The 115,343-nt window shown below is 46.8% G+C and carries 99 protein-coding genes, 1 pseudogene, 1 riboswitch and 1 other annotated feature (1 of these 102 running past the window's edge); of the genes and pseudogenes, 44 read left to right on the top strand and 56 right to left on the bottom strand.

Annotated elements, in window-relative coordinates:
* The 3 genes in view from FW758_RS00500 to FW758_RS00490 are tightly spaced (at most 50 nt apart) and all read left to right on the top strand, a layout consistent with a single transcriptional unit that may run on beyond the window.
* On the top strand, positions 1-286 hold the 3' portion of the coding sequence (locus FW758_RS00500; protein ID WP_446444352.1) for a RidA family protein. Its footprint begins 98 nt before the window's first position; the window shows 286 of its 384 coding nt (coding positions 99-384); its start codon lies beyond the left edge, outside the window; its stop codon occupies positions 284-286.
* A gap of 24 nt (positions 287-310) precedes the next feature.
* Entirely contained in the window at positions 311-1,585 is a 1,275-nt protein-coding gene (locus FW758_RS00495) for an L-cysteine desulfidase family protein (RefSeq protein ID WP_446444351.1), read from the top strand.
* Between the two features lie 50 nt (positions 1,586-1,635).
* Entirely contained in the window at positions 1,636-2,295 is a 660-nt protein-coding gene (locus FW758_RS00490; RefSeq protein ID WP_006085738.1) for a helix-turn-helix transcriptional regulator, read from the top strand.
* 89 nt (positions 2,296-2,384) lie between these two features.
* On the opposite strand, the gene FW758_RS00485 is transcribed toward FW758_RS00490, so the two are convergent.
* Positions 2,385-3,299, bottom strand: a complete 915-nt coding sequence (locus tag FW758_RS00485) for a DUF368 domain-containing protein (RefSeq protein ID WP_259503800.1) — start codon at positions 3,297-3,299, stop codon at positions 2,385-2,387.
* Between the two features lie 224 nt (positions 3,300-3,523).
* Between FW758_RS00485 and FW758_RS00480 the strand changes: the two genes are divergently transcribed.
* On the top strand, positions 3,524-4,024 hold the full coding sequence (locus FW758_RS00480) for a hotdog fold domain-containing protein (RefSeq protein WP_006085741.1): 501 nt from the start codon (positions 3,524-3,526) through the stop codon (positions 4,022-4,024).
* Positions 4,025-4,240: 216 nt separating this feature from the next.
* On the opposite strand, the gene xapA is transcribed toward FW758_RS00480, so the two are convergent.
* The gene (gene xapA / locus FW758_RS00475) at positions 4,241-5,068 is read right to left on the bottom strand and encodes a xanthosine phosphorylase (protein ID WP_446444350.1); all 828 of its coding nucleotides are present in this window, start codon (positions 5,066-5,068) and stop codon (positions 4,241-4,243) included.
* Between the two features lie 134 nt (positions 5,069-5,202).
* Between xapA and FW758_RS00470 the strand changes: the two genes are divergently transcribed.
* From FW758_RS00470 to FW758_RS00450, 5 genes are all read left to right on the top strand, one after another.
* Positions 5,203-6,120, top strand: a complete 918-nt coding sequence (locus tag FW758_RS00470) for a LysR family transcriptional regulator (protein ID WP_107946862.1) — start codon at positions 5,203-5,205, stop codon at positions 6,118-6,120.
* Positions 6,121-6,185: 65 nt separating this feature from the next.
* Complete coding sequence (locus FW758_RS00465) at positions 6,186-6,623, top strand: nucleoside deaminase (RefSeq protein WP_259559847.1); 438 nt, start codon at positions 6,186-6,188, stop codon at positions 6,621-6,623.
* Between the two features lie 154 nt (positions 6,624-6,777).
* The gene (locus tag FW758_RS00460) at positions 6,778-7,983 is read left to right on the top strand and encodes a DUF418 domain-containing protein (RefSeq protein WP_259559885.1); all 1,206 of its coding nucleotides are present in this window, start codon (positions 6,778-6,780) and stop codon (positions 7,981-7,983) included.
* Positions 7,984-8,012: 29 nt separating this feature from the next.
* Positions 8,013-8,552 carry a DUF1294 domain-containing protein gene (locus tag FW758_RS00455; protein ID WP_259565053.1) on the top strand — a complete coding sequence of 180 codons (540 nt, stop codon included), beginning with the start codon at positions 8,013-8,015 and terminating at the stop codon, positions 8,550-8,552.
* Positions 8,553-8,634: 82 nt separating this feature from the next.
* Positions 8,635-9,102, top strand: a complete 468-nt coding sequence (locus FW758_RS00450) for an Sbal_3080 family lipoprotein (RefSeq protein ID WP_342901305.1) — start codon at positions 8,635-8,637, stop codon at positions 9,100-9,102.
* A gap of 74 nt (positions 9,103-9,176) precedes the next feature.
* Here FW758_RS00450 and FW758_RS00445 read toward each other — a convergent pair whose 3' ends face one another.
* Positions 9,177-10,532 carry a short-chain fatty acid transporter gene (locus tag FW758_RS00445; RefSeq protein WP_446444349.1) on the bottom strand — a complete coding sequence of 452 codons (1,356 nt, stop codon included), beginning with the start codon at positions 10,530-10,532 and terminating at the stop codon, positions 9,177-9,179.
* 254 nt (positions 10,533-10,786) lie between these two features.
* On the opposite strand from FW758_RS00445, the gene FW758_RS00440 reads away from it, so the two are divergent.
* A complete protein-coding gene (locus tag FW758_RS00440) occupies positions 10,787-11,257 on the top strand; it encodes an FKBP-type peptidyl-prolyl cis-trans isomerase (RefSeq protein WP_012587130.1) in 471 nt (156 codons plus the stop codon).
* A gap of 97 nt (positions 11,258-11,354) precedes the next feature.
* On the opposite strand, the gene FW758_RS00435 is transcribed toward FW758_RS00440, so the two are convergent.
* Entirely contained in the window at positions 11,355-13,961 is a 2,607-nt protein-coding gene (locus FW758_RS00435; protein WP_446444348.1) for a glycosyl hydrolase family 18 protein, read from the bottom strand.
* Positions 13,962-14,076: 115 nt separating this feature from the next.
* Positions 14,077-14,165, bottom strand: a riboswitch (cyclic di-GMP riboswitch).
* A 312-nt stretch (positions 14,166-14,477) separates the two neighbouring features.
* The gene (locus FW758_RS00430; RefSeq protein WP_259569547.1) at positions 14,478-15,263 is read right to left on the bottom strand and encodes an ROK family protein; all 786 of its coding nucleotides are present in this window, start codon (positions 15,261-15,263) and stop codon (positions 14,478-14,480) included.
* 391 nt (positions 15,264-15,654) lie between these two features.
* Between FW758_RS00430 and FW758_RS00425 the strand changes: the two genes are divergently transcribed.
* A complete protein-coding gene (locus tag FW758_RS00425; protein WP_446444347.1) occupies positions 15,655-17,442 on the top strand; it encodes an aminopeptidase P family protein in 1,788 nt (595 codons plus the stop codon).
* A gap of 226 nt (positions 17,443-17,668) precedes the next feature.
* Here FW758_RS00425 and FW758_RS00420 read toward each other — a convergent pair whose 3' ends face one another.
* Positions 17,669-18,934, bottom strand: a complete 1,266-nt coding sequence (locus FW758_RS00420; RefSeq protein WP_446444346.1) for an HD-GYP domain-containing protein — start codon at positions 18,932-18,934, stop codon at positions 17,669-17,671.
* Between the two features lie 593 nt (positions 18,935-19,527).
* Between FW758_RS00420 and FW758_RS00415 the strand changes: the two genes are divergently transcribed.
* Both FW758_RS00415 and FW758_RS00410 read left to right on the top strand, forming a co-directional pair.
* Entirely contained in the window at positions 19,528-21,096 is a 1,569-nt protein-coding gene (locus FW758_RS00415) for a methyl-accepting chemotaxis protein (RefSeq protein ID WP_432326162.1), read from the top strand.
* Between the two features lie 405 nt (positions 21,097-21,501).
* Positions 21,502-22,803 carry a DEAD/DEAH box helicase gene (locus FW758_RS00410; protein ID WP_446444345.1) on the top strand — a complete coding sequence of 434 codons (1,302 nt, stop codon included), beginning with the start codon at positions 21,502-21,504 and terminating at the stop codon, positions 22,801-22,803.
* 141 nt (positions 22,804-22,944) lie between these two features.
* Here the strand turns inward: FW758_RS00410 and FW758_RS00405 are convergent, their stop codons facing one another.
* The 3 genes from FW758_RS00405 to FW758_RS00395 all read right to left on the bottom strand — a co-directional run bounded on the left by FW758_RS00405 (position 22,945) and on the right by FW758_RS00395 (position 25,881).
* The gene (locus tag FW758_RS00405; protein ID WP_446444344.1) at positions 22,945-24,285 is read right to left on the bottom strand and encodes a basic amino acid/polyamine antiporter; all 1,341 of its coding nucleotides are present in this window, start codon (positions 24,283-24,285) and stop codon (positions 22,945-22,947) included.
* 9 nt (positions 24,286-24,294) lie between these two features.
* The gene (locus tag FW758_RS00400; protein ID WP_259562214.1) at positions 24,295-25,197 is read right to left on the bottom strand and encodes a homocysteine S-methyltransferase family protein; all 903 of its coding nucleotides are present in this window, start codon (positions 25,195-25,197) and stop codon (positions 24,295-24,297) included.
* Positions 25,198-25,665: 468 nt separating this feature from the next.
* Positions 25,666-25,881, bottom strand: a complete 216-nt coding sequence (locus FW758_RS00395) for a TIGR02450 family Trp-rich protein (protein ID WP_006082577.1) — start codon at positions 25,879-25,881, stop codon at positions 25,666-25,668.
* A 288-nt stretch (positions 25,882-26,169) separates the two neighbouring features.
* Between FW758_RS00395 and FW758_RS00390 the strand changes: the two genes are divergently transcribed.
* The 3 genes from FW758_RS00390 to FW758_RS00380 all read left to right on the top strand — a co-directional run bounded on the left by FW758_RS00390 (position 26,170) and on the right by FW758_RS00380 (position 28,464).
* Positions 26,170-26,817, top strand: coding sequence for a peroxiredoxin-like family protein (locus FW758_RS00390; protein WP_446444343.1), 648 nt, complete (start codon positions 26,170-26,172; stop codon positions 26,815-26,817).
* 99 nt (positions 26,818-26,916) lie between these two features.
* Positions 26,917-27,552, top strand: a complete 636-nt coding sequence (locus FW758_RS00385) for a DUF2913 family protein (protein WP_012587120.1) — start codon at positions 26,917-26,919, stop codon at positions 27,550-27,552.
* Positions 27,553-27,711: 159 nt separating this feature from the next.
* Positions 27,712-28,464, top strand: a complete 753-nt coding sequence (locus tag FW758_RS00380; protein ID WP_446444342.1) for a substrate-binding periplasmic protein — start codon at positions 27,712-27,714, stop codon at positions 28,462-28,464.
* Positions 28,465-28,665: 201 nt separating this feature from the next.
* Here FW758_RS00380 and FW758_RS00375 read toward each other — a convergent pair.
* The 3 genes and pseudogenes from FW758_RS00375 to FW758_RS00365 all read right to left on the bottom strand — a co-directional run bounded on the left by FW758_RS00375 (position 28,666) and on the right by FW758_RS00365 (position 32,026).
* Positions 28,666-29,186 (bottom strand): annotated as a pseudogene (locus FW758_RS00375) (hypothetical protein).
* Between the two features lie 55 nt (positions 29,187-29,241).
* Positions 29,242-31,365 carry an aldehyde ferredoxin oxidoreductase gene (locus FW758_RS00370; protein WP_063884552.1) on the bottom strand — a complete coding sequence of 708 codons (2,124 nt, stop codon included), beginning with the start codon at positions 31,363-31,365 and terminating at the stop codon, positions 29,242-29,244.
* 16 nt (positions 31,366-31,381) lie between these two features.
* The gene (locus tag FW758_RS00365; RefSeq protein WP_006082585.1) at positions 31,382-32,026 is read right to left on the bottom strand and encodes a 4Fe-4S dicluster domain-containing protein; all 645 of its coding nucleotides are present in this window, start codon (positions 32,024-32,026) and stop codon (positions 31,382-31,384) included.
* Between the two features lie 355 nt (positions 32,027-32,381).
* Here FW758_RS00365 and FW758_RS00360 point away from each other — a divergent pair, with 355 nt between their 5' ends.
* A complete protein-coding gene (locus FW758_RS00360; protein WP_446444341.1) occupies positions 32,382-34,751 on the top strand; it encodes an OmcA/MtrC family decaheme c-type cytochrome in 2,370 nt (789 codons plus the stop codon).
* A gap of 187 nt (positions 34,752-34,938) precedes the next feature.
* Here FW758_RS00360 and FW758_RS00355 read toward each other — a convergent pair whose 3' ends face one another.
* From FW758_RS00355 to FW758_RS00345, 3 genes are all read right to left on the bottom strand, one after another.
* Positions 34,939-36,717 (bottom strand): flotillin family protein, encoded by a 1,779-nt coding sequence (locus FW758_RS00355; RefSeq protein ID WP_063884550.1) that lies wholly within the window; start codon positions 36,715-36,717, stop codon positions 34,939-34,941.
* 36 nt (positions 36,718-36,753) lie between these two features.
* Complete coding sequence (locus FW758_RS00350; protein WP_006085764.1) at positions 36,754-37,389, bottom strand: YqiJ family protein; 636 nt, start codon at positions 37,387-37,389, stop codon at positions 36,754-36,756.
* A 106-nt stretch (positions 37,390-37,495) separates the two neighbouring features.
* Entirely contained in the window at positions 37,496-38,062 is a 567-nt protein-coding gene (locus tag FW758_RS00345) for a DsrE family protein (RefSeq protein WP_446444340.1), read from the bottom strand.
* 63 nt (positions 38,063-38,125) lie between these two features.
* Between FW758_RS00345 and FW758_RS00340 the strand changes: the two genes are divergently transcribed.
* The 5 genes from FW758_RS00340 to FW758_RS00320 all read left to right on the top strand — a co-directional run bounded on the left by FW758_RS00340 (position 38,126) and on the right by FW758_RS00320 (position 41,507).
* Positions 38,126-39,631 (top strand): carboxypeptidase M32, encoded by a 1,506-nt coding sequence (locus FW758_RS00340; RefSeq protein ID WP_446444339.1) that lies wholly within the window; start codon positions 38,126-38,128, stop codon positions 39,629-39,631.
* 180 nt (positions 39,632-39,811) lie between these two features.
* Positions 39,812-40,309, top strand: a complete 498-nt coding sequence (locus tag FW758_RS00335; RefSeq protein WP_446444338.1) for a GNAT family N-acetyltransferase — start codon at positions 39,812-39,814, stop codon at positions 40,307-40,309.
* Positions 40,306-40,656 carry a DMT family protein gene (locus tag FW758_RS00330; RefSeq protein ID WP_446444337.1) on the top strand — a complete coding sequence of 117 codons (351 nt, stop codon included), beginning with the start codon at positions 40,306-40,308 and terminating at the stop codon, positions 40,654-40,656. The genes FW758_RS00335 and FW758_RS00330 overlap by 4 nt, the downstream gene beginning before the upstream one ends.
* Positions 40,657-40,685: 29 nt before the next feature.
* Positions 40,686-40,943: a DUF2960 domain-containing protein gene (locus tag FW758_RS00325; RefSeq protein WP_006082593.1), complete on the top strand. Its 258-nt coding sequence runs from the start codon at positions 40,686-40,688 to the stop codon at positions 40,941-40,943.
* Positions 40,944-40,997: 54 nt separating this feature from the next.
* Positions 40,998-41,507, top strand: a complete 510-nt coding sequence (locus FW758_RS00320; RefSeq protein ID WP_446444336.1) for an RDD family protein — start codon at positions 40,998-41,000, stop codon at positions 41,505-41,507.
* Positions 41,508-41,633: 126 nt separating this feature from the next.
* Here the strand turns inward: FW758_RS00320 and lptG are convergent, their stop codons facing one another.
* Positions 41,634-42,692, bottom strand: coding sequence for an LPS export ABC transporter permease LptG (lptG, locus tag FW758_RS00315; RefSeq protein ID WP_006085768.1), 1,059 nt, complete (start codon positions 42,690-42,692; stop codon positions 41,634-41,636).
* The gene (lptF, locus tag FW758_RS00310; protein ID WP_011847425.1) at positions 42,689-43,801 is read right to left on the bottom strand and encodes an LPS export ABC transporter permease LptF; all 1,113 of its coding nucleotides are present in this window, start codon (positions 43,799-43,801) and stop codon (positions 42,689-42,691) included. Before lptF ends, lptG begins: the two co-directional genes overlap by 4 nt.
* A 243-nt stretch (positions 43,802-44,044) precedes the next feature.
* Between lptF and pepA the strand changes: the two genes are divergently transcribed.
* The 4 genes from pepA (at position 44,045) to FW758_RS00290 (ending at position 50,109) form a co-directional block, all read left to right on the top strand.
* The gene (pepA, locus tag FW758_RS00305; RefSeq protein ID WP_012197436.1) at positions 44,045-45,553 is read left to right on the top strand and encodes a leucyl aminopeptidase; all 1,509 of its coding nucleotides are present in this window, start codon (positions 44,045-44,047) and stop codon (positions 45,551-45,553) included.
* A gap of 342 nt (positions 45,554-45,895) precedes the next feature.
* On the top strand, positions 45,896-46,399 hold the full coding sequence (locus tag FW758_RS00300) for a DNA polymerase III subunit chi (protein WP_012587113.1): 504 nt from the start codon (positions 45,896-45,898) through the stop codon (positions 46,397-46,399).
* 20 nt (positions 46,400-46,419) lie between these two features.
* On the top strand, positions 46,420-49,311 hold the full coding sequence (locus FW758_RS00295) for a valine--tRNA ligase (protein WP_446444335.1): 2,892 nt from the start codon (positions 46,420-46,422) through the stop codon (positions 49,309-49,311).
* Between the two features lie 348 nt (positions 49,312-49,659).
* Complete coding sequence (locus tag FW758_RS00290) at positions 49,660-50,109, top strand: c-type cytochrome (protein ID WP_006080801.1); 450 nt, start codon at positions 49,660-49,662, stop codon at positions 50,107-50,109.
* Between the two features lie 75 nt (positions 50,110-50,184).
* On the opposite strand, the gene FW758_RS00285 is transcribed toward FW758_RS00290, so the two are convergent.
* A complete protein-coding gene (locus FW758_RS00285) occupies positions 50,185-50,877 on the bottom strand; it encodes a cytochrome b/b6 domain-containing protein (protein ID WP_011846177.1) in 693 nt (230 codons plus the stop codon).
* 299 nt (positions 50,878-51,176) lie between these two features.
* Between FW758_RS00285 and hpf the strand changes: the two genes are divergently transcribed.
* Both hpf and FW758_RS00275 read left to right on the top strand, forming a co-directional pair.
* Positions 51,177-51,533, top strand: a complete 357-nt coding sequence (gene hpf / locus FW758_RS00280) for a ribosome hibernation-promoting factor, HPF/YfiA family (RefSeq protein WP_006080799.1) — start codon at positions 51,177-51,179, stop codon at positions 51,531-51,533.
* 1,613 nt (positions 51,534-53,146) lie between these two features.
* Positions 53,147-53,263 (top strand) — a sequence feature (Phe leader region).
* 41 nt (positions 53,264-53,304) lie between these two features.
* The gene (locus FW758_RS00275; protein ID WP_446444334.1) at positions 53,305-55,299 is read left to right on the top strand and encodes a chorismate mutase; all 1,995 of its coding nucleotides are present in this window, start codon (positions 53,305-53,307) and stop codon (positions 55,297-55,299) included.
* A gap of 164 nt (positions 55,300-55,463) precedes the next feature.
* Here FW758_RS00275 and FW758_RS00270 read toward each other — a convergent pair whose 3' ends face one another.
* The 11 genes from FW758_RS00270 to ffh all read right to left on the bottom strand — a co-directional run bounded on the left by FW758_RS00270 (position 55,464) and on the right by ffh (position 66,566).
* Positions 55,464-56,768 (bottom strand): cation:proton antiporter, encoded by a 1,305-nt coding sequence (locus tag FW758_RS00270; protein WP_446444333.1) that lies wholly within the window; start codon positions 56,766-56,768, stop codon positions 55,464-55,466.
* A gap of 43 nt (positions 56,769-56,811) precedes the next feature.
* Positions 56,812-57,147, bottom strand: coding sequence for a hypothetical protein (locus tag FW758_RS00265; protein WP_006080796.1), 336 nt, complete (start codon positions 57,145-57,147; stop codon positions 56,812-56,814).
* A 166-nt stretch (positions 57,148-57,313) separates the two neighbouring features.
* Positions 57,314-58,489 carry an FAD-binding oxidoreductase gene (locus tag FW758_RS00260; RefSeq protein ID WP_446444332.1) on the bottom strand — a complete coding sequence of 392 codons (1,176 nt, stop codon included), beginning with the start codon at positions 58,487-58,489 and terminating at the stop codon, positions 57,314-57,316.
* A gap of 132 nt (positions 58,490-58,621) precedes the next feature.
* Positions 58,622-60,286, bottom strand: coding sequence for a hydroxylamine reductase (gene hcp, locus FW758_RS00255; protein WP_446444331.1), 1,665 nt, complete (start codon positions 60,284-60,286; stop codon positions 58,622-58,624).
* A gap of 216 nt (positions 60,287-60,502) precedes the next feature.
* On the bottom strand, positions 60,503-61,642 hold the full coding sequence (gene tyrA / locus FW758_RS00250) for a bifunctional chorismate mutase/prephenate dehydrogenase (RefSeq protein WP_446444330.1): 1,140 nt from the start codon (positions 61,640-61,642) through the stop codon (positions 60,503-60,505).
* A 27-nt stretch (positions 61,643-61,669) separates the two neighbouring features.
* Positions 61,670-62,761 (bottom strand): 3-deoxy-7-phosphoheptulonate synthase, encoded by a 1,092-nt coding sequence (locus tag FW758_RS00245; RefSeq protein WP_446444329.1) that lies wholly within the window; start codon positions 62,759-62,761, stop codon positions 61,670-61,672.
* A 260-nt stretch (positions 62,762-63,021) separates the two neighbouring features.
* Entirely contained in the window at positions 63,022-63,375 is a 354-nt protein-coding gene (rplS, locus tag FW758_RS00240; RefSeq protein ID WP_006080791.1) for a 50S ribosomal protein L19, read from the bottom strand.
* A gap of 34 nt (positions 63,376-63,409) precedes the next feature.
* Positions 63,410-64,156, bottom strand: coding sequence for a tRNA (guanosine(37)-N1)-methyltransferase TrmD (gene trmD / locus FW758_RS00235; protein WP_006080790.1), 747 nt, complete (start codon positions 64,154-64,156; stop codon positions 63,410-63,412).
* 15 nt (positions 64,157-64,171) lie between these two features.
* A complete protein-coding gene (gene rimM / locus FW758_RS00230; RefSeq protein ID WP_006080789.1) occupies positions 64,172-64,702 on the bottom strand; it encodes a ribosome maturation factor RimM in 531 nt (176 codons plus the stop codon).
* 20 nt (positions 64,703-64,722) lie between these two features.
* The gene (rpsP, locus tag FW758_RS00225) at positions 64,723-64,974 is read right to left on the bottom strand and encodes a 30S ribosomal protein S16 (protein WP_006080788.1); all 252 of its coding nucleotides are present in this window, start codon (positions 64,972-64,974) and stop codon (positions 64,723-64,725) included.
* A 218-nt stretch (positions 64,975-65,192) separates the two neighbouring features.
* Positions 65,193-66,566, bottom strand: a complete 1,374-nt coding sequence (gene ffh, locus FW758_RS00220; protein ID WP_006080787.1) for a signal recognition particle protein — start codon at positions 66,564-66,566, stop codon at positions 65,193-65,195.
* Positions 66,567-66,855: 289 nt separating this feature from the next.
* On the opposite strand from ffh, the gene FW758_RS00215 reads away from it, so the two are divergent.
* Both FW758_RS00215 and FW758_RS00210 read left to right on the top strand, forming a co-directional pair.
* The gene (locus tag FW758_RS00215) at positions 66,856-67,644 is read left to right on the top strand and encodes a cytochrome C assembly family protein (RefSeq protein WP_006080786.1); all 789 of its coding nucleotides are present in this window, start codon (positions 66,856-66,858) and stop codon (positions 67,642-67,644) included.
* Positions 67,645-67,743: 99 nt separating this feature from the next.
* A complete protein-coding gene (locus tag FW758_RS00210; RefSeq protein ID WP_006080785.1) occupies positions 67,744-69,018 on the top strand; it encodes an HlyC/CorC family transporter in 1,275 nt (424 codons plus the stop codon).
* A gap of 100 nt (positions 69,019-69,118) precedes the next feature.
* Here FW758_RS00210 and FW758_RS00205 read toward each other — a convergent pair whose 3' ends face one another.
* The 12 genes from FW758_RS00205 to rpoE all read right to left on the bottom strand — a co-directional run bounded on the left by FW758_RS00205 (position 69,119) and on the right by rpoE (position 79,207).
* Complete coding sequence (locus FW758_RS00205) at positions 69,119-69,640, bottom strand: Mpo1 family 2-hydroxy fatty acid dioxygenase (protein WP_413472317.1); 522 nt, start codon at positions 69,638-69,640, stop codon at positions 69,119-69,121.
* Between the two features lie 209 nt (positions 69,641-69,849).
* Entirely contained in the window at positions 69,850-70,233 is a 384-nt protein-coding gene (gene acpS / locus FW758_RS00200) for a holo-ACP synthase (RefSeq protein ID WP_446444328.1), read from the bottom strand.
* Entirely contained in the window at positions 70,233-70,970 is a 738-nt protein-coding gene (gene pdxJ / locus FW758_RS00195) for a pyridoxine 5'-phosphate synthase (RefSeq protein WP_259543805.1), read from the bottom strand. Before pdxJ ends, acpS begins: the two co-directional genes overlap by 1 nt.
* A gap of 70 nt (positions 70,971-71,040) precedes the next feature.
* The gene (gene recO / locus FW758_RS00190; RefSeq protein ID WP_006080781.1) at positions 71,041-71,751 is read right to left on the bottom strand and encodes a DNA repair protein RecO; all 711 of its coding nucleotides are present in this window, start codon (positions 71,749-71,751) and stop codon (positions 71,041-71,043) included.
* A gap of 28 nt (positions 71,752-71,779) precedes the next feature.
* Positions 71,780-72,796, bottom strand: coding sequence for a GTPase Era (gene era / locus FW758_RS00185; protein ID WP_006085067.1), 1,017 nt, complete (start codon positions 72,794-72,796; stop codon positions 71,780-71,782).
* Positions 72,793-73,473 (bottom strand): ribonuclease III, encoded by a 681-nt coding sequence (rnc, locus tag FW758_RS00180; protein ID WP_446444327.1) that lies wholly within the window; start codon positions 73,471-73,473, stop codon positions 72,793-72,795. Before rnc ends, era begins: the two co-directional genes overlap by 4 nt.
* Before the next feature lies 1 nt (position 73,474).
* Positions 73,475-74,392, bottom strand: a complete 918-nt coding sequence (lepB, locus tag FW758_RS00175; protein ID WP_446444326.1) for a signal peptidase I — start codon at positions 74,390-74,392, stop codon at positions 73,475-73,477.
* Between the two features lie 182 nt (positions 74,393-74,574).
* Complete coding sequence (gene lepA / locus FW758_RS00170; protein ID WP_006080777.1) at positions 74,575-76,365, bottom strand: translation elongation factor 4; 1,791 nt, start codon at positions 76,363-76,365, stop codon at positions 74,575-74,577.
* A gap of 166 nt (positions 76,366-76,531) precedes the next feature.
* On the bottom strand, positions 76,532-77,005 hold the full coding sequence (locus FW758_RS00165; RefSeq protein ID WP_107402366.1) for a SoxR reducing system RseC family protein: 474 nt from the start codon (positions 77,003-77,005) through the stop codon (positions 76,532-76,534).
* A 10-nt stretch (positions 77,006-77,015) separates the two neighbouring features.
* The gene (locus FW758_RS00160; RefSeq protein ID WP_006080775.1) at positions 77,016-77,948 is read right to left on the bottom strand and encodes a MucB/RseB C-terminal domain-containing protein; all 933 of its coding nucleotides are present in this window, start codon (positions 77,946-77,948) and stop codon (positions 77,016-77,018) included.
* A gap of 12 nt (positions 77,949-77,960) precedes the next feature.
* Positions 77,961-78,587, bottom strand: a complete 627-nt coding sequence (locus tag FW758_RS00155; protein WP_006080774.1) for a sigma-E factor negative regulatory protein — start codon at positions 78,585-78,587, stop codon at positions 77,961-77,963.
* Positions 78,588-78,628: 41 nt separating this feature from the next.
* Entirely contained in the window at positions 78,629-79,207 is a 579-nt protein-coding gene (rpoE, locus tag FW758_RS00150) for an RNA polymerase sigma factor RpoE (protein WP_006080773.1), read from the bottom strand.
* 190 nt (positions 79,208-79,397) lie between these two features.
* Between rpoE and nadB the strand changes: the two genes are divergently transcribed.
* Positions 79,398-81,011, top strand: coding sequence for an L-aspartate oxidase (gene nadB, locus FW758_RS00145; protein WP_006080772.1), 1,614 nt, complete (start codon positions 79,398-79,400; stop codon positions 81,009-81,011).
* Between the two features lie 68 nt (positions 81,012-81,079).
* On the opposite strand, the gene FW758_RS00140 is transcribed toward nadB, so the two are convergent.
* The 10 genes from FW758_RS00140 to rppH all read right to left on the bottom strand — a co-directional run bounded on the left by FW758_RS00140 (position 81,080) and on the right by rppH (position 89,778).
* Positions 81,080-81,520 (bottom strand): protein YgfX, encoded by a 441-nt coding sequence (locus tag FW758_RS00140; protein ID WP_446444325.1) that lies wholly within the window; start codon positions 81,518-81,520, stop codon positions 81,080-81,082.
* Positions 81,501-81,749 (bottom strand): FAD assembly factor SdhE, encoded by a 249-nt coding sequence (locus FW758_RS00135; RefSeq protein ID WP_006080770.1) that lies wholly within the window; start codon positions 81,747-81,749, stop codon positions 81,501-81,503. The genes FW758_RS00140 and FW758_RS00135 overlap by 20 nt, the downstream gene beginning before the upstream one ends.
* 85 nt (positions 81,750-81,834) lie before the next feature.
* On the bottom strand, positions 81,835-82,743 hold the full coding sequence (gene nhaR, locus FW758_RS00130; protein ID WP_006085064.1) for a transcriptional activator NhaR: 909 nt from the start codon (positions 82,741-82,743) through the stop codon (positions 81,835-81,837).
* A 73-nt stretch (positions 82,744-82,816) separates the two neighbouring features.
* Positions 82,817-83,203 carry a hypothetical protein gene (locus FW758_RS00125; RefSeq protein ID WP_446444324.1) on the bottom strand — a complete coding sequence of 129 codons (387 nt, stop codon included), beginning with the start codon at positions 83,201-83,203 and terminating at the stop codon, positions 82,817-82,819.
* Between the two features lie 2 nt (positions 83,204-83,205).
* Positions 83,206-84,375, bottom strand: a complete 1,170-nt coding sequence (gene nhaA, locus FW758_RS00120; RefSeq protein ID WP_006080767.1) for a Na+/H+ antiporter NhaA — start codon at positions 84,373-84,375, stop codon at positions 83,206-83,208.
* 117 nt (positions 84,376-84,492) lie between these two features.
* Entirely contained in the window at positions 84,493-85,287 is a 795-nt protein-coding gene (gene thyA / locus FW758_RS00115; protein WP_006085062.1) for a thymidylate synthase, read from the bottom strand.
* The gene (gene lgt, locus FW758_RS00110) at positions 85,284-86,093 is read right to left on the bottom strand and encodes a prolipoprotein diacylglyceryl transferase (RefSeq protein ID WP_446444323.1); all 810 of its coding nucleotides are present in this window, start codon (positions 86,091-86,093) and stop codon (positions 85,284-85,286) included. The genes thyA and lgt overlap by 4 nt, the downstream gene beginning before the upstream one ends.
* Before the next feature lie 42 nt (positions 86,094-86,135).
* Positions 86,136-86,936, bottom strand: a complete 801-nt coding sequence (locus FW758_RS00105) for a sulfite exporter TauE/SafE family protein (RefSeq protein ID WP_006080764.1) — start codon at positions 86,934-86,936, stop codon at positions 86,136-86,138.
* A gap of 59 nt (positions 86,937-86,995) precedes the next feature.
* Positions 86,996-89,230, bottom strand: a complete 2,235-nt coding sequence (gene ptsP / locus FW758_RS00100; RefSeq protein ID WP_261271900.1) for a phosphoenolpyruvate--protein phosphotransferase — start codon at positions 89,228-89,230, stop codon at positions 86,996-86,998.
* Positions 89,231-89,253: 23 nt separating this feature from the next.
* A complete protein-coding gene (gene rppH / locus FW758_RS00095; RefSeq protein WP_006080762.1) occupies positions 89,254-89,778 on the bottom strand; it encodes an RNA pyrophosphohydrolase in 525 nt (174 codons plus the stop codon).
* Between the two features lie 690 nt (positions 89,779-90,468).
* Here rppH and mutH point away from each other — a divergent pair.
* Positions 90,469-91,140 carry a DNA mismatch repair endonuclease MutH gene (mutH, locus tag FW758_RS00090; protein ID WP_107402370.1) on the top strand — a complete coding sequence of 224 codons (672 nt, stop codon included), beginning with the start codon at positions 90,469-90,471 and terminating at the stop codon, positions 91,138-91,140.
* Positions 91,141-91,262: 122 nt separating this feature from the next.
* Positions 91,263-92,330, top strand: coding sequence for an adenylate/guanylate cyclase domain-containing protein (locus FW758_RS00085; RefSeq protein WP_006080760.1), 1,068 nt, complete (start codon positions 91,263-91,265; stop codon positions 92,328-92,330).
* A 72-nt stretch (positions 92,331-92,402) separates the two neighbouring features.
* Here FW758_RS00085 and oxyR read toward each other — a convergent pair whose 3' ends face one another.
* From oxyR to FW758_RS00070, 3 genes are all read right to left on the bottom strand, one after another.
* Positions 92,403-93,314 (bottom strand): hydrogen peroxide-inducible genes transcriptional activator OxyR, encoded by a 912-nt coding sequence (oxyR, locus tag FW758_RS00080; protein WP_087486463.1) that lies wholly within the window; start codon positions 93,312-93,314, stop codon positions 92,403-92,405.
* A 286-nt stretch (positions 93,315-93,600) separates the two neighbouring features.
* Positions 93,601-93,966, bottom strand: a complete 366-nt coding sequence (locus FW758_RS00075) for an Hpt domain-containing protein (protein ID WP_006080758.1) — start codon at positions 93,964-93,966, stop codon at positions 93,601-93,603.
* A gap of 204 nt (positions 93,967-94,170) precedes the next feature.
* Positions 94,171-95,100, bottom strand: a complete 930-nt coding sequence (locus FW758_RS00070; RefSeq protein WP_259558737.1) for a TIGR01212 family radical SAM protein — start codon at positions 95,098-95,100, stop codon at positions 94,171-94,173.
* 587 nt (positions 95,101-95,687) lie between these two features.
* Here FW758_RS00070 and gltB point away from each other — a divergent pair.
* The 8 genes from gltB (at position 95,688) to FW758_RS00030 (ending at position 105,724) form a co-directional block, all read left to right on the top strand.
* Entirely contained in the window at positions 95,688-100,136 is a 4,449-nt protein-coding gene (gene gltB, locus FW758_RS00065) for a glutamate synthase large subunit (protein ID WP_446444322.1), read from the top strand.
* 6 nt (positions 100,137-100,142) lie between these two features.
* Positions 100,143-101,549, top strand: coding sequence for an FAD-dependent oxidoreductase (locus FW758_RS00060; RefSeq protein WP_446444321.1), 1,407 nt, complete (start codon positions 100,143-100,145; stop codon positions 101,547-101,549).
* 346 nt (positions 101,550-101,895) lie between these two features.
* Positions 101,896-102,606 (top strand): 5'-methylthioadenosine/adenosylhomocysteine nucleosidase, encoded by a 711-nt coding sequence (locus tag FW758_RS00055; RefSeq protein ID WP_446444320.1) that lies wholly within the window; start codon positions 101,896-101,898, stop codon positions 102,604-102,606.
* A gap of 23 nt (positions 102,607-102,629) precedes the next feature.
* On the top strand, positions 102,630-103,619 hold the full coding sequence (locus FW758_RS00050) for a cobalamin biosynthesis protein CobD/CbiB (protein WP_107946822.1): 990 nt from the start codon (positions 102,630-102,632) through the stop codon (positions 103,617-103,619).
* A 56-nt stretch (positions 103,620-103,675) separates the two neighbouring features.
* Positions 103,676-104,053 (top strand): DUF2721 domain-containing protein, encoded by a 378-nt coding sequence (locus FW758_RS00045; RefSeq protein ID WP_006085052.1) that lies wholly within the window; start codon positions 103,676-103,678, stop codon positions 104,051-104,053.
* Entirely contained in the window at positions 104,050-104,676 is a 627-nt protein-coding gene (locus FW758_RS00040; protein WP_446444319.1) for a trimeric intracellular cation channel family protein, read from the top strand. The genes FW758_RS00045 and FW758_RS00040 overlap by 4 nt, the downstream gene beginning before the upstream one ends.
* Before the next feature lies 1 nt (position 104,677).
* Positions 104,678-105,169: a nuclear transport factor 2 family protein gene (locus FW758_RS00035; RefSeq protein WP_006080750.1), complete on the top strand. Its 492-nt coding sequence runs from the start codon at positions 104,678-104,680 to the stop codon at positions 105,167-105,169.
* A 126-nt stretch (positions 105,170-105,295) separates the two neighbouring features.
* Positions 105,296-105,724 (top strand): hypothetical protein, encoded by a 429-nt coding sequence (locus FW758_RS00030; RefSeq protein WP_006085051.1) that lies wholly within the window; start codon positions 105,296-105,298, stop codon positions 105,722-105,724.
* A 166-nt stretch (positions 105,725-105,890) separates the two neighbouring features.
* Here FW758_RS00030 and tyrS read toward each other — a convergent pair whose 3' ends face one another.
* A complete protein-coding gene (tyrS, locus tag FW758_RS00025) occupies positions 105,891-107,084 on the bottom strand; it encodes a tyrosine--tRNA ligase (protein WP_107402375.1) in 1,194 nt (397 codons plus the stop codon).
* 126 nt (positions 107,085-107,210) lie between these two features.
* Between tyrS and FW758_RS00020 the strand changes: the two genes are divergently transcribed.
* Both FW758_RS00020 and FW758_RS00015 read left to right on the top strand, forming a co-directional pair.
* Positions 107,211-108,617: a peptidoglycan DD-metalloendopeptidase family protein gene (locus FW758_RS00020; RefSeq protein ID WP_012588268.1), complete on the top strand. Its 1,407-nt coding sequence runs from the start codon at positions 107,211-107,213 to the stop codon at positions 108,615-108,617.
* Positions 108,618-108,637: 20 nt separating this feature from the next.
* Entirely contained in the window at positions 108,638-109,747 is a 1,110-nt protein-coding gene (locus tag FW758_RS00015) for an anhydro-N-acetylmuramic acid kinase (protein ID WP_446444318.1), read from the top strand.
* Between the two features lie 13 nt (positions 109,748-109,760).
* Here FW758_RS00015 and FW758_RS00010 read toward each other — a convergent pair whose 3' ends face one another.
* Positions 109,761-111,911, bottom strand: coding sequence for a winged helix-turn-helix domain-containing protein (locus FW758_RS00010; protein ID WP_446444317.1), 2,151 nt, complete (start codon positions 111,909-111,911; stop codon positions 109,761-109,763).
* A gap of 308 nt (positions 111,912-112,219) precedes the next feature.
* On the opposite strand from FW758_RS00010, the gene FW758_RS00005 reads away from it, so the two are divergent.
* Positions 112,220-114,628 carry a prolyl oligopeptidase family serine peptidase gene (locus FW758_RS00005; protein WP_446444316.1) on the top strand — a complete coding sequence of 803 codons (2,409 nt, stop codon included), beginning with the start codon at positions 112,220-112,222 and terminating at the stop codon, positions 114,626-114,628.
* Positions 114,629-115,343: the final 715 nt, after the last annotated feature.

Below are 115,343 nucleotides of genomic sequence, written 5' to 3'. Positions count from 1 at the left end.
GCCCGTTTGTAAAGAGAAAGGCGGCGTGGTTGACGGTGGGATCACCGCACAATCGATTCAGTCACTAGAGAATCTCAAATACGTGCTTGAAGCGGGTGGCGGTAGCTTAGAAACGGTTCTCAAAACCACTTGTTATCTTACTGAGATCAGTGACTTTGCCGCCTTTAACGAAGTGTATAAAACCTATTTTAAAAACGACTGCCCTGCGCGTAGCTGTTTTGCGGTGAAGGATCTTCCACTGGGCGTAAAAGTGGAAGTTGAAGCGATAGCACACGCAAAAATTTAAGTATTAACAAAAGGTTGTAAGCTGATGAAACCCCAATGGCAGCAGTATATTAACATCATCAAACAAGTCGTTAAGCCCGCATTAGGCTGCACAGAGCCCATCGCCGCCGCTTACGCCGCCGCCGTCGCCCGCGCCTTGCTGGGTGTTGAACCCGATTCAATTGCAGTACAAGTGTCTGACAATCTTTATAAAAACTCTATGGGTGTGTTTGTGCCTGGTACAGGCAAAATCGGTCTGGCAATTGCCGCAGCGGCAGGCGCCATTGCCGGTAATTCTGATGCGGGCTTAGAAGTATTGGCAGTGATCACGCCGGAGCAAGTCGCCAAAGCACAGGCACTGATCGATGCGGGTAAAGTCACAGTCGAGCGCACTGAAACGGCAGAGTTTATCTATTGCTGTGTTATCGCAAAAAAAGGCGACCGCGAAGCCCTAGTGAAAATCTGTGGTGGCCATACGCTTATTGCCGAAAAGCGCCTCAACGGCGAATCCGTCTTCAGTGCCGATAGCACGCAAGCCAAAGCCACGGGTTCCATCTGTGAAGGCGTGGATATCACTATCGAGTCCATTTATCGCTTCGCCCAAGAAGCCCCCTTCGAAGAGATCAAATTCATCCTCGAGGCCTCTGAGTTAAATGGCAAATTATCCGATGAAGGCATGGCCAATCCCTATGGGCTTGAAGTCGGCCGCACCATGAAAAGCGGCATAGCCGCGGGCATTATCGGTGAAGATTTACTCAATAAAATCGTGATGTTAACGGCTGCAGCATCCGATGCTCGCATGGGCGGTGCTAACTTGCCCGCCATGAGTAATCTTGGCAGTGGCAACCAAGGCATCGCCGCGACTATTCCCGTGGTATTAACGGCGCAATGTTACAAGGTTTCTGAAGAACAACTCGCCCGCGCGTTGATCATGAGCCATCTCGGGGCAATTTATATCAAGTCCCACTATCCGCCGCTGTCAGCATTTTGTGGTAATACAGTCACCAGCGCCGCCGCGTCTATGGCCATGGTGTATTTGGCGGGAGGTTCGTTCGAACAATCCTGTTTCGCGATTCAAAACGTGATCAGTGACAGCTCGGGCATGGTGTGTGACGGCGCTAAAGCTTCCTGCGCCATGAAGGTCAGCACGTCCTCCAGTGCGGCCGTGCGCTCATTTTTGATGGCGCTCAGTAGTCACAATGTCTCCGGCCAAGGTATTATTGCTACCGATGTTGAAAAAACCATTAAAAACATTGGCAAAATGATCCTCAATGGCATGTCATCCACAGATGTCACTATTATCGATATTATGTCGGCATAATGATTTTAACCCGATGAATAATGGCGGGTTAATAACCAAAGGTTGAAATTGTGAAACTGCAAGATTTAACGCAAAGTGATCTGGATATTCTGAAATCGGTCGAAAATATCGTCGATGGCATCGCTGCCATGTATGGTCAGCACACAGAAGTGGTATTGCACAGCTTAGATGCGAAACATCCGTCTGTGGTCAAAATTGCCAATGGCCATGTCACAGGTCGAGAAGTGGGTGCGCCGATAACCAACCTTGCCTTGCTTAAACTCAAGACAGGTCAGGATATTTCTAACTCTTACCTAACTAAATGCGCCAATGGTAAGACGCTAAGATCGATCACAACAGTTATCCGCAACAGTAAAAATCAGCCCATAGGTTTGCTGTGCATTAACAGCGACATGGATGCGCCGCTGCAATCTGTGCTGCGCACTATGATGCCGGATAACCTCTTCAGCACTGAAGTGACCAGCTCACCAGAGATTTTTGCCCGCAATATCGATGAAGCGCTCCATAGCACGATTGACAGTATCAACCATGAAGTGCGCTCCAACCCTGGGATTTCACCCTCACAAAAGAGCCGTGAAATCGTCAATCAATTGCATGAGTTAGGTATTTTTGAGCTCAAGGACAGTGCCCAAGTAGCAGCAACTCGATTGGGGATTTCGGTGCATTCGATTTATCGCTATCTGCGGGAAATCAAAGCCAATCAAGCTTAATTCAATATTATCTCAGGGTATCAAAAACAAAAAGCAGCGAATATTCGCTGCTTTTTGTTGTGTAAACCAATCCAGTCGGGATAGAAGGATCAATCCCTTTTACCCACTTTCTCTAACCCCCAAACCAGTGCAATCGCCGCCAACATACACACAATCGCAAAGGCGAGTTGCGAAGGTTGACCCGTCACTTGCTCAAAATTAAGCGGCGAAATATTTTGCTCCAGCAAAGGCACTTGCTCGCCGTGGGAGTTGGTCCGCCAAGTTAAGGTTTCTTTCCATGGCCAAATTTTACCTAAGGTGCCTAACATTAATCCGGTTAGAAACACGATAGTGGCATCGTGGTGCTTACGCAGCAGTGCCGACAATAAATGACTGAATGTCAGTAATCCCATCACAGCGCCAACGGCGAAACAGGCCAAAATATCCAGCTGAATATTTTTAGCCGCTGCTAAAACCACGGGATATAAACCCAGTAATAATAAGATAAAACTGCCAGAGATCCCTGGTAACACCATGGCGCAAATGGCAATCGCGCCACCGAAGAAGATATTCATGTAACTGGCTTCTACCGCGACCGGATTTAACACAGTTATCGCCCATGCGGCCAGCACACCTAAGGCAAATAAACCTAAACGTGCCACAGTGAAACCACTCACTTGCTTAAGCATATGCACGACAGAGATAATAATAAGCCCAAAAAAGAACGACCAAATCGGGATCGGATGCGTCGCCAGTAACCAAGAGATCAACTTAGCAAAGGTAAAAATACTGGTCAGGATCCCCGCCAGCAGACTCACTAAAAAGCCACCATTAATATGGGCAAATGCCCCTTTTATGCCCTGAGACTTAATCACGCCCCAAAGGGAAGGATTGATGCGTTTTACACTGTCGAGCAAGGTATCGAGAATACCGGTAATAAACGCTATGGTGCCGCCCGAAACGCCTGGCACGACATCGGCAGCGCCCATGGCCATTCCCTTAAAATACGTCAGCAAATATTTCACTGTGAGTCCTTGTAGTTAAATCAATATGCCATTGCCGCTAAACGACAAATTGGCCGCAATTATACGGTGTTACACTAAAAACCGCGAAATGAAGTTTGCTTAATTAAGCCGACTGGTATTTGTTGTTATCCTAATGTTACACTCATCCGACCAGAGCAGTCCAAACCCAACTTGGAACAGGCTCAAGATAACAATACCCTTTTGCATCATTATTAAGGATGACCATGAGCCAGACTGACTCTTCTAGCACTGCAGAACAAAAACCAAATAAAGTGCTCGCGCTCTACCATAAGACTCGCCGTTATCCCTTCGGCCAAAAACTATTTTCAATCATGGTGTCACGCATGGCGCCCTATTTTGGCACCATCAAACCACTGATCACTGAATTACGCCTTAATCATTGCGCCTGTTTAATTAAAAAACGCCATGCCGTTCATAATCATATAAAAACTGTGCATGTGATTGCGATTTGTAACGGCCTAGAAATGGCCATGGGCGTGATGGCCGAAGCCTCAATTCCAAAGCATTTACGTTGGATCCCTAAGGGCATGAGTTTGGATTATACGGCTAAAGCCGGCAGCGATATTTTGTGTATCGCCGAAGTGACGCCGGAGCAATGGACTCCCGGCGATATGCTCGTCCCCGTTACCGCCTACGACACCCAAGGTGTGGTCGTAGTAAAGGGACATATCAAGTTGTGGATTTCAGAAAAACCGCAGAAATAAGCGTTTTGCATCGAGCGCTGCGCTTAATGTCAGCATCTAAAAGGGAGCTAAGCTCCCTTTTTAGCCCTAGTTAAAAAACTCGGTTAGCGCAATTGCACGGCGCCTTGCTCGCTCACTTTTAAGTAAGGACTTTTAAATCCGAGCTCTTAAATACGAGAGCTTAATTCGACCTGTTAAATACGAGCTTTTAAAATAGCAGCCCAGTTAAACCAGATGTTAAGCAAAATGACTGGCGGTAAAACGCTCAATCAAACGGATAAAGTCGGCTTCGGCAAGCTTGGCGCATGTTAAGGTTTGTTCATGGGATAACTGCACATCCCCCAATCCCTCTGCCATATTGGTAATGGCACACACAGCCAGTACTGGCAAACCACAATGCGCCGCTGAAATCACCTCTGGCACCACAGACATTCCCACCACATCGCCACCGATAATTTGCATCATGCGGATTTCGGCCGCGGTTTCAAAACACGGGCCAGAGTAAGACACAAAGACCCCTTGATTCACTGCAATCCCAGCCGCTTTTGCGACACTTAAGGCTTCTGCTCTGAGGTCTTTATCATAAGCACTGGCTAGGCTAAAAAAACGTGGACCGTAACTTTCATCGTTTGCGCCCGTCATGGGCGTACCCGGCATAGTGTTGATGTGATCGCTGAAAATCACTAATGATCCCACGCCGATCCGCTCTGGTCGTAATGACCCCGCAGCGTTAGTCACTAGTAACAATTCACACCCTAAGCGTTTGAAAGTACGCACAGGCGTCGTCATCACCTTCATGCTTTGGTGCTCGTAAAAATGCCCGCGGCCTTTCATGCACACTATGTCTACGCCATGTAAGCTGCCGAGCACTAGCTCTCCCGAGTGACCGACGACGGTACTCACGGGAAAGCCGTCTAAATCTTCATAGGGGATCACCACTTTGTTATCTAAATTATCGGCAAACGCGCCAAGCCCTGAGCCCAAAATCATAGCAGCACGGGGAGAGAAATTCGGTTTACGGGCTCGAATCGTCGCAAGGGCATTAATAACAGGATCATGGCTCATACAAGGTACCTCATAGCAAAGGAGTGAAAGAGTAAACGCCCTCAGTATAAGCAGGCTTGGGGTTGCAAATAATCGCGATTAACCGCACTATTGTGCTGATAAAAAGGACAATAAATAAAAATAGTGAGCCTGAGATGAGCAAGATAAACGCACCAGAACTCGTCACCTTGAAGATGCTGCGGTATTTCCATCGGGTTGCTGAAGTAAAAAACTTTACCGCTGCCGCCGAGCAACTGCATCTATCGAAATCTCCGCTGAGCGCACAAATCAAAGAGTTGGAATCGCTCCTTGGTGTTGAGCTGTTCACTCGCAGCACTCGGCAAGTAGAGCTCACACCCTATGGCCAATTGTTAAGAGAAAAGTGCGAGCAAATATTCGCGCTGGTGAATACCTCATTGGAGCAAGTGGCTCAGCTTGGACGACTCGATAGAAACCATATTCGGATTGGCATCATGAGCTCGCTGTTTTGGATGGGATTTGGTGACATACTGAAAAGCTTTCGCAAACAATGCCCTGATAATGAACTGATCTTTCAAGAGTTATCACCTGAAACTCAAAAAGTCGCCTTAGCGCATCAAGAAATCGATTTTGGCCTAGTGCGCTACGCCGACACCTTAAATCTGCCGCACCTAATCGCCGAAACCATCACCAGCGAACCTATGGTGTTAGCGCTGGCAAATAAACATCCCTTAGCCAGACGTAAAAGCATCGACTTGAGTGAACTCAAAGATGAGCCATTTACCTTACTCAGCCGTGCCAACTCCGCCTCTAGCGATTTGATTATCGCCAGCTGTCAGGCCGCAGGATTTATGCCGCAACTGGTACAGGAAATGGTCGAGCCCAATAGCTTAATGGCGATCATCGCTGGCGATAACAGGGTATCCATAGTGCCGCAAAGTTATGCATCACAGCCTTGGCCTAGGGTAAAGTTTATTAAATTAAAACAAACCATCCCCGCCGATATCTGCCTGATTTATCGGCCAGAAATGGCTTCGCTGCCGATTCTCGATAGCCTGAGGGACTTATTGAAGCAACAAATCAAAACCATTTAGATTGTCTCCCAAACGAGTGCTATGCTGAGTTTAATATTCAGGGTTCATATTTTAAGGATATCAAGATGGATGAATTTTTAGCGGCAGCCATTGAAGAAGCCAAACAAGGACTGGCCGAGGGCGGCATCCCTATTGGTTCGGTACTAGTGATCGATGGCAAAATCGTCGGACGCGGCCACAATAAACGGGTACAAAAAGGCAGTTCAGTACTGCATGCCGAAATGGATTGCCTCGAAAATGCCGGCCGATTTAGCGCCGCCGAGTACAAAAGAGCAACCTTGTATTCCACCCTATCGCCCTGTGATATGTGCAGCGGTGCGGTATTACTTTATGGCATACCTAAAGTCATCGTCGGTGAAAACACCACCTTTCAAGGGCCTGAAGCCTATGTAAAATCCCGCGGCGTTGATGTCACTGTGGTCGATAATGCCGAGTGCAAACAATTGATGCAGGACTTTATCGCTAGCCATCCCACACTCTGGAACGAAGATATCGGCGAGTAGTGGATCTTCACTCTTCTCAATCACTTGCTATCTTTTTTGTATTTCACTTTTTGTATTGGCTGTATTTCATTGGGGGCTAGCGCCTGCTAGGCTAGCCCTCCCAAATCCCAGTGAAAAGTGGAACATGTCTACTAGCGAAAGGAACTCTGTTAACGTGCCAGCCAACTTACCTAAAGACCCTTGGTCAAGAACAGACTCCACACAGCCAGTCGTAATGGCGATTCCTGCACAGCGTAATGCCAACCTCGATGCCATTCGCGGCTTAGCCGTGTTGGGGATATTTTTTATGAATATCTATTTTATGGGCATTACTTTTTTTGGCTATGCCCCCCACGAAACGCCGCCGCTGTCGGATCACATAATCAAAGTGTTCAGTAACTTTTTCATCGAGGCGCGCTTTATCAGTCTGTTTTCCATCTTATTTGGCGTCGGGCTTTTTATTCAATATCAGCGATTTAGCGCCAAAGGCCTAGAAGCTTATCCTTTACTGCGCTCACGCTTGAAATGGCTAATGGTGTTTGGCCTACTCCACGGCATCATTATTTGGCCTGGTGATATTTTATTAACCTATGGGATCAGCGGATTTTTAGCTTTGTGTTACAAAGATTTAAGTATTGAAGCCCTTAAGCGCAAAGCGAATATTTTTATTTTAAGCGCCTTAGTGATCATCACGCTGATTAGCCTTACGGGCAGCGATGAACCTTTCACTCGAGAATCGAGTCTATTTGCAGAGCAATACAGCGCATGGACCTCAGGCTATTCCGACCAACTGTTTCTGCATTTGATGCAAGTGGGTTATATGGCGCTGGTGATCCCTTTTACCATAATGTGGTTTACGGCGGGCTTGATGCTGCTCGGCATGGCCTTGTATCAACAGGGGACTTTTGAGCGGGGTTTTAGCAAACCACAACTGCTGAAATTAGTGCTAGCCAGCGTGACGGTATCGCTACTTGATACCGGTTTAGACTTTACGGACAACCCTATTCTAGTCACGTTTTCAGATGTGTTAATCATGCTAAGCGCTATTCCTATGGCGCTGATTTACATTCATATTATGGTTAAAATTTGCCAAAATAATCCAAATAGACTCACGCCACTGCAAAATGTTGGCAAACTCGCCTTTAGCCTCTATATTCTGCAATCCATCGTTGGCGTGTTAGTGTTTAGGCACTTCGCCCCCGAATTGCTATTGAGTCTAGACAGATGGGGATACATGGCTATGGCACTGGTTTATTCAGTAGTGCAATTACTGTTAGCCAGCCTGTACTTACGCTATTTCAAGCAAGGGCCATTGGAAAAACTTTGGCGCCACCTCGCGTTTAAAAAATACGCGGCATCACAAGAACACAAGCAAGCTTAAAAACACTGACACGAGATTGATACCAGATAATGACGAACAAAAAACCGGCCAAAACGGGCAACAGCGCTTCACCTCAAACAAATCGTGCTCAAAAGAGTCGACCACAAAACAATCGCGCTCAGAACAGTCGCACTTCAAATAATCGTGCCCAAACAAACAATCGCGCCCAAAGTAGTCGCACTCAAAAATCCAATGCAGCCGCTTCAGGCTCAAGCCTTATGCCACTGTTATTGGTGGTGATTTTTCTTGCTGGTTTAATCGGCGCAGCGCAGCAACATATGTTGCCCTACGGCATTGCGGGTATGTACCTCACACTGAGCCTGCTAACCTTTATCGCCTACGCTATCGATAAATCCGCCGCAAAACGCGGTAAATGGCGCACTAAAGAAAGCACTTTGCATCTGCTGGCGCTCATGGGCGGTTGGCCCGGCGCCCTGTTTGCCCAAAACGTGTTAAGGCACAAGTCAGTTAAAGCCTCATTTAGAAACGTCTTCTGGCTCACCGTTGTCGCTAACTTAGCCGTGCTGGGTTATGGCATAAAAACCGGCGCCGTAGATATGTTTATCTAGCAAGCTATGGATTCTATGAAAATCTAAAGTTTGTCACTAAAACGCTTTAACTTATTTTAATACAAAAACAAAAGGTTAAATTATGAAAAAATTTTTAGTTGCAGTTTTGGGTGTTGCAATACTATCGGGTTGTGCCGCACCTCGCTATACAGCAAAACCAATAGAAACAAATACTAACAATATAGAAATAGTCATTATTAAGGATAAAGAAACACGTGACGGCTTCCAAGAAACAATGGAGACATGGCTAAAAGCAAATAATTACACCTACACAGTGCAGCCTGATGGTTCTAAACATGATTTAAATAAACTCACATTAGAATATGAAGGTAATTGGACTTGGGACTTGGCATTATATTTAAAAAGCGCTGAAATTAACGCATTTCAGAATGGCCAAAGAGTTGGCAGTGTTAAGTTTCAAGTACCCTATACTGCGAACCCGAGTAAGTTTGGTAATGCTGCGAATCGTATTAGCTATATGATGTCAGCTCTATTTGGTCAAATCACAGCTGATGAAGCAACAAAAAAAGTAAATGGTTCAAGCGATTAATATCATTGAAACCTTAACTAAAAAACAGGGTAATCATAGAATTACCCTGTTTAGTTTTGCACTGTTTATTATCTTTAAAACCAGCTCAACGCGATACTGATAATCACGCCTGTGATCATCAGCTGCATTAAACAAAACCCCATAATATCCCGCGCTTTTAAGCTCGCAATTGCCAGCACGGGCAGTGCCCAGAAAGGTTGAATTAGGTTAGTCCAGGCATCGCCCCAAGCTACGGCCATGGCTACCCGAGCAACATCGGCGCCCAAGGCTTCGGCGGCGGGTAACATAATCGGCGCCTGCACGGCCCACTGACCACCACCCGATGGCACAAAAATATTCACAATTCCTGCACTGATAAAGCTCCAAAATGGCAGACTTTCGGCACTGGCTATGGCCACAAAACCTTCCGAAATACTTTGGGCTAAACCCGACTGCACCATCACCGCCATAATGCCCGCATAGAAAGGGAATTGGATCACTATGCCTGCGCCGCCCTTAATGGCCTCATTCAAGCTGGTTAATAAACTGCGTGGCGTTTGGTGTAAGAGGATGGCGAGGAACAAGAATAAGAAGTTCACTAAGTTAAGGTTTAAGCTGCCGCCCTGTACCCAAAAGTAATAGCCTAAGTACACAAGCCCAGCGCCACCGACGCTCCAGCCGAGTAAGCGGCTATTTTCAAGCTTATCCGCAGGACGGCTTTCAAGCTGACACTCGCTCACATTGGCAGGGGTAAACTCCAGCGCCGAAGCTGCGGGTTCGCTGCCTTTGTCGTCAAGGGCACTTGGGTCGACATAAATGCTGTCCTTGTCTTCAGTCAGCATAAAGCGATTCACTAAGGGCATAACCACAAACAGAATCGCCACTAACAATAAGTTAAAGCTCGCGAAAATGGTTTCACTAGTGGGGATAATGCCAATTTGTGCTTCGGAGAAATGCCCCGCCGTTGCTATGGTTAATGGGATAGAACCCGCAAGCCCACCATGCCAAACCACAAAGCCAGAATAGGCGCTGGCGACCAGCAGCCGATAATCCACTTTCACTTTACGCGCTAAGGCTTTGGCAAATAACGCGCCAACCACTAGCCCGAATCCCCAGTTAACCCAACTGGCGGCCAGTGAGACCAAGGTTACTAAAATAATGGCTTGCGGTGCCGATTTAGCGAACCCCGCAATCGCATCAAGCAACTTTTTAATCGGCGGTGAGCTTGCCAGCATGAATCCCGCCACCAGCACTAACAGCATCTGCATCGAAAAGCTCAACAAGGTCCAAAAGCCATCGCCCCAGTAATTGATGACTTCCAGCGGAGTTTTGTGTTCTGCGACCACAGCTGCAATTAACACCACTAAGGTGAGTAAAAGGACGAAAATATAGGGATCGGGTAGATATCGGTCGACGAGCTTGACCAAAGGTTTTGCCGCTTTGTTTAACATAGACTTTCCTTGTTTATTATCTAAATTCTAGTTTTTATGTGTTTTTATCTGTTTTTATCTGTTTTTATTGCATTTTTATTGAGTCCTAAGCCCACAGGTTAAGCGATCTCTAAAGCGGGATAAAGTCTTGAGGGGATTTTTAACGCCTTGAAGTGGTAGCACCAGATAGCAAGCCCAAAACACGGGCGAGTGCCGATAGCATCTCAAGCTAAAAAACTGATAATATGGCGAAAATTAACTAAGGTGCTCTTTATATGAAAATGTTACTTGCCGTTGCTGTGATTGCTGGGGTGATTTTTTACTTCTTTACCTCGATGAACGGCCAAAAAGCCGCCCAAGAGAATATCCGTTTAGGCAATGAATTTTTAACGCAAAACAAAACCAAAGAAGGTGTCATCACCACAGCTTCGGGTTTGCAATATCAAGTATTAACTAAGGGCGATGGCACTGTTCATCCTAAAGCCAGCGATACAGTGACAGTGCATTACCATGGCACTTTGATCGACGGTACTGTGTTTGATAGTTCAGTTGATCGCGGTGAGCCTATCGCATTTCCGCTTAATCGGGTGATTAAAGGCTGGACCGAGGGCGTACAACTTATGGTCGTTGGCGATAAAGTGCGTTTCTTTATCCCGAGTGAACTCGCCTACGGCAACAGCAGCACGGGGAAGATTGGCGGTGGTTCAGTGCTCATTTTTGATGTGGAACTGCTTAAGATTGATTAAATCTGTCTTCAATGAGCCTAATCGCGTCATAAAAAGCCCTGCATTATCGCAGGGCTTTTTGTCTCTATAACTCAAATAATATTAGTATGTTGGATGATTAAGGACAGCTTGCTGCGCCAATATCAACCCATACCGCCGCAACGCCTGGTACATCACCTTTAGTCCAGTAACTCGCCTTCCACACACGACCGTTATAGCTGGTGGTTTGACCGCCGTTATACACCACACCCGCATCCCAACCGAGATCAACTTGGCTGAGTAGCTGCCATTGATCAGCGGTGCGAGATGGCGTATTGCCCTGCGTCCAGTACTTGGCTTTCCATACCAACTGACTGTGGCTCACAGTATCACCCGTGTTGTACACCACACTGGCTTGCCAAGCAGGATAGTTACCTGCATTAGGATCGGTTTCATCACAACCACCACCGATTACTTTTGGCGTCACGGTCAGATTCGTCGATGCGCTCGCATCCAAGGCACCATCGGAAACTAGCACGCTCAAACCATAGCTGGTCGCTTCGGTGACATTAGGCCCAGTGACCACTAAGGTGGCACTATTTTGTCCGGTTGCCGACACGCCAGCGGGCACAGTCCAAGCGTAAGTTAAGGCATCACCGTCGGCATCAGAGGCACTCGCCATTATGCTAACAGTTTTACCCGCTTCCACTGTTGCAGTGGCAGCTACACTCACCACGGGAGCTTGGTTCGGAGTATCCGCCTTATTGGTCACTGTCACTGAATCTGTGGCAGATAGCCCTTCTGGATCAGTGACTTTAAGACTAAAACTATAGGCAACATCAGTTTGCGTTGCAGCCAATTGAATCGCCGCATTCGCCATATCGGCGTTTGTGATGGCAATCGTTGGGCCAGACACTTGAGCCCAAAGATACGTTAGCGCCTCATTTTCAGGATCACGCGAACCGCTACCATTGAGCACCACATCGGCGGGACCTGTGACATTCACATCCGCGCCCGCATTAGCAATTGGCGCTTTATTCACCGGTGGCGTAGTTCCTTCGCCATGACCTAAACCTTCGTGCATCGCATTTAGAATATCGCCGTTATCGGCATCAATTTCCCATGCAAATAAACCACCTAACTGATTGGCAAGCACATATTGGCCCTTAGCTTTAACGGAACGAGCATCATCGAAAGTGATTAAATCACCCGTTGATGCCTTGAACAATGATGGCGCCTCGGCCGTTTCATCATAGCTGTAAGTCCAACCGCTCCCCATGTACTCGTTCACTATCTGGCGATAATCCACGATGCCATCTTCCCATGTGCCTTTCACTTTGCCCGTCGCTGTCCCTGTGAATGGGTTATTGCCCGTGTAGCCATTCACGCCTGTCCAGCCGCGGCCGTACATAGCGGCACCAACTACAATTTTTCCTGGGGTAACACCTTGAGCTAACAAAGCTTTAATACTCTTGTCTGTGGTGTAGCGGGTATCAGGATCCCAACTCGCCTCATAAAGATTGGTTTGATGACCGAGTTCAGTGTTCGTCCAACCGCCATTGAAGTCGTAACTCATCAAGAAGATGTAATCCATGTACTGCTGAGCGGCCTGATAATCGACCTTTGCCATTTTTTGAGCATCGATACCAATTGCGGAAGTCAGTTCATAGGTACGACCCGTCTCAGCACTTAACTCGTCGAGCATGGCGCGCAGTTCACGCATCAGGGTTACATAGGTTTCACCGTCATTGGCATTACCTAAGTTTGGATTCGCACCGCCACCACCTGGATATTCCCAATCAATGTCAACGCCATCGAAGAACTTCCACGTTTGCAGGAATTCCTTCACCGATGCAACAAAGGTATCGCGCTTAGTTTTGTCACCAAAGTAGAAAAAGGGATCAGATAACGTCCAGCCACCGACCGAAGGCAAAATCTTTAGATCGGGGTGGGCTTGCTTCAGCGCCATCAATTGACCGAAGTTGCCTTTGTAGGGATCAGAGTAGTCACTCACCCCCGCCTGTGGCATTTGGACCGCCGCCCAAGGATCGTGGATAGCGACTTTAAAATCTTCACGGCCACTACAGGCACGTTGCAGCGCTTGGAAACTGCCGTCGATTTCTTTCAAACTATCGTTAATGCCATCACCACCACAAATAGGGGTAAAGCCATATAAAATATGAGTTAAGTTCTGTGCTGGGATCTTATCGACTGGGAACTTACGGCCGTACACACCCCATTCTACAAAGTAACTGCCGACCACTTTGCCCGACTTGTTAACGTATGGACGATTGTTTTCTTTAAGCGGAGCATTGAGTGGCACTAAATGGCTGCCATCGGTATCGGCCACGAGGATTTCTTTGGCATCGCTCGCCGTACAACCATCGCTGTTACACAGTTGCACTTGCATCTGATAACGGCCGCCTTTGTTCACCTTAAAGTTAGCGGTGCCCGAAGCGCCTGAGGCGCCTTCCCAAGCGACATTACCGTTGAGCAGCACTTGGGCTTTATTGCCCACATCGCCACTCCAAAGGTTCCAGCTGACGGACACGTCGGCGGCATCTTTAATGGTTACCAACTGATTGTAAGCCGTAGCAGCTTGATTAACTTCGATAATAGCGAATTTGGTTTCGCCCCAACCTATAGTCGGTTTGCCGGGCGCTACGGCAAATGCACTGACACTCACGGTAGATGCCAGCGCCGATGCCACCAGCAAGGCTGATGTTGAAATTTGAGTCTTGAACATGAGATATCCCTATTGAATTTTTTATATGAATCAATAAGGCAAACAAAGCGTAGACAGGAAACAACACTCTCTTAAGACCATGCAACACGACTGACAATTGCACGAAGAAAAAACCTGTGGTATCCCCGCTATCATAGGTACAGACGAACCCTTAGACCGGAGGCTTTGCGTCCCAGTTTTTCAACTGGTTTGCCTTTTACACGCAATGACAACGCTGTCATTGCGATAATCAGCATATACGTAAGCGCAATAAAAATGCAACAAAATACTATCAACTAAGGTAGTGGTCTGATAAGAAAGCAATTAAATACAGTTCAACTATTTCTAATATTTACTTTGATAATTAATGATTTGCTGACTATTTTAGCCATAAAAAAACAGGACACGATAAGCCAAAGGCATCACCTGTCCTGTTATCAATTTCACTATTTATGCTGCTAATACTGCTTAAATTGCTAGGACTAAGCCACTGTAATCTAATAGTTCAAAACCAGAAGCGAACAACATCTATGATCTTTATGCGCGAGGATAATCCCTTGCGAGCATCACAGATAAACCTCGGCACACTAAGGTTTCCATATCATCGACGCGGTTGATTTTCATCTCAGCTAAGGGCGCGCTCAATGCCATTTGCTTTAAGCTTTCGAGGCAGCCTTTGTAGTAAGGAGCACTGTTCATCATGTTACCCGCGAGCCAAATCCGATTGGGATTAAATAAATTCACGGTCCACGCCAGCCCCATACCAAGGTAACTGCCCGCACGGTATAAATCATCCTGAGTGGTGATGTTACGGCTGCGTACAGAATCGCCACTGGCGAGTTGTTCTAAACTAAATTCGCCTGATTCTGTCATCACGCGGCAATGGCCTAACTCCCCTGCAACCCCTGTCGCACCGGTAAAGGCTTGCCCATTAAACGCAATCGACATCCCTATCCCAGTGCCGCACATGACCAACAACTCACAGGTATATTTGGCATCGCATGTGGCTTGCATACCCGCATCCATATCGTTGCAAATAAACTTAAGCTCGCCTTGAGTTTTCACTGTGTCAAAACTCAAACCATTGAGTCCGGGTAACGATTTACAAGCAACCAAACGATTATTTTGTACGAGTCCTGGTACGCCAATCGCTAATTGGTAATGCTGTAAATCGTAATCGCGTTCAAGCGCAGCGATTTGATTATTTAACTCTTCAATTTTAAAACCTTCGCCTGTGGGGATTTTATATTGTTCTGTATGTCCCGCGAGCTGAAGTTCGAACAGGGCTGTCGTACCGCCCACATCTATTGTTAGTATTTGCATCGCTTACTCCACTGATACATGTGCCCCACTCTGACCCCGAGCGAAGATGGCAAATGTTAGCATAGGGTCCAAATGTTAGCGATTGAATAAAACTTAAGTCGCTAATTTGTAAGGAACAAGTCTAAAAAAATATGACTGATATTTTGTTTTACTCAGGTTTTATGCTAAGAATCACACAAATAAATTAAGGGTAAAACACTTAGCTTGCTCATCACAGTCAGCACAAATTCACGATTGTATACAAAATCCTTTATTCGCTCCCCTTGCATCTCGCGCGTTAGGCTTGCGATAATCCGAGCTGGTTAGAACTCAAATCAACATAGACCTACTTATCCTTAGGCAAGCTTTGCCTATCGACTCGCACAGCGTGCAAGTCTCACTTGGAGCCCATATGTCACATTCAATTGCCAGCCGCCTCGACGCTATTCGCAGCGAATTATCTTCCGCCAATCTCGATGCTTTTATCATTCCTCGCGCCGACGAGTATCTGGGCGAATATGTGCCAGAACATAACGAACGTTTGTACTGGGCAACCCACTTTACCGGTTCGGCAGGTATGGCTATCGTATTGAAAGATAAAGCCGCTATCTTTACCGACGGCCGTTATACGGTTCAAGTTCGTCTGCAAGTGGATGCCGCACTGTTCAGCTATGAAAGCCTGACAGACACGCCACAAATTGAGTGGTTATGTGACACGCTGCCAGCGGGATCTCGCGTTGGCTTTGATGCACGCTTACATACTTTAGCTTGGTATGAAAATGCCAAAGCGACCTTAAGCAAAGCCCAAATTGAATTAGTAGCGGTTGAACAAAATCCTATCGATTTGCATTGGCAGGATCGCCCCGCACCATCGAGTGCGCCAATCACGTTATTCAGTAACGAGAGTGCCGGTAAAACCAGTCTGCAAAAACGTACTGAAATTGGCGCCTTAGTGAAAAAAGCCGGTGCTGATGTTGCTTTGATCGCCGCCTTAGATTCTTTCTGCTGGCTATTAAACATTCGCGGTAACGATATTCCGCGTCTGCCTGTCGTGCTCGGCAGTGCCCTGCTTCATGCTAATGGCGATATGCAGCTGTTTACCGATTTAAGCAAACTCCCTGAGGGCATTGAGGAGCATGTCGGTGCAGGCGTTAGCTTTAAGGACGAGGCCACGCTCGCCGATACACTTGCCAGCTTGCAAGGCGTCAAACTGCTGGCCGATCCAAACTCGGCTAACGCTTGGGCACAAAATCTCGCCCGTGAAGCGGGAGCTAAATTGATTGCTGGAATTGATCCCGTTTCTTTACCTAAAGCGCAGAAAAATCCTTCAGAACTTGCCGGAATGCGCGCTTGTCACATTCGTGATGGCGTTGCTGTGAGCCGCTTCCTTGCATGGTTAGATGCCGAAGTTGCCGCCAAGCGTATGCACGATGAAGCCACACTTGCCGATAAGTTAGAAAGTTTCCGCCTACAGGATGAGCGCTATCGCGAGCCAAGTTTCGACACCATTTCAGCAGCCGGTCCCAATGCAGCCATGTGCCATTACAATCATAGCAATGGCACACCTGCGATGATGACGATGGACAGCATCTACTTAGTGGATTCTGGCGCGCAATATATCGATGGCACCACAGATGTGACCCGTACTATTGCGATTGGTAAAGTCACTGATGAACATAAAAAAATGGTCACGCTGGTGCTAAAAGGCCATATCGCGCTGGACCAAGCTCGCTTCCCTAAAGGCACTTCAGGCCAGCAACTCGATGCATTCGCCCGCCAATATTTATGGCAACATGGTTTTGATTACGACCACGGCACAGGCCATGGTGTGGGTCACTTTTTAAGTGTGCACGAGGGTCCACAGCGCATAGGTAAAAATGTCAACGGTATCGCACTGATGCCCGGCATGGTGCTTTCCAACGAGCCGGGTTACTACCGCGCAGAGAGTTTTGGCATTCGCTTAGAAAACTTAGTCGTAGTGCAACACTGTGAAGCACTGAAAGGCGCTGAGCGTGAGATGTATGAGTTCGATGCACTGACTATGATCCCTATGGATGCCCGCCTTATCGATAAGAGCCTGCTAACGCAAGGGGAAATCGACTGGTTCAATGCTTACCATCAGCAAGTGTTCCATACACTTTCGCCGCTGATGTCCGGTGATGAACTTGCGTGGTTAACGCAAGTGACTAAAGCGATTTAGAGCGATTTAGCACTCCTGCGGGTAAGTAGCGATTTAAGTCGTCATTTAAATCATCATCTAAATCCGTTATATGCTACAAAATAGAACGCCCAAGACTATGAGCCTTGGGCGTTTTTTTTAGCGCTGATGCTGTACTTTCAAACCTAGTCCTATTTCAATAGCACGATTTAGTACATGATTTCAAAACACGTTTTCAATTTCAAAACACGATTGTAAACATGAGCCGCTAAACCATAGTGGGCTGCGCCATAGGCTGATAAGCATCATCCAGCGATGCCTTAGATAACACTTCAAACTCCTGATGAATTGCCATAAAACAATCGACTAATTCAGGATCGAAATGCTTACCTTTGCCTTCAATCATTAAATCGATGGCTTCTTGGTGACTAAAGGGTCGCTTATAACATCGCGGCGAAGTGAGCGCATCATAGACATCCACCAAGGCAACGATGCGCGCCGAAAGCGGAATATCCTCACCTTTCAACCCTAAGGGGTAACCACTACCATCCCACTTTTCATGGTGACCCGAAGCGATATCTTGGCCCATCTGAATAAAAGTACATTGGGGCGCATATTCCAACAAACTGCGTAACACTTGCCCACCTATCACAGGGTGGGCTTTGATCTGCTCAAACTCCTGCGGGGTTAATTTACCCGGTTTGAGCAGAATCGCATCGGCAATACCGACTTTACCTATGTCGTGCAAAATGGCCGATAGACTAATATCTTGAATAAAATCATCATTCAATTCCGCCGGTGGATTGTCGGCCTGCAGTCGCTGCGCCGCGAGCATTTTTGAATACTGCCGCATACGTAGTAAGTGCGCGCCCGTTTCGTTGTCTCTGTATTCGGCAAGTTTGGCTAACCCTAATACAGTCGCTTGGCGTGAGGCTAAGGTTGAATCGAGTGAATCCGCCAACTTACCTAATAAGTAAGTGATGGTTAGGGTCAACATGGCATTAGTTACAATAAAATTGACCACGACAACGGCCCAAATACCCAAACTGTAACCGTGAATATCAGGCCAGTTTAACCAGCCAAAGTGATAGGCAAGCCCAATCAGTACCAGACTCAGCCCATTTAAATATTGGGCATATAAGCTCGCGCGACGGCCTAAAAAAATACCCACTAATGGCGGAAAGATAAATAACCAGAAGAACCCCGCCCCCGATGGACCAATCGCAATCATAAAACCAACGCCGATAGCAAACGCTAACAAACAACCACAGCCAAAACGTGTGCTATCAGCAAGCTTAGGAAAATACAGTAAAACCAATAAAAACAAATAAGCCAGCGTATCGAATACCACCATAGACCAAAGATCGGCGATGACACATAAATACACGCTGGTGATATATACGGGCACGCAGAGAAGCGCAAGGAAGCCAAATAGACGTTCAAAAATCAAACGTCGCCAATGGGGCAGTGCCGCTGCTGTCCCCAAGGACGCGGTAGCCAATTTCGCTACGCCACGTCTAAGTGATATCGCCATGGGAAGTTCCTCTTATGTCGCATTCCCGTTGTGAGCTAATGAACCTTATCTAATAAACCTAAGCTAATGAACCTGAGTTTATGAACTAAAAGGTACACATAAGATGACTGAACTGCAGCAAAGCCAGATAAATTACACATCCAGCAAGCCATAGTTTATTGCCCATTAAAGAATAGACTATGACGAATAAACCGTCCGAATGAATGCCGCGATATGGCAACCGAATCAAGGACATTAGGCCAATGCCACCGCACAGATTTTGCAAATAATATGATGCCTACTTTCTACTCAATATCTGAGGAAAAATAACCCTATACAAAATACTGAAATTTACGTTTCAGCAGGATAAACGCTCGTTTAATTCCATTTTCGCATTACTTAAAAATTTTATATTTTGCAATAGCTTATAAATACAACGAACGATTGATTTTCATGGGTTAACCATCAAAAAGCGCTCTCCTATACCCATACAAAAATGATAGTCTTATCACATAACAAGCTTACCCCAATGAGAGTAAGCGCAAGAAAATTAGCGCCTAACACCGCGCCCCTGAACCCCAATGAATCATATCGGCCCTGAATGGACACACTAAATGAGCCAGAGTAACGCGTCTGCCAACAGAACACTGAATGCACAGAGATCAGATCAAGAAATCCGCTTAACACCACAGGATGAACTCATTTCCACCACCGACACTCGCGGTGTTATCACTTACGTTAATGCCCGTTTTGCCGAAGTCTCAGGCTATAGCGCCCAAGAGTTAGTCGGCAGTGCCCACAATATGGTTCGTCATCCCGATATGCCAAGCGCCGCCTTTAAAGAAATGTGGGAAAAGCTTAAGTCGGGCCAATCTTGGCGCGGCATAGTGAAGAACCGTTGTAAGAATGGTGGCTTCTATTGGGTCGATGCCTTCGTCTCGCCATTGTTTGAAAACGGCACTATTGTCGGTTATCAATCGGTGCGTATTCAGCCTCAGGCCGCCTACGTCAGCAAAGCAAATGAGATATACCAAAGACTTAAACTGGATAAATCCATTTCTAAGCCCTTAAGCTTAATGCAGAAACGTATCCTCTCGGCGGTTGTCGCCTCGACCGGCTTATTGATCGCAGGCTACTTTTGGGGCTGGGGCGTGATTATCGCTGGGGCGGTTTTGATGAGTATAAACTTGGCTATATTCTACGATGAGGCCTTTCGCATTCCCGCTAAACTGATTGAAATGCAAACCAAATACGACTCTATCAGTCGTTACATCTACTCGGGTGCCGATACGTCTTCTATCCTCGACTTCCAGCTCATCATGCTGCAAGCCAAAATGAATGGCGTACTGGGACGCACACAAGATCAAGCCAATCAATTGCATGCGATTGCCGATCAATTAGTGGTCGCGACCGAGCAAACCTATGTCAGCCTAGATCAAGAAAAAAGTCAGTTAGAACAGCTCTCTGGCGCGATGGAAGAAATGAGTTCAACCATTACAGAAGTGGCGCAGAATACCCATCTCACATCCACCAGCATCAATACCGCCTACGATCTCTGCCTTAAAAGCAGTGCCAATATGAAGGCCAATACTCAAAAAGTGGAACAACTGGCCAAGTCTGTTGCCGATGCCGCTAACAATGCCCATCAATTGAATAAAGAAGCCGAGCAAGTTGCTAATGCCATGGGCGAAATTGACTCCATCGCCGAGCAAACCAATCTTCTCGCCCTCAATGCAGCCATTGAAGCTGCCCGTGCGGGTGAACAAGGCCGTGGGTTTGCCGTGGTCGCCGATGAAGTGCGCGCGTTATCAAGCCGAACCCAACTGTCGACCAACAGTATTTCAAAAAGTGTCGATAAGATGTTCACTATGCTCAACGCATGGGCCAAAGAAATGGAACAAAGCCGCCAACACGCGGAGCGCTGCGCTAGCGACATCCAACTGTCCGCCGACAATGTGAATACCCTTTACCAAGAAGTGAGTGATATCCACACTTTTGCCCAGCAAAATGCGGTCGCAGCGGATCAACAGCGTCAAGTTGTTAATGAGATTGCCAGCAACATACACTCAATCACCCATTCAAGCGCGGAGAACTTGGCCGCAACCCATCTGATTGGTGATGCAGCTCATCTGCTTAAACATAATGCCGAGAAAGCCCTCGGCTTGAGACGCACCTTCGGTTAGTCATAAGTAAGATATAAAATGCCGCAGCCAAAACTGCGGCATTTTTCTATCGCGTTCTTTTAGCCCATTCTTTCCGCCAGCCCTCACTCAACCTAGAACATACTCAGCTAAGAGCATACTCAATCCAGTACTGATCCAACCCTGTGCTTGCAGAATTGGCCCTATCCCGCCTGAGCCGTCGCGAAGGCTTTTATCTCTTGGCGATAAAATGATGCAGATAAAATGCCAAAACACTAAAAAGTTCAGGTTTTAACCGAAATTTTTGCTATACTCCGCGCCCGCCATTTTTCTTATAAAATCTGTGTGGAAGAATGAGCCAGTCGGCACGCCTCTCTCCTTAGTCGAGTAAATAATAGAGGCTCGCGGTGCTTGAATGTTTGAATAAGTGAACGATAGGAATCCAAAATGAGATTTGAATCTTTTAGTTTTTCCCCCGAGATTTTGCGCGCTATCTCAGATTGCGGTTATCAACAAATGACGCCTATTCAGCAGCAAGCGATACCTGCTATCCGCCGCGGCCAAGATGTCTTAGCCAGTGCCCAAACCGGTACGGGTAAAACCGCCGCTTTCGCGCTGCCGATCCTGCAAAAGATGGTTGAAAATCCAAGCGAAACGTTAAAGTCGAATGCCCGCGTATTAATCCTTACGCCGACCCGTGAGCTTGCGGCTCAAGTGGCTGACAACGTTACGGCTTACTGCAAATACTTAAACTTCAGCGTGTTAACCATTTATGGCGGCGTAAAGATAGAAACACAAGCGCAAAAGCTGAAACGCGGCGCCGATGTGATTGTTGCCACCCCTGGTCGCTTACTTGAGCACCTTACCGCCTGTAACTTAAGCCTGTCGAACGTCGACTTTTTAGTCCTAGACGAAGCCGACCGTATGTTAGACATGGGCTTTAGCGCCGATATCCAAAAGATCCTTCAAGCGGTAAATAAGAAGCGTCAAAACCTGTTGTTCTCGGCCACTTTCTCAAGTGCGGTGAAAAAACTCGCCAACGATATGATGGTTAAACCGCAAGTGATCAGCGTTGATAAGCAAAACACGACGGCCGATACGGTTAGCCAAGTGGTTTATCCGGTTGAACAACGCCGTAAACGCGAACTGCTGTCTGAGCTAATTGGCAAGAAAAACTGGCAACAGGTATTAGTATTTACCGCGACCCGTGATGCCGCCGATACGCTAGTCAAAGAATTGAATTTAGATGGGATCCCATCTGAAGTGGTCCACGGTGAAAAAGGCCAAGGCAGTCGTCGCCGCGCCCTGCGTGAATTTGTGGCAGGTGATGTACGCGTACTGGTTGCCACCGAAGTTGCCGCCCGTGGTCTGGATATTCCAAGCCTTGAATACGTAGTCAACTATGACTTACCTTTCCTCGCCGAAGACTATGTCCACCGTATCGGTCGTACAGGCCGTGCGGGGAAAACTGGCGTAGCCATTTCTTTCGTGAGCCGCGAAGAAGAACGTACCTTAGCCGATATCGAAAAACTGATCGGTCAACAAATTCGCCGTGTCACTGTGCCAGGTTATGAAGTGGGCAGCCGCGAATTGCTGTTAAAGCAATTGCAAACCCGCCGTAGCTTTGCCAAGAAACAACAAAGAACCGACAACGTTGGCGCTCAAGTTGCTGCAGAGAAAAGCATGCAAGGCCGCCGCGTAAAAATGAAGGTGGGTCAAGCACCGAGCAAAGCGAAAAAACTTAAGTAATCGCTAAAACGGGCGGTGTAAAACGCATAGCGTTTAACCCCATCCCACGTGTTTTAGTGAAATCGGCCACAACAACTGTTGTGGCCGATTTTTTATGCCCAATTCGATAAAGCACTGCCCACTTTAACCAACAGCAATCCTTTATTGATAACAAAAAGACCATAACGCGGGGAACAAACTCAGCAGCGTCGCCCCCGCGAGCAATCGCTCACTTCCGTTAAGCTTTTTACCATCGACAAGTTGGCGGCGACTGTAAAGAAACAAGAGTAGCCAGAGTCCATAACCGCTCGCCACCAGCGCCACAATTCTCATCAGCCCATTGCCCTGTCCACTCAAAGAAAGCTTCAACAGGAACAGTCCAATCAATAGATAAGGCACTAAAATCATCGACGTAGAAATAAGTAACAGATTGGTATAACCCTTACCTAGCAGCCATACCAGTATCAAACAAAACTGCACTGTTAAGCTAGATAACCAGAGGGAAGCGATAGGTGTGCCATTGCGATTCTGCCGCAAAAAAATGGCAGGGAAAGCACCGTGGCGGGCTGCGCTGAAAGGCACCTCTGCCGAGAACAGGGTCCAACTCACGTAGGAGGCCAACACAGAAACAATAAGCCCAACGCTGATCAGTGCCTTGCCCCAAGAGCCGCTCATGTGTCTCATCAGTCCCGCCATAGAGGGATTAGGCAGCGCTGCAAGTTCTGGACGAGCTAAAATCCCCAGCGCTAACACAGAGATAAGCACATAAAGTAGTAGCGCCAGCACAACGCCAAGGACAGTCGCCGTGCCCACATCCCGCTTATTTTTAGCACGCGCCGATAACACTGCCGCACCTTCGATACCGGTAAATACCCAAAGCGTGATCAGCATAGTGTTACGCACTTGTTCAGACACTGGCACAGCTAAAGTGCTGGCCGCTTGGTCCTGAGCAAAAGTCACAGGGTCGAAGTAATAGCAGGCAAACAGTACAAACAGCAATAACGGCAAACTCTTGGCTAATGTCGCCACCAGATTGAACATGGCGGCCTGCTGTACGCCGCGGGAGACCAACCAATGCACCGCCCACAAAATGCACGACTCACCGATAAAAGCGGCCAGTGTATTGCCCTCGCCAAACCAAACTTGCTGCGGCGTATCGACAAAGCTGCCAAGGGCAGCAAACGCAATCACTAAATATCCCACCACGCCTATGGTGGCGCAAAGCCAATAGCCCCAAGCAGAAAAAAAGCCCACCAGCTCACCAAAACCGGCTCTGGCGTAGGTATAAATGCCGCCATCAAGCTCAGGCTTCAAGCGCGACAGATAGAGGAAACTCGCAGCCAATGCCAAGATGCCCACACCTGTGATCCCCCAGCCAATCAGCACAGCTCGAACACCCGCCACTTCAGCCATGTTTTGCGGCAGGCTAAAAATCCCCGCACCTACCATAGAGCTGAACACTAGGGCAGTGAGTGACCAGAGACCTATCCTGTTCTCTTTCATACAAAATCCTTAGCGCAAACGAGTAGAAAGAGCCTGTATGTGTTCGGGACCAATGCCGCAGCAACCACCGATAAGCGAAGCCCCTGCCGCACGCCAACGCTCAGCCCAACCGAGATAATCGAGCGGCCCAAGATCGGCACGGATCTCATCCAGACCATCGTTAGCCGTTGCCTCTTTCGGCTGAGGAGGAAATGCATTGGCATAGGCACCGAGTCGAATATCGGCACGCCCCAGAGCACTCAATCTGTCGCTGGCCACCTGTAATGCCGCCTCAATCACCTCAGGCTGACAACAGTTGAACAGAATCGCATCCACACCGACTGCTACTAACGCGTCGATAGCATCTGCCACCCGCTCACCGGAGCGAAGTGTCGGTTCGCTACCTAACGTCTCGTCCTCTAAGGTAAAAGAAACCCAAAATGGTTTGCCATCTTCTGGCAGCAAGGCCTTGATGGCTAAAGGCTCAGCAATCAAACTCATGGTTTCGGCTAACCAGAGATCGACACTGGGCGACAGCGCTCGAATGAGTGGGAGAGCCAGTTCACTCACCCTCGCGGCCTCAAATAAATCGGCACGGTAAGAGCCGAACAAGGGTGGCAATGAGCCCGCGACGCGAACCGCATTTGCGTGTTCATCCGCGACATCCCGTGCCAGTTTGCCCGCCAATGCAGCCAGCACTTCACCCTCGGCGGCAAAACGCTCATCGCCGATATGAAATGGCACGAGTGCATAACTGTTGGTGGTGATGACTTTGGCACCGCTGGCTACGTAAGCTTGGTGTACCTCAGTCACGGTTTGCGGCGCTTCTATAAGGGCCAACGCCGACCACTCAGGCTGGCGAAAGGGTGCGCCCCGTCTTGCCAACTCACGCCCCATGCCACCATCCAAAACCCACAGTTGCTGCTTATCCATCTTGCTTACCTCAATCTTTTTATGCGACTTCGTTTTACTAAGGCACTCATAGTTAATGAGAATCCTGCTACCTAGCACCTTGCTGCGTTCGATGACGACAATGCATAGCTTCAGTGAGTACCTTAATAACTGCAAAAAACATCTAGACGTTTAGATGGCTACAACAAAATAACGGAATCTCGATTTAGCCGCAATCGATATCAGTAAAAAAACACGGATTAATCTCAAACTTGAATAAATGGATGCCGCTGCGCTACGAAAACATGCCCAGTTGACGGCAAGAGACGAGGTATTGATGGGATCGTTGATGGAAGACATTGATGGAGGGCATGATGAGGGCATTGATAAATGATATTGCTGCGGAATGAGCTAGAGAACCTAGAAGATGATGGCAAAAAGTGGAGAACAAGATGAGTGCCCTCCATGTCTTTGGATAATATGAGATTGGTATTTACCCAAGTCGTTTAACTATTTCCAACCCTGCAGCCAAAGGCCTTCATCTTTTAAATCATGCCAGTTTATCGGTATAACTCGTTTTGACATCACAGCTTCAATTGAGCACGAGATCACTAAGCCTTCCTCATCAAATTCAATCTCAGTGACTAAAAAATGTTTTTCTTTATTGGTCGGCTTAACGGCGGTCCACTTACTGTTGAGTAATTTCTTAGGGTTAATTTTATTCATCAAAACTCCGCATGACAGCTAATTTGCTGGGTTATGTAATAACTTCCGCTAATCCCCGTTCCTTTAGAGACTCGCTTAAGAGCGCCTTGGCCAATACGAACAATACAGCAAGACCGCGCAATGGCACTTACACAAAAAACACTTAAGCGAAGATCCCGCAAACGGAGATGACTTAAGCAACAAATTACATAAGCAGATCACGCAAGCAGATCTCAGTACTAGAGCAGACAAAAGATAACTGTCAGTGCTTAGAAATGCAGCCATTGAAAGATAACGTTAGGAACGTCCATGTCAACCATACTAAAAACACTTTGCCTCGCAGGTACACTCTTGCTCACTAGCTTTACGACTCTGGCGCAGCCCATTGCCAGAGATGAGTTTTCCATTAGTCCGCTGCTCAATGGTCAGCAAATTCCTAAGGTAAACTTGCAAGATATCAAGGGTAAAACCGTCGATTTAGCCGAGTTAACCCAGCAAAAACCGACCATCTTTTTCTTTTACCGCGGCGGCTGGTGCCCATTTTGTAACAATCAAATGGGACAGCTAAAGGCGATTGAACCTGAATTATTAAAAGTGGGCTTTCAGTTAGTGGGTATTTCACCCGATACACCTGCGCAACTTAAGGCTTCGGCGGCAAAAAATGAGCTTAAGTATCTGCTGCTTTCCGATGAAAAAATGCTGGCAGCGCAAGCCTTTGGCTTAGCTTTTTACACAAGCGAAAAGGTCACTGAAATCTATACTTCGCGTCTTCATGTCGATAATCCAATGTGGACGACTCCCGAGGGAGCCAAACGTTTAGTCTTACCTGTACCCGCCATTTATATTAGCGATGATAAAGGTTTGATTCATTTCCAATATGTGAATCCTAACTACAAGGTCAGACCCGCACCTAAGCTAATCTTAACCGCCGCAAGTTTGGTGGGATCGCAAGAATAAATATCGGTTTATCGACCGCTTTGCTAAACTAGCTCCGCCGCAATCAATATCGTCCAAGTTCAAATAGATAACATCACTTCAGCCCGCGGCGGAGTCATAATGAATTCTCAAACCTATAACCAAGCTGTGCTCGAACTCGCCCTTGCGGGTCTTGCCGATTTAACCGCTTCAGCACAGACCAAGAAAGCCCAGCGCACCTCTGCGCAGGAAAGTCATTTTTTGTGTAATTGGATGGTCGAGTCCTTAAAGGAAAAACGCTTTTCTAAACTGGTAGCCGACGATCTGACGGCTTGGATACGTTTGGCTCGCAGCCAAGGTGCGGGCGCCGAACTCAAGCGTTTGCTAGAAAGGATAGTGCATCAATATCAAACAGTTGAGACATCAGAGCAAGCGTTAGGTACGGCATTAAATGCTATGATAGAAACTTTAAAGCAAGCCGAATGGTTAGTCTTTACTGACACTGAAATCAGCGCCAAGCTCAAACTCGATGGTGATGGCCAATCTAGCTTAGTAATTGATGCAAAAGAATTTAATCAACATATTAAAGACAATCAGTTGGTCAAACCAATCAACTTATATGTCCGCGCCGATGAACAGACGCTAACGCGTATCGCCCTATCCCATGGGTTATTACTCAGCCAAGGCAATAAGAAAACCAGCTTGGTTAAGCACCATAAAACCTACCAAATTTTCCCGCATAATCAGCAGCCCGCCCTGTGTCAGCTATTGGCTTAGGTGTCATAGCGTAAAGTGTAATGGCGTAAAGGTGAAAACTGTTTAACTATGGCTGATGTGACTGATTGTGACCCAATAAACAATTTATTCACACAGTTTAGGTAGAATGGCCATCGGATAGGCCTTGGCTAAAGCAGAGATAACAAGGATAAAAGCAATATGGTTAAGCGATGTTTGCAGTATAAACACTTAGTTCGATTTGCCTTGTTCGCCCTTTGCTTGACTCAACCACACGCCTATGCGGAGCAGCTCAAATACAATATCACTGGCTCCTATTCTTGGTATCCGTATTTTATTGGTGATCAAGCCGAGGCGCCGGGGATGATCACTGAGCTTATCCCGATGATTCTATCCTTAGCTAAAATCGACGGTGAAATCCTCACCTTGCCGCCAAAGCGCACTAATAACGCTCTGGAAACCGGTCAACTCGACTTTGATATCGTCAGCCCGAGTTGGTTTGAAAAGCAGGATTTGGGGCCGCTGTTTGTCAAATCCGCCCCCATATTGCAAATCACCGAATATGTGGTCACCCTGCCTGAAAATGTCAGTAAATATAAGGATATCGACCAGATTAAAGGCAAACAAATCGGGACAGTGCGCGGTTATTTATACCACGACGATAAGGACTTTATCCGTGCCGACTTTACCTCTGAGCAAGAGTTAGTCAAAGCCTTAGATAAACACAGAGTCGATGCGATTATTTCCGGTAATTACCCAGCCTTGTATTGGTCGACTCAGTTGCGGATCCCTGTCGCCCTTGCGGCGGTGCATTCCGATGGGGACTTAGTGTTTAGGTTACGTAAGGAACATGCCGATTTGCTGCCTGCCATCAATCAAGCGATTGCGACCCTAAAAGCCAACGGTAAGATTGATGCGATAGTCAAAAAATACACCCAAACACTGACAAGCTGATCCTATGCTCAAGCATTGGCGTTATTAAGACCACAGTTACAGCTTGGGCTTAGCTCAATCGTTTTTTTCGTTATAACATCATCAGCATGCCATCTGTCCACATTTCCCGTCATCAATAGAAAAGCGCCCGCAGGCGCTTATCGATACTGATCCAAGGTTTATCAACACTTATCAGTGTTGATCAATAGAATCAGCTTAATGTCAGTTTGACCATTCACAGGGATCGTAATTGGCGAGGACTGCGGCATAGCTGTGGCTCAGTCCTTGAGTCGAGTAATAGTAACCTTTGCCCTGTTTATCCACGGCATAATGGATATCCTCAGCCCCAAGCGCTGCGGCAATTGCTCACGCACATTGGCTAATTGGGGCTCATCATAAAGATAGGGGGCAAAAGTCAGCACGCTCTCCTGATACACCTCAGTATGGCGGCAACTATTGCGGCGAATTTGAGCAATGATGGCCTCAAATGCATCACCGCGCTCCAGTGCTAACCATTGCTCGGCATAACGCTCAACGATACTTCTATCGGAATAGAAAAAATGCCGCTTATCCGACAAGCGCATCTGCACATCCGCATAAGCCTCATTGAGGATCAGCTGAATATAACCCGCAACCGTTTGCTTATTATCCCATTCCAGCCCAGCCACGGCGGCAATTTGCTCCGCCGTGACTAAACGTCCGTGTTGGCTAAATACTCGGATATAACCGACGAGTTCAATCATTTTTTCACTCATAATGTCCAGTCATAACGCCAATCATAGTGCCCAACTAGAGTGTTCAAGCGGGTAACAAGCCTCGCGCCGCTAATTTGTCGGCGACAAAGCCCAAACTAAACTTGTCGAGTGTGGCCCGCGTTGGTGCTCCCGTTTGAATATCCCAACCAAAGGCTTCATAGAACATGTCCAGCGAGGTTTGCATGTCGGCGCGATCCATCTTGATGGTGCCCTCTTCGCCAAAGTTTTTGTCTGGGTCCATGTCGTAAACCCAGTCACTGAGCACATCGTGCTCTTCACGCATATTGCCCTCATTCATCTGCAACATGGTTAAGGCGCGGTGAAGATGCAAGACCCTTTCCGCCTTGAAATCTAACTCAGTTTCACTGGTTTCAATCCCTGTGACTAGGCTGAACATTTGCGATTCTATGGTGCTATCGCCTTCATAATTACGGTTCTTATCGGGCGATGCCAAAAGTGGGAACATCCAATTACACAGTGTCAGCGAGTCATGCAGCACGTTTTTCACTAAAGACCACTTAGCGAAACGAACCTTAGCGGCATTAATCGGGGTATACCACTTCACCTTATCAAAGGCGCCCTCGCCCCATTTTTTCTCGGCGATGGCGACTGTCATATCGTGGGGTAACCCACTGTTAACTATGTTAATGTGGGAATGGCACTGGGCATCGCGGTTAAAGACGACGTTGATTAAGGTGCCCACCTGACCTGCAGTTTCACTCGCATGGTGCACGGCGGCGTTGGTTTTTCGGTTAAATACCTTGGTTTTACTCTCTTTATGTATGTCCCAATACCCTAATGCGGGGTTTGTGCCATCCAATCCCCAACGCGCGATTAAGTCATACAATCCATCCGCCATATGGGAAATTTCGCCTTCTTTGTAGGCAATGCGGCGATAGAAATCAATTAAGAAGGCAGGATCTTGATTATCCCAAAGCGCCCAAGGAATGCTGTTGTATTCCTCTTCAGGCAGTAAATCTTTGAACATATCGTGTGTTTTTAAAAACTTAAAGATATGAGAAATCAAACCATAGTTACACCAAATGCCGTAATCATCGAGGATCTGTGCGCCCAAGGCTCCCGCCATTGCATGTGCTTCTGAGCCGTTTGTGGTGCCCATCAAATACTGAGGCACGAGGAATCCCATACAGACGTTGGCAATATGCTCGGTCTTACGACCATATTTACTCTTCAGTTCAGGGACTTTAAGCTCGCAGAAACAACGTATTGGGCATGAATGGCAACCGCCAGTGCGCTTCATCCACTTGTTGGCATATTCGACGCCTATGTAGCTTTCGGCCATCGAAGTGCGAAATCCAATACGGTTACGCTCATTCCAAGGCACTTCGCCTAAATCGATTTCTTGATCGGCGGCGCCCCACTTAAGGCCAGGTCGTGATTTCCAGCGACTGATAGGGGCTGAGTACTCGGCCCAAGATTGCGGCGTAGAAGGCACCACACCATTATTATTGGCACCGATAATCCCTAAAATATGGTCATCTAAGGCGCGCATTTTTTCATTATTGGCGGCAATTTTGACGGCGCCGGTACCGATAATGCCGATCCCTTTACAATTTTTTGAGCCCATAACTGAGCCATGACCACCCGCAGAATGCCCACCCTGAGTCATGATGACAGACAGCGGCACTTGATTTTCACCCGCTTGGCCAATCGCCGCCACTTGTGCATTGGGACCCATCATTTGCGCTATCATGGCGTGGGTATCGAATATGCCTTTGCCCCATAGCGCATCGGCAGGTTCAATGGTGACCTTGTCATCGACAATTTTTAGCCACACAGGGCTCGCCGCTTTGCCTTCAATTGCAATCGCATCGAAGCCGGCAAATTTCATTGCAGGCGAAAAATGACCACCAAAGTGACCGTCGGCAATAAGGTGTTTTTCAATCACCGGACTACGGGAAGTAATCGTTGTTCGTCCAGTACAAATCACCCCTGAACCCGTTAATGGCCCCGCAGAGAAGACAATAATATTCTCAGGATCGATTGCCTTTATATTGTCCTTATGACCATCCCACAATATTTTATAGCCAATACCCATACCACCAATATAGTCATAATATTTTTCTATGGGATCATACGAAATCGTATTTGTCGTTAAATTAACTCTAAGGACTTTTCCTGCCCAACCACCAATTATATTACTCATCATATTTCACCTCGATTCAAGAAACTAAGCCGGTATATTTTTCATATTGTTCTAATGCAGCTTCGGCTTCATCCCAAGGATAAAATTTAATTGCCCCAGTAGGACAAACTTGAGCACAAGCAGGCTGGCCATTGCATAAATCGCATTTCACGGCTTTCATTTTACTGCGGACGACTTTAATCACTTGCTGCGGACATTTATCCGCACAATAACCACATCCAACACAGAGTGCTTCATCAACCACTTTGGCGCCGGTTAGCGGGTTGGTTGAAATAGCCTGTTGCGGGCACACTTGTGTACAAACTTCACATTGGCGGCAAGTGGCAGGAATTATGGTGCCATCACCGCATTCGCCATGCTGTATGTGATAGTTGAATTGCATGCCATGCGGGCCGAAGTTCATGTTATGTTCAACTTTTACGCGCGCCAGCGTTGGGCTACTGTCGCCCTCGTGGTTCCAGCTGCAGGCAATCTCGCAGCGTCGACAACTCACACACACGACAGGGTTGACCACCATTAAACCACCGGCCATGACTTCTACGACTTCCTGACTGTCATTGTCGCTGCCACAACCGGTAAGAAAGCTAATCAGTGTCCCGTGATATACAGTACCGACAGCAACGCCCATACTGCTTTTAAGTATTCCTCTTCTGGTAATCATATTCGATCCTTTATTAGTCAAAGCAATATAATTAAAATATGCATACACTTTGATTCCCGACAATTTATGCTAGAGTAATATCTATTATTATTTTACGTCTGCGTCACACTTACCCAAATTGGGGCAGTATTAGATCAAGTTACACGACTTGTGTCTGACTAACGCTTTTAAGAATTAACAATTAAATATATCGAAAATTAAAATAATGCTTCAATTCAAATTACCTCAATATAATTAATCAAAAAGGTTTAAAAGCGGTTAATTAACTGCCACTCAACGCATAACTCAGTTAATATCTAAAACGCATACATTCCGATTAGAGTCCCGACAGAATCTAATTAAAAAGGAATGGAAAATGATGAACACGAATAACCGTTCTCAATGGAAAATCTTTACGCCAATTGCTGTTGCAGTCTGTCTGATGACCGCCTGTTCCGATGGTGAAGAGGGTAAAGAAGGGCCACCTGGAATTGTGAGTATCAGCATAGAACAGGCCGATACTCTTAAAGCGACAATCGAAAAAGTCGCTATCGATGCGCAAACTCAAGTGCAGGTCGATTTCTTTCTCAGTAACGCCAATGGCATTGCCGTCACTGGACTAGAAAACCTTAAGGAGCTTGATACCTTAGGCCTTGGTATCGCTAAGCTTGCACCGCCGCAGGCGCACTATCACATCCCTCAAGCCACAGCTGACGTTGCGGCGCAGAATAGCGCTGTCACAACGAGTGAGATCGCCAGTACGACGGATGCCGCATTGCAATGGACCAGCTACATCAACAACCAAGTGGAACCTGCGACCAATACCCAGCCCAATGCCGTAACACAATTTCAAGCGGGCATAGAAAGCAGCTGTAAAGCGGCGTGTTTAACCTCGTTAGGCGCGGGTCTTTACCGTTATACCTTTAGCAAACCTCTGACGGCATACCCACAATTTGCGGGAATCGATACCCAATACACGCCTGAGCTGACCCACAGGATTTACCTAGAACTCAAACCGTTAGCCAATAGCCCAATCGACACTCAGTTGATCAACAGCGTATACGACTTTGTTCCCGCCACGGGGCAAACCGTCGCAGCGGACTTGGGCCGCAAAGTTATCGCACCTGAGCAAGCCTGTTTTCGTTGCCATAATGCCGATTTGGCTAATGCCGATACCCGCCTTTTGATGCACGGCAGTAAACGTTTTGCCTTTGAAGGCTGCGTGGTGTGTCACACGACTTATTCTGGCGATCCTGAAACCGGTAACAGCTTAGATATGGCGACATTGACGCACCAAATCCACCAAGCTAAATATCAAATCGTCGGCCACAAGGGACAGTTATATGACTTCTCCAATGTGACCTTTCCCGGCGACATGAACCAGTGCCAGCAATGTCATATCGCTGACGCAGCGGCGCAAAGCAGCAATTACAATATCCCCAGTAAAACCGCCTGCCTTGACTGCCATAAAGCGCAAATTCCCGCCGACTGGAATGGCACTGTCGCGGGGTTATTCCATAATAGGGAGATTTTTGCCAAGCCATGGGCACTCAGCTGCAGCGGGTGTCATCCCGATAGTAATAATCCCCAAGGTGTAGGGCTATTTCACAATGCCGCGGTGAACACGGCCGCTAAACTGGCGAGCGATTACCAAATTAAGTTACTGAGCTCGCAGCTCAGTGTTGAGGCGCAAACTCTAGTCGTCACACTGCAAGTGCAACAACTTGACCAACTCCCCGCGACTCAAGCCATGATTAAATCTTTCTGGTTAATTGCCGCGGGTGAAACCAATCATACCGACATGCCAGTTAATAATGGCCAGCGTAAAGTGTGGGATTTGTTAGCAAACACGAGCGATGTTGCCTTAAACATCACGGCGCAGAATCAGTTAACGGTCACTATATCTAACTTATCGACTGCTGACTTTGGCGATCTGAGCCAGTCAAAGCTCAACAGCAAACTGGTGCTCTGTGCCGATAAAAACACTGGCTTTGCCGTTGACTGTAATATCGCCAATCACAATGTGAGCCTCAGCGCGTTGAATACGCTCACCCTGCAAGGTCAAACGGTTACAGCAAAAGCTAAGGTCGATGAACAAGCCTGTCGCCAATGTCATGATCAAGGCTTAGAGGACAGAGTCCTGTCGGCGCATCAAATGAGGGGGATTTTTGAGCCAACTAGCAGCTGCGGCACTTGCCATGCACCGCAAACTGCAACCGCACTCACAGATGGGCAATGTCAAAGCTGCCACAACAATGATGCAATCATGTATCTCAATGCAGGCATAATGCATACTCCCGGTGCCGACCAAATCAAGCCCTATCGCACCATAAACAATACCTTGAGCTACAGGGAGTTAGTGCATTCACTGCACGCGGGAACCCGTACTGTCGTCGGTTTTGATAACCCACGCCCAGAACTCACCTACCCTAATGCGAAAAACAACTGCAGTGTTTGCCACAGTGCAGGGCAACTGGATCTCGCGGGACTGAGTGCAGAACAATCCCTGTTAGTTGCCGCACACGATGCGGTCAACAATGGTCAAATTGCCGAGTATTCGCCAACCTTGGCAACCTGCGCCGCCTGTCATACGCAAACGGATAGCTTAGTGGTTCACGCACGTGGCTTTGGTGGGGTTTATCAAAGCGATGCCAGCGGAGGGCGAATTTACCAAGCGGGGCAAGAATCCTGCGCCATCTGTCACGCCGAAGGTCGCTCATCGGGTGTCGATAAGGTGCACCAATAGGCTGGTAGATTTTATCTCGCCCAAAAACAAAACCGCTCGCAATAATGCGAGCGGTTTTATTTAATCAAGCTGATTTATCAAGCCTTGAGTCAGTGCTGAGTTCACTCTGCGCAAAAGCTTACTTGGCGGATTTAATCTCATAAAGCTCAGTCATCAAGCTAACCTCATTGAGTGAGCTAAGTCGACCTTACAGCTTAGGCACGCTTTGACTCTCGACCACTTGTGTTTGGCTGTAATCTTTAAGCTCTGCATGAGACGACTTCACACCACTTAACGCCTCGGCGGTTAACGTATTATTGCCGTTCAATAAATCATTTAAGGTGCCAGTATCGCCGTTCACTAAACCCAATTCTCTAAGCATGGCATCGACAACCGGCGCATTAGCGCGATAGTTTAATGCGGCACTGGTGACTTGCTCGGCAATGCCACCTTGATGGTGAGCACCTTCGCCACCCGCGGCAAATTGATTGCCAGCGCCATAGCCTTGAAGAATTTTAATGCCTTCGATGTTTTCCAACGGTTTAACGGCTTGTGCCACGATTTCAGGCAACGCTTTCAAAATCGCGAGGGATTTTTGCAGTGCAATTTGCTCATCACTCAAGACGTTTTCAGCTTCGTAAAGTGCTTGCTTACCCGCAGCTTCAACGGCATAGACTTTCTCATCTGCTTCGGCCTGCAGTTTTTTCGCATCGGCACTGGCGCGCGCTTCAATCAAAATCGCACTCGATCTGTCTTCGGCGGCACGTTTCTCGGCTTCTGCTTGTACTGTTACGCCTACCGCATCACGCTCAGCTTCTTTACGGGCATCAATCACTTCAATCTCTTTACGACGATTCGCTTCGGCCACTTGGCGCGCTGTGATTACCGCTTCTTCTTTCTCCACTTTCAGCTTTTCGGCTTCAGCAGCACGGGCACGGGCAGCAGATTCTTCTTCAGATTTAGCCGCAACCGCAATGCGTTTTTCCTGCTCAGAAACTTCGATATCCCTTTGCTGTTGAATGCGCGATTGCTCAATCGACTTATACTTTTCAATTTCGCGGGTTTCGATATCTTTCGTCTTTTCGATTTGAGCCGTTTCGATAGCGCGCTCTTTAGCAATTTCGGCTTCACGTTCTTCACGGGCCTTGTTTTCTTTCTGCTTAATGATTTCCGCTTTTTGATCGGCGCGTTTAAATTCCAAAGACTGTTGCTGGATCAAGCGCGCTTCTTCTTCCGACTTTTCAATCTCTAGGGATTCTTTTTCGGCTTCGAGGTTACGTTGCTCGATCTTAATCCGGTTATCCTGTTGGATATCGTTGGTTTCTTTACGTTTCTCTTCAATGATTTTCGCAAGACGTGCACGACCTTCGGCGTCGAATGCGTTGTTTTCATTGAAGAACTGTAGATCAGTTTGATCGAAACCCGTTAACGAAACCGACTCGAGTTCGAGACCATTTTTCTCCAGATCGTTAGCCACGTTATTTTGCACACGTTGCACAAAATCGGCACGCTGCTCATGCATTTCTGTCATGGTCATTTCAGCGGCAACAGCGCGGAGTACGTCGACAAACTTAGACTCCATCAGCTTTTTAAGCTCTTCAACGCGGTTTGTGCGCGTACCTAAGGTTTGCGCCGCCATCGAAATACCATCGGAATTTGGGGCAACACGTAGGTAGAAGTCGGCCTTCACATCGACACGCATTCTGTCTTTAGTGATCAGCGCATCTTTCTGAGTTTTTTCCACTTCGATACGCAGGGTATTCATGTTGACCGAAATGGTTTCATGCAGCACTGGCAGTACGATAGCGCCGCCATCTTTAATGATTTTCTCACCGCCAAAGCCGGTACGCACAAAGGCCATTTCTTTGGTTGCACGTTTATATAACTTGGCAAAAATTAACCCGATCACGATAAAGCCAAGTAACACCATACCGGCAACGAGCAAAATAAAACTACCGGATGAACCGATATCAGTTAACACATCCATTTGATTTCCTTTCAATTGATTTATGGCTGGGGACGATTAATTATCAAAACGCGTAGCAGACCAGACACGGCCTTCACGCTTAAGTAGCACTACTTGAGTGCCAGAGGCAAACTCGATACCCGAGGTTTCAGGCTCGACTAAGACGTAATGTTTTTGTTGGTGTTTATCACGCACAACGGCTTCGGAAGGCATACCTTTGATGGCGCAGCCTAAGGTAATAGTCGCGACATAGCCGCTCAAATCATCAAGCGAAATTGCGCTCGATTCATTTTTGGGCAGATGTTCGGCCAGCACTCGACCGAAATAACGGCAAGAAAAGGCACTCGCAACTATGGCTATGGGTAAAGTGAACAATTGCGGCAGTAAAAGGCCAGCGACATTGAAACTGATAAAATTGACGATATAACCCGCTATCGCAAAACTGGTCAGCGCGAGCACAAACCAAATCAATAACGGCAGTCGATTGAGGCACAGCCAACCGGCAATGCCAGTAAGTCCGCCAGGGCTCACATCTGCATCATAATCCGCATCGATAGGCACCCATTGATCTAGCGCACTCATCATGCTTAAGCCAATGACTAACGCGAAGGCTTCAAACACACCGAGGGCCAGAACACAGGCAAAAGCTATGGTGTAAGGTAAATTAGGCTGCTCAACTAAAAACGCCCACATAGTCATCTCCTTGAACAATACAGCATTCCATTTATTTCACTGTAATTATCGACTTATGCGCCACAGAATAGCAAGCCAAGCCTTATTTCCAAACTAAAAATTTACCCTAAAATGGATTTTCACTGTAACCCTGCTGCGCCAAAATAGCGTGGGCTGTCATCGCCGATAATGCCATATCAACACCAGGTAATAATGAGGCATTAGTCAAATCAAAATAAGCGGCGCTCTGTCCGCAGATATAAAACTTCACGCCGTGATCAACCAGAGCCTTAACCAAAGCGCGATTGGCGTTTACGGCACCTGAATGCTGCTTGGCATAAAAAACATCATTCGCTAAATCGCTAATACCGCCACCGTGCACCACCATAGCCAGCTCGATATCAGTTTCTTTAACGCCTGCCGCCACATGCATGTTGATAAAACGCGCTAAACTTTCGAGCTGACGATTCGTCTTACCCACATCGGCCGCCTTACTCATATCAAAAGCCACTTTAAACTTCATGCCCTTAGGAATGGGCATCATGCTGTCGACTTTGGCAATCTGACCAAACTCAGGAATAGCAGGCCCTGCAACAAATTTATCGGCACCCGCCTGCGCCGTCGAAGCGATAGCGGCGAGGGTCAGGCACAGCGCGGCCTTTAGCGTTTTAGTGCTATATGATTTTGACTTCATTGTATTATCATCCTGTTATTGTTATTTATTCGCGCAGGTTTTATGCGCCAGAAGGGAAATCCCATGGGCACACCTAAGACTAAAGTACCAACGCCAAGTTACGACAAACTGACGGCACATTTCCAGAAAATTTCTCACTTTGAACATTTCAGCGCTTTGGGTGACTGGGATCAAGCGGCCATGATGCCGATGGGCGGTAGTCAAGATCGCGGCGATGCAATGGCAGAACTGGCGCTGCATATCCACGGTCTCAAAACCTCAGCCGCCTTAGCCGAGCACTTACACGGCGCGGCGGATGAATCTCTCTCAACAGAGCAAGAAGCCAATCTGCGGGAAATACTGTACCAGTATCAACAGGCCAACTTAGTGCCAGGCGACCTAGTACAAGCCAAAACCAAGATGGCTTATCAATGCGAGAATGCGTGGCGCGAGCAGCGTAAAAATAATGATTGGCTGGGCTTTAAGCCCAATCTAAAAGCGGTCATCGACCTTGCCAAGGAAGAAGCGCAGATCCGCGGCGAAGCGCAAAATATCACGCCCTATGATGCCCTGCTCAATAAATTTGAACCGGGAATGACCACTGCAAAGCTAGAACAAACCTTTGGCGGCCTGAAAGATTGGCTACCGACACTCATCCAAGAAGTGCTGGCTAAGCAGGCAAACGAGCCTAAGCTTGTGCTCAATGGCCCCTTCGATATCAGCGCGCAGCAAGCCCTTAGCCGTGACGTCATGGCGTTTTTAGGGTTTGACTTTAATCACGGCAGGCTGGATATGAGTAGCCATCCATTTTGTGGCGGCGTGCCAAGCGATGTGCGGATAACAACCCGCTACAATGAGGCCGATTTCAGTAGCGTAATCATGGGCATAGTTCATGAAACAGGCCATGCCAGATACGAGCAAGGTTTACCTCAAGCGTGGCGCGGTCAACCCGCTGGGCTTGCACGTTCTATGGGCGTCCACGAAAGCCAAAGTCTATTTTGCGAAATGCAGCTTGGGGCAAATCCGGCATTTCTACGTCAGTTGCAGCCTAAAATCGCGCAGCATCTTAACTGTCATTTCAGTGCCCAAGAATTAGCCCAGCATTACACTCGCGTAAATCCCGGACTTATCCGCGTCGATGCCGATGAAGTCACTTACCCCTGCCACATTTTACTGCGGTTTGAGGCGGAAAAAGCCTTTGTCGACGGCAGCTTAACCGTCGATGATTTACCTGATTTTTGGTCGACGCAGATGCAACAATTACAGGGGATCAATACTGATGGCAATTATCGCGACGGTTGCATGCAGGACATCCATTGGGCTGTCGGTGAGCTAGGGTATTTCCCAAGTTACACCTTAGGCGCCATGTATGCCGCCCAATGTCGTTTTGCGATGGAAAAAGCCTTAGGGCCGATTGAAGCCCTAATCGACGCAGGCAAGTTGGACTCGGTATTCCAATGGTTGAGCGAGCACATTTGGTCTAAGGGATCCTTGCTCACGACCGATGAACTGATCCGCCAAGCAACGGGCGAAACCCTAAATGGTCAATATCTTGAGCGTCACCTGCGCCAACGATATCTGGGCATTTAACCGCTGCTGACACTTAAAAGCGCTGAAAGCTCAGTTTATACGGGTTTTAAAGCGCTTTATATTGCCGCTGATGCCTGCATTTTAAAGCCGCTTGAGGTTATAATGCCGAGCTTATTTGAATCAGGACTCTTTCAACGGAGTTCCTTCAACAGGACTTTTGAAACAGGATAATTGTCGGACATGTTACTGCGAGCAATCACCCCACAGGATTGGGATGCCATTTTAGCAATCCAAGATGAGTGTTACTCACAACTGGACCCTGAGCCATTGCACGTGCTGCAAAGTAAATGGCAGGTATCGCCACAGTCCTGTTTTGTGTTCGAAGTAAATGGCTCAGTTGTCGGTTATTGCTTGGCTCACCCTTGGACCACCAATATGCCGCCAGCGCTCTATCAGCCCATTGCCCATTTACCTAAGGCTGATACTTTATATCTGCACGATATTGCGCTTTCAGCCAAAGCCCAAGGTTTAGGCGCCGGTGCTAAAGCACTCACCCGCTTAACACTGCTGGCAGATCGATATAATCTCAATTCCTTGTCCCTCGTTGCCGTTCAAGGCGCCGACAGTTATTGGCTAAAAATGGGCTTTAAGCCTCAGACCATAGACAAGTGCCTTGGCAGCTATACCGACGATGCCATGTATATGATTTATAAATTTAATCATAGAGATGAAAGATGAATCCAACCCTGACCACTATTGGTTTACTCTGCTTGAGCAATATCTTTATGACCTTTGCTTGGTATGGGCATTTGAAAACCTTAGGCTCAAAGCCTTGGATTATCGCCGCCTTAGTGAGTTGGGGCATCGCCCTATTTGAATACTTGCTGCAAGTGCCCGCTAACCGTATAGGTTACACGGTTATGAATGTCGGCCAGTTAAAAATTTTACAAGAAGTCATCACCTTAAGTCTGTTCGTCCCCTTTGCCTATTTCTATATGAAAGAGCCATTGAAGCTCGATTATTTGCGGGCAGGATTGTGCATATTAGGTGCTGTGTATTTTATTTTTAGAAGTGAATTTAATTAATTTCAGACTTATTTCAGGAGAGCTCACCCATGGCCCGTCAAGTCACTTATACCTTCAAAGGTAAGACTAAAACCATCGCCTTTAGCTACGACAAACACCATGATTTATATGAAGCCGTGGCCGAAGCCGAAGGTATCGATCTGACCAAATTTTTAGCCATGGAGCAACAAGTCGCCATGACGTCGCGCAAGGGTGCTAAGGCTGAAAAAGAATTCAGAAAAGTAGAATTTGCCCGTTTTGGCTTTAGCAATATCCACTTTGTTAGAGACGAAGAACCCGAAGCCTAGGCAGGTTATTCATTTTTGTATTCGCTTTTAGCACTTTAAAAACAGGACACTGTGATGCTCAATACCGAACATGCTAACTTTCCCCGTGCGGGATTCTTTCGCCGCTTAGGTGCTGCCGTTTACGATTCGCTGTTAGCCGTGGCCGTTTATATGGTTTCTGGCGCTGTGGGCTTTGGCATTTTCTACGGCCTTACTGCTTCTGGATTGGCTGGCATGAATGACTTTGAGCATGTCTCTGACGCGCTCAATGGCACACCGATTTACCATGGTATTTATCAACTCTGGCTCGTCTTGTGTGTTGGCACTTTCTACGCCTTGTTCTGGAGTAAGGGCGGTCAAACCTTAGGGATGCGCGCTTGGCGGCTTAAGATCCAACATCCAAACGGCCAAAACTTAAGCATGATCACTGCCTACGCTCGCATCGTTTGGTCACTGCTCGGCATTGGTAATCTGTGGATCCTCATCAATGGCAATAAGCTTGCCCTACAAGATAGTATGACCCGCTCAGAAGTGGTTGTCTTGTCTAAAGAAGCCAACCAAATGCGTAACTGGCACGGGGCATAAGTTTATTCTTAAGCAAATCCGAAATACAAAAAACGACGCAAAAGCGTCGTTTTTTTATGAGCTATTTTTTATGGACTGTTCTTATAAACTATTCTTATAGACTAAAGGGGAGTAATAGGATGAGTATCATCGCCGGATAAAGTAGAAGGCAACGCCGGTAAACAGCAAGCTTGGTGCCACAGCCCCCACATAGGCAGGTAACTCATACACTATGCTCATAGGACCAAAAATCTCATTACTGATATAAAAGCTGAAACCCGCCACAACCCCGAGCAATACCCGCGCGCCCATAGTCACAGTCCGCAGCGGCCCAAATACAAACGACAGAGCTACTAACATCATCACAGCGACCGTCACTGGCTGCATCACCTTGCGCCACAGCGCTAGCTCATAACGGCTCGGATCTTGGCTGTTGGTTTTAAGGTAATCGAGATAACCGACCAGACCGCGGATAGATAACGCCTCAGGTTTAATCGAAACTACACTGAGCTTATCCGGCGTTAAACTCGACTGCCATTGGTCTTCTTCCAGATACTCAAGCACGACTTTCTCATAGCTTAAATCGGTACGTTTGACGTCGAATAAACGCCAACGGTCTTGGGAAAACACCGCGCGGTCCGCATGTACAACGTTGGTGAGCTTGAGTTCGCTATTGAACTTATAAAGCGTAATATTGTTGAGTTTATTGATGTTTTCAACTTCACCAATATTCACGAACAAATCACCATCCTTTGCCCAAATACCGCGATGGGACTTAATTAAACTCCCGCCTGAAAGTTTAATGGCTTGCAACTCATTAGCCTTTTGCTCGGCAATCGGTGCGCCCCATTCCCCTAACACCATCACCAGCAACATCAAGGGAACAGCGGTTTTCATCGCCGACATAGTGATCTGCAAACGTGACATGCCAGAAGCTTGCATCACCACAAGTTCAGAGTTCGATGCCAGCATTCCCATGCCAATCAACGCGCCCAGCAACACGGCCATAGGGAAAAACATTTCGATGTCCCGTGGCACTAAAAACAACACATAGATGCCTGCATCCATCATGCTGTATGTGCCACGACCGACTAAACGCAGCTGGTCAACCCATTTGATGATGCCCGACAAGCCAGTCAACACCAGCAAACACAGCGCTGAAGTGCTTAACAATACTCTGGCGATATAAAGGTCTAATATCTTCATGCCGCCACCTTCTTATGGGCAAACAGGGTCGAGATACGACTAAATATAGGCCTATCTTTGCCGAGCAAGAACAGCCCCATCAAGAGCGCTGAAATATGGATCCACCACATACCTAAATACAGTGGAATAATCCCATCTTGCAATGCCTTACGTCCGGCGACCATGAGGCCAAAATAGCCAAGGTACAAGAGTACTGCAGGGAACATTTTAGCGAACTTACCTTGACGCACATTCACCCGCGCCAGTGGCACCGCAATCAAGGTCATGATCGGAATCGCCAGCGGAATGGCAAGACGCCAATGGAATTCGGCAACGGCTTCCGCCCCTTCGATTTTCACGAGCTCATCGACGGGCAGCGCAGATAACTTACGCCGACGCTCGTCGACTTGCTGCTCTTTAATTTGCATTTTATAACCACCAAATTCGATCATTTGGTAGTCCTTCGCCTTCGGGCTGCCTTGATAACGTACGCCATCATTCAGATTTAATTGCTGGGCACCAGAGCTATCTTCCTGCACTCGCCCACCTTTGGCCACCACCACATTGGTGACGCCGGTTTCGTCATCAGGGTCTGGCAACTGGGCCACAAACACTTTATCTAACTCGTTATCTTTACCGATACGTTCGACAAATAATACCGCGCGGCCATTAGGGCTCGCCTGAAAACGCCCTTGCACTAAGGCCGCAAGCCCGGCTTCGGACTGGGCTTTTTCGAGCACTTGGTTTTGCTGCTCTTCTGCCCAAGGGGCGACATAAAGGGATAAATAGCCGGTAAACAACATATTGATCACGGCAAGAATCAGCGTCACGCGGGTGACATACCACTCACTGACCCCAACACCGTGGAGAACGACCATCTCATTTTCGGAATACATACGGCCGTGGGCCAGTAAAATCCCCAAGAACAAACTTAACGGCAGGACTAAGATCACCAGATAAGGCAAGTTAAGCCCAATCAGAGTCATGATTAAAGAGGCGGGAAAATCGCCGTCGGAGGCATCGGCCAGTATACGCACGAAATGCTGGCTAATAAAAATAGTTAACAGCACTAAAAGTACCGCAATTTGTGCCTTTAAAACTTCTCGAATAAGGTATTTAAATACAATCACAGGCAGGATCCGGTCTCTAAACTTATCTTTTTGCTGGTAACAGACTAACTTTCATGTAAACTGTTTACTTTTGATAGTTTTCTGACCAGCTTCAGGGGTTCTAGGTTAACTTAACGTCACGAAATGCGTGACTCAAGCGCCGAGAATAAATCACCTTTGGAGTAATAACTTAGGCCCTTTTCGGGACAAGCAGACATTATCCAATAAATATAAAAATTTGTCTTTAAGAATCTAGGAGTGCTCATGGAGTTTAGCGTAAAGAGCGGTAGCCCCGAAAAACAACGCTCAGCCTGTATCGTGGTCGGTGTTTATGAACCCCGTCGTCTGTCGGGTATCGCGGAGCAATTAGATAAAATTAGCGAAGGTTATATCAGTAACCTACTGCGTCGCGGCGATCTGGAAGGTAAACCTGGCCAGATGTTGTTGCTGCACCATGTTCCTAACGTATTGAGTGAACGTGTATTATTAGTGGGTTGTGGCAAAGAACGAGAACTAGACGAACGCCAATACAAACAAATCATCACTAAGACAATCAACACCCTTAACGAAACAGGTTCAATGGAAGCAGTTTGCTTCTTGACTGAACTGCACGTGAAAGGACGCGATACTTATTGGAAAGTACGTCAAGCCGTTGAAACCACCAATAGCAGTCTTTACAGCTTTGATGCCCTGAAGACCCGCAAAGGTGAAACTCGCCGTCCACTGCGTAAATTAGTGTTCAATGTCCCGACTCGCCGTGAATTAACCTTAGGTGAGCGCGCCATCGAGCATGGTATGGCAGTGTCTGCCGGCATGCACTTATGTCGCGATGTGGCCAACATGCCACCTAACATCTGTAATCCAGCCTATTTAGCTTCTCAAGCTCGCCAAATGGCTGAAGTACACGACACACTGCATGTCACCACTATCGGTGAAGAGCAAATGGCCAAACTGGGCATGAACTCATACCTTGCAGTCGGTCGCGCCAGTGCCAACGAATCCATCATGACTGTGATGGAATACAAGGGCGCTGTCGATAGCACTGAAAAACCAATCGTTCTAGTCGGTAAAGGGTTAACCTTCGACTCGGGTGGTATTTCATTGAAACCTGGCGAAGCCATGGACGAAATGAAGTACGACATGGGCGGCGCAGCAGGTGTTATCGGCACCATGAAAGCTATCTGTGACATGAAGTTACCTATCAACGTTGTGGGTATTCTGGCTGGCTGTGAAAACATGCCATCGGGTAATGCTTACCGTCCAGGTGACATTCTGACCACTATGTCAGGCCAAACCGTTGAAGTATTAAATACCGATGCTGAAGGCCGTTTAGTCTTGTGTGATGTGTTGACCTATGTTGAGCGTTTCGATCCTGAACTAGTTATCGATACTGCAACCCTGACTGGCGCATGCGTGATTGCCCTTGGTAAACACGCATCGGGTCTATTCTCATCGCATAACCCACTGGCACACGAGCTATTAAGTGCCGGTGAGCAAAGTGGTGACCGCGCATGGCGCATGCCATTGTGGGATGAGTATCAAGATATGCTCGACAGTCCATTTGCTGACATGACCAACTTAGGTGGTCGTCCAGCAGGTGCTATCACAGCAGCATGTTTCCTCTCGCGCTTTGCTAAAAAGTACAACTGGGCTCACTTAGACGTTGCGGGTACAGCTTGGAATAGCGGTGCTAACAAAGGTTCTACCGGTCGTCCAGTGCCACTATTGACTCAGTTCCTGATCAATCGTGCAGGCGTTGAACTCGGCGAATAACCGACTATAAGGTCTTAGTGTTTAAAGATCAGATAAATCAAAGGCGAAGATGAAAATCTTCGCCTTTTTTATTCACTTTTTTATGCTGAACATCAATTTCCTGAATAAGGGCTTGAGTTAGAAAATCTAGAAAACAGATACCATTAAAATAATATTTTCAACAGATAACAATAAAAGCTAAGTCATCAAAAGCGGCTTGGAAGCATCCCATTAAGCTCCGCTAGACAGCGATAGATAAAAGCTCAGCGCAAGGTTTGCCCCAAGCATTAACCCATACTGACTTTTAGTGTAAACTGCTGCTTTCGTTCGCCACTAAAACAAGTGAAGCAAGGCATTGAAATCATGACTCAAGTGCTGTTTTATCTCATGCCGCCAGTGGCATCAACTGCCAAGGCCAAGGCTGATTCACCTGTTGCAACCGCGAATGCGAACCCTGCGCTTTGCGAGATGTATCTTCTGGCATGCCAACTGGCGCAGCAGGCTTTTGTGAAACAACAATGGGTCTATATCCATTGCCAAGATAAGCAGCAAGCCCATGCGATTGATGAACTTTTATGGCAGTTTGAGCCAAGTGCCTTTGTACCTCATAACCTTAAAGGTGAAGGCCCGATGACGGGATCGCCGGTAGAAATTGGTTTTGATCGCCTCGGCGCCAACAAAAGTCGCCAAGTTCTGATTAATCTTGCAGACCAAGCGCCCCCATTTGCGGTAAACTTTGGCCACATTATCGATTTTGTTGCCAATGACGATCAGCATAAAGCGGTCGCTCGCGAACGTTATCGACAGTATCGCGGCTTAGGGGTCAATTTACAGACCCAAGACTTAGCAACACATCCACTTAATTAGTTTGAGACAGACACGTTCCCATGGAAAAAACATACGATCCGCAGTCCATCGAGCAAACTCTTTACCAAAACTGGGAAGAGCAAGGTTACTTCAAGCCACACGGCGATGAATCCCAAGGCAATTATTGCATCATGATCCCGCCACCAAACGTGACGGGCAGCTTGCACATGGGCCACGCCTTCCAAGACACCATTATGGATACCTTAACCCGTTACCAACGGATGAAAGGCAAAAATACCCTATGGCAAGTCGGTACTGACCATGCGGGTATCGCCACCCAAATGTTGGTTGAGCGTAAGCTTGAAGCCGAAGAAGGCAAAAATCGTCATGACCTAGGTCGCGATGCCTTTATGGATAAAGTGTGGGAATGGAAAGCGCAATCGGGCGGCACTATCACTAAGCAGCTACGTCGTATGGGCGCTTCTGTTGATTGGGATCGCGAGCGTTTCACTATGGACGAAGGCTTATCTAAGGCAGTGCAAGAAGTGTTTGTACGTCTGTACGAAGACGAGTTGATTTATCGCGGTAAGCGTTTGGTCAACTGGGATCCAAAGCTGCACACGGCTATCTCTGATTTAGAAGTGGAAAGCAAAGAAAAACAGGGCCACATGTGGCATCTGCGTTATCCACTGGCCGACGGTGAACTGACTGCCGATGGTAAAGACTATTTAGAAGTCGCTACCACACGTCCAGAAACCATGCTCGGCGACAGTGCAGTTGCAGTGCATCCCGATGATGAACGCTATCAAGCGCTAGTCGGTAAGTTTATTCTATTGCCGATTGTTAACCGCCGCATTCCTATCGTGGCCGACGATTACGTCGACATGGCCTTTGGTACAGGGTGTGTGAAGATCACCCCTGCCCATGACTTTAACGACTATGAAGTTGGTAAACGTCACAACCTGCCAATGTTCAACGTACTGACCTTAGATGCCGCCATTCGTGCAAGTGCCGAAGTGGTGAACTCTGACGGTACCTTTAACAAAACGCTCGATGGCAGCCTGCCTGAACGTTTTGCCGGACTTGACCGTTTTAAAGCGCGCGATGCTATCGTCGCTGAATTTGACACCTTAGGTCTGCTCGAAAAAATCGCGCCTCACGCCTTGAAAGTGCCTTACGGCGATCGCTCAGGTGTGGTTATCGAGCCTATGCTAACCGACCAATGGTATGTGGCTGTTGCGCCAATGGCGAAAACCGCTATCGAAGCCGTTGAAAATGGCAGCATTAAATTTGTGCCGCAACAATACGAGAACATGTACTTCTCGTGGATGCGTGACATTCAAGACTGGTGTATTTCGCGTCAATTGTGGTGGGGTCACCGCATCCCTGCATGGTACGACGAAAACGGCAAAGTCTATGTCGGCCGCAACGAAGCCGACGTCCGCGCTAAGCACAATATCGCCGACTCAATGACACTGCGCCAAGACGAAGACGTACTGGACACTTGGTTCAGCTCAGCCCTGTGGACGTTCTCAACCTTAGGCTGGCCTGACAATTTAGAAGATTTAAAAACCTTCCACCCAACCGATGTGTTGGTGACAGGTTTTGACATCATCTTCTTCTGGGTTGCCCGTATGATCATGATGACCATGCACTTCATCAAAGATGAAGACGGCAAGCCACAAGTCCCATTCAAAACTGTCTACGTGACCGGCCTTATTCGCGATGAAGCGGGTAACAAGATGTCAAAATCTAAGGGTAACGTACTCGATCCATTAGATATGATCGACGGTATCGGACTTGAAGATTTAGTTGAAAAACGTACCGGCAACATGATGCAGCCACAACTGGCAGCCAAGATTGAAAAGAGCACTCGCAAAGAATTTGCCGACGGTATCGAAGCCCACGGCACAGATGCACTGCGTTTTACGCTTGCGGCAATGGCATCAACGGGTCGTGACATCAACTGGGACATGAAGCGCTTGGACGGTTACCGTAGCTTCTGTAACAAGTTATGGAACGCCTCACGCTACGTGCTGATGAACACAGAAGATCAAGATTGCGGCCCAGGCTCACCAGAGCACAAAGGCGGCCAATCTAGTAATAAAGCGCTAGAACTGTCGTTGGCCGATCGCTGGATTATTGGCTTATTCAATCAAACCGTTAAAACCTTTGACGATCACATGACAGCCTATCGTTTCGACTTAGCAGCCAATACCCTGTATGAGTTCACTTGGAACCAGTTCTGTGACTGGTACTTAGAATTGACTAAACCGGTATTACAAAACGGCAGCGAAGCGCAAATGCGCGGCACCCGTCACACCTTAGTGACATTGCTCGAAGCGATGCAACGCCTGATGCACCCTATGATGCCGTATATCACTGAAACCATCTGGCAGCGCGTTAAACCTTTAGCGGGTGTCGCTGGTGATACCATCATGCTGGCACCGTTCCCAACATTTGATGCCGCTAAAGTCGATAGCGCAGCAATGGCCGATTTAGAATGGGTTAAGCAAGTGATTGTCGCCGTGCGTAACATTCGCGCCGAACTGAACATTGCCCCATCTAAGCCGCTAAATGCCCTACTTCGTGGTGTTAGCGCACAAGATAAAGCCCGTGTTGAAGCCAACCAAACCTTCTTCACCACACTTGCCCGCTTAGAAAGCATGACCATTTTAGCCGATGGCGAAACTGCGCCTATGTCGACCACAGGTTTGATTGGCGAAATGGAGCTGCTGATCCCTATGGCAGGCTTGATCGATGTCGCCGCCGAAATGGCCCGTATCGACAAACAGCTTGAAAAACTCGGTCAAGAGATCGCTCGTATCGAAGGCAAATTGTCGAACCAAGGTTTTGTGGCAAAAGCTCCAGCCGAGGTTATCGACAAAGAGCGCGCTAAGATGACCGATCTCAAGCGTGACATGGACAAGCTCAACGAACAAAAATCTGAATTCGCTAAGTTAGAAGCTTAAGCTTCTCATTTACTCTGATTCACTTGTTATGATTGGTTCTAACTGAATGAAGGGCAGCCACTAGGCTGCCCTTCTTGTATGTATGACTCATTACAAAATTAGACGTTTATTTAAAATCCATATAAAACTAGAAGGGTTTAAACTACGACTTACTTACATAATAAAAAATCCCCCCGCTCCAGAACAGTCGTTGCTTATTAAACCAACACCAGCCCACATACAAATAACTTGTTACGCTTAGTCATCTTATCCAAACAAAAACTGACAAAAATGCTTCTAGTACATCAAGTTAATTTGTGTACAATAGAAGCGCAATGTCACACTTCGACGCTAATTTGTGAGAATACGATGAAAAAATTACTACTTACTCTCGTTGCCAGTACTCTATTGGCTTCAGCTGCACAGGCACACAATTTCGAAGATTCTAAAGATGCGATTGAATACCGCCAATCTGCATTTGGTCTTATTGCTTATAACTTCGGCGATATGGCTGCCATGATGAAAGGCAAAAAACCTTTCGAAGCGGAAACCTTCGCAATGCGCGCAACGAATGTTGCTGCATTATCAAAAATTCCTTTCGAAGGTTTTATTGATGGCTCAGACAAAGGCGACACTGAAGCCTTAGCCAAAGTTTGGCAAGACAGAGCTGATTTCGATGCAAAAATGAAAACTTTCCAAGAGAATGCCGCCATTCTTGCTACTGTTGCTCAAAAAGGTGATCAAGCTGAAATTAAGCAAGCCTTTATGAATACAGGAAAAAGCTGTAAAGGTTGTCACGACGTTTATAAGAAAGACTAGTTCTATTTAGTTTTTCGTCCATCAAAAAGCCTGCTAATTAGCAGGCTTTTTGTTACTCAAACACTCAACGTAAAACTATAGCACTTGCACTATCGGCCACATTAAATACACAAAGACCACTGCCGCTAATACAGCCAGCAGCACTAAGGCAAGCCACTCTGACTTGAATGTAAGATCACGATTCACGCTTGATGACAGTGTCACCTTAGAGACCTTCTTGTAGCCACTGAGCATAGCACCAACTAACTTATCGCCCTTGATGGCATGGATAACCACTGCCAGTACATGAATGGCACTCAGCGCTAGGATAAGGTTAAAGTTCATCTTATGTAGCCAAGTCAAAAATCCACTGGTATCTGAACTGACATAGCTATAGAGCGGACCTTCGGTAAAAATATCATCGGTCGCAAAAAGGCCTGTGACTAATTGCAGGCTAATGATCCCAATCAGTGCGACAACCATGTAGCCACCAATAGGATTGTGCCCCAGTACAACGGACATTCCCTTGGTTTTGATTGCTTTCAAGTAGTCGAGCACAACCTTAGGGTGATGAACAAAGTGGCTAAACCTTGCCGTATCGCTACCAATGATCCCCCAAAGGATCCTAAATCCAATGAGGATCAGCAAACTATAAGCAAAAATTTGATGCCACTGCATTTCGCCAGCGTCAGCACTCCACCATAAAAGTGCCAACAGACACACCATGCCCCAATGGAAAATTCGCGTGGGTAAATCCCAGACCTTAATCTTAACGTGTTCAATATTCATAAAATGGGCAAACTCAAAGTGAACGAATGAAATAAGTTGAGGTATTTTATCGGGATTTGGGATGAAACTTAAAGTAAATATAAGTAAATAAGGGCAAAGACTGCGGAGTTATCCCATCGAATATGACCCGATTTAGCAGGTAATACAAGGCTTTTTGGCCAGGAATTATTGATATTTGTCTAAGTGATCAAATATCCAACGAACAGTAACTAACTGGCACAAAAATGTGATCTAGATCTCGTTTTATAGTGCAGACCTTGGTAATCTGAAATCCAAGGAAACAACAGAAGGTTCGAAATATGCTAAAGATTACTAGCAAGCAACTTGAAGTCACATCTCCTATTCGCGAACGTATTGAAAGCCGTTTCGAAAAACTTTCAAGGCATGATGTGCAAATGATAAATCCCCATGTAATCATTACGGAGGAGAAACCTGGTTTCAAAATTGAAGCATCGGTTGGCATCCCAAATGGAGAACTCTTCGCTCAAGCAAAACATGAAAATTTATATACTGCGATTAACGCTATGGGCCAAAAATTAGAGAAGCAGCTCAATCGCATAACACACAAACCGGAAGCACAACGTTCCACATCATTAACACCGACTAATAATATTGTTGAAGTTGACGACGAGTACGAGGAGGAAGATGCGGCATAATTTACGTTTAGTGAGTGCGAGAAACGCATCACTTTGAGAGCAATAAAGTAGAAATATTTAATCAGATCACAGTTTTTACAAAAGCTTAGTACAATCATTTTAATGATAAAAAAAAACAGTTCGTTTGACTAAATACCTACTACACTTTACAAAGTGACAGCAAGAATCGAAGTGGTGCGAATTTAAATCGTTTCAAATTTTGATTTACATATATTGATTAAAAGATATTAAGTTATAAATAACGTTACTGGATATAACTAAGGAGAACGACCAATCTAAGCTATATAGTTTTAAGCACTAAGGGTTTTAAGTTCTAAGATTTACTGTTAATGATTAATTTTACTTATAATTTCCACGTTCAAAAGCTCAACGTTATACTTTCAACTAGGTTCCACTTTCAATAGTAAGTTAGGAAAGGAGGCAACACAAAAGCGAACAATTTGATAATATTGATATTAGTTACAATCAAGTATGTTGGCATTCACTAAAGTAGTGCTCAATTTTGACCGAATAACAGGATGACCACCAGAAACAGGCGGCATGGCTGAATACCAGAATAAACATAAGGAGCCGAGTACAGCGCAACGAGTACATTAGCGAAACCTTTAACTATCGAATTTTTTATATCCACAATGGAGGCACAAGTAAACATAAACAAAAGCCACATGATAAAAAGCTAAATTACCAAAAGTGCTTATTGTAAAACGGGTCGGCACCAATTCGTGCTAAACACTGAGATAAATGAGGTATAAACTGTCACATTTAGTTAGATGTAGATTAGTGATTTGAAGTGAGTCATATTTACACTGATATACAAGTTAGCGTTTTTAGCATGAGATTTAATGTAAGTGTTTAATGTAAGTGCAATACGTTGGTTTTATTGAAAGTTATTAGTTTACTTAGTGTTATTTATATAGTAAAAACTGTAAATCGTATAAATATTTATTTATGTAATGCGTTAACTTTTACCGTTAGTTGAGTTTTGATACTTTATAGACACCTTAAATAACGTTTAATTATCAACTAAAAAGGAGGGCATCTAGACTTGACGAAAAATGTAATAACAGTAAATGAGAATTTGTTATACGCTCCATGTATTAACACGTTAGGTTTTAAAGTGAAAAGTAACAATGTAAGTAGCAAGACCTAAACGCATGACAAGGCTAAGCTGTTTTTACAGCAATATGTACCTAGTACAACTAATGAGCCGTAAATCGTTTATTTTAAATGTTAGTTTTAGTTTTTAATGCTATAGAACCATGTAAGTGTTAATTGTTAAAATATAAGTGCAAGACATGTCAACGTAAGTTCGCTGGTACTGCAAAACAGCATAGTTTCAATGTTATACACTATGCCGTATAAAGTACTTGTTAATGTTCATTGTAAATGCAAGTCGTTATCTAGTGAGTTGTTAACGTTTTACTGTTACACGTAAATGTAAGATAAACGAGTGTTTTACCTTGTCCCACACTGACCATAAGGAGGATAAACTCGCTTGACCATATATTCATACTCAAACCAGCGCACCCTCGGGTGCGCTTTCTTTTTAGGCTGTCTGTGAGAAAGTTTTGATTGACAGCTAAGCCCTAGCCCTTTAGTTTTAAGACCATGAAAATGATAACAGCAGCTTTTTTTACTTTCTTTTTTACACCCCCACTCTAGGAGGCGGATTTACTGTGTAAAAACGAAAGTAAAAATCCAAAGCCTCCCAACTGGGAGGCTTTTTTGTCTTAAACGATTGATAAAATACATGGCGGCAATTGAGGTCAGAATGCATACACCACAGCCTTTAAATCAAACCCGAGAGCAGATCACCAATCTGGATAATGAACTGTTGGCATTACTCGCAGAGCGCCGTCGCTTAAGTCTAGAAGTGGCCCGTAGCAAAGAAGTGGATGTCAGACCCATCAGAGATACTCAAAGGGAAAAAGAACTGCTCGCTAGGCTAGTGAAAGAAGGCAGAGAAAAGGGATTAGATGCCCACTATGTTATCTCCCTTTACCAAAGTATCATTGAAGATTCAGTATTGAATCAGCAAGCTTACCTTCACGGCCGTGCCAACCCAGAAACACAAAAACAGCAATATTGTATCGCCTACCTCGGTGCACGAGGCTCCTACTCTTATCTCGCAGCAACCCGCTATTGCCAACGCCGCCAAGTTGAAATGCTGGACTTAGGTTGCCAAAGTTTCGATGAAATAGTGCAAGCCGTTGAGTCTGGGCATGCTGATTATGGTTTCCTGCCGATTGAGAACACTTCCTCGGGTTCAATCAACGAAGTCTACGATGTACTGCAGCACACCAGTCTATCGATCGTTGGTGAAACGACGATTGAAGTCAGCCATTGCCTACTAGGAAAAGCTGGCAGTAAATTAGCTGACATCAAAACTGTATACGCCCACCCTCAGCCTATTAGCCAATGCAGCAGATATTTAAGTCAGCACAAAGACTTGAGACTGGAATACTGCTCAAGCAGCGCAGAAGCCATGGACAAGGTGAATCAAAGCCCAGATAACAGCGCGGCAGCGATTGGTAGCGCCGAAGGTGGCGCTCTTTATCTGCTAGAATCGATAGAAGCGGGCTTAGCTAATCAGAAGATCAACCAAAGCCGCTTTATCGTCGTTGCCCGCAAAGCCGTTGCCGTGCCAGAGCAGTTACCCGCTAAAACCACGTTGATCATGGCAACAGGTCAAAAAGCCGGTGCGTTAGTTGAAGCCCTGCTGGTGCTGAAAGCGCATCAGCTAAACATGAGCAAACTAGAGTCACGCCCTATTCCTGGAACACCTTGGGAAGAGATGTTTTATTTGGATATCGACGCGAATATCTCCAGTGAATCCATGCAGGCGGGTTTAAAGCAACTCGAGCGGATCACCCGTTTTATCAAAGTATTAGGCTGCTATCCTTGCGAAACAGTCAAGCCCACGCAGCTAAGCAACAGCCAGTTACTGATTGAACCTAGCACCTCTAAGGATCAAGTCATCAGCGAGAATGGAGCAAATACCAGCCCTGTTAGATATAGCAAAGCCTATAAAGAGCAAGCCAGTGAGATCAACTGCGGTGCAATGACAATCGGTGCAGGGCATGTCGGTGCCATAGCGCAAATCACGCTGAATAATGATATTTCACACTTAGCGTTATCGTCTTTCGAGCAGCAAGTGAAACAGCTTAAAGAAGCGGGATTCCAAGCGGTTTTACTTAATGCTGTTAATCAAATGGCTATGGCGGAAGTGACCCTCGCTAAACTGCGCCAAATCCTGCATCAATATGGTCTAGTGTGCATTATTGCCATAGAGCAAGAAGCCGATATGCCATTAGCCGTTCAGCACGCCGATATGCTTTTTCTAGCGGGTAAGCAGATGTTTAATCAAACCTTACTCACTCAAGCGGGTACGTTGCCAATACCTTTAATACTTGAACGTAACGATATGGCAAGTTTTGAAGAATTACTCACGGCAACAGAAATTATCTTAAGCCAAGGCAATCAGCAACTTATACTGTGTGACTCTGGCATTAGAACCTTAAATAACGCCAATCTACCCTCACTCGATTTGGCGAGCCTGATTCAGATTAAAGCCACGAGTCATTTGCCCATCTTGATCAACCCTAGCTATGCCGTTTCGGATGATGCCCTGCTGGTTCAAACCCAAGGTATTAAGCAGCTTAAAGTGGATGGATTGATACTCAATTACCCACTCGACAGCAATAATGACTCTGAGTCGCTTAACTTAATTAGCGCTGTAGTGCGGGAATTATATCGGGCGGTTTAAAACTTTGATCTTGAGTGATTTAATTTAAAGTGAAATGGGGTTAGTTCGAAGTGTATTCAGGGATAAAAGGCACTTATTTTATCCCTGATTGACTGAAATAAGCCTGCTAGTCAGCGTGATGACTAACAGGCTTAATATTGTTTATATCGTAGCGCAATCATCCTTTATGCTTTTTCAGAAGCGCCGACAGCCCTCGATGGTTCGGTAACCGCATTACTCCTGCGAATAAGCCCTGTCATAGTCGAACCTTGTACTAGAATAGAGAATACGACGACGGTATAGGTCATTACTAACAATAGTTCCCTCAGCTCCACACCACCAATAGCATCTATGACAATCCCCTCAGGTAAACTCATCGCCATCGCGAGTGCTAATCCTCCTCTTAAACCACCCCAAATCAGAATCGTCTCTGCATAGGGGTTGTAAGACTTAAACAGCCTAAAGCCGAGATAAGGCAATACCACACTCACGGCACGCGCCAATAACACCAATGGAATAGCCACAAACATAAACCACCACAATGGTGCTTTAAAAGTGACTAACAAAAGCAGTAAGCCGAGTAGTAGGAAAAGTAATGCATTGAAGAAAGATTCAATCAGCGACCAAAATGTCAGTAGTTTTACTCGCTCGTGGCGGGCAAAAAACTTAGGCACACTGAAATTACCTATGATGATACCTGCACTCACCATGGCTAAAGGCCCAGAAACCCCAAACACTTCCGCCATTACGTATCCCGCGGTTGGGATCAGCAAAGTGACCAACATCAATTGCGTTTCTTCCTCGCAATAGCGGAAAAAATGATGCAGCAGAAAACCAAGAACGCCACCATAAATAACCCCGCCTACCGCCTCACGAATAAATAACTCAGAGATATGGACAAACGTCAGCGGTTCAGTGGAGAAGGCTAATTGCGATATCGCCACAAAAATAACTAACCCTATGCCATCGTTAAATAAAGATTCACCTTCCACTTGGATAGCAATATCTTCCGGCGCGCCCATTTTCTTTAAAATAGCCAAAACGGCGATGGGATCGGTTGGCGAGATCAAGGCGCCAAACAGCAAGCAGTGGCTGAGTTGTAGCGGTAGACCCAACATAGGCGCGACCCAAAATAACAGTCCTCCTATGATAAAGGTCGATAATAAAGTGCTGACAAAGGCGAGGATTAAAATCTCCCACTTCTGATGCCTCAGTATTTTTAAACGGATCTGCAATGCGCCGGCAAAGAGTAAAAAACCTAACATGCCATTGAGCAGCAAGGCTTGAAAATCGAGCTTCTCTAAGCCTGAGACAAAATACAGATAAACATGCCCACCTAAGGCCTTTCCCCCTAGGAGTAATAACAAACTCATGCCTAGGGCGATAGCCGTAATGGCCACAGTTTCCTGCAGTTTATGGACGCGTGAAGAGATAACTGAAGTGACTAGCGCCAAGGCGCAGAGGATACACAAAATTTGGTAACTGGACATAAGAGCCTCTAAAAATCATCAATTTAGAGACTCTAGCACAAGTTTAGATTTCTAAACCATCCAATAGACTTAACCACCCTTTAATGATCCTGTGGCAAAACCAAATGATCCCAAAGAGATAAATCGAAAGACTGAGCCAAGTTAACGGCACGCAATAGCCGAGCACTAACAAGCCAAGAAAGGCGACATTAGAATGCCGTTGCCAACGCAAATGCGACGCCAATAATGGATTACCATGGGATTGACGTTGGGAAACATTAATGAACAAACTTAGCAGCACGGGAAGTAATAATAAGGGAAAGCCCGACATCAAGGCGTACAACAAATGCCCCAGAGAACGGTCTTCAATTTTTGCGGCATAAGTGGTTGTCATTGTCATTGAGAGACTCCAGCCAGACTAATGGACTAGGCGCAAACATCATACGCCCTTGTCATTAACCTTACGTTCTCACTGAGATAAGCGCAACTAAGGATTAGAAATATTTCCATCCATTTAAGAATAAGCCTGATAAGCCCTTTGTAACTGTCACTAATTAATCAGCGCGCTAGAGTTTAAGTGTCACATCGGATGTTAACGTTGTAGAGCAAGCCAGTACAAAACCCGCGTCAATTTCCGCGGCGCTGAGCGTCATCACACTCGTCGATACGGTTTCTCCCTCTAAGACTTGGCATTTACAGGCGCCACACACGCCCGAACGACAGGCAGCAATAATCGGTAATCCTTCAGACTCTATTCCCTCAAGTAGACTTTGCCCTTGCATTAGCCTTGTGCTGCGATCGCCAATGACTAAGTTAAAAGTAGGCAAAGTAAAAGCCCCTGCTTGTGGATTTTCATCTATTTCAGACGACTTTGCTTGCATGAGCTGATTACGTGCGGCTTTCTCTGCGGTGGCAAAACTCTCATGGTGCAACCGACTCATATCAAAGTTGAGTTCGGCCAATAACGCTTTTACTGCCTGCATATAAGGCTCGGGCCCGCAGAGATACACCGTTCGCTCAGCAACATCAGGCACTAAGGTTTGCAGCATCTGTGCAGTTAATCGCCCTATATCAAAACTTATCTTTGGGGAGAATAAAAGTGATGCTGCCGCCGACTCCAGCGCATAACTGAGCTTAAACGCATTAAAGCGGTTCGCCATCGTCTCCAATGACGATTTAAAAATGATATCGGCCTCTGAGCGCGCACTGTGCACAAAGGCAATATCGGCATCAATTTGAGTGTCAGTTAGATAAAGTGACATCGAATACATGGGCGTAATGCCGCAACCGGCACTCAAAAACAAGTATTTCGTCGCGGGGATATCAACTAAGTTAAATTGACCCATAGGTGGCAGCACTTGCACACGCAGGCCTGGCTGCAAGTGGTCAATAAGATAATTAGACACCAGTCCACCCGCCACACGCTTAATCGTCACCATCAAGGAATAGGGTCTCGATGGCGATGAGGACAAGGTATAACTGCGGCACACTTGCTCGCCGTTAATCTCGATCACAAAGGTCATAAACTGGCCGGGTTTATAGTCAAACTTCATCGGCTCGCCCGCTTGAAAACGAAAACTCACCACATCGACGGTTTCATTCCAACGTTCGACGCACACCAGTTCGCTAAGCGCTGGTCCGTTTCGCGCTGGCTCGGCGTGCACCAATGGACTAACACTCTCAGGTTTATGGGGCAAAGCTGATATTGCCTCTGTCATCACACTCAAATTTATCGCATTCATTACATTCTTACCTGCAACACACTGCGGTTTCAACTCCCGGTAAAACCGAAAGCAAAACCGCAGTTAAGCAACCACTCATTGCGGATTTAAGCCACGATATTCAGCGGACCTCAGCAATGAGCACCGACGGATTTACGCCACGTTCAACATGGTCTTTAAATCGGCCTCAACTGTGGTGGTATTACGTAAACCAAACTTTTCTTCCAAAATTTTGGCTAGATTAACGGTTAAAAATGCTGGTGGTGTAGGGCCTGTGCGAATGTTTTTTACGCCGAGTGACAACAGTGTCAGTAACACCACAATGGCTTTTTGTTCGAACCAAGAGAGCACTAAACTCAATGGTAATTCATTGATATCACATTCGAATACTTCAGCTAATGCAATTGCTAACTGAATCGCAGAATAGGCATCGTTACACTGGCCCACATCGAGTAAACGTGGAATACCGTTAATGTCACCAAATTCGAGTTTATTGAATTTGTACTTGCCGCAGCCTAAGGTCAAAATTAATGAATCCTTAGGCGTCGATTTCGCAAGTTCAGTAAAGTAGCTTCTGTCGGCCTTGTCACCATCGCAGCCGCCGACGAGGAAGAAGTGTTTAATCGCGCCACTTTTTACATTTTCAACCACTGCTGGCGCAGCCGCCATCAAGGCATTGCGGGCAAAACCAATCGTGATAGTGTGGGGAATTTCATCATAGATAAAGCCTTCTAGTGCCAACGCCTTATCAATCACAGCCGAGAAATCATCGCCTTCGATATGCACCACCCCAGGCCAACCAACTATGCTGCGGGTAAAGATACGATCGCTATAACTGCCCACATTGGGGTCGATAATACAGTTGGACGTCATCACCACAGCACCGGGGAAATTGGCAAACTCTTGCTGCTGATTCTGCCAAGCACTGCCGTAATTACCGACAAGGTGTGGATATTTTTTAAAGGCTGGATACGCCAATGCTGGCAGCATTTCGCCGTGGGTAAACACATTAATACCCTTACCGACGGTCTGCTCAAGGATAAGCTCTAAATCCTTCATATCATGACCAGAGACCAGGATTGCCTTGCCCTTAACTGACTTAGTATTGACCACTGTAGGTTCAGGGTGACCAAAGGCCTGAGTTTCACCCGCATCAAGCATCGCCATAATGCGGTAGTTCAACTGACCAATATCCATCGCCGTGGTAAATAGTTTATCGCCATCGACACTCGGCTCACCTAAGAAAGACATGATTTCATGAAAGCGCCCTGCTACATCGGCATCAGTCTGCCCCAACACGCGGGCATGCTCCATATACGCAGCAGCACCTTTAAGGCCATATAAACACAATAGTCTTAACCCCATGATGTCCTCATGAACGTCATGCTTATCTTTATTCAGCAGCGCAATCGGTGCCTGCGCTAGCATTTCAACCTTACTGGTCCCCAGCACTAACTGAGCGACTTGCGGCACTTGCTCAGCAACAATGCCTGCTTGTTCACAAGCCGCTTCGTAGGATGCCTTTAGCTGAGTTCGATACTTAGCCGCTTGCTGCGCATAGGCCATAATGCGCTCGTCATCAAAGTTGACGTTGGTAAGGGTAGAGAAAAAGGCTTTAGGCACGAAGCTGTCAATCTCAGCATCGATAATGCCTTGCTCGCGGGCTTTAACGGCATAAACAGACACGCCTTGCAGCATGTAAATCAGCAAGTCTTGCAGATCTGACGTTGCCGCCAACTTGCCACACATACCTTGGGAATAACTACAACCATTGCCAGCGGGTGTACGAATGGTTTGCTCACATTGAATACAGAACATGGATAGACTCCTAATTTAAATTCATGCTTTATTTTTGCATGTTTAAAACTAGTCTACCTAAACACACCATAAGCGACAGTCATTTTTAGAATGAGATGCTAAATGTTAGAGAAAGATCACTTTAAGTGATCGCTAATATAAGCAATCAAACCTGCCAAAAATTCATAAAAAAACGCCCATCAATGATGGGCGTTTTAAAGAATAACTTGTTATTTATTAATTGGTTTTCATATCATTTACCGATTGCAGCATAATACGACTTTCACGCTGAAATTGGGGAGCAAAATCCCCAAACCATTTAGCGACGGTTTGGAACTGCTTAATAAACTCGTCCCTGTCACCGCGTTTTAGCAGCTCCAACGCCTCACGGTAGTTATCTAAGTAATCGCCGATTGCATGTTGGCTATCTTGCTGGGCAAAAATAATATCGGCGTAAAGCTCTGGGCTTTGAGCGAATAATCGCCCTACCATAGCCAATTCTAAGCGGTAAATCGGCGAGCTAAATTGCAACAAAGTATCAATATCTGCCTCTTCCTTGCACAGATTCAAACCATACACAAAGGTCGAGAAGTGGCGCATCGCCTGCACTAACTGCATTGCACTATCATGACGTTCAGGTTCTGCTTCGACAATCCGTGCGCCCCAAATGCTAATCTGCTCGAGTAGCCATTGGTATTTTTCCGGCGAGCGACCGTGGCACACCACCACGACTTGTTTCGCCAGGCTGCCCACATCGGGACCAAACATAGGATGGAAACCGACGACAGGACCAGAATGCGCCTCAAGCATGGCTTTAACCGGCTCGGTCTTGATGGAGGTCAAATCCGCCAGAATGCAGTCGGCTGGTAATTGGGTCAGCTTTTCGCGAATAAGCTCGCAAGTAATCGCAATCGGCACAGTCACTAACACCATGCCCGCATCGGAAAATAGGCTATCTGCTTGCTGCCAATCGTCTTTATCGAGCAGATTCACTTGGTAGCCAGATAAGGTCAGCATTTGTGAAAACAGTCCACCGAGTAGCCCTTTACCGCCGACAATCACAACTGAGCCGAGATCTTTTTTAACTTGCTTAAAGCCAACATCTTTTTCATTGAGATAAGACTCACGCATCAAGCGGCGTAAAATATCCTCAATTAATTGCGGTGCAATCCCCATGTTTTTCGCTTCTTCGCGGCGTTTAGCGAGCATGGCGGCTTCACGCTGTGGTGCATAAATCGGTAAACCGGCGCCGTGTTTCACTGTGCCCACTTGCGCCACTAGATCTAAGCGCTTACGCAGTAAATGCAATAATTGCTGATCGACACCATCAATCAGGCCGCGAAGATGTTCTAATTCGGCCGTTGTTTTTTCATTCATACCTGAGTCCATTAAGCTGTCGCCAATTTAAGCGTTAGCTACTTTAAGCATATCGAAGCGTGCCGGGAGTATTGAAGATAACTTCACCGCGCCGTCACGTAAAATAGTTTCTGTTTTTTCCCAGTTAATACAGGAATCTGTCACAGATACTCCGTAAGCTAACTCGCTTAATGGCTTATCACAGCTTTGATTGCCTTCATTTAAATAGCTTTCAAGCATAACGCCGATGATCGATTTATTGCCGTTATAAATCTGCTCGAACACATCTTCACACACAGGCTTTTGGCGGCTGTAGTCTTTGGATGAATTGCCGTGGCTGCAATCGATGATCAAACGTGCATTGAGTTTGGCTTTGTGAAGCTGCGCCTCACATTCTGCCACGCTTGCGGCATCGTAGTTGGGTGTTACGCCGCCGCGTAAAATCACATGACCATCGGGATTGCCCGCAGTTTGTAATAAGGCGACTTGGCCCTGTTGGTTAATGCCCATAAATCTGTGACTGCTGGCTGCTGATTTTAGCGCATTAATCGCCACATCGAGCTTACCATCGGTGCCATTTTTAAAGCCAACTGGCATAGAAAGACCCGATGCCATTTCCCTATGGGTTTGCGATTCAGTGGTGCGGGCACCGATGGCCGACCAAGTCACTAGCTCAGAAATGTACTGAGGGCTGATAGGATCAAGCGCTTCAGTGGCGACTGGTAGCCCTAATTCGGCCAACCAAATCATCAGCTCACGGGCCATTTTCAGACCTTTTTCGACATCGAAGGATTCATCCATATCGGGATCGTTGATCATGCCTTTCCAACCGACCGTAGTACGCGGCTTTTCAAAGTACACTCGCATTAAGATGTAAAACTCATCACTGAGTTCATCGTGCAAGGTTTTAAGCCTTAAAGCGTATTCCTTAGCGGCGGCGATATCATGGATGGAGCAAGGCCCGGTGACGATCAATACTCGATTGTCGCGCTTATGGACAATATCAGCCACGGTTTTGCGGGCATTGAGGATATAACGATAAGCATGCTCAGAGAGTGGCAAGGCATTTTTAAGCTCTTGCGGTGTGATTAAGACTTTTTCTGAACTGATGTGTACGTTGTTAATCGTATCTTGTTGCATGCTTACCACCTAAGACTTAGTGTTTAACCCAGTTGTCGAAGCAGGACTTCAAGTCAGCTTGGGCATTCATTTCGGAAGAAAAATAGCGTAAATCCATCGCAATGCACTCTTGTAACGCTACACCATTACAACCAGGCGACCACTATGCCTGTTCATTCTCTTTAGATCAAGTATAAATACTCAAAAAACAGCAACAAAAAACCGCCACTAGGGCGGTTTTCTGTGCGAACACTACGTCTTGTTTTCTGTAGCGGTAACTATTACTTAGTTGCCAGCTTCTCACGGATACGTGCAGATTTACCTGAACGATCACGCAGATAGTACAGTTTGGCGCGACGAACGCGACCACGACGCTTAACTTCAATGCTAGCGATCAGTGGGCTGTGCGTTTGGAAAGCACGCTCAACACCTTCGCCATTAGAGATTTTACGTACTGTGAATGCAGAGTGCAGACCACGGTTACGCTTAGCAATTACAACGCCTTCAAAAGCCTGTAAACGCTCTTTATCGCCTTCTTTAACACGAACCTGAACTACTACTGTATCACCAGCACCAAACGCAGGTACGTCTTGTTTCATTTGCTCATCGTTGAGCATTTTAATGATGTTGTTCATAACTTACTCCGTTCTAGAATTAACTGAGCTACGACTAAGCATGCTTGTTCATTGCTTCAACGAACTGCGCTAATAGAGTCGTTTGTTCGTCAGTCAGAGCTAGATTTTGCAATAATTCTGGCCGTCTCAGTAAAGTCCTACCAAGGCTTTGCTGTAAACGCCAGAGTCTAATTTGTTCGTGGTTGCCACTTAGCAGCACTGCCGGTACATCAACACCATCAAGGCTTTCAGGGCGAGTGTAATGTGGACAATCCAGTAAACCGTCGGAGAAAGAATCTTGCTCCGCCGAAGCTTGTTTTCCTAGCACGCCAGGAACCAATCTCGATACTGAATCTATCAGGGTCATCGCCGGTAATTCGCCGCCCGAAAGCACGTAATCTCCTATCGACCACTCTTCATCCACTTCCGTTTGAATGATGCGTTCATCAATACCTTCGTATCGACCACAGACCAAAATCAAACGTGATGATTGAGCCAACTCAGTGACGCCTTGCTGATCCAGCTTGCGTCCTTGAGGTGACAAGTAAATCACCTTCGCACCTTCACCCGCTGCGGCTTTCGCTGCATGAATGGCATCGCGCAAGGGTTGCACCATCATCAACATTCCGGGACCACCGCCGTAAGGCCTGTCATCTACCGTATTATGTCTATCATGGGTGAAATCACGGGGATTCCACGTGTGCAACTCGAGCAGGCCGTTTTTCACGGCTCGACCCGTAACTCCAAAGTCTGTCACGGCACGGAACATCTCTGGGAACAGGGTTATTACCCCTAACCACATCTGTTGTACCTCGACTTAGAAGTCAGGATCCCAATCCACTAAAATCTGTTTACCTTGCAGGTCCACCGTTTTGATGAACTGCTCAGGGACAAAGGGGATCATACGTTCCACTTTGCCGAAACTATCTTTAGCGTTGGCTTTAACGAGTAATACGTCGTTCGATCCTGTTTCCACGATCTGATCGACAATTCCCATGTTATAGCCAGTTGTATTGACCACTTCGCAACCGATGAGATCACGCCAGTAGAATTCATCTGCTGGCAAATCGTTCATCTGTTCCGGCAAAATCGCAATCTCACAATTTGTGAGCATTTGCGCTTGCTCCCGTGTTTCTACGCCATCAAGTAAGGCAACAACGGCCTTGCCTTGATAACGCCACTGGGTGACCTTTATTTCGCGCCACTCACCATTTTCTTTAATAAGCCAAGGCGAGTAGTCAAAGATACCTTCAACAGAATCGGTATAGGCGGTGATTTTCAGCCAACCTTTAATGCCATGACAGGAGCCTAATTTCCCCAGTACGACTGGCTGTTGGTTACTGCTCATCAATCTATACCTTAACGCTATTAAGCAGTTGCTTTACGAGCGTCTTTGATCAATTTTGCTACGCGTTCTGTAGCAGCTGCACCGTTAGAAACCCAGTGCTCAACGCGAGCTAGGTCTAAACGTAATGTTTCTTCTTGGCCACGGGCCAATGGGTTGAAGAAACCTACACGCTCAATGAAACGACCGTCACGAGCGTTACGGCTATCAGCAACAACGATGTTGTAAAATGGACGCTTTTTGGCGCCGCCACGAGCTAAACGAATGGTAACCATGCGTTTTCAATCCTCTAATGATTTGCTTTGAAGCAAAAATAAAAACTGGAACCCCGTGTTCGCGAAGAGTCCCAGATAGAAAGCCGGAAGATTTTACCTGAGTTTCCAACTAATGCAACCAAAGATGGCGATTATTACGCCTGCGTCCTTCGTAAGCGGTTCATTGTTACCAGAGTCAACCGACTGATAAAGTGCTAGGTTTAACTAAAAATGTCCGATTAACGGCCTGGAAATTTCATTCCAGGCGGCATCATGCCACGCATTCCGCGCATCATTTTTTGCATGCCGCCCTTAGCAGACATTTTTTTCATCATCTTTTGCATTTGCGTAAACTGTTTCAATAAACGGTTTACGTCTTGGATTTGCGTGCCAGAACCCGCAGCAATACGACGCTTGCGTGAGCCCTTGATTAAATCAGGGTTCTTACGCTCTTTGGACGTCATCGAATTAATGATGGCCTCCATTTGGCCTGTCATCTTGCCGTCTTGGATTTGCGCTAAGGCTTCTGGGGGCAATTGACCCACACCGGGCAGTTTTTCCAGCATGTTCATCATGCCGCCCATGTTTTTCATTTGCTGTAACTGCTCACGGAAATCTTCTAAATCGAAACTGCCACCCTGCTTCACTTTCGAAGCCAGTTTCATGGCCTTTTCTTTATCGACGCCGCGCTCAACTTCTTCGATAAGCGATAACACATCGCCCATACCCAAAATACGCGAAGCAATACGATCGGGATGGAACGGTTCTAACGCGTCGGTCTTTTCACCGACACCGAGGAATTTAATCGGCTTGCCAGTAATATGACGAATCGATAACGCAGCACCACCGCGCGCATCACCATCGACTTTGGTTAAGATAACCCCTGTCAGTGGCAAAGCTTCGTTAAACGCCTTAGCCGTATTCGCCGCATCTTGACCTGTCATAGCATCCACAACGAACAAGGTCTCAATAGGCTTGACCGCAGCGTGTAAGCCTTTGATCTCGTCCATCATGGCTTCGTCGACGTGCAGACGACCCGCGGTATCGAGGATCACCACATCGATGAACTTTAATTTAGCGTGGGCAATCGCCGCTTTCGCAATGTCGATTGGCTTTTGGCTGACGTCCGATGGGAAAAACTCCACCGCGACTTCTTGCGCTAACGTCTCAAGCTGTTTAATCGCCGCTGGGCGGTAAACGTCGGCACTGACCACCAATACCGATTTTTTATGGCGTTCGCGTAAAAATTTACCCAGTTTGGCCACACTGGTGGTTTTACCCGCACCTTGCAGACCCGCCATCATGATCACGGCTGGCGGCTGAGTGGCTAAATCTAAGGCTTCATTCGCCTCGCCCATGGATTTTTCAAGTTCACTTTGAACTATCTTAATGAAGGCTTGACCAGGGCTTAAGCTTTTAGAGACTTCTTGGCCAACGGCACGTTCTTTTACATTATTAACGAATTCGCGCACCACAGGCAGGGCAACATCGGCCTCCAGCAGTGCCATACGCACTTCGCGCAGGGTTTCCTTAACGTTTTCTTCAGTTAAGCGACCACGGCCACTGATATTTTTCAGTGTGCGTGACAGTCTGTCGGTTAGGTTCTCAAACATCGTCCTGTTCTATACCTTTAAGAATCTCGATTGATGGGCTGTATTATAACGATGCATGCGCATTATGCTACTGCTGCACCCATCTTGATTGTGGTTAAGTGTTTTACTTGCGCTGAGTCATGTTTTATTGTCGTTAACACACTATTTAACCCTAACAATAAGAATCTGCTAAATTTTGCAACTCATGTCACTGCCCATTTGCCGACAGCTCATGTTATTCTAGGGAAAATATTGATCTGTATGCCCCGTTTATAAGGCACCTTTAACTACACAAATAGGTTAATTACCCATGGTCATCTTTTCTGCCTCAGCCATGTTTTTTTATTGCATTGCATTGGTACTAGTGACGAGTCGATTGTTCCACCCCGACGGTCCGAATCGCCGCGCCGTCGCAGGCATAGCAGCCATTGCGGTCATTCTGCATGCTGCTGCATTATCCCAAGTGATTTTCACCACCGATGGGCAAAACTTTAGCCTGACGAACGTGATTTCCTTAGTGAACTGGATTATCGCCTTTACTTTTACAGTGTTGATGTTCAGGCTGAAGGTGATCGTCGTAGTGCCCGTGGTTTACGCCTGCTCTGTGCTCTCGGTCGCCCTACTCTGGTTATTACCGCCTAAGTTCATCACGCATTTTGAGCTTTATCCTGAAGTATTAGCCCACGTAGTATTGTCACTCATGGCCTACAGTGCTCTGATGATTGCCGCCCTGTATGCGATACAACTGGCGATGATCCAAAATAAGCTGAAGAAAAAACAATTTATGCTGAGCCCAGGTATTCCGCCACTGATGACAGTTGAGAAACAACTTTATCATTTAGTGATTATTGGCGTTATCTTGCTCAGTTTGTCACTCGCAACTGGCTTTATCTTTCTTGAAGACATGTTCGCCGATGGCAAAGGTCATAAGGCTATCCTGTCGATAATGGCTTGGTTTGTATACATAACTATGTTGTGGCAACAGTATTGGGTCGGCTGTAAAATTCGTACCGCAGTCATTTACACTTTGACTGGCGCCACCTTGCTTTCGCTCGCTTATTTTGGCGCGCGCATTGTCAAAGAGTTAATCCTCAACTAAACATTTAAGTCGGCAAAGGCAGTTAATGCCGCTACCGACTTGACACTTTTTTTAAATGTCGGTATTTATTTAAGTTTACTGGCCATATTGGAGCCTTTTTTGGACGCTATATCGACAAGCGCACTCCTGATCGTTTTACTAGTGCTTATCCTATTCTCTGCCTATTTCTCAGGCTCAGAAACCGCCATGATGACACTCAACCGTTACCGTCTACGCCACTTAGCCAGCAATGGCCATAAAGGGGCGATTAGAGCTCTGAAGTTGCTTGAGCGTCCAGACCGTTTGATTGGCTTAATCTTAATCGGCAATAACTTAGTCAATATTTTAGCATCGGCCATCGCCACTATTATTGGTATGCGTCTCTGGGGGGACTTAGGTGTCGCCATCGCTACCGGTGTACTGACACTCGTTGTATTGGTATTTGCTGAAGTCACCCCCAAAACCATCGCCGCACTAAATCCCGAACGTATCGCCTTCCCCTCCAGCATACTGCTGCGATGGTTGTTGATCCTATTAGCGCCCTTCGTAAAAGGCGTTAACCTCATCACGTCAGGCTTTTTACGTTTGATGGGAATTAAAACCGTCAATAGTAGCGATGCGTTGAGCCAAGAAGAGTTGCGCACTGTCGTACATGAAGCTGGGGCTCTTATCCCCCAACGTCACCAAGAAATGCTGTTATCTATCCTAGATTTAGAGAAAGTCACCGTTGAAGACATTATGGTGCCGCGCTCAGATATCTACGGGATTAACGTCAATGACGAGTTTAAGGTCATCAATCGTCAGGTGATCCAAAGTCCACACACCCGAGTGTTAGTGTATCGCGACACAGTTGACGATGCGGTGGGCTTTATTCATTTGCGCGATGCCCTGCGATTACAATCGAAAGAGCAATTTAGTAAGTCATCTCTGCTGCGCGCAGTGAAAGAGCTCTATTTTGTGCCTGAAGGTACGCCACTCAATGTGCAACTGGCTAACTTTCAACAGAACAAAGAGCGCATCGGCTTAGTGGTTGATGAATATGGCGATATTCAAGGTCTGGTGACGCTCGAAGATATTCTCGAAGAGATTGTCGGCGACTTTACTACTTCAATGTTAACCACGCCGAGTGAAGATATCAAAGTGCAGCAAGATGGCAGTTACTTAGTCGATGCCAGCATTACCATTCGCGATTTGAATAAAGAAATGAAGTGGAACTTCCCGACCGACGGCCCTAAAACCCTCAACGGTCTGATCCTAGAATACCTAGAGGAAATCCCCTCTGCCAACACCAGTTTACGTTTAGCCGGTTATCCTTTAGAGATCATAGATGTGGCAGAAAATATGATTAAAACTGTGCGTATCATACCGCTGCATTATCACCCGCCCAGAGCTTAGCTTTCGATTTGCCCCATAAAAAATCGGCCGAACCACATACTAATATGTAGTCCGGCCGGCTGCTCCCCCGAGCAATACTTTTCCCAAGTGATGTAACGAGTTAAATCTTTTTGGCCTCAAGTGCGCGGCGCTTTTCAACCGCCATCGGCGTTATCTGGGCATTGAGCGCCTTTTCTAAGCCCAACATAAAATACACTTCCGCCATCAAGAAGAATGGCCCAATTAATAACTGACTCAAATCATCTACAAAGGCAGGCTTGGCTTTTTCATATTTATGGCCAATTAACTGGAACACCCAGCCCACCACAAATACCCCTAGGGCAAGCCAAGTGGCACCGGCAATATGCGCCGCCCATTCAGTTGTGAGCAGTACAGGAACCATAAATAAGATCAGCCCCATTGAGAGCCTTAAGTGTAAACGGACATAGTAGGCCGACACTAACACGCCGACAATCAAGGCTAAACTGGTCTCGCCCAGACTGCCCAGCGGAATACGTACAGTGGCCAGCAACAGGAAAGCAGACCAAATAATCAGTGGGATGCCAATAAAATGGGTCTGAATATTACGGTGATTTAAATGCACACTTTTGTAGGTCGATAACTGCTCTGCGGCGGATTTCATGTCGGGTTCCTCTTCATTTGCCCCTGCTTTTAACTGCGCCAAATTGAGCGACGCGCAAGCCATAAACTAGCGCAAAACAATTAAGCTGAACAGTAAAAGTAAACTAATTGTTGCACTTTATTGTTTGGTACTTATTTTGATACCCATCCAGAAATAAAAAAAGGAACCCTAAGGTTCCTTTTTGATAGACGACAAACACCAACTCGGGTTTATTGAGACTCTATGATTACCGTCGCAATCGCATAGGATTTTTCATCGGCAATAGAGATATGCCCAACCGTCGCTTTAAGCTGCTGTAAGCGCGCTAAAGCACCCTCGGTAAAGTGAATCGTCGGCGCACCATCCTCATTGTTGCCAATGTGAATATGCTGAAACGACACGCCGCGGCCAATACCCGTACCGAGCGCTTTGGCTGCGGCTTCTTTGGCGGCAAAACGCTTGGCAAGATAACGGCTTGGCTGACTATGGGCAATATAAATGGCCAACTCAGCCTCGGTCAGCACACGTTTAGCGAGCTTGTCGCCTGCGCGCGCCACATGCGCCTGAATACGCTCAATCTCGACGATATCTGTGCCTAGGCCGACAATCGCCATTATTCGCCTCGACGACCTTCAAGCATTAACACTTTCATGTCTTTCACTGCTGTCGCTAAACCGTCAATCGCGGCACGTGCGACAATCGCATGGCCGATATTGAGTTCATATAACTCAGGAATCGCCGCAATGGGTTTCACATTGTGATAATGCAAACCATGACCCGCGTTAACCACTAAACCTTTGCCATGGGCGTATTTGGCCATTTCGCTAATACGCGCTAACTCAGTGGCTTCTTGTGCTTCCGTTTTCGCATCGGCATAACAGCCAGTGTGGATTTCGATAAGCGGTGCGCCAGAGGCAACAGCGGCATCGATTTGGGTTTTATCAGCATCGATAAATAAGGAAACTTGAATGCCCTCAGCGGCTAAACGAGTCACTGCGGCAGTAATTTTATCTAACTGCCCTGCCACATCTAAACCGCCTTCAGTAGTAACTTCTTGACGTTTTTCTGGCACTAAACAGACATAGGTCGGCTTAATATCACAGGCGATATTAAGCATTTCTTCGGTCACCGCGCATTCGAAATTCATGCGGGTTTTCAAGGTTTTCGCCAGCAGATACACATCGCGGTCTATGATGTGGCGTCTGTCTTCACGTAAATGGATAGTGATGCCATCGGCGCCAGCATGTTCAGCAACGGCGGCGGCATGCACAGGATCAGGATAACTAGTGCCACGTGCCTGACGCAGAGTAGCAATATGGTCGATATTCACGCCCAATAAGATACGGCTCATCGGGAACTCCTTAATGTTGAACGCTGATATTGCGGCTTATTGTACTTAGGCTTACACAAAAAAACAGGAGCTAGGGCGAATTATTCCCATCAATCTTGGTTGGCGTGGCAGCGCTGACGAACAATTGTCGGCTCAGCAAAGGTTTAGTCCCGAGTAATGGCTTTAACAGGGAACGCATCAATAACTTAGCGCTCAAAAAATGCACATCGGTGAGTTGATTATCGTTAAGCGCCGTCAACATAGCACCTTGATAGGCATTGCGAGCACGGGAGTTGAGCACAAATTGAAAGCCTAACTCAGGCACGAGCTGGTAATAATCTTCAGCAACGAGTGGTTCGCCCTGAGTATCGCGGCTAAGCGAAGGCATAAAACCTAATTCCCGCAGCAAGGCGAGCTCAATATAACGCAGTTGGGATTGGCAAAACTTCGCGGCAAGGCCGACTAAGGCTTGATGATAAATGAGGAACAACTCTTCGGCGTTGTGCTGCACAGACAAAGTGCGAACCAATAACTCATTGATATACATGCCAGCAAACAAACTTTGGCCAGATAGAGGCACAGCAGGTGCAGCGGCTTCGACTTGGGTTAAGGTTTTTAATTCAGACTTACCGCTAAATTCGAAGATCAGCGGTTGAAAGGGCTGGAGAATACTCTTGATAGAGCGCTTACCGCTGCCGGTTCGGGCAACCACATCGACCCGTCCAATGCCGTCAACTAAGAGGTTAACTAAGACACTAGACTCTCGATACGGACGATGATGCAGAACATAGCCACGTTTCATCGGTAAGCGCGCTCGCTGGAATTAATGCTTAATCGTCGCCGTAACCTAAGCTACGCAGGGCGCGTTCATCATCGGCCCAACCAGATTTCACTTTCACCCACACTTCGAGGAAGACTTTATTATCAAACAAGGTTTCCATGTCTAAGCGGGCTTGAGTCGCAATAGTGCGAATACGTTCGCCCTTGCTACCGATCACCATACGTTTTTGACCTTCACGCTCAACGAGGATCAGGGCATTGATTTGATAAACGCCATTTTCCATCATCTTAAACTGTTCGATCTCAACCGTCGCATCATAGGGTAATTCATCACCTAGGAAGCGCATCAGTTTTTCACGCACAATTTCCGACGCCATAAAACGTTGCGAACGGTCAGTAACATAATCTTCAGGGAAGAAGAAAGGTCCCTCAGGAATCGATGCCGCTGCCAGTTCTAAAATTCGCTGGACGTTAGTGCCCTTGCTGGCTGAAATCGGCAAAATTTCATCGAAAGGATATTTTTTGGCGACTTCTTCCAAATACGGGAATAGTGATTCTTTGTCTTTGATATTATCGACTTTGTTGATCGCCAGAATCGTCTGACGCTCTTCGCCGCCACGGCGTAACTTGCTGAGCACCATCTCATCATCGGCGGTCCATGTCATGCCATCAACCACAAAAATCACCATAGCCACATCGGCAAGCGAACTGGCCGCTGCGCGGTTCATCAGGCGGTTAATCGCCCGCTGCTCTTCAATGTGCAAACCCGGTGTATCGATAAACACAATTTGCTTAGGACCATCGGTATGAATACCCATGATACGGTGGCGCGTCGTTTGCGGCTTTTTAGAAGTAATACTCACCTTCTGACCAAGCAAACGGTTGATTAACGTCGATTTACCGACGTTAGGGCGACCAATGATCGCCACCATGCCACAATAAGTGACATCGTAATGGGCCGACGGCGTTGGCGCGGCCGCATTCATCCTTGCCAGTAATTCATCTAAACTCGGCTCAGTTGCCGCTTTTGCAGCATCAATACCTGACAAGTCTGTTTTTTTGGTCATTTCTTTAGTAACTCCAATACTTGAGCGGCCGCGATTTGCTCGGCTTTACGGCGTGAACTCGCCACACCAATGACGCTTTGGCTCAAGTCTTCAATACGACATTCAACGGTAAATGTCTGATCGTGGGCATCGCCTTCTATGTTGATTACTTGGTAATCAGGCAGCGGCTTTTTAAACCCTTGTAAATGTTCTTGCAGTAAGGTTTTCGCGTCTTTCTGGCTGATCCCAGGTTGGATTTCGGCCAAACGCTCGGCATACCATTTCAGCAATAATGCACGGCAAACTTCGAGATCGGAATCAAGGTAGACGGCGCCAATAATGGCTTCAACCGCATCGGCAAGAATCGACTCGCGTCTAAATCCACCACTTTTTAATTCGCCAGGACCGAGATACAAATAATCGCCGAGCTTAAATTCTTGGGCGATGATCGTTAAGGTATCACCGCGCACTAAGGTAGCGCGCATCCGGCTTAAATCGCCTTCGGTCGCCTTCGCAAACTGATGATATAACGCATCAGAAATCACAATAGATAAAATTGAATCACCTAAAAACTCTAAGCGCTCATTGTGTTTATTTGCCGCACTTCTGTGAGTTAGCGCTTGAGTCAACAGCTCAATATTCTTGAACTCATAACTTAAAGTACGACACAAACGTGGCAAATTTTTAATCGGTTCCATGCTATTTAATTCCACCTACACGCTCAAAACGCACACCGCTTGGCACCCAAGTTGGGAGGAAGTCGGCTTTTGAACGGTCAAATTCAAAACTAATCCAAATCGCTACCGCTTTACCGACCAGGTTTTCTTCTGGCACAAAGCCCCAGAAACGACTGTCGGTACTGTTATCGCGGTTATCACCCATGGCAAAATAATGGCCTTCAGGAACTAAAAACTCACCCGCAGGTAAATTACCTTCGCGCTTAAAATATCCCAGCATGTCGGGACGACTTGGGTTGATCAAAATATCGTGGGCGACCTCGCCCAGTTGCTCCGTGTAACGCAGTAATGGCACGCCATCTTGGCTATAATCACCACGGCTGATTTCAGTACGGGCGATAACTTGTGGTTCTGGGCAAGCTGTTTGCTCAACGCCACAAGCCTTCTGGATCATCAACTGCTTGTTACGGTAAATAATTCTATCACCTGGTAAACCGACAACACGTTTGATGTAGTCAATTTGCGGATTTTCAGGGTATTTAAACACGATCACATCACCGCGTTTTGGCTCGCCAGTTTCAACCAGTTTAGTGCGCCATACGGGATCTTTAAGCCCATAACTGAATTTTTCCACCAGAATGAAGTCGCCCACTAAGAGGGTTGGCATCATAGAGCCCGATGGGATTTGAAATGGCTCATAAATGAATGAACGCAGGATCAACACAAAGGCAATCACAGGGAAAATAGAATGCGCGGTTTCGACTATGGTCGACTCACGGATGATTTGGTACTCAGCTTCTTCGGTTAACGTCGCTTGCGAGGCCTTGGCTAACGCTAAACTCTCACGACGCTTAGGGGCGAATGCGAGTACATCGACTAACCAAATAAGTCCCGAGATCAGGGTGATTAGCACTAGAATAATGGAAAAATACGCTGCCATTGCTTATTGAACTCCTGCTTTAAAATCATTTAAAGGTGCCTAACTCAGCGAATATCATACTTTAGTTAACTTACCGTATTCGACCTTGGTAAACCAAAGTGATAAACCAATACGATAACCTAACTAAAGCGCCGCAAACAGCGGCGCAATAGTCAACTAAATTGTCATTTCTATGCTAACGATTACTCGTTTAGCTTAAGTACCGCTAGGAATGCCTCCTGTGGCACCTCAACGTTACCCACTTGCTTCATCCGTTTCTTACCCTCTTTTTGTTTATTTAAGAGTTTTTTCTTACGAGAAACGTCGCCGCCATAACATTTAGCCGTTACGTCTTTACGCAGGGCTTTCACGGTTGAACGGGCAATAATTTGACTGCCCACAGCCGCTTGAATCGCGATATCAAACATCTGACGCGGGATAAGCTCTTTCATCTTATCGACTAAGGCTAAACCACGGTGACGAATGTTGGATCTATGGATAACCATAGCCAAGGCATCGACTCTGTCGCCATTGATGAGAATATCTAAACGCACCATGTCAGCGGGATCGAAACGAATAAAGTTATATTCGAGTGACGCATAGCCACGGCTAGTGGATTTCAAACGGTCGAAGAAGTCCATGACCACCTCCGCCATTGGCAGATGATACGTCACAGCCACTTGGTTACCGTGGTAAACCATGTTCACTTGCGTGCCACGTTTTTCAATACACAAGGTAATCACGTTACCTAAGTATTCTTTTGGCACTAAAATGTTGGCCTCAACAATCGGCTCACGCATTTCTTCGATGTTGTTAATCGCTGGTAGATCAGACGGGTTATCAACGTAAATCGTTTCGCCGCTGGTCATCACGACTTCGTACACTACGGTTGGCGCTGTAGTGATCAACTCTAGGTTGTATTCACGCTCTAAACGCTCTTGTACGATTTCCATGTGCAGCAGGCCTAAATAGCCAATGCGGAAACCAAAACCGAGTGCCGATGAACTTTCTGGTTCGAAGAATAATGACGCATCGTTCAGGCTGAGCTTATTCAGCGCATCACGGAAGTTTTCATATTCGTCAGTAGAAATCGGGAATACGCCAGCGTATACCTGTGGCTTCACTTTCTTAAAGCCAGGTAACGGCTTTTCAGCACCGTTTTTGGCTAAAGTTAATGTATCGCCCACGGGCGCGCCGTGAATTTCTTTCAGACCCGCAATCACAAAGCCTACTTCACCGGTTTTAAGTTCGGTTTTATCAGTTTGTTTTGGGGTGAAAATACCGACGCGATCTGCAGTGTGGTTTTGTCCTGTAGACATTACCTTAAACTTGTCACCTTTTTTCAGGCTACCGTGTTTAATTCGCACTAAAGACACTACGCCTAGGTAGTTATCAAACCAAGAATCGATGATCAAGGCTTGCAATGGTGCGTTAGGATCGCCTTCTGGCGGTGGAATTTTGGCAACAATGACTTCTAAAACCTCGTCGACACCGACACCGGTTTTAGCCGAACAACGCACAGCATCCATGGCATCGATACCGACGATATCTTCAATCTCGGCAGCAACACGTTCTGGATCGGCTTGTGGTAAGTCAATCTTGTTTAAAATAGGTACCACATCTAGATTCATATCCAGCGCGGTGTAACAGTTTGCCAGTGTCTGAGCTTCAACGCCCTGACCCGCATCAACCACCAGCAAAGCGCCTTCACAGGCAGCTAATGAGCGCGAGACCTCGTAGGAGAAGTCAACGTGACCTGGGGTATCAATAAAGTTGAGTTGATAGACAAGGCCATCTTTGGCTTTGTAATCCAAAGTGACACTTTGTGCCTTAATCGTAATACCACGCTCACGTTCTAGATCCATAGAATCTAAAACTTGAGCATCCATTTCACGGTCGGTTAAACCGCCACAAACCTGAATAAGACGATCTGATAGCGTCGATTTACCATGGTCGATATGGGCAATAATTGAGAAGTTTCTAATTTGTTTCATTATGCTGCAATGACTAATACTGAAAATGGATACGGTTCAAAGGAGCGAAATTGTACCTGATTGCGGTTTCAATACCAATCACATTCACTCCTACTTAGGACAGACCGATAAAACAACGCCCAAAACCGCAGTTAGCTGTTATTTGATGAAAAATAACACATTGAAATTATTGAGCTAATTCTTGTAAATTGATGCTCATGCCCAAATAGGCCAAAATCACAGGTTGAGCATCGACTTCTAAGCGTTTGGCCTGTTGCTTACCAAAAGACCACGCAAGCAAGGCACCAACGGCCGCAAAGCCCATGGCACCGAGGTTAGGATTAAACTCAAGCAACTGGCCTAAAAATTGGCCTAACGCCGCGCCAACAAACAAACCAAACAGCGGCATTAAATAGATTAATGCCGCAGCTTTGAGGATCACGCTCTCGGGAAGTCCTAATTTGAGTAACTCACCCGCCTCGCAGCGGCGCTCACTCTGAATCGAAAATTGCTGGGTTTTCGAGGAAAAAGCCTGAGCCACAGCAGAAGTCCCGCAAGACTCACTGTTACTGCAGCTCTTGCAGGTACTCTTAAGTTCGACTTCAACCGTCAACCAGCCTTTGCTATCACTGGCGACGACTCGAGCAATTTCTTCCATCATAATCGGCGTCCTATTCTAGCGTCAGACTTTTAGCAATGCGTGTTAGAGTTTCTGTCGGCACTTTACCCACAGCAACCACTTCGGCATTACCCACTTTTTCTGAGACTAACGACAAACCATTACGGGTGATTAACTCCTCAGGCAATGGACTTGTACTTGCTCTCGCAACATAAACGGAGATACTCGCTAGCCCATCAGTTAGTGCTATGTATTCCACCGCCTCATGGCTACCAATCAATCTATGGTGATCACGCACGACCACAGTAAAACCTGCGGGTAACCAAGCAAATTGCCAGTTTTGACCGTCTTGGCGCTCGGCTTGATCGATAACTGCAGGCCATTCTTGCTTATAGGCTTCTTGCAAAATGGCTGGCGGCTCGCTGAATTCGATGAGTTCAATCACCATGATCTGCTCAAGCAATTGCTTATCTTGAGTCAGCATGTCGTATCGCAGCGGCAGATAGGTTTCCATATCGAGCCAAATTTGAAAGCCATAACGGAATTCATCATTGGGCAATAGGCGGATCATTTGCCCCGGACGACCAGCAATACGGGTGCGACCACCAAGCACAAACTGATAACCCACTTCTAAATCCGCCATATTGGCAGAAAAAGCGGCTGGCCAAACACCTTGGATATGATTAGAAACAATACTGTATGCAGGCTCGTCGTGCTCAATAAAGGTGACACGATTGCCGACACGCACAGCATTTTTAGGTGGACCGTTAAGGTATTCTAGAAAGGCAACTTCTTGATTATTCACCTTACCGTGCAGGTAAACCAAAGGCCGAATATGATCGGCCTGAAGTTGAATAATCGATGCTTTAAACTCTTTCTCTCGTAAGGCCTGACTCATTTTCTCGAGCCAGACTTTGGCAGGCATATCTTCCTGCGCCATCGCAGGAAAGACCAAGGCTAATAAAGCCAACAGGATTAGACGCAAGCTAACTCCTCGTTATTGATTGACCGGAACGGGTACGACCTCGGTATTGTCCTCTACAACCGCACCGGTATTCAATCGTTGTTGCAACATATGATCTTGAATATAAGTATTAATTCGGCGACGCTGCTCGTTCACCTGATCATTGGTATAACCTTGATTCTGTTGAACTGGACCCGTTTGTAGGCTCACAGGTGATGCGCTACCAATCAGCGGTCTGGTAATCAATACGGGCGAAGGTGACGCGGCATCATCGGCGCTCTGATTGTAATTCTGCACACCGACAATCGCAAACATAGCAACCGTCGCAGCAATGGCATATTGGCCAAATTGCTTAAACAAAGGTACGACGCGGTTTTGCTGCGCATTGGCGGCAATTTGCGGGGTTACAGGTGCAGCAACCTTAGACGCATGATGCTTAGGCGCAACTATCGCTGGCTCAAGCTCAATGGCGGCGGCAATGCTAGCAGAGAGATCTAACACAATATTCTGCGGCAACTCGCCACGCATGGCATCGCCTATCATATGATAGTTATGCCATTTATCATGTGAATGTGTATCAGCAGATAACTCTGCCATGGTCTGCGCATCAGTCTCTCCATCGACTGCGGCAGATACCCATTCTTGACCTAATTTATCCATTTTTCACCTGTCTAAATATAAGGGTTTCTTAAAATAAGAATTTAGGCTTCCAGCAACGGCTGGAGCTTTTTATCGATTGCCTCTCGAGCTCGGAAGATACGCGATCTTACGGTCCCTACGGGGCAATCCATGACTATGGCAATGTCTTCGTAACTCATACCATCAAGTTCACGCAACGAGATGGCCATTCGTAATTCTTCTGGCAGCGTTTCTAAGGTATCGAAAATCACTTTTTTGATTTCTTCCGATAACAATAGCCGTTCTGGGGAGGCGAACTCCTTCAGCGCATCACTGCCTTCATAATATTCGGCATCTTCTGCATCAACATCATTAGCGGGCGTTCTGCGCCCCTGTGATACGAGATAATTCTTCGCAGTGTTTACTGCGATGCGGTACAACCAAGTATAAAATGCACTTTCACCGCGAAAGTTTGGCAAAGCTCGATAAGCTTTGATAAACGCTTCCTGTGCGACATCGGCAACGTCCGCTTGGTTCCGTACATAACGGGATATCAAGCTAATGACTTTACTTTGATATTTAAGCACTAACAGGTTAAAAGCGTTTTTATCACCTTGTTGTACGCGCTCAACTAATTGTTGATCACTTAATTGTCCACTCATCCGAGCCGACTTCTCCTAAATCTAAAATGCTGATTTCTCAGTCGCTCGAATCATATTCACTTATGTAGACTCGCGTACTTTGAAAAAGTTCTAAAAAATATACAAAAAAAGTAAGGTTAAAAGGAAAGTACCCATAATCCGTGAGTTGGTTTACCATAGTTGGCACTCTTCAGTCACATCATGATACCCGATGAAACAAGTAGTTGAACACCAATCTGACATATTAGTCATAGGTAGCGGTGCCGCAGGTCTGACACTAGCTTTGCATCTTGCTGAAAAAGCAAAAGTAATTCTGCTTTCAAAAGGCCCACTCTCGGAAGGGTCGACTTACTACGCCCAGGGCGGTATCGCCTCCGTCTTCGACGAAAGTGACACTATCGAATCCCATGTTGCAGACACATTAATCGCAGGTGCGGGTTTATGCGACAAAGACGTCGTCACTTTTACCGCTGAAAATGCTAAGAGTGCGATGCAATGGCTTATCGAATGTGGCGTCGCCTTCGATAAAGAAGAAACCACTGACGGTAATGCAAAAGACGCACCTTACCATTTAACCCGTGAAGGCGGCCATAGCCACAGACGTATTCTGCACGCTGCCGATGCCACAGGCAAAGAAGTGCAAACGACACTGCAAGAACGCGCACTCGCCCACCCCAATATTCAAGTTTTAGAACGCTATAACGCCATCGACCTCATCACCACCCGTAAGTTAAATCGCCCAGGTAATCGTGTGTTAGGCGCTTATGTGTGGAATCGCAACGAAGAACACGTCGAAACCGTTAAGGCCAAGTTTGTTGCGTTAGCGACAGGCGGTAGCTCTAAGGTTTATCAATATACTTCAAACCCCGATGTTGCTAGCGGCGATGGTATTGCCATGGCATGGCGTGCAGGTTGCCGCGTGGCGAATATGGAGTTCAACCAATTCCATCCAACATGTTTGTACCATGCCGATGCGCGCAACTTCTTACTCACTGAAGCCCTGCGTGGTGAAGGTGCGTACCTGCGTCGTCCAGACGGCAGCCGTTTTATGCCGGACTTTGATGAACGCGCTGAACTCGCCCCCCGTGACATTGTTGCCCGCGCTATCGACTATGAGATGAAACGTCTGGGTGCCGATTGTGTGTATCTGGATATCAGCCATAAAGATGCTGACTTTGTGATGAAGCATTTCCCGACCATCTATAGCCGCTGCTTAGAGCTGGGAATTGATATCACTAAAGATGCAATCCCTGTGGTCCCTGCCGCGCACTATACCTGTGGTGGTGTGATGACAGATATGCACGGTCAAACCGATCTCAATGGCCTCTATGCCATTGGTGAAGTGGCCTATACCGGCCTACATGGTGCGAATCGTCTGGCGAGTAACTCGCTACTCGAATGTTTAGTGTTTGCCCGTGCGGCGTCACATGATATAGAGAGCCAGCTGTATAAAATTCAAATGCCGGGACAAATTCCCGCATGGGATGAAAGCAAAGTCTCTAACTCGGACGAAGAAGTAGTCATCGCCCATAACTGGCACGAACTGCGGTTATTCATGTGGGACTACGTCGGGATTGTGCGCTCGGATAAACGTCTGGAGCGTGCACTGCGCCGCTGCCTGATGTTACAGCAAGAAATTCAGGAGTATTACAGTAACTTCAGAGTCAGCAATAACTTGCTCGAATTACGTAACTTAGTGCAAGTGGCCGAGTTGATTATTCGCTGTGCCATGGAACGTAAAGAAAGCCGTGGTCTGCATTTTAATATCGATCACCCAGAGAAATTAGACGCGCCGCGCCCAACAATTTTACTACCAGAAAAGTAACCGCTTAAGTTCTTATGTGCTTAGGCTCTTATATACTTAAGTTCTTATGTGACTTAATGATAAACAGACTAAATCTCAGTATGTGGTTTAGTCTGTTGTATTTTAGCCCGCAGCAACAGCCGACATAAATGCCGATAGTCAGTATCGTCTAGCATATCCGCCCAAACCATCAAGAGCCGCAACTGAGTATCCACTTCGATATACATCAAGCAAACAAAGGGGGTCACCCAAGTTCGCTTTAATACCTGAAAATGCTCACCCGTTGACAAACGTCCCTCGCCTTTATCACTAAGCACAAAATCTAAACGCCAATGCTGCAGTCGCCACATCTGTGATAGCAAGAAAACCCAAACTAGCAGGATAAACAGATATTTAAGCAGGGATAAGGCGAGATTGTCGCTTTGAGGCCAGAGCAAAAATGAGCTAGAACAGACACAAATAAAAACGACCAACGAGAGTCGTTGGTCGAAGGAGGCTTTTACACTAAAACTATGGTGCCGGTCTTCCACGGACTTTCACTACCATGCGCGCAAGCTCAGCATCAGGGCACACTTCATGGCCCATAAACCATGCAAACAATTCTGGATCTTCACATTCCAACAAACGGATAAACACGGTTTTATCCTCATCGGACATTTCTTGATAGAAATTTTCAACAAAAGGTTGAAACAAAACGTCTAATTCCAGCATCCCGCGGCGACATGCCCAGCGAACCCTTGCTATGTTCATTAATTCCAAGGTATTTCTCCCAACACAGATTTGGCATTAGTCTATCAGTTCAGTGACTAAAGTGTCGATTAACCCTTCACATTGGCTCACAAAATTAGCATTGTTGGACTTGCATATCGCGTCCCGCAAAGAGATCGCTGAAATCTGTGTCCAACAAGCGCTTTACCGCAGGATGTTGGATCATACGTTCGGCAAACATCACATGGTATTCCTCTTTCACATCCGTGGTTTCACCGAGCAAATTCATCCCATGGGAAATCACTTCTTGGCGATAAATCGACGGCGTGACAAAAATCCCCCGTTTAAGGTAACCAAAGGCCTTCATCATGGCCGCATCATCGAACTCACCCAAGATACTGACTTTAAGATTTTGTTCGTCAAACCAGCGATATAACTGCTGTCCAAGTGAGGTTCTGCGGCCGGGGATTAATAGCTGGCCTTGCTCTAAACAGGCGGGAAAATCAGCACTATAAGTATCAGCGGAGAAAAAACTCACACCACACTCGCCCAACTTTTTAGATAATATTTCGGGATACTTCAGTGATTCACCAGCACAATCGGAGAGGATCATATCCAGTTTATGCTCACGCAAACGCGCCATCAGGCTTTCGTGGGTAGCCTCATAGCAGGCTAAATGCATAGAGCTGTCATTGGGGACGACGGATAACAAAACACGGCTGACTAAGGCTTTAGACAAAGCATCGGCGATACCCACTTCGAAAAGCATGGCATCATCTTTTTGATAGTTAAGTAAATCGAGCATTTCGTAGCTAAGACTAAACATCTTATCGGCGTAGCGAAATACTAACTCACCTAGCTCAGTTGCTTCCAGTGTCCGCCCTACTCGCTTGAATAAACTGCCATTCAACCTGTCTTCTAGGGCACGAATTTGCCCCGTTATCGTTTGCGGCGTTAAACAGAGGGCTTCGGCCGCCTTAGCAACCGAGCCCTTTTTCTTAATCATCCAAAAATAATACAGGTGGTTGTAATTCAAGTGCAGCATGCTCATCCAGTGTGAATCGTCCCTCATACGCCCAAGGCGCAGAGGGATTATAAATCTATTGTTTTAAATCAGTTTATTGCAAACGCTGGCAATCAAGCAAGTTAGTGACTATGCCTTGTAATTGCTCCAAATCAGTCGCATTACCCAGACTTACCGCTTCAGTGACACCTGACACTAAAACATGACGTTCAGGGATACGTTCAGCGCAATAGGTCCGATTCGCCTCTTGGAAACGTTTACCACCGCGATATTTAAGCGCCCTTGATTCATAACCATTGGTTTCTAATCTCGCCCCTAAGGAATCAGATTTAAACATCAGAGCGCCATCCACTATCCCTTCAAGATAGCTTTGGCAGGTCTTCGAGTTCGCATCCTGATTACAGGCCGATATTTGCGATGCCGTCGCGGTTGTCGATAGACATAAGAGTGTTGCTATTCCCATTAATTTCAACTTTATCATAGTTATACTCCTTTATTAGGTAACACTTTTGATAACCAGAAATACCCGACTAACGCCGCCATAATCGAACCGATTAAGGTTCCTAGGCGTGCTAAGTCACCGTACATAGGGTCTGCATGTTCAAAGGCTAACGACGCAATAAACATAGACATAGTAAAACCAATACCGCACATGGCCGCGACTGGGGCAATTTGCTTCCAACCTACGCCATCGGGTAACTGAGCCAATTTAAGTTTCACCGCAATATAGCTAAACACCATCACACCAATGGGCTTACCTAACATCAGGCCCAGTGCAATACCGACAGGTACCGGAGAAATTAACGTCTCCAAATTCATATTGCCGACATAAACACCCGCATTGGCGAAAGCGAACACTGGCAGAATGAAGAAGGTGCTCCAAGGGTGCAAACTGTGCTCTAAGCCTTCTGAAGGTGAGCTGCCATCCTTTGCCCGTAATGGAATGCAGAAAGCGATGATGACGCCAGCCAGAGTCGCATGCACTCCAGACTTAAGTACGGCGACCCAAAGGATTAATCCTAAGATGCCATAGGGTAAAAGTGAGGTAACCCCTTTGCGGTTTAACCCAACCAAGCCCGCAATTGCTAAACTGGCAATCACTAAACTGATGGTTGATAGGTCGGTGCTGTAAAACAGCGCGATAATCACTATGACACCTAAGTCATCGATAATCGCTAAAGCAAGTAAGAAGACTTTCAGTGAAACGGGAACGCGGCTCCCAAGCAGCGCCATAATACCTAAAGCAAACGCAATATCCGTCGCGGCAGGAATCGCCCAGCCCGCTTGTGTGACCGGATCGCCATAGTTAAACAGTAAGTACACCCCAGCAGGGACTAACATGCCGCCAATGGCTGCAAAGGTAGGCAGAGAGGCTTGAGCTACACTCGATAAGGCGCCTTCGAGTAACTCACGTTTAACTTCTAAACCAATAAGCAAAAAGAATACGGCCATCAGGCCATCGTTGATCCACAGAATTAACGGCTTATGAATATCGAGCTCGCCAATTTTAACTTGTACGTCAGTGCCTAAAAAGCCTTGATAAAGTCCAGATAAAGGGGAATTGGCCATCAGCATAGCTAAGGCAACAGCAACCAATAATAGGATACCGCCAGCCGATTCTTGGCTCAGAAAATTTCTAATTGCTTTTTCCATCGTGCACTCCTAAAAATCATAATGAATTGAGTGTAGACGAATTGTAACAACAAATATAATCGTAAGTTTCGACCTAACACCTCGGTTATTCCGAGGTATTGGTCGAAAAAATGCACGTTACACGGCGACAGGTGCTTTGATATGGGGATGTGGAGCGTAGTTTGTTAGCTCAAAATCATCGAATTGATAATCAAAAATTGATTCAGGTCTACGTAAAATCGTCATGGTCGGCAATGGCATTGGCTCACGACTTAACTGCAATGCCGTTTGCTCCATATGGTTTGAATATAAATGGGTATCACCCCCCGTCCACACAAAATCACCTAAGGCCAAGTCACATTGCTGGGCCACCATCATAGTTAACAAAGCATAACTGGCGATGTTAAATGGCAAACCTAGAAACACATCACAGCTGCGCTGATACAGCTGACAAGATAATTTGCCATCAGCCACATAGAACTGGAAAAACGCATGGCACGGCGCCAAGGCCATTTTATCCAGCTCGCCCACGTTCCACGCAGAAACGATAAGGCGGCGAGAGTCAGGCTGAGATTTTATCTGGGCAATTACTTGTGAAATCTGATCGATAGCATCGCCACTTTGGGTTGGCCAGCTGCGCCACTGGGCACCATAAACCGGTCCTAAATCGCCATTATCATCGGCCCATTCATCCCAAATGCTGACCTTGTTTTCGCGTAAATAGGCAACGTTAGTTTCACCCTTCAGGAACCACAGCAATTCGTGGATGATAGAGCGCATGTGGCATTTCTTGGTGCTTACCAAAGGAAAGCCTTTGCTCAAATCGAAGCGCATTTGATAGCCAAATACTGAGCGAGTCCCCGTACCTGTGCGATCCGATTTATCCACACCTTCGGCTAAGATGTGCTTCATTAAGTCTAAATACTGTTTCATTGCTGCTTACCTTGCTTACGAAAAATCAAGTACAAACCGATTAACACCATAGGGATAGACAGTATCTGCCCCATGGTCATCAATCCCCAGTAGAGTCCCAACTGTGCATCGGGTTGTCTCACCGTTTCAACCATAATACGGAAAATACCGTAACCGACTAAGAACATACCAGAGACGGCACCGACTTTATCGGTACGTTTACTAAACCAGTAAAGTAATAGGAATAGCGCCACACCTTCAAGTGCAAATTGGTACAACTGAGAAGGATGACGCGGATCGGGTCCTCCTGTTGGAAACACCATACCCCATGGCACGTCTGTGGTTCGGCCCCAGAGTTCACCATTAATAAAGTTACCAATACGCCCTGCGCCTAAACCGATAGGCACCACAGGTGCCACCATATCGGCGACCGCAAAGAAGGTGCGCTTTTGTTTCCAGGCGATATAAATCATCGCCGTAATTACGCCCATCAAACCGCCGTGGAAGGACATGCCGCCTTCTGAGATTTTAAACAAATACATAGGGCTGGCGAGGAAATAATCGAAATGATAAAAAAGCACATAACCGACACGCCCGCCCAATATCACCCCAAGAAAACCATAAAAGAGTAAATCTGAAACTTGCTCCCGCGACCATACTCCATTGGAGCGGTCGGCTTGACGGTTCAACAACCACATTGCCGCGACAAATCCGACTAAATAGGTAAAACCATACCAACGCAGCGCAGGTTCAAAGCTTTGTCCAAACAGATTAAACGGTCCAAATGATACGATCACGGGATCGATATTGGGGAAACTCAACGCCATAACACATCCATTAGCAGCCTCAAACAGAGGTAAATATAAAAACTAGGTCAGAATTAACTTAAGGCCGACACACAGAAGTAACAGTGCAAATATCTTTTTAAGTACCGATGTTGGCCAAGTGCTCGCCGCTTTTACGCCCACAGGCGCCATCAAGACAGAAGTGATCACTAAACCAAACAAGGCGGGTAAATAGATAAAACCTAAGGTGCCATAAGGTAACTCGGGCGCATTAAAGCCCGCGATGATATAACCTAAACTGCCCGATAGGGAGATCAACAAGCCCGTCGCCGCCGAAAACCCAACGGCGTAACGCATCTGCAGACCAAAGAAGGTTAAAAACGGCACTAACAATACCCCGCCGCCGATACCCATCAGTCCTGCGATCATCGCAACTAACGCCGCCACAACAAATAATATCGGCGCGCTGGGTAGCTCACGATTCGATTCAGCTTTAAAGGGATACGCCATCTGAATTGACATCAACACCACAAATATCGCAAAGCCCTGCTGCAAAGCGGCAGCGGAGATACGTTCGGCAATAAAACCAGAGGTTAATGCCCCAAGAATAATCCCAGGCAACATCGTCTTGAATAAATCCCAAGGAATGTTTCCACGCTTATGGTGCGCTCGCGTCGATGAGATAGAAGTGAGAATAATGGCCGCCAGCGAAGTCGCAATCGCAATATGGGGTAACTGTGCAGAACTAATACCGACCGAGGGCAGAATATAAAGCAGTGCAGGCACTACAATCAAACCGCCACCGATACCTAATAACCCTGCCATAAAGCCGACAAATGCGCCTAATGCTAAGCAAATAAAAAACACCGACAACAAACTATCCACACGAGTACCTACAGCGTGATAAATTGAGGGCCTTAGCTTAAAGCAAAAGACGACATTAGTTAATTAAGAATTGTTGAGAGACCTTGCTGGTTCAAATATTCTTTAACCAGCTCGCGCACTTGGAAGCCGTTTGATAGGCTCAAGGCTTGAGCAAGCAATTGATCCAAATCGGCCCGCGCGACACGGCGCAATAGATAATTGATCCGCGCTAAACTACCCTGATTCATACTCAATTGATCGTATCCCATGGCCACCAACAAAATGGCGCCCATAGGCTCGCCCGCTAACTCGCCACAAATACTGATATCAAGCTTATGATATCGACAATCTAAGTGAGCCTGATGCAAAGCCCGCAGTATTCCCGGATGATAACTGTCAAATAACGAGCTCACCCGCGGATTATTACGGTCAACCGCAAGCAAATACTGGGTTAAGTCATTACTGCCAACGGAGACAAAATCCACCCGTTTTGCCACATCATCCAATTGATACAACATAGCCGGCACTTCAAGCATAATGCCGATGCGTGGCATCACTATGTTGCTGTTTACATCGTTTTTAAGTTCGACATAGGCTTGCTGCAGATATTCTAAGGATTGATCGATTTCATCTAAGTTACTGACCATGGGCAGTAAAATACTTAATTGCTTACCATCGCCACCCGCCTGCAACATGGCCCGTAACTGTACCAAAAATAGCTCAGGATGATCCAGCGACAAACGGATCCCACGCCAACCGAGGAAAGGATTGTCTTCTTTAATCGGGAAATACGGCAAAGGTTTATCACCGCCAACATCCAAAGTGCGCATCACCACAGGTCGACCAGAGGCCGCCGACAAGACCTGTTGATACACTTTCACTTGCTCAGATTCACTCGGGAAACGTTGTTGCAGCATAAAAGGGATTTCGGTGCGATATAGTCCAATCCCGTCGGCACCTTCGGCAATTTCAGAAGCCACGCCGCTGAGTAATCCCGCATTTAAATACAAACGAATACGTGAGCCATCTAAGGTCACAGAAGGCAGTGCTAATTCTTGAGCATACTGGCGTTGCAGCGCTTTTTGCGCCGAAATTAAGCTGCGATACTCACCAACAATCGCCGGTGATGGCGACACCAATAGCTGGCCACGGCTGGCGTTCACCACTAAGAGTTTTTGATCAATATTGGCGGATAACAGTTGTTCTACACCGGTAATGGCCGGCACACCTAAGGCGCGGGCTAAAATAGCGGCATGGGAGTTTACGCCGCCAAGCTCAGTGACAATCCCCGCAAGTTTCTGCCTTGGGAACTCAGCCAGCATAGTCGCATCGGCTTCGCGGGTAATTAAAATGACAGGTTTATCGGGTTCAAGCTCTAAACGCTCTGGTTCAATCAGCTGGCGCAATACTTTTTGGCCTAAGTCGCGGATATCGCTTGCCCGCTCCTTAAGATAAGGATCTTCCATCGCCAAAAATTGCTGAATATAACGCAAGGACACTCGGCTCACCGCCGATTCAGCGGCCCAACCTAATTGCACCTCGCGGGCATACTCTCCGCCTAAACTGGCGTCATCAAGTAATAGCTGTAATGCATTGAAAATAGAGACGACTTCGTCATCTTGCTCGCGGTCAAACCGCTGAGACAAAGCGCCAATCGCTTCTTTACAACGCACCATAGCCGTCGTTAAACGGCTCGATTCATAGGTAATATCGTCAGAGCGCACGTCGGGCTGCTCAAGGGGGATTTCTCCACCGAGCACAAAGGCATACGCAATGGCAATACCGTTTGACGCCGACGTACCTTGAAATAGAATTTGTTGATGATGGGAACTGACTTGGGCTTTTTGTTTTAAGCCGCGCACCGCCATCGCTAACTGGGCGGCGAGCGTCATCAGGAAGGCTTCTTCGCCTTCACTGAATTGGCGCGCACTCGCCTGCTGAACCACTATCACCCCGACCACGGCTTTCTGGTAGATGATAGGTACGGCTAGAAAGGCGCGGTATTCTTCTTCGGCGACTTCAGGGAAAAGTTTGAATCGAGGATGAAGCCGTGCATCCGCTAAGTTAACCGCCTCTTCTCGCTGGGCAGCGAGTCCCACTAAACCTTCAGTCAGCGGCATACGTACCCGACCAACGGCGCTTTTTTCAAGACCGTCGGTTGCAGATAACACCAGCTCTTGCTCTTCTAGGATATAGATGGAGCAACATTGGGTTTCCATCGCCGCTTTAGTCGATGAGACTAAGACTTCTAATGCGGTTTCCAAACTGTGGGCAGATGCCACAGCCTGAGTAATATCCCTAAGCGTATTTAACACTGTTTTCAATCCTCTTTTGAAAATCAGCCCGTTGTTTTTTGTCTTCCCCGCTTCCTAGGTATTTCTAGGGTCTGGAATGACAATGCCGTTACCGCAAACTCTTTCATCACCTTACGATAAACATCACGCTTAAATGACACGACTTGCCGCACAGGATACCAATAACTTACCCAGCGCCAATCGTCAAATTCAGGATGCCCAGAGGAACTTAAATTAATCGCACTATCTTGGCTTTTCAGTTGTAACAGAAACCACTTTTGTTTTTGCCCAATACACACAGGTTTACTGTCTTGTCTGACTAAACGCTTTGGCAAACGATAGCGTAACCAAGAACGGGTCGAGGTTAGGATATGCACGTGTTCGGGTCTTAGGCCCACTTCTTCATATAACTCACGGTACATTGCCTCTTCTGCTGTCTCGCCATCATCGACACCACCTTGAGGAAATTGCCATGAGTGTTGACCGAAGCGTCTGGCCCACATGACTTGGCCATATCTGTTACAAATTATAATGCCCACATTTGCGCGAAAGCCGTCGCTATCAATCACATGGACTCCAAATCACATTAAATTTTAATAAACTGATTGTTTCATAAAGCTAGTCTCTCAGCAAACCTCTATTTCACCCTAGGTCTTGGATAAAATCACACTTAAAAGACATTTATCAACAAAGCTAGGGGATGAAATGCGGGGATATCCACATTTTCTGTGGATATCTCTGTTTGAAACTCAGGTAAACTTGTTATAACGCTCAAAAAACATCTATTTAGCGCCATTTGATTAATTTAGAGTTAAAAATTTATCTAAAACAAATTCAATAACTTGAATGATAACTATAATTTATTAATGGCAAAAAAAGCAATAAAGCTCATTATTTAACCAGCCAGAGCTATTTCTATGGTTCTCACGATATTACTCAACTTTATACACAAATAGTGTCCACAACTGTCCACAAAAGCCGGAATAAATGCCCTTTATTCGCATTGACTTAGGGTTTTCATTAGGTTAAGGGACGCATTTTACTGAGTTATCCATAATATCTGTGGATAAGTATGTGGGGAACGCAAGGGAAAGCAGAGAGTAACTTTGAACACTTTTTTGCAAAACGGGGGGTAACTCGGATATGAAATTTAAAATCAGTTACTTAGAATAAAAACATTCGGTACAAGTTTACTCAAATTGCACAGCTTATTTTTTAACCACCATTGCTAAACGGTTATTTTTAAGTAAAATCCAGCCATGAATCGAATTATTCCCCCCGAAAATCTCCCTGAGCTACTCGAACGCGCCCATATGATGGCTGGCGTGAGTTTGGCGCAAATTGCCGCCCAAAGAGGCCTAAGTGTCCCCAAGGATCTTAAGCGGGATAAAGGCTGGGTCGGCCAATTAATCGAAATGGAACTGGGCGCGACGGCGGGGTCGAAACCCGAGCAAGATTTTCTGCATTTAGGTGTTGAGCTTAAAACTATCCCCATCGATTCACAGGGACGACCATTGGAGACCACTTATGTCTGTGTGGCGCCGCTGTCGAATATCCAAGGGTTAACCTGGCAAAACAGCTTAGTCTGCCATAAGTTACAGCGCGTCCTTTGGGTACCCGTTGAAGGTGAGCGGCATATTCCTGTGGGAGAGCGCCGTATTGGCACCCCGATATTGTGGGAGCCTGATCCACAGGAGTTGCAATTACTGCAACAGGATTGGGAAGAGATCATGGAGCTTATCGCCCTCGGCAAAGTCGAAAAACTCACCGCACGCCACGGCGAAGTACTGCAATTACGTCCCAAAGCCGCCAACAGTAAAGCATTAACGCAAAGCATTGCCGAAGATGGCAGCCTCAAAATGACCAACCCTAGGGGTTTTTATTTAAAGACCAGTTTCACCGCCATGATACTTAATAAGGTTTTTGGTTAATATTTAGTGACGATATAGACTTAGATTGATCCAGATCACAAATTTCACTGGCACTAAGGTGACTCTTTTCTATAAACTACGGCATTCTGAAATCACAGCCGTATTCGGATACCCATCACGCAGTGAGAGCACGTAGACAAGCGAAAAAACTCCTTTTTGCGATTTTAGCTTGGGCGATTGCCATGGCTGCATTCGTGTTTTTTCGATATGCCCAATCACCAGAACTGCCCCAATGGGCGGTAGGTTCGGCTGATCTCGCGACACTTGCTATCTATATGGGGATAATTTTTGGCAGCCTGCATTGGATGTCGAACGTTATTGCTGATTTCAGTGCTATCAATCGCCTCCCCTATGTGTTTTCTGTCATCTTTAAAGGCTTGTTTTTATTACTGGGTGCGACAACATTAGCTTACATGACCCAATTTTTGAATATGTGGGCCATCGAAAATCACATGTCGACCCTAAGACAAATGCTGACGGCGCACATTCTCTACAGTCCTTCATTCCAAGCATTAATCGTCTATCTGGTGGTCGTGCGGGTCAGTTTAGCCTTCGTCGAGCAAATGGCGCTGTTAGTCGGCCCACGTATTCTGCTCAACATTGGCCTCGGTAAATACCATAAGCCAAGGTACGAGCAGCGATTATTCCTTTACTTAGACATGGTCGCCTCGACCACACACGCCGAATCACTTGGGGATTACCGTTTTAGTCGCTTGATCCAAGATAGCTTTAGTTTGCTGTCGGATACTGTGACCAACAACGAAGCCGAGATTTATCGCTATATGGGCGATGCCGTGTTGATCCACTGGCCTTTAGAAGAAGGGATAGTCCACGACCGCTGCATGAATATCTATTTTGAATTTAGTCAGCAACTTAATTGGCAAAGACGTTACTTTGAAGAACACTATGGCTTTGTGCCTAAGTTTAAAGCGGCGGCCCATTGTGGCCAAGTCGTAGCAGCGGTTGTTGGCGTGCAGAAACAAGAGATTAGCTTCTTTAGTGATGTACTCAATACGCTAGCGAGACTACAAGATCAGTGTAATCCCTTAGGGCAACGCATGTTGATCTCGGGCGCACTCGCGGGACGTTTAGATAATCCCAACACGCAATATCACCTATCGAATCTAGGCCCAGTCAAACTCAAAGGGAAACAACACTCCATCGAAGTGTTTGGCGTTTCCCCACTCTAATTTCTCATCATATTTAAGCGTTGAGTTGCATTAACACTTTTTGCAGTGACACTTTGTGCTGTTGCAGCAAGCTTATTGTTCTTCTTTCGTTAATAACTTTTGGATCATTAAACCTAAGGTGCGGAAGGTTAAAATCCGACTGGTCGTTTGACGCCAGACAAGGCCGATATCACGGTAAGGCGCTTCACCCGGCGGCGTCATCACCACCAAATCAGTGTCATTCAAAATACCCGCATCGATTGCCATTTGCGGCAGGAATGTGGTGCCCAGCTTACTGTTCACCATCTGCACTAAGGTATGCAAACTGGTGGCAGCAAACGGATTCACTTTCGCGCTATCCCCAAGCTGACAGGCAGTGATGGCATGCCCCGTAATGCAATGCTCGCTTTGCAGCAGGAAAATACTCTCGTCTGGTAAGGCTTGGTAATCGATCGGCTGATGGATTTCTCCGGCTAAATCCTTATGGATCACCATTTTGAATGGATCTTTACCCACTTTCATACTGTGATAACCGCTGGTATCCACAGGCAAAGCAAGGATCAATAAATCCAGCTCACCCTTACCTAAGGCATCCAGCAAACGCTCAGTGGTATCTTCTTTCAGTAATAAACTCATCGCTGGATAAGATTGCTGGCATTGACGAATAACACGGCTCAATAGGAAAGGCGCAATCGTAGGAATACACCCTAAACGTATATCGCCTGTCATCGGCTCGCCTTGGTTTTTCACCAATTCAACCAAATCATCCACATCGGTGAGAATTTTACGGGCGCGCTGCACCACTTCTTCACCAATAGCGGTAAACATAAACGACTTATGGTCTCGCTCAATCAACTGATGCCCTAACTGCTCTTCTAAGTTTTGGATCCCACTCGAAAGCGTCGATTGGCTGACAAAACACACCTTAGCCGCGCGGTTAAAATTCTGCTCTTGATGGAGATTCACCAAATAGAATAAGTTTTTTAAGCTAGGTAAACTTTTCATTTTTTCGATTGCCATTAAGGTTATGAATTAAGAAATTAAATCTACTCTAGCATAACTGAAAGCCAATAACGCGGCATTAGATTTCAAGAGTGTGAGCCGAATCGATATTCAACCGATTAGCTGTAAAACTTAAGTGGGAGTAACAAATAAAGAGGAGAAAAGCACTCGCGGGGAAACGTAAAAGGCAACAAACTCAGCCGTCAAACTAACGCAATATCTAACGCAATCATTCACTCAATCGGGCGCAACAACAGATGTTATTGCTGCGCCTTAGCGTATCGATATCTTATGCTTTAGCTTGGAGGAATAACTTTAACTGTTGTAGATCCGCACTCGCATGTTCGACGATCTCAGCAACCCAAGCGCCGTGTTCAGCATCCCATCGAGGCTCTTCACCATGTTGTAATAACTGGGCGATTTGCTGAATGCGTTTTAAACCTACCGAACCTGCGGCACCTTTAAATTTATGCGCTTCTGAACATAAGGTATCTCTATCTGCAGCGTCGTTAGCCTTCACTAGATTTCCTACATATTCAGGCATTAACTGCTCAAATAACACCACACTCTTTAGTAAAGTACCGGCACCAATGGCGCTACAGTACTGTTCGAGAGTATTGAGATCTAGGATTACTTCTAATTCAACTGTGGCCATGAGGCCTCCCTTAAGTGGTCCAATGCTTAAAACGAATTTATCACATGATACCCACTAAAATTGTCTGTGCAACTTATAGCGATATCCATGGTCAAATTCAGATTAAAATTAACAAAAAACAAACTAATAGTCGTAAGTAAACACTTACAAAATAATAGCGACGACATAGCATTTAAGGAGGAAATGTATCCCACTAACTTGCCTCTATCGTTGCGCTAATACGTGCCCTTGTCCACCATAAAGCTGTAAATTATCCACAATTGCCACCAATCCATCCCATCGATAGGCACACCAATCTGGTGCTAATAGCATAGGTTTTTTTGCATAAGCGGTGACGCGGTGGAAAATCACTTCCGCGGGGGTATGGCGGATCATCTCGCCTACACTGCGAGCATAATCTTCAAGACTCAGTAAAGGTAAGCGCCCACTTCGCCACGCCTTGGCCATAGTGCTACCTTCGACGACATGCAAAGGATGCAGCTTCAAGCCATCAACGCCCTGCTGCAATACCGCGGCTAAGGTCGCCATATAATCGCTATGGGTTTCATCGGGTAAGCCAAGAATAAGATGAGTACACACCTTAAGACCGCGAGCTCTCGCCCTAGATACTGTGTCACAATAACAGGCGAAATCATGGCCGCGATTGATCTTGCGCAGCGTTTCATCTTTAGCGGTTTGCAACCCAAGTTCTAACCACACATCAACACCGTTTGCCTGATAACTTGCCAGTAAATCCAGTACATTATCTGGCACACAATCGGGGCGAGTTCCTACACACAAACCCACTATCTCGCCATCTTTTACGGCTTCATCATACTTAGCCATTAACACCTGATACTCATCATAAGTGCTAGTGTAAGCCTGAAAATACGCTATAAATTTATCGGCTTGCGCCTGAGGTTTCGCCTCACGATAACGACTCTTACCCTGTTCGAGCTGCTCGGTAATACTCAGCACATCAGCAGTTTGGTGGCTAAATGACGCCACATTGCAGAAAGTACAACCTCCACGCCCCAAGGTGCCATCACGGTTGGGGCAAGTAAACTTGGCATCTATGGTGAGTTTTCGCAGTCGCGTACCATATCGCGCCTTGCAAACGGCACCAAAGGTGTTCACATATGCATCAAGCCCCATCAGAGCACCCACCAAATTTCATATCGCTTCATTGAGAATAACCAAGATAAAATCACAAATAGAAAAGAAAATACGTGAACAAATAGAAGAAAAAGCTTAGTGTAAACAAGGTTGCGAGAGGTTTCTTGGCGCTACATCAAATTCCCGCCTGACCCATACCCTTATTGTCAGAAATGTGCGCATCCTCAAATTAACGCGCTTACCATTGAGATATTGCTCACATCAAAATGAATAATAATTCAACAATTTTAATTTTTTATTTATTTACTGTGTTTGCAATAAAAATCACTATTTCTAAATCAAAAACAATCCCGCTAACATGTTACATTTGAGTAAACCTATAGTTTCCTCATTTTTAAAATTCTTTTTATTCATAATGTTATACAGCACTTTTTACTGTTGACGTTAACGTAAAGCAATTATGATTTGTGTATGAAACATGAATTAATACCCATGTTTTATGCAAATTTTTGGTTTGACCTTTATTGAATCTCAGGCTAATTTGGGTGGTTCGGGTGCATATCTATAGAAAGTCTTTACATTTTCTCCCCGAGTAGTAATCAGTTGAGGTCTAGGGAGGTTTTTGTATGAGCTTATATCATCCCAGTTTTGAGCGGGACAATTGTGGTTTTGGGTTGATAGCACAGATGGATGGCGAAGCCAGCCACCGTATAGTGCGCACGGCAATCCATGGTCTAGATCGCATGAAGCACCGCGGTGGCATTGCCTCCGACGGTCGCACTGGCGACGGCTGTGGTTTATTAATGCAATTGCCAGTGCAATTTTTTGAAGCGATTGCCGCGGAAAATGATTGGCATTTGAGCCGTAAATTTGCCGTAGGTATGCTGTTTTTAAGTCAAGATGATGAACTGGCCGAACAAGCCAAGTTTATTCTTGAGCGCGAACTCGAGCGTGAAACCTTAAGTATTGCAGGCTGGCGCAAAGTGCCGGTCAATCCCGATGTGTTAGGTGAAATTGGCAAGGCTAGCCTGCCACAAATTTACCAAGTGCTGATCAACGCCCCCATTGGCTGGCGTGAAAAAGACTTGGAACGCCGCCTTTATATGGCGCGTCGCCGCTTAGAGCAGCAAATCACCGACGACAAAGACTTCTATGTGGCGAGTTTGTCTGGCCAAGTTATCGTCTATAAAGGCTTGATGATGCCTGTAGACTTGCCCGCGTTTTATCCCGATCTCGCGGACATTCGCTTAAAAAGCTCTATCTGCCTATTCCATCAACGTTTCTCAACGAATACTTCTCCTAAATGGCCATTAGCTCAGCCGTTTAGATATTTAGCCCATAACGGCGAAATCAATACGATTACGGGTAACCGTCAATGGGCCCGCGCCCGTGCCTATAAGTTTAATTCACCACTACTGCCAGATTTGCAGCAGGCCGCTCCCTTTGTGAATGAAACAGGCTCAGACTCTTCATCTTTAGATAACATGCTGGAAATGCTGTTATCCGGTGGCATGGACTTATACCGTGCCATGCGTCTATTGATCCCGCCTGCTTGGCAAAGTAATCCAGAAATGGATGACGAACTAAAAGCCTTCTACGACTTTAACTCCATGCACATGGAGCCTTGGGATGGTCCGGCAGGTATTGTGATGACCAACGGTCGCCATGCCGCCTGCGCCGTTGACCGTAATGGTCTACGTCCATCGCGTTATGTGATCACAAAAGATCGTATTTTGACCTTGGCCTCCGAAGTCGGTATTTGGGATTACGCCGCCGATGAAGTGATTGAAAAAGGCCGAGTTGGGCCCGGTGAGCTGCTGGTACTCGATACCTTGAACGGCCGCCTGTACCAATCCTTTGAAATTGATAATGACTTGAAACGTCGCCACCCTTATAAAGAGTGGATGGCGAAAAACAGCCGTACTTTAACGCCAGCGGAAGATTTAGCCTCTGAACAACATGGTGCCAGTGAATTAAGCCCTGAGCTTTTGCTGCAATACCAAAAACAATTTGGCTATACCCGTGAAGAATTAGAGCAAGTCATTTGGGTACTGGCAAAACAAGGTGAAGAAGCCACAGGTTCTATGGGCGACGATACGCCTATGGCGGTGTTGTCGAAAAAGTCACGTTCACTGTATGACTATTTTAGGCAGAAATTCGCTCAAGTGACTAACCCACCCATAGACCCATTACGTGAAAAACACGTTATGTCGTTGACCACTTGTATTGGCCGTGAACAGAACCTCTTTAATGAAACAACTGGGCATGCTTACCGGGTGATGTTCAACTCACCTATCTTATTATTCAGTGATTTTAATCAGTTACTGGGATTAGATAGTACTTACTACCGCGCCAACATTGTCGATTTGAATTACGAGCCACAGGAAGGATTAGAAAGTGCCATTCGCCGCATCACAGCCGAAGCCGAGCGTTTAGCCCGCAGCGGCACGACTTTGCTTATTCTGTCAGACAGAGCCATAGGTAAAACAGCGCAAGTGATCCCTGCGGCCATGGCGGTCGGTTCTGTGCAACAAATGCTGGTAAATAAGAGCCTCCGCTGCGACACCAACATTATTGTTGAAACCGCATCGGCGCGAGATCCGCATCACTTTGCCGTCTTGCTTGGCTTTGGTGCCACCGCGATTTATCCGTACTTAGTGTATGAATCAATCTCTGAACTGGCGAAACGTCACCAGTTAACCGACACTACAGCATTGATGCTGAACTTCCGTTACGGCATAGAAAAAGGCCTGCGTAAGATCATGTCCAAAATGGGCATCAGCACTGTCGGTTCCTACCGTTGTAGCCAGCAGTTTGAAGCCATCGGCATCGCCAGCGATGTGATTGAACTGTGCTTTAAAGGCGTGATCAGCCGTATCGAAGGCGTCAGTTTTGCTGAAATCGCCCAAGACCAAGCGATTCTGCACAAAGCGGCCTACCGCGCCCATGTGCCATTGCCGCAAGGTGGCCTGCTGAAATACGTTGAAGGGGGTGAGTATCACTGCTTCAACCCTGATGTTGTAAACACTTTGCAGGCGTCATTGATCGACAAAAACTTCGCAACCTATAAAAAGTTTGCCGACCTCGTCGACAATCGTCCAATAGCCACGCTACGTGACTTAATCGGTATCAAGGGTGCGCAGGCATCGATTGATGTCACTAACGTCGAAGGCGCAGCGGGCTTGTATCAACGCTTTGACAGCGCAGCCATGAGTATCGGTGCCTTGAGCCCCGAAGCCCATGAAGCGCTGGCTATTGCAATGAACCGCTTAGGCGGCCGCTCGAACTCAGGTGAAGGTGGTGAGGATGCTCGCCGCTTTAATACTGAACGCAACTCTGCGATTAAACAGATTGCCTCGGCGCGCTTTGGCGTTACGGCGCACTACTTAGTCAACGCTGATGTGTTGCAGATTAAAGTCGCCCAAGGGGCAAAACCCGGTGAAGGTGGCCAGTTACCCGGCCATAAAGTGAGTGTTGAAATCGCCGGACTGCGTCATGCGCGCCCAGGTGTGACCTTGATTTCACCGCCGCCGCACCACGATATTTACTCTATCGAAGATTTGGCCCAGCTGATTTTCGACTTGAAGCAAATCAACACGAAAGCACTGATTTCAGTCAAACTTGTGTCTGAACCCGGCGTGGGCACGATCGCCACCGGCGTAGCTAAAGCCTATGCGGATATGATCACCATTTCAGGGTATGACGGCGGCACAGGCGCCAGCCCAATCACCTCAGTAAAGTATGCGGGGAGTCCGTGGGAGCTAGGTTTAGCCGAAGTGCATCAATCGCTCGTAGAAAACGGTCTACGCCATAAAATTCGCCTGCAAGTCGATGGCGGCTTAAAAACCGGTACCGATGTAATTAAAGCCGCGTTATTAGGCGCCGAAAGCTTTGGATTTGGCACTGTGCCTATGATCGCCCTAGGTTGTAAATACCTGCGTATTTGCCACTTGAACAACTGCGCAACTGGCGTAGCAACGCAAGATAAAAACCTGCGTGACAACCATTACCATGGCCTGCCAGAGCGAGTAATGACTTACTTTGAGTTTGTCGCCGAGGAAGTCCGTGAATGGATGGCGACCTTAGGGGTGAGCAAGTTTGAAGACTTAGTCGGTCGCAGCGAATGGTTATATGCCCTCGAAGGCCAAACCGCTAAGCAACAAGGCTTAGATCTGTCACCGATTTTGTATCAACCTAAGGTGCCGGCAACCTCTTCACGCACTTGGCAAGAAACCAATCCACCAGCGGATTTAGGGTTGCTGAACCAACATTTATTAAACGAGTGCCAAAGCGCCGTCGATAAGGGCGAGTGTTTCGATGCAGCTTACAGCATCAACAACACTGACCGATCCGTTGGCGCAACCTTGTCAGGCTATATCGCGAGCACGCTCGGCGTGAAAGGCACCAAAGCGCCGGTCAAACTGAGCTTTAACGGCAGTGCTGGCCAAAGCTTTGGCGTGTGGAACAGCCCTGGCCTTGAGTTAAAACTCTGCGGCGATGCTAACGACTATGTCGGTAAAGGCATGTCTGGCGGCCAGATAGTGATTTATCCGCCTATTGGCAGCCCGTTCCAAAGTGAGCGCAGCGCCATTGTCGGTAACACTTGCCTTTACGGCGCGACAGGCGGCAAGTTCTTCGCCGCAGGTCAAGCGGGCGAGCGTTTTGCGGTCCGTAACTCAGGAGCAATTGCTGTGGTCGAAGGGCTCGGTGATAACGGCTGTGAATACATGACCAGCGGTATTGTGGTTGTCCTTGGTAAAACAGGGGTGAACTTCGGCGCAGGTATGACAGGTGGTTTTGCCTATGTGTTCGATCAATTCGGCCGCTTCAATCGCCGTGTGAACACTGAGCTTGTCGATACTCAAAAACTCGAATCACCCATTCATCAACAACATTTGAAAGGTCTGATTGAAGCCCACGTGGCCGAAACGGGCAGCGAACATGCCAAGATGATCTTAAGTGATTTTGGTAACTGGCTAGATTGCTTCGTATTAGTGAAACCTAAAAATATTGCCGTGGCCGATCTGCTCAAGTTAGAGAAATCGAGCCCAGAATTAGTTGTAAAAGCGGGGTAATGGCGCATGAGTAACGATTTTCAATTTATTGAAGTGGGTCGCAAAGACCCCACCAAACACCCTGCGGCTAAACGTGCGACTCAGTTTATTGAGATTTATCAGCCTTTTGCTCAGCCTGAAGTGGCACAGCAAGCGGATCGCTGTTTAGATTGCGGTAATCCTTATTGTGAGTGGAAATGTCCGCTACACAATTATATTCCTAACTGGCTCAAGCTAGCGGAGCAAGGTCGCATCATGGAAGCGGCGGATTTAGTGCATGAGACTAACACTCTGCCCGAAATCTGCGGCCGTGTTTGTCCACAGGACAGACTCTGCGAAGGCGCTTGTACCCTTAACGACGACTTTGGTGCTGTCACTATAGGTAACGTCGAAAAATACATTACCGATACAGCAATCGCCCAAGGCTGGCGCCCAGATATGAGCAAGGTCACGCCGCGCGCCGAACGAGTAGCGATTGTCGGCGCAGGTCCTGCAGGGTTGGGCTGCGCGGATATTCTGTCTCGCAACGGTGTTAAAGCCGTGGTCTTTGATAAATATCCACAAATTGGTGGCCTACTCACCTACGGTATTCCGTCTTTTAAACTCGACAAGGCCGTCATGGCGACCCGTCGTAGTGTATTAGAAGGCATGGGCATTGAGTTCAAACTCGGGGTTACTGTCGGTAAAGATATCCCATTTACTAAACTGCTCGAAGAATACGATGCCGTATTCCTCGGTATGGGCACCTATACCGCGATGAAAGCGGGCCTTGAGGGTGAAGATGCCCAAGGCGTATACCAAGCCCTACCCTATTTGATTGGTAACACCCATCATTTAATGGGCACCCAGAATACTGAAACGCCCTACCTGAACCTTGTAGGTAAGCGTGTGGTGGTATTAGGCGGTGGTGATACCGCGATGGATTGCGTGCGCACAGCCGTCAGGCAAGGTGCCAGCAGCGTAGTCTGTGCTTACCGCCGTGACGAGGCCAACATGCCGGGTTCACGCCGCGAAGTGCAAAATGCGCGGGAGGAAGGCGTTAATTTCCTGTTTAACCGTCAACCTGTGGCGATTAAAACCCAAGATGGCAAAGTAGTCGGCATTGAATGCGTCGAAACCGCCATGGGTAAAGCCGATGCCAGTGGTCGTCAACGCGCCGAAGCGATTGCGGGTAGCGAACAGTTGCTCGAAGCCGATGCGATTATTATTGCTTTCGGTTTCCAACCTAGCCCAGCACCTTGGTTTGCGGACCATGGCATCGAGCTCGATCAATGGGGCCGAGTTAAAGCGAGTAAGTTAGACGAAAATCCATTCCAAACCACAAACCCGAAAGTGTTTGCCGGTGGTGATATGGTGCGCGGTTCTGACTTAGTCGTGACAGCCATTGCCGAAGGTCGCGATGCTGCTCAAGGTATTCTTAACTACTTAGACTAAGCGCTAAGCTTAAACGCCAATGTGTTGGTTCTATCGCTAAAAAACTGTTTTACCGCTGTCATTTAACAAGCACTGCAATGGCTGGACTTAGGCAAACAAGTCCAGCTTTTTTTTGTGATTTGTCGCCATCGGTTGATGGAAAAATAGATAAGTAAAATAGACAGATGAAATAAATAGATAAAAGTGCACCTCTTAGGGGTGCACTTTTTTCGTTAACCCTCCCCGCTTTTTACCCTGCCATTATCAAGCAATCCCAATCTCACCATAACGACAGCACAAAACTGTGTGGTATATTAGCCATCATTCTCGTGTCCCACTCTTAAGTGTTGAATCAAAAAGGTCTCCCATGAAAATTGGAATTATTGGCGCAATGGAGCCAGAAGTCGCTCACCTGATCGCCGCTATGACAAATGCGACATCGCAAACTATTGCTGGTATTGAATTTATTGCTGGCACTCTTGCGGGTAAAGACGTTGTCGTAACTCGCTCTGGCATAGGTAAAGTCGCCGCAAGTATTGCGACCACGCTACTCATCGAAAAATATGCGCCGGATGCCGTGATCAACACAGGTTCTGCCGGTGGTTTTGTCGATACGCTGGCCATTGGCGATATCGTGATTTCTTCTGAAGTGCGTCACCACGATGTGGATGTCACCGCCTTTGGTTATGAAATTGGCCAAATGGCACAGCAACCTGCAGCGTTTATCCCAGCCGCTCATTTAGTTGAAGCCGCCAACAAGGCCATTACTCAGCTGGGTGAAGTCAAAGCGATTGAAGGGTTGATCTGTACTGGCGATAGCTTTATTTGCGATCCTGTTCGCACCCAAGCCATGTTGAAAAAATTCCCAACGATGGCCGCCTGTGAAATGGAAGGCGCGGCAATCGCTCAAGTTTGTCATCAGTTTGATGTGCCATTTGTGGTGATCCGCTCTTTATCGGATAACGCCAACAATGACTCGCCAGTGGATTTTGATTCTTATATTGTCAAAGCGGGTTACCACTCAGCGTTGATGGTGATGCTGCTACTTGAGCAACTGAATCCTAGCGCAGTAAAATAATCACTTAAGCGGAAAAGTACCGAATGCACACCTCTTTTTATCAACAACTTGTCGAGATAGATGGCGCTTTGTTTGAAGGCTTTTTGGTACTTTTTTTTGCTTTGTTATTGGCGCGGTTAGCGCCATTACCACGGGAAATGCAGCCGCTTATTTGGTTTGGCCATTTAGCGAAGCAACTCGCCGCCAAGGTAAATCGCCCAGAACGCTCTCCAAGCCAACAAGCCACAGCAGGCTTTTTAGCTATGATGCTGTTACTGTTTCCGTTTTGGGCCATTATCACCTTTTTGCTCGAGCTGGCCGCCTTTCCATGGTTTTTCGAATTTTTGGTGCTTTATCTATGCTTAACCGATGCAGGGTTTAGCCAAGTCGCCGATGAAATCGCTAAAGCCTTAAAACGTGGAGACAATGCCAGCGCAAAAAAGCTTTTACAGCCTTGGGTAGTGCGCGATACCGATAGTTTGTCGGAAATCGGCCTAGCCAAAGCCACCATAGAAAAACTCGCCACAGCGCCTATTTACGGCACAGCATCGACCATTTTCTTTTTCGCTATCGCCGGAGCACCTTTAGTGCTGGCAGTCCGTATGCTCAAACAACTCGAATTGAGCTGGCCACCCATTCAGCCTAAGTATCAACATTTTTGCAGCACTGTGAATGGTGTATCCATTATCTTGCTGGCAATTCCGGCTTGGTTGTGGAGCCTGTCGCTCGCCATTCAAGGCGGGCCTAAGGCGTTTACAAAACTTTTTAGAACCCCTAAAAATCATCACGCTATTCGAGGCTATGTTCTCAGTGTGAATCTCGTGGCCAGTATTTTGAGAATCGAGCTCGGTGGACCACAGAAGTTTGCTGGCGTGCGTATCAATGTGGACAAACTAGGTTATGGTCCGCAGCCGACCAGTGATGCAATTGCCCCTGCAATCAAGCTGACCTCACGCGCCTGTGCCATCTGGTTTAGCTTTATCATTATCCTGCCCTTGTTATGGGCAGGTTTACGTTGGTTACATAGCCTGTGATATGATGCCGCATTATCTCAACGTGAAGTTAAAGGCTGACTATCTTGCTCGAAAACATGCATGTTTCATTAACAACCCCTGCGTTGTTATTTCCTGCTATCTCATTGTTACTACTTGCTTATACCAATCGCTTTTTTGCCCTCGCGGCATTAATCCGAAACTTAAGCAGTGGTGAAAAACCCGTACATAAAGATCAAATCAAAAACCTGAGCCAGCGCATTACCATTATTCGTCGTATGCAAGAGGCGGGCGTATCGAGCTTTGCCCTGTGCGTACTGTGCATGATTTTCATCTATGTCGGCTTTAATAAAACTGGCTCAGTGATCTTTGGCGCTAGCCTGCTACTGCTGCTCTATTCACTGATTTTATCTGTGATTGAAATCCGCATCTCTGTTGACGCATTAAATATACATATCAAAGAGATGAGTAAATGAGCCAGTGGATCTACTTTTTTGATTTATGGGGTACCGCTGTATTTGCGCTATCTGGCGCACTCGCCGCAGGGCGTCATAGAATGGACCCCTTTGGCGTCATAGTGCTCGCCTCGGTCACCGCTGTGGGCGGCGGCAGTATTCGGGATGCCTTAATTGGCGCAACACCTGTGTTTTGGATCCGCGATCCCAATTACATCATAGTAATTCTCGCAACTGTGCTCGCCTGTTTGCTGTTAGTGCGTCGGCCTCGTAAGGTGCCTGAATATATTTTGCCGGTCGCCGATGCCTTTGGATTAGCCTTATTTACTGTGATTGGTGCCGAAAAAGCCCTCAATATGGGCTTGAGTGGCATGATTGCCGTGGTAATGGGCTTGATCACAGGCGTGGGAGGAGGCATTATTCGAGACTTACTGTGCAGACAAATTCCTATGGTGTTACGTACAGAAGTCTATGCCACAGCTTCAATCATAGGTGGTATCGGCTATACCGTGAGTTTAGCCTACGGTATGGGCGAGAAAACGGCGCTGTTTCTGGCGATGACCAGTGCTCTATTTATCCGCTTAAGCGCCATCAAGTGGCATCTGTCGTTACCGGCCTTTGATCTCAAAACCAAGAGGGAATAGTTTGCGAATATTGTGTCTTATTTTGTGCCTCATTTTTGTTCCAGCCCTTAATCCTGCAGCGGCGCAAGCCAACTCAGGTGAAATGCCACAAGAACAGCAGTTAGCCGTCAAGTACATGAATGCGCTAACCGAACACGACTACAAGACACTCAGAAAATTCTATAACCGTGAAAGCGTCTTCTTCGACAAAACCGCCAACCGTAAATACACTGGCGGCCGCTTTATCATCGACTTTCTCGAGCGCGCCCACGAGGGCGTGCTCGAGTACGACTTCAACATAGAACATATGTATAACGCCGGCTCTTTAGTGGTTATGATAGGTAACTATCACTTCAAGGGACCGGGTGAACAATTCGGCAAACCTGGCAAAATCATCGATATCGCCATTCCTGGCGTCACGAGTCTTAAACTCGATATGCTCAACCATAGGGTGACTGAGCATGTGGATCTTATCGATTACCAGACCATGTCTGACCAATTAGCGATGCAGTAATCACAAAATTTAGCTGTCTTTGAAACTTGATCCCTAAAAACGGGTCGAAACTAACAATGAGTCAATACCACTGAGTGTTTTGCCTTCGATAGGTTGACTGAGTCGTTTCGTTTCAATGAGGTTTGTATGAAGTTTTTTGGATTGATAGCCCTACTCGCCCTTAATGGCTTAATGCTGGCTCCCAAAGCACAGGCCTTACAGCCCATAATCGTGTCCTACGCCGTTCAGCCAGTGAGTCATTTTAATCAGCAACTGCGTGTCGCTCAGGCACAACATCAACCCTGGTCGGAAGACCCAAGTCAGATCAGCAGCCAATACGCAGGCAACAAATTTACCTTAGTGCGAACCCAAACCAATAAAGACAGCATTTTGACCTATCAGGTGAGCGAGCTCTCCAAGCAACATCCACAAATGCTGTTGATTATTTCCTTGAAGCAGAATGCTAAACAATGGCAGGTGAGTTCGGCGCAACTGGCGTGGAAATGCAGTGGTGGGCAACACTTTGGCACCGACAGATGTAATATCGCCGAGCACGAGGCCAACACAGCGCCTTAATCTTATGGGGTGAAACAGACTTAAAAACAAAGAGCGCCCTAAGGCGCTCTTTTTGTTCGATTAACGACTTTTTCATTTAACAGACAATGGCTTAAACCATTGTAAGTCAAACTAGAGCCAGGTAAACCACTGTCATCTGAACTAAAGCGACTTAAACTAAAGTCACTTAAACCAAAGTCACTTTGGCAAACTTGCGTTTACCGACTTGGAATACCGCGACAGTACCAGCAGACAAAGTCATACGGCTATCGTCTAGCTTTTCGCCGTCCATCTTCACCGCGCCCTGTTTGATCATCCGCATGGCTTCTGAAGTCGACGCCACTAAATCAGCATCTTTCAACAGATTAGCAATCGCCAGACCTTCACCCGCCACTAACTCGACAGCGTCGATATCGTCAGGGATCATGCCCTTAGCACGATCAACAAAGGCTTGGTGTGCGCTTTCTGCAGACGCTTCATCGTGGAAACGTGTGATGATTTCCTTCGCCAAGGCGATTTTAATGTCGCGTGGGTTAGACCCATTTGCCACATCTTGCTTAAACTGCTCAATTTCAGCCAGTGGACGGAATGACAACAGCTCAAAGTAGCGCCACATTAAATCGTCCGAAATCGACATCAGCTTGCCAAACATTTCATTGGCAGGTTCGCTCACGCCAATATAGTTGTGTGCCGACTTAGACATTTTCTTCACGCCGTCTAAACCTTCGAGCAGCGGCATCATGATCACAGCTTGTGGCTTTTGGCCTTCCGCTTTTTGCAGTTCACGGCCCATTAACAGGTTGAACTTTTGATCTGTACCACCCAGCTCTACATCGGCCTGCAGCGCAACTGAGTCATAACCTTGCAGTAAAGGATACATAAACTCATGGATAGCAATAGATTGGCCCGAGGCATAACGTTTCTTAAAGTCATCGCGCTCCATCATACGAGCCACAGTTTGCTTCGAAGCAAGGCGGATCATCCCCGCCGCACCCAATGGCTCTAACCAGCTTGAGTTAAACTCGATACGGGTTTTAACTGGATCAAGTATCTTATAAACCTGTTCTTTATAGGTTTCTGCGTTCGCTAATACTTGCTCACGGGTTAGCGGTGGACGCGTACTGTTTTTTCCGCTTGGATCACCCACCATACCGGTAAAGTCACCGATCAAGAAAATGACTTCATGACCTAACTCTTGGAATAACCTTAGTTTATTTAAGATTACTGTGTGTCCAAGATGGATGTCCGGAGCGGTAGGATCGGCGCCTAACTTAATACGGAGTGGACGTCCTTCTTTGAGTTTTTCCAGCAGATCCGCTTCGAGTAAAATCTCATCGGTACCACGTCTAATTTCTGCTAATACTTGGTCTAAATCAGCCATCTCGGCAGGGACTCCTAAGGCCATGATCATAAAATGAAGAGACTTATGTTACTTGTTAGCCACCACAATTGAAAGTGTGTACACTAACGGGATTATTTAAGTCTCTGGTTATCGGTATCGGCGTCAATGGGAAAGGTTATAACGTTATTTAAATTGTTGCCTAAAAAGCATCAAATTCTCCTCAGCATTCTTTCAGTTATCACTATGATAACCATGCTACTACCTTCTGAAGAAGCGCAAGCTTCAAGACAAACCACCAGCATAGATGACCAAGCTCAAATCAACACCCGTTATGATGTGCCTTTAGCATTTCGCTCGCCTGAACGTCCTGAGTTATTAGAGGGCCAAACAGACAATGCGGCCACCAATGCTGCGCCATTATCGTCAACCGACGCGCTTGCCGCGGGTGATGCTAATAATCCAGCCACTGAATCCTTAGAGAGTGCCCATCACAGGGACGTCGAACATTTTAACGTGAAAAATGGTGATACCTTAGCCGCGGTATTTGATCGCGCAGGGTTAACCAGTAAAGACGTGTATGAAATCACCCAACTGCCCTTAGCCAAGCAAAATTTACTTAAGATTATGCCGGGCGAAGAAATCGTGATTTCGAAAGATATAAATGGCGATTTGACCGAAGTACGTTATCGCGTGAATGCGATTTCGACGCTCATCATCACCAAGAATCAAAATCAATACCAAGAAAAAATATCCGAGAAGGATGTGGAAATTCGCAGCCATTTCACCAGCGCTAAGATTAAGAGCAACTTCTGGAACGCTGCCGTCGATGCAGGCATGAATGCAAACCAGATCATGCAGTTATCGACCGTATTCGGCTGGGATATCGACTTTGCCTTAGATTTACGCGAAGGCGACAGCTTTGCCATTATTTATGAGCAAGAATATGCCGATGGCGAATTTTTGCGTAACGGCAATATCTTAGCCGCAGAATTTGTAAACCAAGATGAGCGCTATACTGCCATTCGCTATACCGACGGTAACTATTATTCCGAGAATGGCACTAGCATGCGTAAAGCCTTCTTGCGCTCACCAGTCGATTTTAAATATGTCAGCTCAAACTTCAATCCAAGACGTTTGCATCCAGTAACGGGCCAAGTCAAAGCCCATCGCGGTGTGGACTACGTCGCCGCCATTGGCACACCCATTAAAGCGGCGGGTAGCGGACGCGTCATAGAGGCGGGCTACAATCAATTCAACGGTAACTATGTGTTTATCAAACACAACGATACCTATACCACCAAATATCTTCACCTCACTAAGCGCAACGTCAGCAAAGGAGCCAGCGTTAAGCAAGGGCAAATCATAGGTACTTTAGGTAAAACGGGGCGCGTCACGGGTGCACATTTACATTACGAATTTATCGTCAATGGCGTCCACCGCAACCCAAGAACCATAACGCTACCTAAAGCCGAATCGATTGCGAGAAAAGAAAAAAATCAATTCGATGCACTTAGCCAGCAATTGATGACTACACTTTCGCAAAACAAGCAAACGCAATTGGCAATGCAATAACGACGGACGGATTCCTCCCAATGAAAAACGCTTATTATATTGGACTTATGTCAGGCACCAGCATGGACGGTGTCGATGCCGTATTGGTCGACTTTTCTGGCGCGCAGCCGCAGCTTATTGCCAGCCATACCGAAGCCATACCGAGCCATTTGCTCAAAGGCCTACAGCGCCTTTGTTCACCCAGCACAGATGAAATTAACCGCCTCGGCCGTTTAGATCGTAATGTGGGTGAACTGTTTGCTTTAGCAGTGAATAATCTGCTGACCAAATGCGCCATTGCCAAAGAAGAGGTTATCGCCATTGGTAGCCACGGCCAAACCGTGCGCCACATGCCAAACCTCGAAGTGGGATTTACCCTGCAAATTGGCGACCCGAATACTATTGCGACCGAAACCGGTATTGATGTGATTGCCGATTTTCGCCGTAAAGATATTGCCCTAGGTGGCCAAGGCGCGCCCTTAGTGCCAGCATTCCACCAGCAAACCTTTGCTGAAGTCGGCAAAAAACGCATCATTTTAAATATTGGCGGCATAGCCAACATTACTTATTTACCAGGCAACAGTGACCAAGTACTGGGTTTCGACACGGGACCTGGCAATACCTTGGTAGACGCCTGGATCCAGCAGGTGAAAAGTGAGCCCTTCGATAGAGATGGTGCATGGGCTGCGTCCGGCAAAACCGACCAAGACCTGTTAACGCAACTGCTTTCGCACCCGTATTTCTCCCTTGCTTACCCTAAAAGCACCGGCCGTGAGCTGTTTAACCAAGCTTGGTTAGAGCAGCAATTATCGCCCTTTAATCATTTAGATGAAGAAGATATCCAATCGACGTTATTGGATTTAACCTGCCACAGCATAGCCCACGATATGATTAAATTATCGAATGAAGGGGAGTTGTACGTCTGTGGTGGCGGCGCGTTCAACGGCCAACTGATGCAGCGTCTTGCCGCCCTATTGCCAGGTTATAAGCTGGATACTACCTCGGCCCTTGGCGTCGACCCTAAGTGGGCCGAAGGCATCGCCTTCGCGTGGCTCGCCATGCGTAACCACTTAGGCTTACCCGCCAACCTCCCAGCTGTCACAGGCGCCTCCCGCGAAGCTGTACTCGGCGGAAGATTTAGCGCTAAGTAATCCTTAAAGCAACTTATTTAAGTAACTTATGCTTAAGCAAGATGATATCCCGTTGTGGGAAGCCATCGAGCGTCATCACTAAGCGGTTTGACTCTTGGATATACGTCATAGAGCCAAAACCGCTTAAGCTCGAACGGGGAACCCTTAGGAGTGATGTCAGCTGCTGACTGCTCGCCTCCCAAAAATTCAGCCGCTGCTCGTTACCATTGCTCGATTTAAAATACACTCCGTGTGACGTAAGCACCCAGTTATTACCTGCACGGAATACTTTGCTAGGAATTAACTCTCGAACCTGCTCAGGCTGCGTTAGATCAATCTGCCAGAGTCCATTCACCCCATAACGGCTAAATACAAATTCGTTAGCCGATTTCGCAAATCCCACAGCCATAGTCAGAGGACTGATCACTCTTGGTGTACTGTTATCTAAATAAAACTCCGTGATGCCATCGCTGGTCGATGCTAATACGGCAGTGCCCTGCCAATTCCAACTGGGGCGACCGTGATTGTGATAACTCGAGGCTAAGGCAGTAATGTTTTTATTGGCTAAATCTAAAATAAAAATGCGATTACCTTCATTGCGATCATCGGGGGCGATAAAAGCTATTTTAGAGCCATCGGGAGACCAACGCGGGTAAGCTACGTGCGACTTGAGATGAGTATGTTGCTCAAGTTTTTTGCCGTTTATATCTGACGCCCAAATCTCGTTATAGCCAGTCTCACTAGAGACAAATACTATCCGTTTCGCCTCGGGGGAATAATCGGGATTTCGGTGGCTGATACTAGAATACAGGAGCGGAAACAAACTGCCAGATACCGACTCCCCAAGGGAAAAATACGCCATTTGGAATTGACGACGATACTGGTGATAAACAAGCTCACCTTCCTCTGATACACTGCTGGGATAACTCATTCCCTCTACATCGAGAGACTGAATATGCGTGGTTGCAATATCGATAGTAAAACCGTTGCGACTGCCGGAATCTTCGGTGGCAAAAACCAGCGACTGGCTATCAGGCGTCCAACTCAAGCCGCGAATATCTTCTAATCCGTGGGTTAAGCGTTTCTCACTGGCACTGGCTAAATCCCGAATAAAAATATCTTCCGAGATATTACTAAAGCGCCTCGCTATTGCGAGCCAGCGGCCATCAGGGCTAAAGGCTAAATCTCTATCCTCATAATTACACTGGCTTTCGCAGGATAATCTTTCAGCCTTAGCGTTCGCATTTGCCAAAGCTAAACGATAAATCCCCCCCACTTTATCCGCCTCATGGGAGGAGATATAAGCAAGATATTGACCGTCAGCAGAAATATCTATTGCCGCCATATCGGTCGAGCAAGGCGCTAAGGCGAGGGTTTCATTGGTTGCAAGGGTTAACTGAGTAATTTGGCACTCTCCCGTTCCCTGAGTTCGGGAGGCAAAAAACAACTTAGTGTCATCTAAACTCCACACTGCGCGAAGCTCTGCCGATGTGGAAGGCGTTAACTGACGGGCGGGGATGTCTTCACGTTTAAAATCTTTAAGATACAGACTAGAAGTAACGCCAGGACGACTCGCACCATACACTAACCAACGCCTATCGTGGGATAACCTAGGATAACGCTCCGATCCCGGATCTCTGGTCAGCACTGTCATTTGGGTCTCTGTCATCCGCTGTTTATCTTGGTACAGGTGCACGCCAATCAATAGACCAACAGTCACGATGACCGCCCCCATCAATATCACCATAAAATACAGTCGTCGCATCGTATGCTGTAATTTCGCCTCAGTGATTTGCAGTTTATCGATGTCGGTGTCATCAGAAATGTCGTAGACAGGGGGCAATAAGAGGCGGTACCCAGCCTTACGCACGGTTTCAATCACACCACCATCCTGTTCGAGTGGCGACAATTGCTGCCGTAAATGCCAAATCGCATTAGTGAGTGCCTTAGTACCTACGTAAACATTGCCCTCCCACACTTTTTCGATCAACTCATCACGGGTCACAACATGAGGATGACGCAAGGCAAGATAGCTAAGCACTTCAATAAACTTAGGTTGAAGTGACACCTTAGCGGCTTCATGTTGGGACGTTTCATCCGCCTGCGTTTGAAATGAAATTGAGTTATCGGAAGGGTCAATGCGACAACTTCCTAAGCAAAAACTCAACTTATTCTTATCCTTCATTTTTCTCACACCTGAGTTATTGATCTTTTTATGGTTAGGGTAATGAGTACATCATTTGGTTAGATACTACCTAAGACTTAGCCCAGTTAGCAAACGAATGAATTAAACTAACTATATAAAATTCAAAATATTAGCTCGTATAAAATCTAAAATAGAGATTTAAACAATATAGAATCGAGTCGAGGCGGGTTGCGACAAAGCAACAGATTGCTTACAACTGCATGACCAATAAAAACTTATGCGTCAACGTCTTACTCCTGTTACAAATTATCTGTGCGGGAGTTATGCACTTTGTTAGGGACCCAAACATGCTTCGTTTAGCCTTGATTTGCATCGGAATGATGTTATGTCCAATTTTTACCCCACAGACCTTAGCACAAGACTACCAAAAGCCTTCCTCTGCATTGCAGCAAACCATTAACCACAGTACCAGCCTCACGACACGACTCTCAAACGATCATCAATGGCTGGCATTAATCAGCCCGATTTCGGCGCCGAGCATTGCCACGCTGGCCCAGCCAGAGCAAAAGTTGGCAGGATTACGTATCGCCGCCGAGCAATATTTACCGAGTCGCATCACCCAGCGCTATCACCAACTCAGGCTGATTAATATTCAGGACAAGCGGCAGCGGCTGATAAGCTTGCCCGGTGGCCACGATATCACCGAGCTGCAATTTTCCCCCGACAGTCGCTATCTCTCCTATGTGAGCATAACGCCAGAGGGCGGTTACTTATATGTTTACAACCTCGCTCAAGATAGCCACAAGCGCCTGTCAGACAACAGATTGAATGGCACGATTAGCCTTGATTATCAGTGGGCTAACAATAACAGTCTGCTCGCTCGCTTTGTGGTAGCCTCCAATGCCAACGCAAGCATGGCTCAGGCCGTTTACGCACCGAAAACCAAGGAAACCTCGGGCAAACAAAGCCCGCAGCGCACCTATCAGGACTTATTGAAAACCAGCGCTGACAAACAACGCTTTAGCCAACTGACGACCAGTCAATTGGCCCGAGTGGATTTAGATGGCAAGCTGACAACTATCGCCGCGCCGGGTATTTTTGAGGATTTTTCGGTGTCACCCGATGGGCGCTATATTTTAACCCATCAGCTCACCGCGCCCTTCTCAACCCAAGTAAAGTATTATGATTTTCCAACCTTAACAGAGATTTATAATCTTGATGGCCAACGCATAACGCAACTGCACCAAAGCCAGAGTGGAGAATCTAAGCCCCAAGGAAGAGACTCTGTGCTCCCAGGCCCACGCCAGTTCCATTGGGTTCAAGGGCGCAGCGCAACCTTAGCCTTTACCGAGGCTCTAGATCAGGGCGATAGCCAGCAGGAGGCGCCGCTACGGGACAGTCTATGGCAACTCGATGCCCCCTTTACCCAAAAGGCCAAACTCATCGCCAAAACGCCTTGGCGGATCATCGATATCGACTGGGCGGAGAACAACATCGCCTTAGTGACCCAGCGCAATAGCAAAGCACAGTTACTGCGACTGAGTAGCCTAGACACCCGCCTTGGAGAAAGTAGCCTACAAACGTTGAACGAGCGTAATCTGCGCGATAAATATCAAGAGCTTGGAACATTCTCCAGAGAATATACCCAAGGCAAAGGGCATGTGATCCGCGTGCAGCAGGCGCAAACCACAGGGCTTATTCACTACGGCCAAGGGGCATCGCCACAGGGGGATAAGCCCTTCTTAAAGCGCACCTCATTACTGACGGGTGAGTCGTCACTGCTTTGGCAATCGCCAGCCCAGCAATTAGAGTCGGTGCGCTACGTGCTCAATCTTGAGCCCTTACAGCTGATTATTAACCGTGAAAGCCCGACTGAAGCCCCAAGCCTTGTCTTAATCGATGGCGCCAAAGAAAGTGTGCTCTACCAACAGGCCGATGAACTGAGTGCGTATCGGGGAATGCAGAAGCAGCTTATCACCTACAAAAGAGCCGATGGCGTGCCGCTGTCTGGCACTCTCTACTTACCCGCCAATTACACCAAGGAGCAAGGCACCCTACCTGTGCTGATGTGGGCCTATCCGCGGGAATTTAACGATCCCGATATCGCGGGCCAAATTAACTTTAGCGCCAATCAATATCCCATCATCAGCCCTAGGGGCCCAATCCCATTAGTCGCCGAAGGCTTTGCGGTGTTTGATAAAGTCTCTATGCCCATCATCGCTCAAGGGGATAAAGAGCCCAATGACAGCTTTCGCGAGCAACTCATTGCCAACGCACAGGCGGCTGTCGATACCTTGGTGGATTTAGGCATTGCCGATCGCAAACAAATCGCCGTAGGCGGGCATTCCTACGGGGCATTTATGGTGGCAAACTTGCTCGCCCATACGGATTTGTTTTATGCAGGCATTGCCCGAAGCGGTGCCTATAATCGCAGTCTCACTCCTTTTGGGTTTCAAAATGAGGAGCGTTACTACTGGCAAGCCAATGATATTTACCAGCAAATGTCACCGTTTAATTACGCCGATAATATCAAATCACCCTTGCTATTAGTTCACGGTGAGATGGATCAAAACTCAGGCACATTCCCGCTGCAATCTGAGCGTTTGTTCGATGCCATTCAAGGCCTTGGCGGTAAAGCCAGATTAGTTATCCTGCCATTTGAAGGACACAGTTATGCGGCTAAGGAATCCCTAGAACACTTGCTCTGGGAACAAAGCCAGTTCTTAAAGGCAAATCTGCCGTCCACAAACCTGTGAGCCAATAAGCTAAATAACGCTTAGCATTCCACAAGTACATCCCATCAAAGGATTGGCGGCATAACCAGCCGCCAATCGCTTAACAAGTTACTGCTATCACTTATCCCTAAATACTGTGTTAATTCAGTATTCAAGAGAGTATCTCCCCTCACTGATGCATCGAACCTCTGAATCTTTAGCCTTTGTCTCTTAGAGCTTTTGACTCTTAGATCTTTTGACTATTCCGCCGTTAGTCAGTTGACTTTATGCTCTGTTTTTCTCACTCAAGGCCCCCCGAAGAGCACTCACCTATGTGAGGAGCTTATATGTAGCGCGCGAGCAAGGATCTTGTGTTAAACGCCTTTGTTAAGCGCTTGTTTTAAAATCTTAATCTAAACACCAAAGTTAAGAGTTTAAGTTAATTACCGTAGTCTAAAACCAGTAAAAGCTTAGTATCAGTCTCTCTAGTTTATAACTTGCTACGTGCACCAAACCTATTGCGATGAACTTATTGCGATGAACTGATTGATATGCGCGTCTAACGGTGATTGGCAATAAAAAACCGCATGCAGGAAGCCACATGCGGTTTAACAAATATAAGTAATGAATAGCAGTTCAGTGATATTAGAACTTAAGTTCTGCACCTAGGTAGGCATAGCGACCAACACCACCGCCATAGGCGCTGCTGTAGTTACCATTACCCGTTTCGACTAAATCACCAGTATCGGCCACCCAA

It is taken from the genome of Shewanella sp. 1180_01, from assembly GCF_052850535.1.
This window is presented reverse-complemented; position numbering and strand designations above follow the sequence as displayed.

Bases quoted from the DNA above. Each gene is read 5' to 3' on its own strand.
- FW758_RS00260 (WP_446444332.1), bottom strand. From the start codon at position 58,489: ATGAATGCGATAAATTTGAGTGTGATGACAGAGGCAATATCAGCTTTG.
- FW758_RS00060 (WP_446444321.1), top strand. From the start codon at position 100,143: ATGAGTAACGATTTTCAATTTATTGAAGTGGGTCGCAAAGACCCCACC.
- xapA (WP_446444350.1), bottom strand. From the start codon at position 5,068: ATGAGCCATGATCCTGTTATTAATGCCCTTGCGACGATTCGAGCCCGT.
- pdxJ (WP_259543805.1), bottom strand. From the start codon at position 70,970: ATGAGCCGTATCTTATTGGGCGTGAATATCGACCATATTGCTACTCTG.
- hpf (WP_006080799.1), top strand. From the start codon at position 51,177: ATGCTAAAGATTACTAGCAAGCAACTTGAAGTCACATCTCCTATTCGC.
- FW758_RS00415 (WP_432326162.1), top strand. From the start codon at position 19,528: ATGAGCCAGAGTAACGCGTCTGCCAACAGAACACTGAATGCACAGAGA.
- FW758_RS00395 (WP_006082577.1), bottom strand. From the start codon at position 25,881: ATGAATAAAATTAACCCTAAGAAATTACTCAACAGTAAGTGGACCGCC.
- era (WP_006085067.1), bottom strand. From the start codon at position 72,796: ATGACCAAAAAAACAGACTTGTCAGGTATTGATGCTGCAAAAGCGGCA.
- rplS (WP_006080791.1), bottom strand. From the start codon at position 63,375: ATGAACAACATCATTAAAATGCTCAACGATGAGCAAATGAAACAAGAC.
- FW758_RS00465 (WP_259559847.1), top strand. From the start codon at position 6,186: ATGGATGAATTTTTAGCGGCAGCCATTGAAGAAGCCAAACAAGGACTG.
- FW758_RS00270 (WP_446444333.1), bottom strand. From the start codon at position 56,768: ATGTCCAGTTACCAAATTTTGTGTATCCTCTGCGCCTTGGCGCTAGTC.
- mutH (WP_107402370.1), top strand. From the start codon at position 90,469: ATGAATCGAATTATTCCCCCCGAAAATCTCCCTGAGCTACTCGAACGC.
- FW758_RS00040 (WP_446444319.1), top strand. From the start codon at position 104,050: ATGAGCCAGTGGATCTACTTTTTTGATTTATGGGGTACCGCTGTATTT.
- FW758_RS00015 (WP_446444318.1), top strand. From the start codon at position 108,638: ATGAAAAACGCTTATTATATTGGACTTATGTCAGGCACCAGCATGGAC.
- FW758_RS00005 (WP_446444316.1), top strand. From the start codon at position 112,220: ATGCTTCGTTTAGCCTTGATTTGCATCGGAATGATGTTATGTCCAATT.
- nhaA (WP_006080767.1), bottom strand. From the start codon at position 84,375: ATGGAAAAAGCAATTAGAAATTTTCTGAGCCAAGAATCGGCTGGCGGT.
- tyrS (WP_107402375.1), bottom strand. From the start codon at position 107,084: ATGGCTGATTTAGACCAAGTATTAGCAGAAATTAGACGTGGTACCGAT.
- FW758_RS00055 (WP_446444320.1), top strand. From the start codon at position 101,896: ATGAAAATTGGAATTATTGGCGCAATGGAGCCAGAAGTCGCTCACCTG.
- FW758_RS00165 (WP_107402366.1), bottom strand. From the start codon at position 77,005: ATGATGGAAGAAATTGCTCGAGTCGTCGCCAGTGATAGCAAAGGCTGG.
- FW758_RS00020 (WP_012588268.1), top strand. From the start codon at position 107,211: ATGGGAAAGGTTATAACGTTATTTAAATTGTTGCCTAAAAAGCATCAA.
- FW758_RS00345 (WP_446444340.1), bottom strand. From the start codon at position 38,062: ATGAAGTCAAAATCATATAGCACTAAAACGCTAAAGGCCGCGCTGTGC.
- tyrA (WP_446444330.1), bottom strand. From the start codon at position 61,642: ATGAATGAAAAAACAACGGCCGAATTAGAACATCTTCGCGGCCTGATT.
- FW758_RS00330 (WP_446444337.1), top strand. From the start codon at position 40,306: ATGAATCCAACCCTGACCACTATTGGTTTACTCTGCTTGAGCAATATC.
- FW758_RS00450 (WP_342901305.1), top strand. From the start codon at position 8,635: ATGAAAAAATTTTTAGTTGCAGTTTTGGGTGTTGCAATACTATCGGGT.
- FW758_RS00470 (WP_107946862.1), top strand. From the start codon at position 5,203: ATGAGCAAGATAAACGCACCAGAACTCGTCACCTTGAAGATGCTGCGG.
- FW758_RS00365 (WP_006082585.1), bottom strand. From the start codon at position 32,026: ATGATTACCAGAAGAGGAATACTTAAAAGCAGTATGGGCGTTGCTGTC.
- FW758_RS00155 (WP_006080774.1), bottom strand. From the start codon at position 78,587: ATGGATAAATTAGGTCAAGAATGGGTATCTGCCGCAGTCGATGGAGAG.
- FW758_RS00290 (WP_006080801.1), top strand. From the start codon at position 49,660: ATGAAAAAATTACTACTTACTCTCGTTGCCAGTACTCTATTGGCTTCA.
- FW758_RS00445 (WP_446444349.1), bottom strand. From the start codon at position 10,532: ATGTTAAACAAAGCGGCAAAACCTTTGGTCAAGCTCGTCGACCGATAT.
- thyA (WP_006085062.1), bottom strand. From the start codon at position 85,287: ATGAAACAGTATTTAGACTTAATGAAGCACATCTTAGCCGAAGGTGTG.
- FW758_RS00370 (WP_063884552.1), bottom strand. From the start codon at position 31,365: ATGAGTAATATAATTGGTGGTTGGGCAGGAAAAGTCCTTAGAGTTAAT.
- FW758_RS00285 (WP_011846177.1), bottom strand. From the start codon at position 50,877: ATGAATATTGAACACGTTAAGATTAAGGTCTGGGATTTACCCACGCGA.
- FW758_RS00045 (WP_006085052.1), top strand. From the start codon at position 103,676: ATGCATGTTTCATTAACAACCCCTGCGTTGTTATTTCCTGCTATCTCA.
- FW758_RS00010 (WP_446444317.1), bottom strand. From the start codon at position 111,911: ATGAAGGATAAGAATAAGTTGAGTTTTTGCTTAGGAAGTTGTCGCATT.
- nadB (WP_006080772.1), top strand. From the start codon at position 79,398: ATGAAACAAGTAGTTGAACACCAATCTGACATATTAGTCATAGGTAGC.
- pepA (WP_012197436.1), top strand. From the start codon at position 44,045: ATGGAGTTTAGCGTAAAGAGCGGTAGCCCCGAAAAACAACGCTCAGCC.
- FW758_RS00295 (WP_446444335.1), top strand. From the start codon at position 46,420: ATGGAAAAAACATACGATCCGCAGTCCATCGAGCAAACTCTTTACCAA.
- FW758_RS00335 (WP_446444338.1), top strand. From the start codon at position 39,812: ATGTTACTGCGAGCAATCACCCCACAGGATTGGGATGCCATTTTAGCA.
- hcp (WP_446444331.1), bottom strand. From the start codon at position 60,286: ATGTTCTGTATTCAATGTGAGCAAACCATTCGTACACCCGCTGGCAAT.
- recO (WP_006080781.1), bottom strand. From the start codon at position 71,751: ATGAAACGTGGCTATGTTCTGCATCATCGTCCGTATCGAGAGTCTAGT.
- FW758_RS00440 (WP_012587130.1), top strand. From the start codon at position 10,787: ATGAAAATGTTACTTGCCGTTGCTGTGATTGCTGGGGTGATTTTTTAC.
- FW758_RS00350 (WP_006085764.1), bottom strand. From the start codon at position 37,389: ATGTGGGCGTTTTTAGTTGAGCAGCCTAATTTACCTTACACCATAGCT.
- gltB (WP_446444322.1), top strand. From the start codon at position 95,688: ATGAGCTTATATCATCCCAGTTTTGAGCGGGACAATTGTGGTTTTGGG.
- rpsP (WP_006080788.1), bottom strand. From the start codon at position 64,974: ATGGTTACCATTCGTTTAGCTCGTGGCGGCGCCAAAAAGCGTCCATTT.
- nhaR (WP_006085064.1), bottom strand. From the start codon at position 82,743: ATGCTGCACTTGAATTACAACCACCTGTATTATTTTTGGATGATTAAG.
- FW758_RS00320 (WP_446444336.1), top strand. From the start codon at position 40,998: ATGCTCAATACCGAACATGCTAACTTTCCCCGTGCGGGATTCTTTCGC.
- FW758_RS00125 (WP_446444324.1), bottom strand. From the start codon at position 83,203: ATGATAAAGTTGAAATTAATGGGAATAGCAACACTCTTATGTCTATCG.
- lgt (WP_446444323.1), bottom strand. From the start codon at position 86,093: ATGGCGTTGAGTTTCCCCAATATCGATCCCGTGATCGTATCATTTGGA.
- rimM (WP_006080789.1), bottom strand. From the start codon at position 64,702: ATGAGCAGTAACCAACAGCCAGTCGTACTGGGGAAATTAGGCTCCTGT.
- oxyR (WP_087486463.1), bottom strand. From the start codon at position 93,314: ATGAAAAGTTTACCTAGCTTAAAAAACTTATTCTATTTGGTGAATCTC.
- FW758_RS00245 (WP_446444329.1), bottom strand. From the start codon at position 62,761: ATGCAACAAGATACGATTAACAACGTACACATCAGTTCAGAAAAAGTC.
- FW758_RS00265 (WP_006080796.1), bottom strand. From the start codon at position 57,147: ATGACAATGACAACCACTTATGCCGCAAAAATTGAAGACCGTTCTCTG.
- FW758_RS00030 (WP_006085051.1), top strand. From the start codon at position 105,296: ATGAAGTTTTTTGGATTGATAGCCCTACTCGCCCTTAATGGCTTAATG.
- FW758_RS00430 (WP_259569547.1), bottom strand. From the start codon at position 15,263: ATGCAAATACTAACAATAGATGTGGGCGGTACGACAGCCCTGTTCGAA.
- trmD (WP_006080790.1), bottom strand. From the start codon at position 64,156: ATGTGGTTAGGGGTAATAACCCTGTTCCCAGAGATGTTCCGTGCCGTG.
- FW758_RS00435 (WP_446444348.1), bottom strand. From the start codon at position 13,961: ATGTTCAAGACTCAAATTTCAACATCAGCCTTGCTGGTGGCATCGGCG.
- FW758_RS00050 (WP_107946822.1), top strand. From the start codon at position 102,630: ATGCACACCTCTTTTTATCAACAACTTGTCGAGATAGATGGCGCTTTG.
- FW758_RS00300 (WP_012587113.1), top strand. From the start codon at position 45,896: ATGACTCAAGTGCTGTTTTATCTCATGCCGCCAGTGGCATCAACTGCC.
- FW758_RS00075 (WP_006080758.1), bottom strand. From the start codon at position 93,966: ATGGCCACAGTTGAATTAGAAGTAATCCTAGATCTCAATACTCTCGAA.
- FW758_RS00390 (WP_446444343.1), top strand. From the start codon at position 26,170: ATGTCAACCATACTAAAAACACTTTGCCTCGCAGGTACACTCTTGCTC.
- lepB (WP_446444326.1), bottom strand. From the start codon at position 74,392: ATGGCAGCGTATTTTTCCATTATTCTAGTGCTAATCACCCTGATCTCG.
- FW758_RS00360 (WP_446444341.1), top strand. From the start codon at position 32,382: ATGATGAACACGAATAACCGTTCTCAATGGAAAATCTTTACGCCAATT.
- FW758_RS00425 (WP_446444347.1), top strand. From the start codon at position 15,655: ATGTCACATTCAATTGCCAGCCGCCTCGACGCTATTCGCAGCGAATTA.
- FW758_RS00410 (WP_446444345.1), top strand. From the start codon at position 21,502: ATGAGATTTGAATCTTTTAGTTTTTCCCCCGAGATTTTGCGCGCTATC.
- FW758_RS00380 (WP_446444342.1), top strand. From the start codon at position 27,712: ATGGTTAAGCGATGTTTGCAGTATAAACACTTAGTTCGATTTGCCTTG.
- ffh (WP_006080787.1), bottom strand. From the start codon at position 66,566: ATGTTTGAGAACCTAACCGACAGACTGTCACGCACACTGAAAAATATC.
- FW758_RS00385 (WP_012587120.1), top strand. From the start codon at position 26,917: ATGAATTCTCAAACCTATAACCAAGCTGTGCTCGAACTCGCCCTTGCG.
- FW758_RS00325 (WP_006082593.1), top strand. From the start codon at position 40,686: ATGGCCCGTCAAGTCACTTATACCTTCAAAGGTAAGACTAAAACCATC.
- FW758_RS00205 (WP_413472317.1), bottom strand. From the start codon at position 69,640: ATGAAATCCGCCGCAGAGCAGTTATCGACCTACAAAAGTGTGCATTTA.
- lptG (WP_006085768.1), bottom strand. From the start codon at position 42,692: ATGAAGATATTAGACCTTTATATCGCCAGAGTATTGTTAAGCACTTCA.
- FW758_RS00355 (WP_063884550.1), bottom strand. From the start codon at position 36,717: ATGGATGTGTTAACTGATATCGGTTCATCCGGTAGTTTTATTTTGCTC.
- FW758_RS00400 (WP_259562214.1), bottom strand. From the start codon at position 25,197: ATGGATAAGCAGCAACTGTGGGTTTTGGATGGTGGCATGGGGCGTGAG.
- FW758_RS00455 (WP_259565053.1), top strand. From the start codon at position 8,013: ATGACGAACAAAAAACCGGCCAAAACGGGCAACAGCGCTTCACCTCAA.
- FW758_RS00275 (WP_446444334.1), top strand. From the start codon at position 53,305: ATGCATACACCACAGCCTTTAAATCAAACCCGAGAGCAGATCACCAAT.
- FW758_RS00405 (WP_446444344.1), bottom strand. From the start codon at position 24,285: ATGAAAGAGAACAGGATAGGTCTCTGGTCACTCACTGCCCTAGTGTTC.
- FW758_RS00495 (WP_446444351.1), top strand. From the start codon at position 311: ATGAAACCCCAATGGCAGCAGTATATTAACATCATCAAACAAGTCGTT.
- FW758_RS00480 (WP_006085741.1), top strand. From the start codon at position 3,524: ATGAGCCAGACTGACTCTTCTAGCACTGCAGAACAAAAACCAAATAAA.
- rpoE (WP_006080773.1), bottom strand. From the start codon at position 79,207: ATGAGTGGACAATTAAGTGATCAACAATTAGTTGAGCGCGTACAACAA.
- FW758_RS00070 (WP_259558737.1), bottom strand. From the start codon at position 95,100: ATGGGGCTTGATGCATATGTGAACACCTTTGGTGCCGTTTGCAAGGCG.
- FW758_RS00215 (WP_006080786.1), top strand. From the start codon at position 66,856: ATGGTCATCTTTTCTGCCTCAGCCATGTTTTTTTATTGCATTGCATTG.
- FW758_RS00340 (WP_446444339.1), top strand. From the start codon at position 38,126: ATGGGCACACCTAAGACTAAAGTACCAACGCCAAGTTACGACAAACTG.
- acpS (WP_446444328.1), bottom strand. From the start codon at position 70,233: ATGGCGATTGTCGGCCTAGGCACAGATATCGTCGAGATTGAGCGTATT.
- rnc (WP_446444327.1), bottom strand. From the start codon at position 73,473: ATGGAACCGATTAAAAATTTGCCACGTTTGTGTCGTACTTTAAGTTAT.
- FW758_RS00420 (WP_446444346.1), bottom strand. From the start codon at position 18,934: ATGGCGATATCACTTAGACGTGGCGTAGCGAAATTGGCTACCGCGTCC.
- lepA (WP_006080777.1), bottom strand. From the start codon at position 76,365: ATGAAACAAATTAGAAACTTCTCAATTATTGCCCATATCGACCATGGT.